The sequence below is a fragment of the Ruegeria sp. AH3 genome (assembly GCF_056536265.1).
In genome coordinates this window covers 2,247,501-2,358,073 of the sequence record NZ_JBQFJL010000001.1, presented here as the reverse complement: position 1 = coordinate 2,358,073, position 110,573 = coordinate 2,247,501, and the positions used below count along the sequence as shown (strand labels likewise).

Here is a 110,573-nt window from a genome sequence, read left to right as displayed (position 1 = left end):
ACTTCGCGGGGCAGGTTGCCGCAGACCCACGCGTCTGGCGCAACTTTTCAACCGCGATTGGCGAAGCTCTTGAGATGACAATTGCTCATTTCGACAAGGTGACCGATTGCAAGCGCCATCTTATAGACCTCTCGGGCGATGGAATTTCGAACGAGGGTATCGAGCCTGCAAAACTGCACCCCAAACTGCGCGAGCGGGGCGTTACCGTAAACGCGATTGCCATTGAAGAGAGCGAACCTGATCTGACGGCGTATTTCTTCGAAAACGTCATCGTGGGCGAGGGGGCCTTTGTCGTCTCGGCTGCGGGATTTGCCGACTACCCTGAACGCATTCGCAAAAAACTGCTGCGCGAAGTGACGCAGCAGACTGCGGGGTTGAAACAAGGCCAGGAATAGATTCGTGATCACATTGCTTTAGCGTTGAAAACGCTAACATTGGCGGCCTTGAGTTCGTTTTGTGATCACGCAAAATATGCTCGTGATCACAAAACAGTTTTATCATGCGATTTGCGGCAAATTTAACGCTTTTTGCACCTGCAGCGCGTGACAGTGTCGCAAAAAACAGTAAAACGTTCGGTAGCCAACCGAAAAGGAGCCGCCATGGCCGATGTAAATCGGGGCAACCGCCCGCTTTCGCCGCACCTGTCGATCTATCGTCCTCAGCTGACGTCGGTCACATCCATCCTGACCCGTATCACCGGAAACGCGATGATTGTTGCCGCGCTTTTGATCGTCTGGTGGTTCCTGGCCGCAGCGACGTCTCCCGAAGCGTTTGAGCGCGCCAATTGGTGGCTGACCTCGGTACTGGGTGATCTGGTCATGGCATTCTCTCTGTGGGGGTTGTGGTATCACACACTGGCGGGCGTTCGGCACCTGATCTGGGACAACGCGGTTGGTCTGGACCTGCCCACAGCAACCAAGCTGGGTTGGGCCGTTGTCATTGGCTCGGTCGTTCTGACCCTGCTCACTCTTTTGATCGTAGCGTAAAGGAGTCTCACGATGCGTTATCTGACAGACCGCAAACGCGCGATCGGTCTTGGTTCGGCCAAATCGGGCACCGCCCATTTCTGGAGCATGAAGGTCAGTTCGGTGGCTCTGCTGATCCTTGTTCCTCTGTTTATCTTCACATTCGGCCCGGTTCTGGGTCAGCCCTATGATGTGGTGCTGGACTATTACGCGCGCCCCTTCCCGGCGATTGTCGCCGCGCTGACACTGGTGGTCGGGTTCAAACACTTTGCCGAAGGCGCGCAGGTGATGCTTGAGGATTATGTTCACGGCACCCTGGAAAAGGTGCTGATCATCCTCACCACCTGTCTGTCCTATGGCGCAGCTGCGGCTGGCGTTTTCGCCATCGCGCGCATTGCCCTCTAATTCCCGGAGCTGAAAGAAATGGCTGCATACGAATACGAAACGCATGAATATGACGTGGTCGTTGTCGGCGCTGGTGGGGCCGGCCTGCGGGCAACGCTGGGCATGGCGGAACAGGGTTTGCGCACGGCCTGCGTGACCAAGGTGTTCCCGACCCGCTCGCACACCGTTGCCGCGCAAGGCGGGATCGCCGCATCGCTGTCGAATATGGGACCCGACAACTGGCAGTGGCATATGTATGACACCGTCAAGGGGTCCGACTGGCTGGGTGACACCGATGCCATGGAATACCTCGCGCGTGAGGCACCCAAGGCGGTGTATGAACTGGAACATTATGGCGTGCCGTTCAGCCGCACCGAAGAAGGCAAGATTTATCAGCGTCCCTTTGGTGGCCACACCACCGAGTTCGGCGAAGGCCCTGCCGTGCAGCGTACCTGCGCCGCCGCCGACCGGACCGGCCACGCGATCCTGCACACGCTGTATGGCCAAAGCCTCAAGAACAACGCTGAGTTCTATATCGAATATTTCGCCATCGACCTGATCATGTCGGATGATGGACAATGTCAGGGTGTCGTCTGCTGGAAGCTGGACGACGGCACCATGCATGTATTCAACGCCAAGATGGTTGTGCTGGCGACCGGCGGTTATGGCCGTGCCTATTTCAGCGCCACTTCGGCCCATACCTGCACCGGCGACGGCGGTGGCATGGTGGCCCGTGCGGGTCTGGCGCTGGAAGATATGGAATTCGTGCAGTTCCATCCCACTGGTATCTACGGCTCGGGCTGCCTGATCACTGAAGGTGCGCGCGGTGAAGGCGGATACCTGACCAACTCAGAAGGCGAACGGTTCATGGAGCGTTATGCGCCCCAGTACAAGGATCTCGCGCCGCGCGATTATGTCAGCCGTTCAATGGCGCTGGAAATCCGCGAAGGGCGCGGTGTCGGCGGTGAGGGGGATCACATCCACCTTAACCTCAGCCACCTGCCGCCCGAGGCGCTGGCAGAACGGCTGCCCGGCATCTCGGAATCGGCCAAGATCTTTGCCGGTGTCGACGTTACCAAGGAACCGATCCCGGTTCTGCCCACCGTGCATTACAACATGGGCGGTATCCCAACCAACTATTGGGGTGAGGTGATCAACCCCACCGCCGCCGATCCGAACGCAATCGTGCCCGGGCTGATGGCTGTGGGTGAGGCCGGTTGTGCCTCGGCCCATGGGGCGAACCGTCTGGGTTCGAACTCCTTGATCGACCTCGTGGTGTTTGGCCGTGCGGCGGCAATCCGCGCCGGTCAGGTGGTGGACGCAAACGCGCCGAACCCGGTGCTGAACCAAGCGTCGGTGGATCAGGCGTTCGACCGGTTCGACGGGTTGCGAAATGCCAATGGCAGCATCGCCACCGCCGATCTGCGGCTTGAGATGCAAAAGACCATGCAGGCTGATGCTGCCGTGTTCCGGACTGGCAAGACACTGGCCGAAGGGGTCGAGAAGATGACGGCCATCGCATCCAAGATGGACGATCTGAAGGTCACCGACCGCTCTTTGGTCTGGAATAGCGACCTGATGGAGACGCTGGAACTCACCAACCTGATGCCTAATGCGCTGGCCACCATCGTTGGTGCCGAGGCGCGCAAGGAATCCCGCGGCGCCCATGCGCATGAGGACTTCACCACCCGAGATGACGAGAACTGGCGGGTTCACACCATCAGCCGGGTCGAGGGCACGAATGTAGACCTCAGCTATCGCCCAGTGATCGTCGATCCGCTGACCACCGAGGACGAAGGCGGCATCAGCCTCAAGAAAATCGCGCCCAAGGCGCGGACGTTCTAAGGAGAGGAACTTATGGTACAACTGACCCTCCCCAAGAATTCCCGGATCACCACCGGCAAGACCTGGCCCAAGCCCGAAGGCGCAACCAACGTGCGCAAGTTCCAGATCTATCGCTGGAACCCGGATGATGGCCAGAACCCACGTGTGGACACTTATTTCGTCGACATGGACACCTGCGGCCCGATGGTTCTGGATGCGCTGATCAAGATCAAGAACGAGATTGATCCGACCCTGACGTTCCGCCGGTCCTGTCGTGAGGGCATCTGTGGCTCTTGCGCGATGAACATCGACGGGATCAACACGCTGGCCTGTATCTATGGCATGGATGAGATCAAAGGTGACGTGAAGATCTATCCACTGCCGCACATGCCGGTGGTCAAGGACCTGATCCCTGATCTGACGCACTTCTACGCCCAGCACGCCAGCATCATGCCGTGGCTGGAGACCAAGACCAACCGTCCTGCGAAGGAATGGAAGCAGTCGATCGAAGACCGAAAGAAATTGGATGGTCTGTACGAATGCGTGATGTGTGCCAGCTGCTCGACTTCGTGCCCCAGCTATTGGTGGAACGGTGACCGCTACCTCGGCCCCGCTGCGCTTCTGCATGCCTATCGCTGGATCATCGACAGCCGGGATGAGGCCACGGGCGAGCGTCTGGATGAGCTTGAAGATCCGTTCAAGCTGTACCGCTGCCACACGATCATGAACTGCGCGAAGACCTGCCCCAAAGGCTTGAACCCGGCCAAGGCGATTGCTGAGATCAAGAAGATGATGGTCGAACGCGCGGTGTGATGCGAAACATAGCACTTGCCGGTTTGCGGCAAGTGCAATCCCCATCTGCAAAAATGGACGATGCGCGCGCCTTTGGGCAGGCGTATGGTTTGGATGGGGAGGAGTGATAAGACGATTACGGGATCACTCCGATGAGCACAGATAAAAAGAAAACCGATGCAGCTAAGGCTCTTGAGCTTCTAGAACAAGCTTGGAGCTACTACGCACCCGAACTCAAGGTCCCAGCTTTTGAGGAAGCGCCGGAGCTGTTCGAATACGCTAATGCAGCGTAAAGCGCCTGCCTGACCTTGAAAATCTCTTAGCAATCAGCAAAGCAGAAGGATGCCTGTCCTTCTGCTTTTGCTTGCCGCTGGTGTTTTCGCTTATCTCTTTTGGCGTTCGCGAACCTCTTCGCTGACGCGCGAGTGCAGATGGCGGCAGCATCGGGACGAGGGGCAATGGCGTTGCAGTTTCTGCGGTGCGGTTTCTCAATCGGATGAAGAACCAATCCGCTGCCTGAAGGGGCAGGGGTGACGAGCTTCCGGTTTTTCGCGCTGATCGGGTTTTCGGGGAAGGGTCTGGTTTCTCAGCAATCAGGGGCCAGATTGCCTGGCGATGGTTCTTTCGCGCCCGATGATCAGAAGGCCGCCGCCAACGATTAGGAATACTCCGGGGATAAGATCATCAAAAGGAGTCTCGGCAAAAAAGACCCAACCCAGAATGAATGAGGACGGGATGCCGAAGTATTGAAAGGGTGACAGGCTGCTGGGGTCAGCCATTCGGTTTGCTGTTGTCATGCAAAGGGCGGCCAGTCCTCCGACCAGACCCATCGAGCCAAGCCATATCCAGATGACCGGTTCTTCGATCAGAGAGAATCCGGTAGTCGCCAGTACGAAGATGGTCGAGCTTATGAGCGCGGTTATGGTGTAGTAGAGGTTGATCAATGCGGTCGGTACGGAGCGATCGAAGAGCTTTGCGGTCACGCTGGAGCTTGCATAGCCAAGCGCGGCGCAGATCGGCAGCAGCGTGTGCCAACTCAAATGCGCTGTGTCCGGCTTTAGCACCATCATCACACCGACGAAGCCCAACCCAACCGCCAGCCACCGCCAGAGGCCGATTTTGTGCCGAAGGATCGGCACTGATAAGGCGGTGATGAATAAAGGGCCCGCAAAGACCAAAGTCGTTGCAGTCGCGAGATCCATATAGATGAGCGACAGGTAAAAGCTCATCTGCGCCATGACACCCAGGGCTCCGCGCGCGATGGCCAGCCGCCATTGTCTTACGGCAATTGGCCGACCCGCGTCGATCCAGTCGCGCGATGACAGCAGGATCGCCAACGCAGGGATGAGCCCGAATAGGTTGCGAAATACCGTAAGCTCTTGGGTCGAGAACTGAGCGCTGAGATGTTTCACAATCGCCCCCATGACATCGTACAGTACGATCGCGAGGATGATTACGAAGGCGGCCCTGAGGAAAGGGGCGGACGGTGTGTTGGTGTTCATGTCTGACGCTCCGATGGGATGTGTCGCCGCGCGGAGCGACTCACGATTTGCAACGGGTAACCTATTGACAAAAATAAAAAAACACGCCTTATTCGTAACGCCGAGAGTCGAAGCTGAAGCTGGGATGGCCGCTATTAGCACGCGAATCCCGAAGCTTAGGCTGAGAAGTGTTTAGCGGTATCGCTCTTCGGTCGTCTCCAAACTGAGTCACCTAAAATTCGCCCCTGTTGGCCCGTGACCGTGCAGCTTTGGGCTTTTACGTCGACGCGAACTGCGCCAATCTCGAGCCATGATAGATTCTCAGAACTTCCCCCAACCGCCGAGCGACGCCGAAGACCGCCGCGCCATCGCGCCCGTTATTTGCTATCCCACCGACGGGTTGCCGAAGCCGCACTTGGCGCTGTACCAAGCAGCCCGCGAAACCGCGCAAAAAACCGATGAAGTGTTGGTGCCCGCGCGTGACGCACGTTGTTTTGAGGTGCCCGCCGGGCATTTCTTTCGCATCACCTCGGTCGAAGGTCCGCAGGTCGGGGACCTGAATATCTGGAACCTGAACGACCTGTCTGAACGGTTTTATTCCGGCAAAACCCGCGCGCTGCACGGCACCCACCTGACGACGGGTGAGCAGATGTGGTCAAGCTTCCCGCATATGCGCCCAATGGCGACCATCATTGCCGATACGCTAGGCTGGTATGGGATCGACGCGTTTGGCGGTTCGGTTCATGATGTGATCGGCACCCGCTGTGATCCCTATACGGGCAATCTGCTGTCAGGGACTCAGTACCATCATTGTTGTCATTCGAACCTGACCCGCGCATTGGCAGATCACCTGAGTATTCCCCTGGCTGAGGCTGAGCCTGCGGTGCACGATGTTCTGAACGTGTTCATGTGCACCGGGTTCACCCGCGATACCGGTCAGTATTTCATGAAAGCCTCACCCGTGCGGCCCGGTGATTACCTGGAGTTCTTTGCCGAGATCGACCTGTTGGGCAATCTCAGCGCCTGTCCTGGTGGTGACTGCTCATCCGAACATTCCTCGGACACGGCGTCGTGCCATCCATTGCTGGTCGAAGTCTTTGCCCCTGCCGACGGCGCGTTGGAAGGGTGGAGCAGCCCTGCGCGCAATGCATATGATCGCACGCATGGGCTTTAGCGTTTAGAGGTGCGTTAGGACGTTGTGAACGCCGCCTCAAGCGCGATCTCGACCATGTCGCCAAAGCTGCGCTCGCGCTCGGATGAGGGCAGCGCTTCGCCGGTCAGCAGGTGGTCCGAGACAGTCAGGACGGCCAGGGCACGGCATTTGTGGCGCGCCGCGAGGATGTAAAGCTCGGCGGCTTCCATCTCGACCCCCAGAACGCCGTGGCGCACCATCTGTTCATTCAGATCAGGGCGTTCGTCATAGAATACATCCGATGAATAGATGCCACCCACATGGGTTGGTGTGCCTTTGGCCTTTGCCGCTTGCGCGGCGGCCTGCAGCAGGTCCCAATCGGCGCAAGGCGCAAAGTTCATCTCTTTCATGATCCCGCGCGACGGTGTGCTGAGCGTGGTGGACGTCATTGCCAGAATGACATCGCGTACATTGACGCTGTCCTGCATACCCCCGCAGGAGCCGATGCGGATCAGGGTTTTCGCCCCGTAATCACGGATCAGTTCGTTGACGTAGATCGACAGCGACGGCATCCCCATGCCGCTACCCTGAATGGTCACCGGATTTCCGTTCCACGTGCCGGTAAATCCAAGCATGCCACGAACGTCATTGACCAGTTTGACGTCTTTCAAAAATGTCTCTGCCGCCCATTTCGCGCGATAGGGGTCACCGGGCAAAAGAACGGTTTCGGCAATATCACCTGTTTCGGCTCCGATATGAATTGTCATCTCGGTAAATGCCTCCGCTCAGATTTCCAGATCAGATATGTCGGCCCCGGCTTTCAGGGCGTCATGCACCCATTGCGGCTTGCGACCCCGGCCCGTCCAGGTTTGGGCCTCATTGCTCGGATTGCGATATTTGGGTGCGGCCTTGGTGGATTTCGTGGCTTTTGCACCTTCGGGCGACAATTCGGACAAGGAGAACCCGAATTCCGCGGCCGCTTTTTCCGCCGCTTTCAAAGCTTCTTTACGTGCGCGTGCCTCGGCGCCTTTCAGCGCTTTTTCGACTTTATTGCGCAATTCAAGCAATTCTTTGTGCGACATTTTTTCAAGATCGATCGCCATTTTCTTTCTCCACACCGTTTGCTCCCAAAACACTGGAATTGGGAAATCGCAATTTCCGGTCCTGTCTATTCCTTTTTTATTGGAAATAGAAATGGAGATTTTATAGAGGTGGCGTTCTTATTCCGCCGCCATATTTTTTGGGTCCGCCAAAGTGATGATATCGCCCATGATCGTGTTCAGCTCAAAGTTCTTGGGCGTATAGATTTCAGCTACCCCCATGGCGCGCAGGCTCTCGGCATCTTCGTCGGGAATGATCCCGCCAACAACGACGGGGATATGGCTCAAACCTTCGTCTTTCAGGCGGGTCATCACATCTTGCACCAATGGCAGGTGGCTGCCGGACAAGATGGACAGACCAATGACATGAGCATTGTCCTCACGCGCGGCGGAGACAATCTCTTCGGGTGTCAGGCGAATGCCCTCATAGCTGATATCCATGCCACAATCACGGGCGCGGAAAGCGATTTGCTCGGCGCCGTTTGAATGTCCGTCCAAACCCGGTTTGCCAACAAGGAACTTCAATCGGCGACCGAGCTTGTCACTGACCGCATCAACGGCAGCCCGCAGATCATCCAGCCCTTCGGTCTTATTGGACACCGAGCCGGAAACGCCCGTCGGTCCACGATAGGTGCCGTAGGCTTTGCGCATTTCTTCGGCCCATTCGCCGGTGGTGACGCCCACTTTTGCCGCTGCAATCGAAGGTGCCATCACATTGGCCCCCGATTGCGCTGCCTCACGCAGGTCGTTCAACGCGGCTGCAACGGCCGCGTCGTTGCGATCTGCGCGCCAGTCATTCAGGCGCCCGATTTGATCCTGTTCGACCGCAGGATCGACGACCATGATGCCGCCATCCTCGGTCTGAAGGGGGGATGGTTCACCCTCGGTCCATTTGTTTACGCCGACCACGACGGTTTCATTACGCTCGATCCGGTTCAGCCGTTCAGCATTCGAATCCACCAGTCGGGATTTCATGTACTCGATTGAGGCAACCGCTCCGCCCATCGACTCGAGGTTCGCCAACTCAGCGCGCGCACCTTCTTTGAGCTCTTCGACCTTGGCATCAACCACCGGGTTGCCGTCAAACAGGTCGCCATACTCCAGCAGGTCGGTTTCATAGGCCAGGATTTGCTGCATCCGCATTGACCACTGCTGATCCCAGGGGCGCGGCAGGCCAAGTGCTTCGTTCCACGCGGGCAGCTGCACTGCGCGCGCGCGGGCATTCTTGGACAGTGTCACCGCCAGCATCTCGATCAGGATGCGATAGACGTTGTTTTCGGGTTGCTGCTCGGTCAGGCCCAGCGAATTGACCTGAACGCCATAGCGGAATCGGCGAAACTTGGGATCTTCGACGCCGTAGCGTTGTTGCAGAATTTCATCCCAAAGATCGACAAAGGCGCGCATTTTGCACATTTCGGTAACAAAGCGGATGCCGGCATTCACGAAGAATGAAATGCGACCGCAAAGTGCCGGGAAATCTTCAGCCGGAACACGGGGGCGCAACTCGTCCAACACCGCGATGGCTGTGGCCAGCGCATAGGCCAGCTCTTGCTCGGGCGTCGCGCCGGCCTCCTGCAGGTGATAGGAACACACATTCATCGGGTTCCATTTGGGCACGTTGGTGTAGCAATACTCGGCCACGTCCGCGATCATCTTCAGTGATGGTTTCGGCGGGCAGACATAGGTGCCGCGGCTCAGATATTCCTTGATCAGGTCGTTTTGAACCGTGCCCTGCAGCTTGGAGACATCCGCGCCCTGTTCCTCGGCCACCGCGATGTAAAGCGCCAGCAACCATGGTGCAGTGGCGTTGATTGTCATCGAGGTGTTCATCTGCTCCAGCGGAATCTGATCGAACAGCATGCGCATGTCGCCCAGATGGCAGATCGGCACGCCCACCTTGCCGACCTCACCGCGCGCCAGAACATGGTCGCTGTCGTACCCGGTCTGCGTCGGCAGATCGAAGGCGACGGACAAGCCGGTTTGCCCTTTTGCAAGGTTCGCACGATAGAGTGCGTTGGACGCCTTCGCCGTAGAGTGACCAGCATAGGTTCGGATCAGCCAGGGGCGGTCTTTCTGCGTCTGCGTCATGGATGGGCCTCGCGAGTCGATGAGCAATAAAATTACGTTACATGGTGATAAATCGTAATTTTCAGCATATGTCAATTCGCTGCGTCGCGGCATAACCTGCTTTCTTCAGATTGTGAGCGGTCGCGTTTGATGGCACTGTGCCCCCATGACTCAGACCGTGGAACTTCCGCTTTGGCTGTTTGTGCTGATCGTGCTGTTTGCCGCGGTCACTTTTGCATCGCATTTCCTGTTCCCGTCGGTGCGATGGTTCTTCCGCCGCAGGCTTGAACGCGCTGTTGCGCGTCTGAATGATCGCCTTCAGCGCCCGATCCAGCCGTTCAAGCTGGCGGGCCGGCACGATATGATTCAGCGTTTGATCTATGACCCTCAGGTCACCAAAGCAGTACAGCGGCATGCGAAAGAGGAAGGCGTTCCGGATGCGGTGGCGTCCGAGCAGGCCCGACGCTATGCGCGCGAGATCGCGCCTTCGTTTTCGACGGTCGCTTATTTCAGCATTGCGATCCGTCTGGCCCGCATGCTCAGCAATGCGTTCTATAACGTTCGGCTGAGCTATGAGAACAAGGCTGCCGTGGACAACATCGATCCTGATGCGACGGTCATCTATGTGATGAACCATCGCAGCAATATGGATTACGTTCTGGTCACCTATCTGGCGGCAGATCATTCCACCCTGTCATACGCAGTGGGGGAATGGGCGCGCGTCTGGCCGCTGAGCCGCCTGATCCGTGCAATGGGGGCCTACTTTATTCGCCGCAAATCGGGCAGTGATCTCTATCGCCAGGTGCTGGCCAGCTATGTGCGCCACGCGACCGAGGCGGGCGTCACTCAGGCCATGTTTCCTGAAGGAGGCTTGAGTTTGGCCGGTAAGCTGGGTCGGCCCAAGCTTGGTCTTCTTAAATACATAGTTGATGCATCAGACCCGCAGGGGCGCGATGTGGTTTTCGTACCGGTTGCGCTGAACTATGACCGGGTTCTGGAAGATACCGTTCTGACCGCCGCTGCGAAGGATACGGAACGTCGTTTCCGTGCTCGGATCGGGGTGATTACGCGATGGACCCTGAAACAGTTATGGCGGCGCGTGGTCGGGCGCTACAAGCGGTTCGGCGTAGCTTCGGTGCGCTACGCCACCCCAATCTCGCTACAGCAATTCCGCGCCACGCACGAGCGGGATCTGACCACTGATCTTGCGCGTGAACTGATGCAAAGGATTGGCGCGGCTATTCCTTTCGCCCCTCTCCCAGCGGCGTGTCGCCTGATCCAGCAAGAGGGTGAGATGAATGAGGATGACCTTAAGGCCCGTTTGCTGGGCGCTGAGGGTGGAGCACTCGAACCAGATGCGGGCGATGCCATCGACGATGCCATCAATCAGCTGACTGAACGCCGGATTCTGTCGCGCAAGAATGGCATCTTGCGCCCATCGGGTGAGCGCGCAGAGCTACTTGATTATTATGCCGCAGCATCAGAGCCTGCCCCTCGGGACGGTAATTTTGCAGTTGCAGAAACAGTTTCTGCAACTGCTGGGTCATAAAATTACAAAATTAGCACCAAAAACTATTGCAATATTTCTTTGTCGCCAATATCCCAGTTGGTGAAAGCCGCGATTCTGCGGCGCGGCAATGGATGAGTTAAAGGAGGCCAGCATGGCTTTGGACGTCGACAGTGGCATCGCGTCGTACGATGCGCCCGAAAAAGACCTCTATGAAATGGGAGAGATCCCTCCGATGGGATATGTTCCCAAGCAGATGTATGCCTGGGCAATTCGCAAGGAACGCCATGGCGAACCGGACACGGCGATGCAGCTTGAGGTGGTCGATGTTCCGAAATTGGACAGCCACGAGGTACTGGTGCTGGTGATGGCTGCGGGGGTCAACTACAACGGTGTCTGGGCTTCGCTTGGTAAGCCCATCAGCCCGTTTGACGGTCATGGTCAGCCGTTCCACATCGCGGGATCTGATGCTTCGGGTATCGTTTGGGCTGTAGGCGACAAGGTGCGCCGCTGGAAGGTCGGTGATGAGGTTGTGATCCATTGCAACCAGGACGATGGCGATGACGAGCACTGTAACGGTGGCGATCCGATGTATTCGGACAGCCAGCGGATCTGGGGATATGAAACCCCCGATGGATCTTTTGCCCAGTTCACTAATGTGCAGGCGCAGCAGTTGATGCCACGGCCCAAGCACCTGACCTGGGAAGAAAGCGCCTGCTATACGCTGACGCTGGCCACGGCCTATCGGATGCTGTTCGGGCATGAACCGCATGACCTGAAGCCGGGCCAGAACGTTCTGGTTTGGGGTGCGTCGGGCGGCCTGGGGTCTTACGCGATCCAGCTGATCAATACAGCAGGTGCAAACGCGATCGGCGTGATCTCGGACGAAAGCAAGCGCGACTTTGTTATGGGTCTTGGTGCCAAGGGCGTTCTGAACCGGAAGGACTTCAACTGTTGGGGTCAGCTGCCCACCGTGAACACGCCGGAATATGCCGAGTGGTTCAAAGAGGCTCGTAAGTTCGGCAAGGCGATCTGGGATATCACCGGCAAGGGTGTGAATGTCGACATGGTCTTCGAACACCCGGGCGAAAGCACTTTCCCCGTCTCGACCTTCGTAGTGAAGAAGGGCGGAATGGTTGTTATCTGCGCCGGTACGACCGGTTACAACCTGACCTTCGATGTTCGTTATATGTGGATGCACCAAAAGCGTCTGCAGGGGTCTCACTTCGCTCATCTGAAACAGGCCGCGGCGGCAAACCAGCTGATGGTTGAGCGCCGTCTTGATCCCTGCATGTCCGAAGTGTTCACATGGCAGGATCTGCCGGAGGCGCATATGAAAATGATGCGGAACGAACATAAGCCCGGCAACATGTCCGTTCTGGTTCAGGCGCCACATACAGGCATGCGGACTTTGGAAGAAGTTCTCGCTGCAGGCGACTAACGTCCAGACTGTAACACAAGATCGAAGGACCCGCGCGGCACGCCCTTGCTGCGCGGGTGTTTTGCGTTTGAGGCAGTGGTGATTTTTATCAAAGGCTTAGCAGGAGAGGCCCCGCTATTTTTGGGGAGTAGAAAGCAGCGAGTAGGCCGAAATAGTCTGCACATGTTATGGTTGTGTTAACCCTTCGTTAACTATTTCGGGGACACCTTGATGGCGCAAAATGAGTGGATACTGGACGTATTGTCGGACCTCAACGCCTTTGCGGTGGCAAACGGGTTAATCGCGCTTGCCGAACAGCTTGACGATACCAGGCTGATCGCTGCGGCCGAGATCGCGTCCTTGAAGGATGAGGCTTGCGCGCCGACGAATGGTAACACAATTCGATTTGAGCCAAATCCTCGAGGATTTGGAAAGCACCAGCACGCTTGAAGAGCTGACCAATGTTTCGGTCCAATTGCGAGACCGGTTGCAGATCGATCACATCACCTATCATTGGGTTGACGGCGCCGGAGACCAATATGGGTTTACCACTTACTCGGACGCTTGGGACGAACGATATCGGGACAAGAATTACCATCGGATTGATCCCGTCATATTAGGCTGTTTTCAGCGCTTTCATGCGGTGGACTGGAAGCAATTGAATTGGTCCGGCAAGGCAGTGCGCGCCTTTTTGGATGACGCACTGGCGCATGGCGTTGGCAATCAGGGCTATTCAATCCCGTTGCGCGGTCCAAGCGGGCAATTTGCGCTGTTTACGGTGAACCACAATTGTGACGATAAGACCTGGCAGAGCTTCATTGCGACTTATGGTCGTGATCTGATTCTTGTGGCGCATTTTCTGAATCGCAAAGCGCTGGAATTTGCCAAGGATCGGCAACCGGAAGCCACGCGCAGCCTCTCACCACGTGAAATAGATGCCATGACGCTGTTGGCGCTCGGCTATAGCAGGGCGCAGGTTGCGCATTCACTTTCGATCTCGGAACATACATTGCGCGCCTATATCGAAAGTGCGCGCGCCAAACTGGGCGCGCAGAACACGACTCATGCCATCGCAACGGCGCTCAGCCGAGGTTTAATAGTCGTTTAACGACCGTACGTTGCCCAAACTGCAAATTAACCACAAGTACGTACCCCTTTGTTCCAAGTGGACGACAAGGGGAATACGTCATGTTGCGTTATGTGTACGCGGACGAGCTACATAAATTTCCAGCTCTGGCCAGGGGGATGTTTCGGGACCGCGCCGATCAGTTCAAAACCCGGCTGGGATGGGATGTGAAGGTTAACGAACACGGGGAAGAGCGGGATCAATATGACGATCTGAACCCGCTCTATGTGATCTGGGAAGAGGCGGATGGCAGTCATGGCGGATCGATGCGGATCCTGCCGACGACTGGCCCGGTGATGGTAAACGAAGTATTCGGGCACCTGACCGGAGGCAGCCCGATCTGTAGCCCCTTGATCTGGGAAGTGACGCGGTTTTGCCTGTCACGCACCGCAAGCGCGCATACGGCGGGGGCCATCATGCTCAGTGGGGGCGAGGTGATGGAAGGCTTTGGCCTGACTCACATCGCGGGCGTGTTTGATGCGCGCATGATCCGGATCTACCGCATGATCGGGTCTTCACCGGTGGTGCTGGGTTCGGAAGGGGCTGGTCGGGATCAGATATCGGTCGGTCTGTGGCCTTATTCGGCAGACGATTGTAACCGGGTTGCGGCCCGTGCGGGCATCCCGCGTGAGCTGTCCCGACTGTGGTTCAAGACGGCGTTCGGCAACACCGCACAGCATCGGTTTGCTTTGTCCGCCTGACCCGGGTGGAAATCGCATTCGGTGTCTGGTGGCGGGCGGCGCGTCCCTGTAGGGTCGCGCCATGTCCTTGCCCCAAGTCACCTTTTCCGAAGATCAGGCCACCGCCTTCGACAACATTGCCGAGATGTTGCGCACCGCCGGTGTCGACCTTCACGACGATGCTCTGCTGAAACTGCCGGGAGGCGGGCAATCGGGTGTCATGGCTGTGATTGGTAAGGCGGGATCGGGTAAAACCCTGTTACTGGCCGAGCTTTATAAGGCGTTGGCCGAGTCCGGAGTCAACCTGATCTCGGGCGATTTCGAAAGCCGCAAAGCCCGAGATAAGCGCAGCCTTGCGATCCTTGCCCCGACGAACAAAGCCGCCAGCGTATTGCGTTTGCGTGGTGTGCCCGCGACGACCATTCATCGCATCCTATACACTCCGGTCTACGACCCGGAATATGAGCGGATCGCGGAATGGTTGGCCGGCAATGACGAACGGCCCGAGATTGAGGGGCTGACGGACGAGGCGCTGGATCGTGCTGCCGCGTTTTATGCCAACAACAAATCCATCCCGGGTGCTTTGGCTGCGGCCGGATTGCGTGGATCCGACTTCATCACCGGCTGGAAGCGCCGAGAAGAGCCTTTGGACATCGGCTTCGTTGATGAGGCCTCTATGCTGGACGATCGCCAGTTCGAGGATTTGAAGGAGATTTTCCCTACATTGCTGCTGTTCGGTGATCCCGCGCAGCTGGCGCCTGTGAATCAGTCGGGCTCAATGGTGTTCGACAGCTTGCCAGAGCCGCGCAAACAGATTTTGCACCGGGTGCATCGGCAGACAGCGGACAACCCGATCCTTGACCTCGCACATGCACTGTCCGACCCGGCGATGGGATTTGAGGATTTCGAACGTCTGATCGAAGAGACTGCCCGTAAGGACGACCGTGTGATCTGGGGGCAAAGGGTCGAGGTTGATCTGATGGCGCGCAGCCCGGTTCTGGTCTGGCGCAACGCCACCCGAATTCGTCTGATCCAGGCATTCCGCAATGTTCATGGTGCGCCAGAGACAGAGTTGCTGGAAGGTGAGCCACTGATTTGCGATGGCATTGAACTGCCTTTGAAGCACCGCAAGAAGCGGCTGGACCTTGAGGCGCGTGGCCTGATCAAGGGCGCGCAGGTCATCTATCTGGGTCCCGGTCGAAAGCCTGGGTTCTCGCGCCTGCACGTCATGGGGGCCGAAGACCCCCAGGTCAGCGCGGCATCGATTGTACAGATCGAAAAACCGGATGAGGAAGAGCCGTTCATTCCCTATGCTGCCCGTATGGGGGCCACATTTCTGCACGGTGCTGCCGTGACGATTCACAAGGCGCAGGGGTCCCAGTGGGATACGGTTCAGGTGTTCGCGCCCGATATCTACGCTGCTGCCCGCATGGGACGGACCGAGGCAGGGCAGCCCTTGTGGAAGCGCCTTGCTTATGTGGCCATCACCCGTGCGCAGGAGCGGCTGGTCTGGGTGGTGCGTAATCGGTTGTCCAAGCCGACCCACCCCCTGCGCGTGGACGATTTGCGGGCCGAGGCTGCGCCTGCACTGACTTTAGAGGCAGAAGAGACATGAAAACGATCATAGTCACCGGCGCTAGTTCGGGCATAGGCCGAGCGACGGCCGAGCTATTCCTCTCCGAGGGATGGGTCGTCGGATTGTTGGCGCGCAGCGCGGACAAGCTGCACGAGATGGCCGACCGGCGCGACAACGCAGTTCCTCTGGTCGCGGACGTGACCAATCCTGATGCCGTTACAACCGCCTTCTCTGAGTTCATGGCGAAGGCCGACCGACTGGATGTCCTGTTCAACAACGCTGGCATTTTCGCGCCCGGCGGCACCATCGACGAGATCGCGCTTGAGGACTGGTACAACTCGGTCAATGTAAACCTGAATGGCATGTTTCTATGCGCCCGTGCAGCGTTTGCAGCCATGCGGGGACAGCAGCCTCAGGGTGGGCGGATCATCAACAACGGTTCGATTGCGGCCCATGTGCCGCGCCCGAACTCGGTACATTACTCGGCGACAAAACACGCAATTACCGGCCTGACCCGCAGCCTGTCTTTGGATGGGCGCGCGTTTGGTATCGCCTGCGGACAGATCGACATTGGAAATGCGCGCACACCGATGATTCAGGATCTGGTCGACAAGGCCATCGCTGCAGGGAAGACGCCCGACCCAACCATGGATGTCGATGATGCAGCCCGTTCGGTTTTGCATATGGCCAGTTTGCCGCCGGAGGCGAACGTGCAGTTCATGACTGTCATGGCAACGACCATGCCTTACATCGGACGTGGATAGCGCTTAATTCTCGCGCAATAACCGGAAGGCGGTCGACGCCCCCCAACCGGCAGCGATCGCGATAGCCAGCGACATCAGGCCGTACCAGATCGGCTGCTGACGGGACATATTATATAGAAACCGTTCCAACCCCACCTTACGTACGTCGATCGAGGTCTCAAAGCTTGATACGACATTGCCGCCGCGGGTCAGGAAAATGCGGGCGGTATAGTCACCCTCGGTCAGGTCCGAGGGCATTTCGATCGATGTGCGGAACAAGGTTTGCTCATCCACAGCAACGGTGTTTTCCCGGATCGAATACAGCCCTTCGCTTTCGCGGATGCGAATAACCGCAGCCGCAAAGTCTTGCGCGCCCTGAATGTTCATATCTGCGCCAACCGACCGGATGGCGCGCTCGATCGAAACCTTGTTACGCAGATCTTCGGTGTTGGTCAGTACCTCGCCAAACGGTGCACTGGTGGCAACCGCGTAAAAGCTGGGGGCAAGATCGACGACAAGACTGTCAGTGTTCACCCAGATGCCAAACTTCTTTTCTTTACGCCGCACGGTGACGGGTTCGGATGGGCCGACGACCGACACGATCACTTCAAGCGGAGGTCCTTCAGGGATCGGAGCTTCGCGCTTGACCGCACCAAAGACAAGAATCTCCGAGCCGTCGAAATTCGCGGTGATCGAAACGCGGTCCTGAGACAGGCCAAGAACAACCTGTTCTTCGGCGGCGTAAGCTGGCAAGCAGATCAGGCAGAGGGCGGCTATCAGACGCAACATCTCAATGACCTCCCGCATCGCCCAGTGAATACAGCTCAGCCGGTTGCAGCAGCAGGTCCAGCGCGAGTTTGCCACAAACCACCAGAACAAGGGCAGCCAGCAGAACACGCAGCTGCTCGGCTGGCATCCGCGCTCCGATCACCGTACCGATCTGAGCACCAACCACGCCGCCGACCAGCAGCAGAACCGCGAGGACTACATCAACCGTATAGTTGGTGGTGGCGTGCAGCATGGTGGTGAACGCCGTCACAAAGATGATTTGGAACAGCGAAGTTCCGACCACCACCTTGGTAGGCATCCCAAGCAGGTAGATCATCGCAGGCACCATGATGAACCCGCCACCCACGCCCATGATCGCGGACAGAATGCCAACAAACAGCCCCACCATCACTGGCGGGATGACCGAGATATACAGCCCCGAGGTCCGAAACCGCATCTTGAACGGCATCGCGTGCACCCATCCGCGTTGACGGCGCTTTGGCGCTGCGCCGCCGCCCTTGCGGGACTTGCGCAGGGCATTTAGGCTCTCGATAAACATCAGGCTGCCGATTACGCCCAGGAAAACGACATAGCAAAGCTTGACCAGCAGATCGACCTGCCCAAGGCTTTTGAGATAGTTGAACAGGATCACACCTAGGGCGGCCCCAATCAAGCCACCGACCAGAAGCACCGTTCCCATTCTAAGATCAACCGTTCGGCGCCTGAAATGAGCCAGAACGCCCGAAAAGGACGATGCGACGATCTGATTGGCCTCAGTCGCGACCGCAACGGCAGGGGGTATGCCGATGAAGAACAAAAGCGGCGTCATCAGAAAGCCGCCGCCCACTCCGAACATGCCAGATAAGATCCCCACCATGCCGCCCAGTCCAAACAGCAAAAAGGCATTTACGGAGACTTCGGCAATCGGAAGATAGATTTGCATGGCTTCTTCTAAACGGGAAGGGTCACGCCGCGCGCGGCAGCGGATCCCGGGACAACGTAAAACTCAACAGACGAAGCGCACGCAACAGCTTGGCCAGTAGGTGCCTGAGCTGCAGAGTTGTTGCGGGGCAAGTCCATACCTCTTTAGAACGGTTGCGGCATACAAAATCAACTCCGTATGCCGCTTTGCAGCAAACAGGACTGCAGGGCAGTCCAGAACTGGCCTTATCAGCGCTCTTTCACATAGGGTTCGCCGCCTGCGCGTGGCGGTACAGCTTTGCCTACGAACCCGGCCAGGATTACCACGGTCAGGATGTAAGGCAGGGCGTCCATGACCTGTACTGGTATCACCACTCCGCCCAGATCGATGTTCTGGAATCGAAGTGCGATGGCCTGCAGCAGCCCGAACAACAGGCAGGCCCACATTGCATGCCATGGCCGCCATTTCGCAAAGATCAGGGCGGCCAAAGCGATGAACCCGCGCCCTGCGGTCATTTCTTTCACGAAACCTGCTTGCAGCGCTGTTGCCAGATAGGCCCCTGCGATCCCGCACAGCACACCGCAGATCGCTACAGCCGCATAGCGCAGGCCGACGACCGAGACACCGGCGGTATCCACCGCTGCCGGGTTTTCGCCAACCGCGCGCAGGCGTAGCCCGAACCGGGTGCGGAACAGAATCCACCAGGTCAGCGGCACCATCAGGAAGGCCGTATAGACCAGAACGGAATGGCCGGACAGAAGCTCGGAATAGATCATATGCGGGACGTTGGTTTCGGACATCAGTTCGGAAACCGGTTGCCCGGTCAACTCGGCGTCCGTGGGGCCGATGGCATAGGGGAACTCAGCGGATTCAAACCGCCCACCGCCGAACAGGGACGGTGTACGACCGCCCTGCTGAAACCAGCTCTGCGCCACAAGAACCGTCATGCCAGAGGCGAGGAAATTGATCGCAACGCCCGAGATCAGCTGGTTGCCCCGGAACGTGATCGATGCAAACCCATGTAACGCCGAGAGGACCAGAGAGGACGCGATCCCCGCCAGCAGACCGAGCCAGACCGATCCGGTTACCGCGGCCACGGCAGCCGAGAAGAAGGCTGACATCAGCATCTTACCTTCGAGGCCGATGTCGAAGATGCCCGCACGCTCGGAATAAAGCCCTGCCAAACAGGCAAGCAGCAGAGGTGTTGCCAGACGAATGGTCGAATCCAGAACCTGGATGAGAGTCAGGAAGATATCCATCAGGTCGATCCCTTCCGGAAGCTCAGGAACAGCTTTTCAAGCGGCATCCGTACCATGTTGTCGAGTGCGCCGGTAAACAGGATGACCAGCGCCTGAATGACCACGATCAGCTCGCGGGGGATCGATGTCCACAGCGCCAGTTCTGCGCCGCCCTGATAAAGGAAGCCAAACAGGATTGCGGCCAAAAACACGCCGAACGGGTGCGAGCGACCCATCAGCGCCACCGCAATCCCGATGAACCCGGCCCCCTCGGTCGAGTTCAAAACCAGCCGTTCGGCCTCGCCCATCACGTTGTTGATCGCCATCAGGCCTGCCAGAGCGCCCGAGATCAGCATGGCAATGATGGTGATCTTGACCGGCGAGATACCGGCGTAAACAGCCCCGGTTTCCGAATGGCCGTAGGCGCGGATTTCATACCCCAGACGCGTGCGCCAGATTAGAGCCCAGACAACGACGCAGGCGATAAGCGCCACGAAGAACGAGATATTCGCAGGTGCGCCGCGGAACATCACGTTTTCGGCTGTCGAGAACATGGACTGAAAGGTCGGCAGATGCACCGCCTCGGGGAAGCGCGCCGTCGCCGGGTCTTGCGAGCCTTGCGGGCGCATCACGTTGACCAGCATGTAGTTCAGGAAAGCGGCGGCGATAAAGTTGAACATGATCGTGGTAATCACGATATGGCTGCCGCGCTTGGCTTGCAGATAGGCCGGGATCGCGGCCCAGGCTGCACCAAAGATCATCGATGCGGCGCAGGCGGCCAGCAAAGCAATGGTCCAGTGCGGCCAGGGCACGGATAGGCAGACGATAGCAACGCCTAAGCCCCCCAGCATGGCCTGACCTTCCCCACCGATGTTGAACAGGCGCGCGTGAAAGGCCACCGCAACCGCCAAACCGGTGAAAATGAAGTTGGTCGCGTAATAGAGTGTGTATCCCCAGCCATAGGTCGACCCGAGAGCGCCGGTAACCATCAGGTTCACCGCTTCAATCGGGTCTTCTCCGATCGCGAGGATGACAAGTGCCGAAAGGATTGTGGCCAAGAGCAGGCTGATCAGCGGGATCAGTACCACATCGGCCCATTTGGGCATTTTTTCCATGATTCAGGCGGCCTCTCCTGCAACACCGGCCATCAGCAGGCCCAGTTCTTTTTCATCCGTCTCGGCGGGCAGACGCTCGCCCATGATATGTCCATCGAACATCACCGCGATCCGGTCCGAGAGCGAGAAGATTTCTTCCAACTCGACCGAGACCAGCAGGATCGCCTTACCCTGATCGCGCAGGGCGACGATCTGTTTGTGAATGAACTCGATCGCACCGATATCCACGCCGCGCGTGGGCTGACCCACCAGCAACAGGTCGGGATTGCGTTCGATTTCACGCGCGACAACGATCTTCTGCTGATTGCCGCCCGAGAAGCTCTTGGCGGTAAGCCAGCCATTGGGCGGGCGCACGTCGAATTTTTCGATCTTGGCTTCCGTGTCGGCGCGCAGGGCGGCATTATCCATGAAGATGCCGCGCTTGTAGGCAGGATCGCGGTGATAGCCGAAGGCCACATTCTCCCACGCGTGAAACTCCATGATCAGGCCTTCGCGCTGTCGGTCTTCGGGGACATGGGCGATGTGCTGCGCGCGTCGCGCCTGACCGTCCGAACCCGCACCGCTGAGAGCAAGAGGTTCTCCGTTCAGTTTGATTGATCCTTGACCGGGCCGCATTCCGCCCAAAACCTCAAGCAATTCGGATTGCCCGTTTCCAGCAACCCCGGCGATGCCCACAATCTCACCCGCGCGGACCGTCAGGTTGATGCCTTTGACACGCTCGACCCCGGTACCGTCGATGACGCTGAGGTTTTCAATCTCAAGAACCGGCTTGCCCGGTTGGGCAGGTACTTTGTCGACCTGCAGCAACACCTTGCGGCCCACCATCAGCTCGGCCAGTTCCTGCGGATTGGTATCGGCGGTTTTGACGGTCGCCGTCATCTCGCCCCGCCGCATCACCGAGACCGTATCGGTGTTTTCCATGATTTCCCGCAGCTTGTGGGTGATCACGATGATTGTCTTCCCCTCGGACCGCAGCCGGTCGAGGATACGGAACAACTGATCCGCCTCGGCAGGGGTCAGAACGCCGGTGGGTTCGTCCAGAATCAGTATCTCGGCTTTGCGGTAGAGCGCTTTCAGGATTTCGACCCGCTGCTGCATGCCCACACCGATCTCATCGATGCGTTTGTCCGGATCGACGAACAGCTCGTATTCTTCTTCGAGCGCTTTCAGTTCCTTGCGGGCTTTCGCCAGCGACGGTGCAAGCAGCCCGCCATCTTCGGCACCCAAAACGATGTTTTCCAGAACGGTGAAGTTTTCCACCAGTTTGAAATGCTGGAACACCATCCCGATGCCCGAGGCGATAGCGGCCTGACTGTCGGGAATGTCGGTCTTGGTTCCGTTGATCCAGATCTCACCTTTGTCGGCTTTGTAGAAGCCGTAGAGGATGCTCATCAGCGTGGATTTGCCCGCACCGTTTTCACCGATGATCCCGTGGATCGTGCCGGGGGCGACGCTGATGGAGATGTCTTTGTTAGCCTGAACCGGCCCAAAGGCTTTGGAAATCCCTTTGAGCTCAATGGCGGGGACGGTCATGTCTTGTCCTCAATTGCCGAAGGGGCCGCATGCGGCAGAATGGTTGCGAGGCGGAGGACATATCCACCGCCCCGCGCGATATCAGAACTGCAGTGCCGGGCAGCTGTCGTTCTCGTAATAGCTGACAACACTCACGTTGCCGTCGATGATATCCTGACGGGCCTTGTCGACCGCGGCTTTCATGTCATCGGAAACCAGCGGAGCATTGTTTTCGTCCATCGCATAGCCAACGCCATCTTCGGACAGGCCCATGACGAATACGCCGGTTTCAACGCCCTCACCCGCTTTCATCGCTTCATAAACGGCGACGTCCACACGTTTCAGCATCGAGGTCAGAACTTTGCCCGGATGCAGGTGGTTCTGGTTGCTATCCACACCGATAGACAGGATGCCCTCGTCCGCAGCGGTCTGCAGCACGCCAACACCGGTACCGCCAGCAGCGGCGTAAACCACGTCAGCACCCTGGCTGATCTGCGCTTTGGTGAGTTCTGAACCTTTAACCGGGTCGTTCCATGCCGCCGGAGTGGTTCCGGTCATGTTTGCAACCACGTTGATATCGGGGTTCACGGCTTTGGCGCCTTGCGCATAACCGCAGCCAAAGTGACGGATCAGCGGAACATCCATACCGCCGATGAAACCCACGGTGCCGGATTTGGACGCCATTGCCGCCATCATGCCGACCAGATACGAACCTTCATGTTCGGCGAAACCGACCTGACGCAGGTTAGGCGCGTCCAGCCATGTCACGTCGACCACAACAAAAGTCGTGTCCGGGTAGTCGGCCACAACAGCGCTGAGCGGGTCGGCCATGCCGAAGCCCATGGTGATGATCGGGTTCGAGCCCGCTTCGGCAAAGCGGCGCAGGGCTTGTTCGCGCTGGGCCTCGGACTGCATCTCGATCTCGCGGTAGGTGCCGCCGGTCTCTTCCGCCCAGCGTGAAGCACCGTTATGCGCCGCCTCGTTGAACGACTTGTCGAACTTGCCACCCAGATCGAAGATCAAGGCGGGTTCGGCCAGTGCCGCGCCAGCTGTCAGTGCAACCGCTGCTGCGGCGCCCATCAAGGATTTCATAAGGGTCATTTGTTACTCCCGTTGGTTATTATCGGTCTGGGGCCAATATACCCCGCCACCCACTCAGAGCGAGCATACTTGTTGTGATGGCGGGAATTAAGGCCGTTTGCAACAGCCCCGGTCAACTGAATTTTGATCGGCTGGTCAAAAAAATTGGATTATTTGCTGTCTAAGTGGCGTTCCATCATGATGGCATCTACTTTCAGGCCGTTTTTGTGCCGATAATAGGCAGTGCGCCGTCCGCAGGGCGTATATCCTGACATTTCGTACAATGCGATGGCCGTAATATTGTCCGCTGCGACCTCAAGAAACGCCCGCGATGCCCCCAGTTGCTGAGCGCGAGCCTGCCAATCTGCCATCACCTGCCGGGCAAGGCCTCGTCGTTGGTATTTTGGGTGAGTCGCGATGGTCAGCAATTCTGCCTCATCCGCGATTACCTGAAACAAGGCAAAGGATCGCTCGTCGCCAGCAAGATGGGTGAATCGTCCGTTCAGCAGATCAGCAAATTCTGATGCGCTCCAGGGGCGGGACTGCGTAAAAGCCGCCGCATGGATCTTGGCGAGCGTGTCCGGAGTCATTCGTCCAGCAGGGCCGGCGGCACATCGCGCGATGGTGCGGCATCGGCAGGCCTGACATAAAGCGGAGCTGGCGACGTTTGGATGGATTGCCAGCGGCGGGCCGCCAGTTGCGCAATCGCCTCAACCTGACGGGCAGGTTCATCGCAGAAGAACAGGGGGGCAAGCGTTTCCGCTTCGTTGCGAGCGACCAGGCGCGGTGTTGTGTCGGGCTGAATATAGACCTGTTCGCGTGGTGCTGGAATCGCGGGGATCTGACCCGGAGCGGCCAGTTCGGCCAATGCATCAAACCCGGATACTCCGACCGCTGGAACGCCGAGCCCCAGCGCGAGCCCGCGCGCGGCAGAGACAGAGATCCGAATACCGGTAAAGTTGCCTGGGCCAATGCCGACGCCGATCGCATCAAGGCTTTGCCAGCTTCGCCCATTCCGCGTCAGCAGCTCTTCGAGCAACGGCATGAGCCGTTCGGCCTGACCGCGGGTCATGGGTTCGACGACTGTTTCGATAATCTGATCGCCACACAGCAAAGCGGCCGCGCAATGCGCGGCCGATGTGTCAAATGCCAGAATCGTTGGGTCAGACCGCAACGGGACGTACCTCGGTGACCTCGGGGATGTAGTGGCGCAGCAGATTCTCAATTCCCATCTTCAGCGTCAGAGTCGAAGATGGGCAACCCGCGCAAGCCCCTTGCATGTGCAGATAGACAACGCCGCGGTCAAAGCCGTGGAAGGTGATGTCACCGCCGTCCTGTGCAACAGCGGGGCGCACACGGCTGTCCAGCAGGTCTTTGATCTGGTTGACGATTTCAGCATCTTCGCCGGTATGCTCGGCATGGCCCGAGGCGGTTTGCGCGTCTTCTCCCATTACCGGTTGGCCGGACTGATAATGCTCCATCACCGCGCCAAGGATGGCGGGTTTGATATGGTCCCACTGAACGTCATCAGATTTTGTGACAGTGACAAAATCGTTGCCAAAGAACACGCCCGTCACGCCGTTCACCCCAAAAATGCGCTGTGCCAGAGGTGATTTCTCAGCCGCTTCGGCGCTTGGAAAATCTGCGGTCCCTGCTTCCAGAACCGTCTGACCGGGCAGGAATTTCAGGGTGGCCGGGTTGGGTGTGGATTCGGTTTGGATGAACATGGCGCGGCTCCGTTTGCGGTCTCATTGATATGCGCGCCCGGGTCGGGGAAGTCAAGATTTGGAATGGTTCTAAATTGATGTGGCGTAAGAAATCGCGTCATTCAAACGGTCGTCACCCCAGAACAGCTCATCCCCGGCAATAAAGCTGGGTGCGCCGAAGATATCCAGCGCCTTGGCCCGGTCGACCTGCCCGAACAAAGCGGCCTTGATTGCAGGGTCATTGATACGGTCGATCAGGTCAGGTGATGCATCCGCAACCGTCAGACAATCTGCCAGAAACTGCAGGTCGGAAATATCCCGGCCCGCGCCAAACTGCCCCGAATAGACGGCGCGGGAAAAGGCTGCACGTTGGTCAGGATCGTCGATGGCCAGCGCAAGGCGTGCTGCTTTCAGACTGTTCTGAGGGAAGATGTCCGGGTGCTTGAGTGGTAGTTCGCGCGCTGCGCAGAGACGCTCCATATCGCGCCACATATACCGACCTTTTGCAGGATAAAGGTTAAACGGTGAGGTTTCCCATCCCTGTGCGGCAAAGATAGGACCCAATAAAAAAGGCTGCCATTCGACAGTCACGCCATGATCCGAGGCTACGGCCTCGACCCGCATTGCGCTGAGATAAGAATAGGTCGAGGCGAAATCGAACCAGAATTGGAGTTTTGCACTCACGGGTCGGCCTCAGGTAATCTCTTCAAGCTTTTCCTTGCTCAGATCGCCGGGCACGATGGTGATCGGGATCGGCAGGCTACCTGAGTTGCGGGTCAGTTGCGTTACCAATGGGCCGGGGCCTTTCTTGTCGGTGCCTGCACCCAACACCAGAACGCCGATCTCGGGGTCGGATTGAACATGTGCGATAATCTCGGGCACCGGATCGCCTTCGCGAATGGCCAGTTCAGGTTCAACTTCTTGCTTGTCGCGCATCCATTTGGCGAAAACTTCGTAATGGGCATGAATGCGTTCACGAGCCTCTTCGCGCATGACTTCTGCCACGCCGATCCAGTGGTTGAATTCGTCCGGAGGAATGACGGACAGGATCGTGACACCACCGCCTGTATGCGCCGCGCGCATGGCCGCAAAACGCATTGCATTCAGGCATTCGCGGCTGTCATCCAGAACGACCAGGAATTTACGCATATTTGTCCCCTGACTGTTTTCGCGATCATGCCCGACCGGGCATGCACTGGCAACTAGCGGCTGCTCGCGGCCCAATCCCAGTACATCTCGCGGGCGCGGCGGGCAACAGGGCCGACCTGATATTGCGTGTCATCCAACGCGGTGACCGGAGTCACCTTGCTCATGTTGCCGGACATGAACACCTCATCGGCGTTGTGGAAATCATCAAAACTCAGAACGGTTTCGTGCACGGCCACGCCATCTGCGCGCAGGTTCTTGATGTGGCGGGCGCGGGTGATCCCGGCAAGAAATGTACCGTTGGGGATGGGGGTGAAAACCTCTCCATCGCGGACCATGAAGATATTGGCCGTAGCCGTTTCGGCCACGTGACCCATCGCATCCGCCACCAGAGCATTCGAGAACCCTTTGGACCGCGCCTCGGCCAGCATTCTGGCGTTATTTGGATAGAGGCAGCCAGCCTTGGCATTTACGACGGCAGATTCCAGCACTGGGCGACGAAACCGTGTAGTTGTCAGCGTGACCGAGGTCGTTTCGGGGGCCATCGGAATGGCTTCGAGGCAGATCGCAAATCCCGTGCTGTTTTCCTGCGGCACAATCGCAGTAACATCGCCGTCGATGCCCCAATACATTGGGCGGATGTATACGGCGGTGTCGGGCGCATAGGCCTCAAGCCCTTCGTGAACCAACTCAACCATCTGTTCAGTTGTGACGGTCGGAGACAGCATCAACGCCTCGGCAGAGCGGTTCACGCGGTCGCAATGAGCGTCCAGGTCAGGCGTCAATCCGTCGAAGAACCGTGCGCCGTCAAAAACCGACGACCCCAGCCATGCGCCGTGGTCGGCTGCGCGCATGATTGGTGCGTCCCCGTCATGCCATTGACCGTCGAAATAGGTGCGGATGTTTGTGCCGACTGCCATCGTGTTCTCCCTCAGTTCGGGGAAAACCTAGGTTGGGGCTGGCGCAAGGTCCAGTGGTTTATCCATGATGCAACGGCAGTGCTTCGCGTTTGACAATGGTGCGCAGCGCGAAGTTCGATCTAAGGTTTCGAATCCCCGGTATCTGCATCAGCCGGTTTTCCAAGAACGCATCAAAGGCGTTCAGATCTTTCGCAACAACGCGCAGAAGGATGTCCCGAGATCCGGTCATCAGATAGCATTCCATCACCTCGTCGCACCGACGGATCGCTTTCTCAAAGGCATCGATCGCATTGCGGTCCTGCTTCTCCAATTCGACCGAGACAAAGATGGAGACGCCAAATCCAAGCTGTTCAGGATCGACCTGCGCGGCATAGCCGGTGATGATGCCATCGCGCTGTAAACGCTCCAGCCGCCGCGCGCAGGGGGTTGGGGACAGCCCGACATGCTCAGCCAGATCGATGACTGTCATGCGGCCATCTTTTTGCAGGGCGCGAATGATCTTTGCGTCTATAGCGTCCATAGAGGAAATGCCTATTAGTTTATATATTCCTAGAGAATAACTCCAATCAGAAGCGATATCCAGCTGTACAATGGCGAAAATCTCTCGCCTGAAAGTGGCAAACTCTTCGGGACATTCCGGAGGAGGCTTATGGAGATCACCGAAGTTGATGCACCCGGGCACGAGCGCGTTGTTGAATTCAAAGACAGCGCGCTGGGCCTGTTGGGCTATGTCGCAATCCACTCAACCCAGCGCGGACCAGCGGCTGGGGGCGTGCGGATGCGGCCCTATGGTCACGCGGCCGAGGCGCTGCAGGACGCGCTGCGCCTGTCGCGTGGCATGACGTTCAAGAATGCCGCAGCCGATCTGCCGCTGGGAGGTGGCAAGGCGGTGATCATCGGTGATCCCGGCATCGACAAATCACCTGAACTGCTCAAGGCTTTCGGGCGCGTCGTGCAGAGCTTGAACGGGCTTTACTGGACCGCCGAGGATATGGGCATGACACCCGCCGACATGGCGCATATCGGGGCGCAGGCGGATTACGTGGCCGGGCTGGCCGACGGAGCCTTCGCCAGCGGTGATCCGTCGCCCATTACTGCGCGTGGGATTTTCAACGCGGTCCGTATAACCGCATGGCACCGGTTCGGGAAGACCGATCTTGATGGCTTAAGGGTCTCGGTCCAGGGGCTGGGCCATGTGGGTGAGCATCTCTGCCACCTGTTGCACGACGCAGGCGCGCATTTGATCGTTACCGATATCGATGCACAGCAATCGGCGCGCGTTGCCGAACGGTTCAACGCGCAGGCGGTTGCCCCCGACGCGATTTACGGTGTCGAGGCCGACATCTTCGCCCCCTGCGCCATCGGTGGTATCCTGAATGAAACCAGTGTCCCGCTGCTGCGGGTCGGGGCAGTTGCGGGCGGCGCGAACAACCAGTTGGCCAATTACAGCGACGCGCAACTGTTGCACGACAGGGGCATCCTCTATGCCCCGGATTTCGTGGCAAACGGTGGTGGGATCATAAATGTCGCAACCGAGATTCTGCGCGTGGCTGATCGCGAAGATTGGGTGGCGCACAGGTTGCAGGCGCTGGAGCAGACCATGGATCGTATTCTGATGCGAGCGAAGGCTGAGGCGATCAGCCCGCACGAGATTGCCGAGGCCATCGTATACGAAACGCTGCGTGCCGAAGCCGCTTGAAGCAAGTAACGCCGCCCTTATTGGGGCGGCGTTCCATTGGTTGAGAGATCAGGCTTTGCCTGCGCCCACCATTCCGACAATCTCATAGGTCTGCTGCAGGATCGGAGCGGCGATCTCACGCGCGCGTTCGGCGCCACGTGCGAGGATCTGATCGATCTCGGCCTCTTCCCCCATCAGGCGTGCCATCTCGGACGAGATTGGCGCCAGTTTTGAGACTGCCAGTTCGGCCAGCATCGGCTTGAACTCACCGAATTGCTTGCCACCAACCTCAGCCAGAACCTGCTCGGCCGTTTGATCGCTGAGCGCGGCATAGATGTTCACCAGATTGCGCGCCTCAGGACGTTCGGACAGGCCATCGATCTCAGACGGCAGAGCATCCGGGTCGGTCTTGGCCTTGCGGATTTTCTTGGCAATTGTTTCCGCATCATCGATCATGTTGATCCGGGTCATATCCGAGGCATCGGAAGATGACATTTTGCTTGTACCGTCTCGCAGGTTCATCACGCGTGGAGCTGGTCCATCGATGACAGGCTCTGTCAGTGGAAAGAAATCGACTCCGTAGTCATGATTGAACTTTGTTGCGATATCGCGGGTCAGCTCCAGATGCTGCTTCTGGTCTTCGCCAACGGGCACATGCGTGGCATGGTAAATCAGGATGTCTGCCGCCATGAGCGAGGGATAGGCAAACAGACCCAGCGAAGCGTTCTGCGCATTTTTGCCGGCCTTGTCCTTCCACTGCGTCATCCGCTGCATCCAGCCCATGCGGGCCACGCAGTTGAAAATCCAGGCCAGTTGCGAATGCTCGGCAACCTGGCTCTGGTTGAACAGGATAGATTTTTCTGCATCCAGACCGGCGGCGATAAAACCGGCGCAGACCTCACGCGTCTTTTCGCGCAGTTTTTCTGGATCTTGCCAGACTGTGATCGCGTGCAGGTCAACCATACAATAGATGGTTTCGAACTCAGGGCCCTGCATGTCCACAAAGCGCTTGAGTGCACCCAGATAGTTGCCAAGGTGCAGGTTTCCTGAAGGCTTGATGCCGGAGAACACGCGCGGCGTGAAATTGGTCTCGGTCATCGAAGGGAACTCCCGTCTGGAAAAATCAGTCCCCGTCGCTTACCCATGAGGTCAAGGGACGTCAACAGCCGCAAAGGTAAAGCCCAATGAGCAGTGAGCATTATACCCCGCCTGTGAATCCTCTGCCGCCCGTGGTTGTGGCGCTGACGTTGTTCATCATGGGGATTGAAGTGGTCCTGCAACTGGGCGCACGTGGGATTGTCGGTGGGCCGTCGGCAGTGGGCTGGCGGCTGGATGCGTTGCAGCAGTATACGTTCTCCCCCGACATCTTCGACTGGATGATGCAGAACGGGCGCTGGCCATTCGAACATGTGATCCGCTTTGTCACTTATCCCTTTGTCTCGGCCAATTTTACGCAGGCGATCTTTGTCTGTGTCTTTGTTTTGGCGATGGGCAAGATGGTGGCAGAGGTGTTTGGCAGCGTCGCGATGCTGATCATCTTTGTGCTGTCCGGTGTCGGTGGTGCGCTCGCATATGCGGTGCTGCTCGATCCTGCGTATCCGCTGGTTGGAGGATTCCCGCCCGTCTACGGGCTGATCGGCGCGTTTACATGGCTGCTCTGGCGCAAGCTGTCTTTGGTCGGGGCGAACCAGTCCCGCGCCTTCAGCCTGATTGCGATGCTGATGGGTATCCAGTTGCTGTTCGGTCTGCTCTTTGGCGGTACGTCGGACTGGGTTGCGGATCTGGGCGGATTTGCCACCGGGTTCGGCCTGTCGTTCTTTCTGGCTCCGGGTGGATGGGCGCGTATCGTAGGCAGGATACGCCGCGATTGAGCGATTATCCGCGTCGCAGCGCGGTGCGGAACTCCGACAGTTTGAAGGCCCCGAACAGGTGGCCGAGTGCGAAATAGACGACCCCCGCCGTTGCGATCAGCAGCAGCAGCGCGAGATAACGCAGACCAGAAAGCTCGAAGGCCCAACCAAAGAGATGAATGGCTGCATAGAGCACGACCCCCATCCCGATTGAGGCCGCAACGATCCGTCCCGCCCGGCGCTTGAACCGGTCATCAAAGCGCGCTTCGTCCCCGAATTGCCGCGCACCCAGCGCCAGCAACAGGACCATCACCCATCCGGCGGTTGAGGCGGCGATGGCGGGCGCGATCCAGCCGACCACGGGATAAAGACCAAAGGCCAGAACGGCGTTCATCACCATCGCAACAACGGCATAGCGGAACGGAGATTTCGTGTCTTCCCGGGCAAAGAACAATGGCTGCAACAGCTTTTGCAGCACGAAAGCAGGCAGGCCGATTCCATAGATGGCGACGGCCAGAGCTGTGGCCGCGGTATCCTCGGCGGTGAACTGGCCGCGTTGAAACAGAACCGAGACCAGTTGCACGGGTATGATCACAAAAGCTACGGTTGATGGGATGGTCAGTAGTAGCGTGAACTCTCCGGCTCGGGAAAAGGCATTGCGTGCGCCGTCCCTGTCGTCGGCCCGCAGACGTCGGGATAGATCGGGCAGCAGGACGATGCCTACGGCGATCCCGACCACGCCCAAGGGTAGTTGGTACAGGCGATCTGCCGCGAACAACCAGCTAACAGCTTTCTCAGTTTTCGAGGCCACCAACTGCCCGACTACCAGATTGACCTGTGTCACCCCCATGGCCAGCGCGGCAGGTACCGCGATACGCACCATTCGTCGCATTTCGGGGCTGAGTTTCGGCAGGCCGGGACGGATACGGATGCCGGCGCGTTCGGTTGCGACCCAGACCAGCGCAAGCTGAGCAACGCCTGCGACAGGGATAACGGCGATCAACCAGCGGATCACTTCGCCGCCCGAGAGAGTTCCGAAGATCAGTGCGGAACAGGCGAAGATGTTCAACAGAACCGGCGCAGCGGCGGCAGCAGCGAACCGGCCAGTGGCGTTCAGCACCCCGGAAAACAGCGCGGCCAGCGACATGAACAGGATGTAAGGGAAGACGACATAGCCATAGTCCACCGCCAGATCGAAGCGTTCGTCGCCATAGAACCCCTCGGCCGTGATCCAGACCAGCGCGGGCATGAAAACCATCGCCAAACCGACCAACGCCAATACGGCTATGGCCAGAAGATTGAAGGCATCCTGTGCGAAACCTTCCGCGTTCTCGCCCCCTTCCAACCGTTTGGAGAACATCGGCACGAAGGCTGCGTTGAACGCACCCTCAGCGAAGAAACGGCGGAACATATTGGGCAACCGGAAGGCAGCGACGAAGGCGTCCATCACCGGACCCGGCCCGATATAGGCGGTCAGCAGGATTTCCCGCAGGAAGCCAAGGATACGGCTGGCGAGCGTCCAGAAGCCCACCGTAAAGAAACCCGAAAACAGGCGGATCTGCTTCATGAGGCGGCGCGCTCGGCGCCCTCGGTGATGGCCTTGCGCAGCTTTGATTCAAGTGCGCGCTGCTTGCTTTCCGAGTGGTATTTCAGCCCGAACATATCCTTCACATAGAAGGTATCGACAACTTGTTCACCATAAGTCGCGATAACGGCGTTGGCGACATAGACATTGGCCGCGGCCAGCGTGCGCGCGAGGTCATAGAGCAGACCGGGGCGATCGCGGGTGTCGACCTCGATGATCGTGTAAATCTCGGACCCGTCATTGTCGAAGGTGATATGGGTCGGCACATTAAAGGCGCGTTCGCGTTTCTTGATCTTGTCGCGCGATTTCAGGGCGTCACGCGCCACCACCTCACCCTTCAGTGTCTTGTGGATCATCTGGGTCAGGCGCGGTATGCGCGACGTCTCATAGGGATGGCCCTCGGCATCCTGAATCCAGAAGGCATCCGTCACATATCCATCCTTGGTCGTGTAGCTGCGCGCATCGACGACGTTGGCGCCGACCAATGCCAAAGCCCCGGCGATCCGCGCAAAGATCCCCGGATGGTCCCCCATGGCAAAACAGGCCCGCGTCGCGTCGCGATCTTCGTCGGGGTGCAGGCGAATTCCCATTTCTCCGGGATCACCGCTGTCCTCCAGCGCTTTCAGCATCTCGGCAAACTCGACATGGGTCGAGAGATTAAGACCTTGCCAATAGGGATCGTAGTGCCGCCCGGTCTCGGTTTTCAGATCGGCTTTGGACCAATCGGCCAACTCAGCCCGTAGCAGTTTTTTCGCCCCGGCACCGCGATTGGCGCGGTTGAGGTCTTCCATCCCCGTTTCCAACGCACGCTTGGTTTCAGCGTGCAGCGCGCGCAGCAGGGTGGCTTTCCAGTTGTTCCACGTATTCGGGCCAACGCCGCGAATATCGCAAACGGTCAGAACCGTCAGCAGGTCCAGCCGTTTGACCGTCTCGACCGCCTTGGCGAAATCGCGAATGGTGCGCGGGTCCGAGATATCGCGTTTCTGCGCCATATCCGACATCAGCAGGTGATAGCGCACCAGCCATTCCACCGTTTCGGAATCCGATTTGTTCAACCCCAGCCGCGGGGCCACCTTGCGCGCGATCTGCGCACCAAGGATCGAGTGATCCTCGGGCCGCCCCTTCGCGATGTCATGCAGCAGCAGCGCCACATACAGCACCTTGCGGTTGACCCCTTCTTTGAGGATAGACGAGGCCAGTGGCAGCGACTCGACCAATTCACCGCGTTCGATCTGGGCGAGGTTTACGATGCATTGGATCGTGTGCTCATCGACCGTATAGCTGTGATACATATTGAACTGCATCATCGCCACGATGTGCTCGAACTCGGGCAGGAAGGCCGACAGAACCCCCAACTCGTTCATCCGTCGCAAGGCGCGCTCGGGGTTGCCGTGTTTCAACATCAGATCAAGGAAGATGCGCTGCGCTTCCTTGTCGGTGCGCATATCCTCGTCGATCAGACGCAGATTTGCGGTGACCAGACGCATTGCGTCCGGGTGGATCAGCATCCCGGTGCGCAAGCCTTCTTCGAAGAGCCTTAGCATATTCAGCTTATCTGACAGGAAGGTGTCCGGGTCTGCGATATCCAACCGACCATGCACAACCCTATATCCGGCCTTCACCCGGGGCCGGCGGCGGAAGATGCGTTCCAGCAGCGGTGCGCCTTTCATATGGGCCGCTTCCAACTTGGTCAGGAAGATGCGGGTCAACTCACCTACGCGCGTTGCTTCGCGGAAATAGCGCTGCATGAATACTTCGACAGCACGCCGCCCTGCGCGGTCTTCATAACCCATCCGCGCAGCAACCTCGACCTGCAGGTCGAAAGTCAGCTGCTCAGTGGCGCGGCCGGTCACCAGATGCAGGTGAGAGCGCACGGCCCAGAGAAAGTCTTCGGCCTGAACAAACCCTTTGAATTCATCTGGTGTGAACAGACCCAGCGGGACCAGCTCGGCCACATCCTGAACGCCGTAGATATACTTGGCGATCCAGTAGAGCGACTGTAGATCGCGCAAGCCGCCCTTGCCCTCTTTGACGTTGGGCTCGACCATATAGCGTTCACCCTGTTTGAGATGTCGCTCGTCACGCTCTTTCAGTTTGGCTTCGATAAAATCACGCTCAGTGCCTTTGAAAAGATCCGCTTTCAGCCGCGCCTCAAGCTCTTCGGCCAGCTCTTTGTTCCCGGCCAGATAGCGCTGCTCCAACATGGCGGTGCGAATGGTGAAATCGTCCCCCCCCAGTCGCAGGCAATCCTTGATCGTGCGGGATGAGTGGCCGACCTTCAGCCGTAGATCCCAAAGAATGTAGAGCATGGATTCAATCACGCTCTCAGCCCAGGCTGTGATTTTGTAGGGGGTCAGAAACAGCAGATCGACATCGGACGAGGGCGCCATTTCGCCTCGGCCATAGCCGCCCACAGCCAGCACGGCGATCTTTTCGCCCTGCGTCGGTGTGGCCAGCGGGTGCAGGTACTCGCTGGCCACGCGCATCGCAGTACAGACCAGTTGATCCGTCAGATAGGTGTAAGAGCGCGTCAGCGGACGCGCATCAAACGGGGCTTTGGCGAATGCGTCGGCGATGGCCGCGCGCCCCGCCTTCTGAGCGTCGCGCAGGATGCGGACGGTTTCAGCCCGCAGACCCGCATTGTCCGCACCGCTTTCAACGGCGGCGGACAGGTTGGCTTGAATACCGACCGAGTCAAAAATCCGGTCAGCGGGGCAGATCAGTTTGTTGTCAGGCATGGTTGCCTGCGCCGGTTGCTCAGAATCCGGCGCCAGAGAAGCTTTGTGGGGCAGGGTCAATCACAACCACCTGTTTGTTCTGGATCGTGGCAACCGCCAGACCGCGTTCGTTGGTACCATTAGGACGCAGGCGGAAGATACCGCCGACACCCTGAAACCCTGCATTCTGGGTCAGGGCTGCCCCAGTCAATGCATTGGATTTGCCCTGGCTGACCAACGCGCCAATGGCCGCGATTCCGTCATAGGCCAAGCCGCTGATAGGATGCGGGGCCTCGCCATAGGTATTGTTGTAGCGTTGGCGATAGGCTTGCGCTTTGGCCGGATCCGGCAATGCGAACCATCCGCCCTGAACGCCTGGCAATTCTAGCGTCTGTGCCGGGATGTCCCAGCGCGTCAGGCCCATATATTGCACATTGGCCGGAGAGACACCCGCCTCGGGCAGCAGCTGGCTGAACAGCGGCAACGCACCTGCAGTCGTCGCGGTCAGGAAGATCGAATCCGCACCGGTCGAATCCACTGTGGCCTTGATGGTTGGGACAGAATTGATCACACCCTGCTGAGATCGATCATAAGCTACGGTGCCAGCATTATTTACCCGGCTGCTGCTAAGTGCCGTTGCGATTGCGGATTGTCCGAGTTGGCCTGCCGAGTCATTGCTGTGCACGATCACCGTGCCGGTTTTGCCCTGTCGTCCGGCGAAATTGACCAGACGATTGGCGGTGTTCTGGAAGGTCGGCCCCAGGACATAGACATTGCCACCCGCAATGCTGGTGTTGTTCGAGAAGGACAATACATTGACGTTGTTGTTGAGAACCGCAAGGCCCGCCGCATTCGCTGCTTGCGCATAAACCGGACCCAGAATGATCTTGGCCCCATCCGCAACAGCTTGCTGAGCGACCGTTGACGCCGTTCCTGCATTGCCCGCGGTATCGTAGACGCGGAGATCAATTTTCACATTTTGCAAATCTGCCATCGCCAGACGCGCCGCATTCTCGAGGCTCCGCGCCAGCGCAGCGTCCCCCGATTGTGACGAGCCGCTAGGCACCAGCAGCGCCACCGGCACGGGATCAGAGGTATCGATCGAGGGGCCTCCGCCGATGCCGCCGACTTCACAGGCGGCCAGAAAGGCGGCGGTGGCCAGAGCAATGGCGGATTTCGCCAGTTTGCGTGTGGGCTTGCAAACGGTAAACATCTAAATGAAAACTCCCTGATCCGGCGTCTGAGGGCACCTTGGTCTATTGATCCGCGATAATAAACGTCACGCTGTGAGGGTCCAGCTTTGAATTTCCAAAAGACAAGATTGGCCCCGGGCCTGTACTTTGTTGCCACTCCTATCGGAACCGCGCGCGACATTACGCTGAGGGCGCTCGATGTGTTGGCCTCGGCCGACATGATCGCCGCCGAGGACACCCGCAGCCTGCGGCGGTTGATGGAAATTCATGGTGTTCCGTTAGAGGGGCGCCGAATCCTTGCTTATCACGACCACAGTGGCGCTGGTGCGCGCGGCAAGATACTCGAAGCGCTTGGGGCTGGGCAGTCGGTCGCTTACGCCTCTGAGGCCGGAATGCCGCTGATCGCCGATCCAGGCTACGATCTGGGCCGGCAGGCGGCTGAGGCTGGTTTCGCGGTCACCTGTGCGCCCGGCCCTTCAGCGGCGCTGGCTGCGCTGACATTGGCGGGTTTGCCGACCGATGCGTTCTTTTTCGCCGGGTTTCTACCCAACGCCTCGGGTGCACGTCGGACCCGAATCGAGGCGCTGCGCGATATTCCCGGAACGCTTGTCTTTTACGAATCCCCCAAGCGTCTGGCCAACTGCCTTGTCGATATGGCGGATGTGTTGGCCGGCGATCGGCAAGCTGCTGTGTGCCGCGAGCTGACAAAGAAGTTCGAAGAGGTCCGCCGCGGAACGCTCGCCGAGTTGGCGGCAGGATATGAGGGAGCCTCGGTCAAGGGAGAGATTGTTCTGCTGGTGGATCGTGCGCATTCGCAAACCGTTAAGGATTCTGACGTAGAAGAGGCTTTGAGACAGGCTTTGGAAAGTCATTCGGTGCGCGATGCGGCGGATCTGGTGTCAGAAATGTTCAATCTGCCGCGCCGCCCGATTTATCAGAAAGCCCTGAAGCTAGGTAAGGGATGAAACATGGGGCGATCCGTTCGGGGTTCGGTTTCTTATCACGCGGGGCAGGCTGCAGAGCTTTCTGTTGCAACCGATTATGAGCGGCGCGGCTATACGATTGCGCATCGCAGATGGCGCGGTGCAGGGGGTGAGATTGATCTGATCGCCCGGAACACCGATGGCATCGTGTTCATTGAGGTCAAGAAAAGCGCGAGTTTCGCATCGGCTGCGGCCCGGATCAGCCCTCGGCAGATTAAACGCATCTGTGCCTCAGCCGCCCAATTTCTTGAGCATGAACCAGATGGGCAATTGACGAATGTGCGCTTTGACGCAGCCTTGGTTGATGGCACTGGTGCGGTTGAAATTATCGAAAACGCCTTTGGCCACGGCTGATCGCCATTGAACCCGATAGGTCTCTGCGCCATGTATCGGGCGTAGAACGTAAGGGACAAGCCATGAAAATCGCCTTTCAGATGGACCCGATCGGGGCCGTGGATATCAATGCCGACAGCTCGTTCCGTTTGGCCGAAGAAGCACAGGCCCGCGGGCATGAGCTGTTTTTCTACGGCCCGGACCAACTGGCCTATCAAGAAGGGCGCATAACCGCGCGTGGTCATGACATGTCGGTTCAGAGGATGCAGGGTGACCCGGCTGTGCTGGGTCCGGAGCGCGAGGTCGATCTGGCCGATTTCGATGTCATCTGGCTACGGCAGGACCCGCCGTTTGACATGCATTACATCACCTCGACCCATCTGCTGGATCGCCTGAGAGGGCAAACGCTGGTGGTGAATGACCCCTTCTGGGTGCGGAATTATCCCGAAAAACTCCTGGTACTGGATTTCCCCGATCTGACCCCACCAACGACGATCGCGCGGGATTTGCAGACCATCAAGGCGTTCAAAGAAAAGCATGAAGATATCATCCTCAAACCGCTCTATGGCAATGGCGGCGCCGGGGTGTTCCGGCTGGATGCGAATGACCGCAACCTGACCTCTTTGCACGAGTTGTTCACTGGCTTCTCACGTGAGCCGCTGATCGTGCAGAAGTTCTTGCCCGATGTGCGTAATGGCGACAAGCGGGTGATCCTGGTCGATGGTGAGGCTGTGGGCGCTATCAATCGCGTTCCGGCTGAGGGCGAGACACGTTCGAACATGCATGTGGGTGGGCGGCCCGAGAAGGTTGGTCTGACCGAACGGGACATGGAAATCTGCGCCGCAATCGGCCCGCTGCTGAAGGAAAAGGGTCAGATCTTCGTCGGGATCGATGTCATCGGTGATTATCTGACCGAGATCAACGTGACCTCGCCCACCGGTATTCAGGAGCTTGAGCGTTTCAACGGCGAGAATATTGCCGAGAAGATCTGGCAGGCGATTGAAGCAAAGCTTTAGGCCCCAACCTTGGCGCTGATGCGAAAGCTCAGCGCCTCGGCGATATGCGGGCGACGAATGTCCGCCTCGCCGTCCAGATCTGCGATGGTGCGGGCAACCCGCAGAATTCGATGAAAGGCGCGGGCGGATAAGCCAAACCGTTCTGCCGCGTTCAGAAGCAGCTCCTTGCCTTCTGCGTCCGGCGTTGCGCATTCTTCCAGAAACGTGCCTTCGAGGTCGGCGTTCTGACGTGCACCATGCAGGTCAGCGAACCGTTCAGCCTGTACCTCCCGTGCCGCTTCGACGCGCGCGGCAACGGTGGCTGAGCTATCGCCCGAGGGTGGCAGATCAAGATCGGTAAACCCGACTGGCGGAACCTCGATCCGCAGATCAAAGCGGTCCATCAAAGGCCCTGAGATACGGCCCAGATAATCCTCGCCGCAGACCGGGGCGCGGGAACAGGCGCGCGACGGGTCGGTCAAGTAGCCGCATTTGCAGGGGTTGGCTGCCGCCACCAGCATGAACCGGCAGGGGTATTTGACGTGCGCATTTGCACGGGCGACCATGACCTCTCCGGTCTCAATGGGTTGACGCAGGGTTTCCAGAACAGTGCGCGGGAATTCGGGGAATTCGTCCATGAACAGAACGCCGTTATGCGCAAGCGAAATCTCTCCGGGTTTGGCACCTTTGCCGCCACCGACAATGGCCGCCATCGATGCGGTGTGATGCGGTTCGCGAAATGGGCGTGCCCGGCTGATACCACCTTCGTCCAGCAAACCGCAGAGCGACTGTATCATCGAAGTCTCCAGCGCTTCAACGGGCGTTAATGGTGGCAGAATACCGGGCAGCCGCGCCGCCAGCATGGATTTGCCGGAACCGGGCGTGCCGATCATGATCAAATGATGCCGTCCTGCCGCAGCAATCTCCAGCGCGCGTTTGGCGCGTTCCTGACCTTTGACATCCCGCAAATCCCGCGCGCTGGGCGATAGGCTGACCTCGCCCGGGGTCGCGGCGGGCAGCGCGGATTGGCCGGTGAAGTGACGGACCACATCGCCCAGAGACCCCGCGCCGATGACTTGAGTGGCGTCGACCCACGCCGCCTCGGCGCTGGATGCCGCCGGGCAGAGCAACGAACGATCTTCGGCTGCGGCGGTCATGGCGGCGGGCAGAGCGCCAACGACGGGCACCAGCGACCCGTCGAGCGAAAGCTCGCCCAAGGCCACAGCCCCTTCGGCGGCATCGGTTGGTATGATCTCAAGTGCCGAGAGCAGCGCTACTGCGATGGGCAGATCGAAGTGACTGCCCTCTTTCGGCAGGTCGGCAGGGGACAGGTTGATGGTGATCCGCTTGGACGGAAGTGCGATCGCCATCGAACTGAGCGCGCTGCGCACCCGATCGCGCGCCTCGGATACGGCTTTGTCGGGAAGCCCGACGATGGAAAAGGCCGGAAGACCCGGCGAGACGGCGCATTGCACCTCGACCGGGCGGGCGTCAACGCCCTGAAAGGCAACTGTATGGGCGCGGGCGACCATGGCAATCCTGTTCTTGGTTAACAGGACGTTGCTGCCATGGTTGCGGTTTAGGAATGGTTAACGCCAGCCACCATTGCGGTGAATTTCGGCCATGCGCCCGGATCGGCAACGGTTTTGTCACGACAAGACGGATTGCAGAAGCCCCAGACTTGACCGTCGAGCTCAAGGTAGTCCGTAACAGGTTTACCGGAATACGGGCAGCCCGTGTTGACCGATGGGCCGGTTTCAACGGCTCTTGCCTTTAAGGATCCACCAATCGGCCAGTTCTGTTCAGGCAGGTTTTGCGGATAGGGAAAGGGATCATAAGAGATTGTCAGGCCCATCGCGCGCCACTGGCGGACAGGCGAATCCGACAGAAGCTCAAGGCAATAGGCACGATTTGCCTCAGACACCGGCAGGCCATAGCCAATGATCCGCGCAGCAACCGGAGCGTAAAACACATCTGCTAGGGAATAGGCCCCGAATAGCGGGCCGGTTTCTGCACCCGAGACGTTGCGGGCATGTGCCCACAGTGTCTCGATCCGGCTTAGGTCGGACAGCGTGTCCGGTGACGGCTTGAATCCCTCCCAGCAGTGCCGCAATTGCATCGGGCATTCGCCCCTTAGGGCCGAGAAGCCTGCGACCATCTCAGCGCATAGCCAGCGGGCCGTTGCGCGCGCCGCGGGACCGGCGGGCCAAAGCCCAGCCTCAGGATGTCGCTCGGCCAGTGTTTCTGCCATGGTGAGGCTTTCGCCGACCACGGTTCCGTCCGGCAATCTCAGGGCCGGGACGAGGCGGGCGGGGGCCAGAGACTCCATATCCGCAGCCATTGTTCCGGCATAAAGGCCAATCATGTGAGAGCGGTAAAGCAGGCCGAATTTCTCGAGCATAAGCCACCCGCGCAGGGACCAGCTGGAAAACAGGCGGTCGCCGATGAAAAGGTCATAGGTCATGTTTGAACGATGTCGGATCAGGTGGCGCAGGTAAATCGTTGATTTGTGCGTAAGTCCATCACGGTTGATGATTGATGCGGCCCACGGACCAGCGGTCGCCGTGATGGGTAATCTCGGTGACCGAGAGGTTGTCGATCCTATGGCCAAAGGCCTCTTGCGCGTCGACTTCCAGCGCGCGCTGGACCTGGGTCAGGATCACACCGAAATGGGCCACTACGATTAGATCACGCCCGGTATGGGCCGAAATCAGCGTATCGATGGCTGCATCAACCCGTGTGCGCACCTCGTTCCAGCTTTCACCACTCGGTGGACGCACCTCGCCCGGATTGTCCCAATAAGCAAAGCAAAGTTCGGGGTCTTCGGCTTCGATCTCCTTAAAACTGCGCAGCTCCCAACTGCCAAAGTTGATCTCGCGCAGATCGCGGTGATGCGGCAATCGTTTCCGTGCGCCCTGAATGGCACTGGCGGTGTCGGCCGCGCGCGACAGGTCGGATGAGATCACGATTGCCTCAGTCGGAAGATGGGCAGAGAGGCGATCAATCGCTGCCGTATCACTCAGGTCAGCGGGCAGATCGGACCAACCGACCATGGTTTTTGCATGAGTGGGCCCGTGCCGGACCAGATGCAGCCGGGTCACAGGGGCGCACCTTTCAGGACCAGAGGCAACCCGGCGGTTACTTGCACGACCCGATCCGCCTGGGCAGCCAGCGCGATGTTCAGCCGTCCCTGCGCTTCGCGAAAGCGGCGGGACAGGGCGTTGTCGGGGACGATCCCATGGCCGACTTCGTTCGATACGATGACGATCTGCGCTGCGCAGTCTTTCAAGGCGCCAAGCAATTTTGCCTGAACCTGATCAAGATCGGCTTCAGCCAGCAAATGATTTGTTAGCCACATGGTGGCACAATCGATCAGGCAGACCTGATCTTCCGTCAGCTTCGCCAGCTCGGGAGGCAGCTCAAAAGGTGCCTCTATTGTCACCCATTTGCTGCCTCTTTGTGCAATATGTTGCCTAACTTTCTGGCGCATCTCATCATCAAACATTTGTGATGTGGCCAGATAAACCCGGCTTTTCCCTGTGGAAACAGCAAGTTGTTCGGCAAAAAGCGACTTTCCCGAAGCCGCGCCGCCCAACACAAAGGTTAAATTGGGGTGCACTTTTATTACCTTTCTGGTGATCCACCCGGTTTTGTTCTGCGTATCGACCTCAGGTCGGCAAGACAAGCCCGGTCTATAGCCTGTGGTAAAGGGAGAGTTGCATGGCACTGGACAACGCAAACGATTTTTCGATGTCCCGACAGGCAATGAAGGCTGAGTTGCTGGATGCCGAGACCGAATTGAAGCTGGCTTATGCCTGGCGTGATGACCGGGACGAGCAGGCCCTGCATCGTCTGATCACCGCTTATATGCGCCTGGCGATTTCGATGGCGGCCAAGTTCAAACGCTATGGCGCGCCGATGAACGACCTGATCCAAGAGGCCGGGCTGGGCCTCATGAAGGCTGCAGACAAGTTCGATCCGGATCGGGGTGTGCGCTTTTCGACCTATGCGGTCTGGTGGATCAAGGCCAGCATTCAGGACTACGTCATGCGCAACTGGTCCATGGTGCGCACTGGCTCGACCTCATCTCAGAAGTCGTTGTTTTTCAACATGCGCCGGGTGCAGGCACGGTTAGAGCGCGAGGCCGCGACCGAGGGTCTGGATCTGGACCGACACCAGTTGCATCAGATGATCGCTTCTGAAATCGGCGTTCCCCTGCGCGATGTTGAAATGATGGAGGGGCGGCTTGCCGGGTCCGATTTTTCCCTGAATGCGGTTCAGTCGACGGACGAAGACGGGCGCGAGTGGATTGATGCGCTGGAAGATGATCGGGAGCAAGCGGCTGAAACCGTAGAAAACAGTCACGACAGGCAACAGCTGCGCGAATGGTTGGTCACCGCGATGCAGGCGCTGAATGATCGTGAACGTTTCATCGTGCGCGAACGCAAGCTGCGTGAACCGTCGCGGACGCTGGAGAGCCTGGGCAAGGAACTCGGACTGTCAAAGGAACGTGTACGTCAGCTTGAGGCTGCAGCTTTTGTTAAGATGCGCAAGAACCTTGAAGCGCAATCGCGCGAGGTGCAACACTTCTTCGCATGAAACTCTTTGCGATTCTTGTAGCGTTTGTGCTGTTTGCAAGTGCTGGCCAAACGGTCCGCGCTGCAGAATTGATACCTGACGATGTATTGGAAGCCATGCAATCGGCAGATGTCGTTATCTTGGGCGAAATTCACGACAATCCGCGGCATCACCTCGTCCAGACCGAGGCGATCGAAGCTATTGGGCCCTCGGGCGTGGTCTGGGAAATGGTGACGGAAGAGGGCGCTCAGCGTTTGGCGCAGAAGGCGGCGGCCAACCCCGAGGAATTGTCACGGATTCTACGCTGGGCCGAATCCGGATGGCCCCCGCTCAGCATGTATTATCCGGTATTCCAGGCGTCGAATGCTCCGGTTTACGGTGCGATGGTCCCACGAACTGCTGCGCGGGCCGCGATGGAACGGGGCGCAGCCACTGCGCTGGGTGCGGATGCGGCGCGATATGGGCTGACCATTCCGCTCTCACCCGAAGATCAGGCGGCGCGCGAGGCAGATCAGCTTGCGGCTCATTGCGACGCGTTGCCTGCCGAGGCTTTACCGCAGATGGTGGCGATCCAGCGTTTGCGCGATGCCGTTCTGACACGTGCCATCCTGCGTGCCACCGATGAAACCGGTGGCCCGGTTGCCGTGATCACCGGCAATGGCCATGCTCGCAAGGATCGCGGTATCCCCACATTCCTGTCGCGCTTGCGTCCGGGGTTGAAGGTCTTCGTTTTGGGACAGTCCGAGGACGGTCTCATCTCTGGTGAGTTTGATGCGGTGATTGACAGCCCCATTGTCGAGCGTGAAGACCCCTGCAAAGCCTTTGAGACACAGAATTAACTGCTGGAACTGCCCGGCTGCCTTGCCTAATGTCGGGGCCGACCGGGACGGAAGGGCAAGACATGTTGGCAACCAAACGCATTCTGCTGATCATCGGCGGCGGGATCGCGGCCTATAAGTCGCTGGATCTGATCCGACGGCTGCGCGAACGCGGTGCAGCGGTGACACCGGTGCTGACTCGTGCGGCAGAGGAATTCGTGACCCCCTTGTCCGTTTCGGCACTGGCCGGAGAGAAAGCCTATCGCGATCTGTTTGACCTGACCGATGAAGCCGAGATGGGGCACATCCAGCTATCACGTTCTGCTGATCTGATCGTGGTGGCGCCTGCGACTGCTGACCTGATGGGCAAGATGGCCGGGGGGCTGGCCAATGATCTGGCCTCGACGCTGCTGATGGCAACCGACACGCCGGTTCTGTGTGCGCCTGCTATGAACGTGCGGATGTGGGATCACCCAGCGACGCAACGCAATCTGGCGCAACTGCAGGCGGACGGTGTCCGTTTCGTGGGTCCGAATGAGGGCGATATGGCTTGCGGCGAGTACGGCCCGGGCCGCATGTCGGAACCGCTGGAGATCGTGGTTGCGATCGAGGCGCAGCTCGGTGATGGGCCGCTCAGGGGCAAACGCGTGCTGGTAACTTCTGGCCCGACACATGAACCGATTGACCCGGTGCGGTATATTGCGAACCGGTCCTCGGGCGCTCAGGGGACGGCAGTGGCACGGGCGCTGGCGGCGCTCGGGGCAGAGGTGGTTTTTGTCACCGGACCTGCCGAGGTTGCGCCACCCGAAGGGGTTCAGGTCGTGCCGGTCGAGACGGCGCAAGAGATGTCCGATGCGGTCGAGGCCGCTTTGCCCGTGGATGCAGGGGTCTTTGCGGCTGCGGTAGCGGATTGGCGCGTTGCGACGGCCACGGACAAGAAGCTGAAGAAAAGCCGAGACGGTTTGCCTACTTTGGAATTCGCCGAGAATCCGGACATCTTGAAACGTGTAGCGCGGATGAAGGCGGGACGCCCTGCGCTCGTTGTAGGTTTTGCCGCCGAGACGGATAACGTGATTGAGCACGCAATCGCGAAACGTGCGCGCAAAGGCTGCGATTGGATCGTTGCGAATGATGTGAGCCCGGCGACGGGTATCATGGGTGGCTCTGAGAATGCGGTGATTCTGATCTCGGACGAAGGGGCTGAGGAATGGCCGCGCATGGGCAAGGACGCGGTGGCCGAACGATTGGCGCAGAAGATTGCCGCGGTTTTGGCAGGGTAAACTCCGTAGAAAATGAGAGGTTTGGGGATGGTTGCAATTCGTGTGATCCGCGAGGACGGGGCCGATCCCTCGATCCCGTTGCCTTCGTACGAAACTACGGGGGCCGCAGGGGCGGATGTTCGGGCCAATCTACCGGGAAAGGCAACAATTACACTGGACCCCGGTCAACGCGCCTTGGTGCCTACCGGCCTGCGGATCGAGATTCCGCAAGGGTTTGAGGTGCAGGTCCGCCCGCGCTCGGGTTTGGCCCTGAAACACGGCATCACATTGCCGAACACGCCCGGAACCATCGATAGTGACTATCGTGGTCCTCTCGGTGTGATCGTGCTGAACGCAGGTCAGGACCCGTTCGAAATCACCCACGGAGAACGCATCGCCCAGCTTGTCGTCGCTCCAGTGGTGCAAGCCACATTCGAAGCCACCGACACGCTGTCTGAAACCGACCGGGGCGCGGGCGGTTTCGGTTCGACCGGGCGCGGCTGATGCTGCTGGTCCTGATCCTTGCGGCAGGCCTATGGGGGATCGGCTATATCGCAGGCGTGTCCCGTATCGCACGGATGGCATCTGTCGGCATGCTACTGATCGGTGTCATCATCGCTCAGTTGGTGTTGCCCGAGGCACATCCGTTGCGTCAGGCGACAGGTGGCTCTGCCGCGATGTGGCTGATCCTGACTGGCACTGCGCTGCTGGCTCTGCTTTATGGGCGAGGCGTGAAAGCGCTGCGAAACCGAGCGGAAGCCGCCGAGGCCAAGGAACCCAGAATGCCGTCAGATCAATTCACCGAGACCGAGCTGGAACGCTATGCCCGCCACATCGTCCTGCGAGAGCTCGGCGGCCCGGGGCAGAAAAAGATGAAACAGGCACGGGTTCTGGTGATAGGGGCTGGTGGTCTGGGTGCGCCTGCTTTGCAATATCTGGCTGCGGCGGGCGTTGGCACAATCGGTGTGATTGATGATGACGAGGTTGAAAACGCCAACCTTCAACGGCAAGTTATCCATCGCGATGCGGATATCGGGATGCCCAAGGTATTTTCGGCTCAGGCCGTGATGCAGGCGCAGAACCCGAACGTGACTGTTCTGCCCTATCATCGTCGGCTCACGGAAGAGATCTCTGCCGATCTGTTCGCAGACTTCGATCTGATACTCGACGGCACTGATAATTTCGATACACGTTATCTGGCCAACCGAACCGCAGTCGCGCTGAGCAAGCCACTGATCTCGGGCGCTCTGTCGCAATGGGAGGGTCAGCTGAGCGTCTTCGATCCCGCCAGGACCGGCCCCTGTTATCAATGTATCTTTCCCGAGGCCCCGGCCCCCGGCCTTGCCCCATCTTGCGCCGAAGCAGGAGTGATCGGCCCGCTTCCCGGCGTCGTTGGGTCAATGATGGCGGTGGAGGCGATCAAGGTCATCACCGGGGCAGGGCAGGCACTGCGCGGAGAGATGTTGATCTACGACGCCCTCTATGGCGAAAGCCGCAAGATCACACTCTCCAAAACTGCCGATTGCCCGATTTGCGCAGGTGTGGGTGCTTAAAGCAACCGCCGCGTGCCACCGGCACACGGCCTGGCGCAACCCTGCCAAGGTGCATCTTTGATGCGCGCTGCGGGGGCGGGAGCGTTCCTTAACCCAAAGCGCGATCCAGATCAGCAATCAGATCTTCGGCATCTTCCAGACCAACGGACATGCGGAAAATCCCGTCGCCCGCATATCTGCGGTAATCTTCCAGTTGAACTCCCTGCAGTTTGAAAGAAGTCTCCATCAGGCCTTCGGTTTCCATCCAGAAAATCAGACTGCGATGGTGTCCCAATGACACGGCGTAGTGGATGACCTCTAGGCGCTCGATCATCTGCTGCGCAATGCGCTCTCCGTCGGCGGTACTTCCGACCTGGAACGAAATCATGCCTGATGTGTTCGACATTTGCCGTGCAGCCAGCTCCGCCTGTGGGTGCGAAGACAGGCCCGGATAAATCACCTGTGAAACCCGTGGATTTGCTTCAAGCCACTTTGCGACCTCTATGGCACCGGACTGATGTGCCTTCATACGCAATGGCAGGGTCGACGCGCCTCGGGCAATCAGCCAGGCATTGAACGGAGACAGGATTCCGCCGTGATGGATGCTCGCTTCGGCACGCATCTTGGATATCAGCTCGGCCGATCCGGTGACGGCCCCGCCGACGGCATCGCCATGCCCGCCGATATATTTCGTGATCGAATGCATCGTCAGATCGACACCCAATGCGACAGTGTCCGTGCCTAGGGGCGAAGCAAAGGTTGCATCGCAACTATGCAACGCACCAACCTCGCGCGCCTGTTGTGAGACGGCCGCCAGATCGGTCAGGCGGTTGATCGGGTTCACCGGCGTTTCCGTATGGATCAGACGCGTGTTGGGCCGTATCGCGGCTGCGACCGCTTCCAGATCAGACATATTGATCACCGAAACCTCGATACCCATTCGCGGCAAAGTCTCGCGCGCCAGTTCAGCCACGCCGGCGTAAGAGACATCCGAGACGATCAGATGATCGCCCGCCGACAGGAAGGTAAAGAAAATGGCCGATGCCGCCGCCATGCCTGAGGCCGTCGCCAAACAGGCCTCGGTTCCCTGCAAGGCCGCAATCTTGGCCTCCAATCCCGCGACTGTCGGGTTCGCCCAGCGGGAATAGAGATAAGGGCTGTCCGGCGTCAGATCATGCGCAGAAAATCCGGCCAGATCCTCAACAAGGTAGGTCGAGCTCACATGGATCGGTGGGGCCGATGCATTGGTCGCGGTGTCGGGCGGATCGCCTGCATGGATTGCGGTTGTCATAATCCCGGCGGAACGGTTCGATCTGGTCATGTCCTGTCTCCTTTGACAGGAACACTGCGCAGGTGAGATCGCTCGCGCAAGCGGGTCTGCGACAGAATCCGATCTTTCCGATCCACTGCCTCTGGACCATTGCCCCCGGCCTACCTAGCTTGACCAGCAAAGGAGATCAGAATGACGAACCCGATCCTGTCCGACTGGACAACTCCGTTTGAACTCGCCCCCTTTGCCAAGATCTCGGATGACGATTTTGCCCCCGCTCTGGAAGAGGCACTGAAGGCGCATAACGCGCAGATCCAAGCGATTGCGGCCAACCCAGATGCACCTACGTTCGCCAATACCATCGAAGCCTTGGAGGCCGCAGGCGAGCAATTGGATAAGGTCCTGTCGGTGTTCTTCACGGTTGCGGGTGCGGACAGTAATCCCAAGCGCGAAGAGCTGCAGCGCGATTTCTCGCCGAAACTGGCGGTGCATTTTTCGAGGATTTCATCCAACAAGGCTTTGTTTCAGCGCGTGGCTGATCTGTGGGCACGCCGCGATGAGCTGCGTCTGAGTGACGAACAGGCGCGCGTTCTGATGCTGTCGCATCGTGGTTTCGTGCGCGCAGGTGCTGCGCTGGAAGGTGATGCCGATGCGCGCATGCAAGAGATAAAGGCACGGCTTGCCTCGCTGGGCACGTCCTTTACCCAGAACTTATTGGCGGACGAGCGCGATTGGTTCATGGAGCTGACCGAGGATGATCTGCAGGGCCTGCCTGAATTTGCGGTCAATGCCGCACGCGCTGCAGGGCAGGAGAAGGGCGTGGACGGCCCTGTAGTTACGCTCTCGCGGTCGATCATTGTGCCGTTCCTGCAATTCTCGCCGCGCCGGGACTTGCGCGAAAAAGCCTACCGCGCTTGGACTGCGCGCGGCGCGAATGGTGGCGACACTGACAACCGGGAAATTGCGGCGGAAATTCTGCGCTTGCGTGAAGAACGCGCCAAGCTCCTAGGCTATGACAGCTTCGCCGAGTACAAGCTGGAGACCGAGATGGCCCGCACGCCGGACCGTGTGCGTGAGCTGTTGATGGACGTATGGGAGCCCGCCAAAACCCGCGCAGACGCGGATGCTGAAGTGTTGACTGCAATGATGCAAGAGGATGGCGTCAATGGCCCGCTGGCGGCTTGGGACTGGCGCTACTACGCTGAGAAACGCCGCAAGGCCGAACATGATCTGGATGAGGCAGCGCTGAAGCCCTACCTGCAGCTGGACCGGATGATCGAGGCGTCTTTTGCCTGCGCCAATCGCCTGTTCGGACTGGAATTTACACCGCTGGATGTGCCGCTCTACCACCCTGATTGCCGTGCATGGGAGGTGACCCGCGACGGGCAGCACATCGCGGTGTTCATCGGGGATTATTTCGCGCGCGGATCAAAACGCTCGGGTGCATGGTGCAGCGCGATGCGAGGGCAGGCGAAATTCCCGAAAGTGCAGGCCCCGGTCGTGATCAATGTCTGCAACTTCGCCAAAGGTGACCCGGCGCTGTTGTCCTATGACGATGCGCGCACGCTGTTTCATGAATTCGGTCACGCGCTGCATCAGATGCTGTCCAATGTGACTTACGAAAGCATCTCGGGCACCTCCGTTGCGCGTGATTTTGTTGAACTGCCCAGCCAGCTTTATGAACATTGGCTGGAAGTGCCCGAGGTTCTGGCCGAATTCGCCACCCATGCCGAGACGGGCGCACCGATGCCGCAAGAGATGCTGGAAAAGGTGCTGAAGGCGGCCAATTTCGATCAAGGATTCCAGACGGTCGAGTATGTGGCCTCGGCTCTGGTCGATCTGGCATTCCATGACGGCGCTGCACCCGCTGATCCGATGGCGAAACAGGCCGAGGTTCTGGCCGATATTGGCATGCCATCCGCCATAGGAATGCGCCACGCCACCCCGCATTTCGCCCATGTGTTTGCAGGCGACGGATACAGCTCGGGCTACTACAGCTATATGTGGTCCGAGGTTATGGATGCCGATGCTTTTGCGGCGTTCGAAGAAGCAGGCGGCGCATTTGACCCAGAACGCGCCAAGGCGCTGGAGGACAATATCCTCTCAACCGGTGGTTCGCGTGAGGCGGAGGAGTTGTACCTGGCATTCCGCGGGCGTCTGCCGGGGGTCGAGGCCTTGCTGAAGGGTCGCGGGCTGATCGCGGCCTAATACCCCAGTTCGCGGTCAACGAGGTGGAGAAAGGGCTCGCCCGCTTCACCTCGGCGAATGTTCTCGCAGATCACCTGAGCGGCGGTCACCGGTCGGGTCTCAGATGCAATATGGGGCGTCACCGTCACATTCGGATGCGCCCAATAGGGATGCTCGGTCGGCAGCGGTTCGATGCGGAAGACGTCTAGCGTGGCATGTCCGACCTGCTCTGAATTCAGTGCGGTCAGCAGGGCGTCATCATCGATCAGAGGTCCGCGGCCCGGGTTGATGATCTTGGCCCCTTTTGGCAATAGGGCAAGCGATTCTGCGTTCAGCGTGTTTTCGGTCGCCGGCGTGTCTGGCAGTAGCAGAACCACGATCTCGGCCTGAGACAGGGCATCACGCAGGCCGTCCGCCTCGTGCAGGCAGGTCACTCCGAGAATGTCCTTTGCGGTCCGGCTCCAGCCGATGACGTGAAAGCCCAAATCCGCCAGCGCCCGCGCCGCAGCCGCGCCCAGCTCACCCAAACCCAAAACGACCACGGTGCGTTGGGATGCCAAAGGCGGCGCATCCGGTTCCCATGTTGTATCCTGTTGGGTGATATGGCGGTCCATGCCGAGGTGATAGCGCAGCACATGGCCCACCACCCATTCCGTCATGCCCTGTTTCAGCCCGCTGTCCACCATGCGCGTCAGCGGTACGGTCAGAGTCTCATTGCCCGATATGCTTTCTACCCCGGCCCAAAGACTGAACACCGCCTTGAGGCGGGTGAACGGGGTGAAATTCCGCAGCCCTCCGTTCGGGGCATAGACCACATAATCGACCTGATCCGCGGGGATGTCCGTGGCCAGATGAAAATCTGACCCGGCCTCGGTCAGACCCTTGCGCAGCAGCGGTTCATATTCCGGCCACAACCCGGGGCGGGCGGAAAACAGGACGTTAACGGGCATTGGTACCTCTTAGCGGGGACGATGGATATGGGCGCTTTGCACGATGCCGAAGGCGGCCATCAGCACTAACATGGCCGAGCCGCCATAGCTGACCATCGGCAATGGCACACCGACAACCGGGGCAAGCCCCATGACCATCGACATGTTGACGGCAAAGAACAGGAAGAAGTTCAGCGCAATGCCCAGCGTCACCAGGGACGAGAAACGATCTTTGGTTGCCAGAGCCGTGACCATGCAGAAGATCAGGATCATGGCATAGAGGATCAGCAGGGTGATACCGCCGACGAAGCCAAACTCTTCGGCCAATGTGGTGAAGATGAAATCGGTGTGTTTCTCGGGCAGGAAGTTCAGCCGTGATTGCGTGCCCTGCATGAACCCGCGCCCGTTCCAGCCGCCCGAGCCTAAAGCGATCTTGGATTGGGTGATGTGATATCCAGCCCCCAACGGATCGGTTGAAGGGTCCAGAAAGGTATCAATCCGGCGGAACTGGTAATCTTTGAGCAATTGCCATTCTGTTCCGCGACTATTGAAAACGGTGGCGATCAGGCCGACCCCTGCCGCAATTACGGCGGCGAAATAGGCCCAGTGGACACCGGCGAGGAACATCAAACCTCCGCCTGCCGCCAGCAGCAGGATCGAAGTGCCGAGGTCTGGCTGACGTAGGACCATAAAGGTCGGGATCAGGATCAGAATGACTGGGATGATCACCCAGAGTGGTCGCGATGTTTTATGGGCAGGCAACCAGTCGTAATAGGCAGCCAGCACCATCACCAGCGCCACTTTCATCACCTCAGAGGGTTGGAGTCGCATGAAGCCGAGGTCAATCCAACGCTGGGCACCCATGCCGATCGTTCCAAACAGCTCCACCACGATGAGCAAGCCGATTGAGCCCAGATAGGCCACGACCGACATATTTCGCCAAAACCAGATCGGCACAAGCGCAATGATGAACATGACCGCTAGGCCCAGACCGAACCGTTCTATCTGCGGTTCAGCCCATGGTGTCCATGACCCACCGGCTACCGAATAGAGCATCAGGAAACCTGCGCTCGCCACGCTGATCAGCAGCAGGGTCAGCGGCCAGTTCATATAGAAGAACTTGCGGAACCCGGAGGGCGTGGATTTGACGGCGTATTCGAGATAGCTCATGCGCGGTCCTTCACGTCAGGACGCGCTTTGGGGCGGCGATCCCCCTCAAGCCGTTTTTGTTGTTCCTTGATGCGCTCACGATCACCGGTCGGATACGCCTCAAGCGGGGGCGTTCCATCGTAAAGCGCTTGCAGCATGATGTCGCGCGCCACTGGGGCCGCGGCCTTTGAGCCGCCGCCGCCATGTTCAACCACAACAGCGACTGCGTATTTTGGATTGTCGTAGGGTGCGAAACTAACAAATAGTGCGTGGTCGCGGCGCTCCCATGGAAGATCCTCGTTGCGGATCACGCCTGCGGCGCGTTCGGCCTTGGTGATGTTGCGCACCTGACTGGTACCCGTCTTGCCCGCCATGCGGAAGTCATCTGCGATGATACGGCTGCGATAGGCCGTGCCGCGCCGGTCGTTCGAGACCGAGAACATGGCTTTGCGCACCTGTTCCAGATTGTTTCGGTTCACCGCCAGAGGCTCGCCCGCTCCCGAGGGCTGTTCTACCCCGTTGATCGAGCGAACAAGGCGCGGTGTCACAGCTCGCCCGGTCGCCAGCCGTGCCGTCATCACCGCCAACTGCAGCGGTGAAGCCAGCATGAAGCCCTGACCGATCGAGGCGTTCGCCGTGTCACCAATCAGCCATTCCTGCCCGTGTACCCGCTCTTTCCAATCCTGGTTGGGGGTCAGGCCAGCCGCCACGGCGGACATCGGAATATCGTGCTTGACCCCCAGTCCAAAGGTGCGCGCCATCTCGGATATCTTGTCGATGCCAACCCGCAGGGCGACATCATAGTAGTAGACATCGCAGCTGCGCTTCAGCGACAGTTCCAGATCAACAGTTCCATGCCCGCCGCGTTTCCAGCAGTGGAATCGGCGGCTGCCGACCTTCAGATGGCCGGGGCAGTATACTGTGTTCGACGGGCCGATCACTCCGGCTTCAAGCGCGGCCAGCGCGGTGATCATCTTGAAGGTCGAACCGGGCGGATAGGTGCCTTGCACCGTCTTGTTGGCCAGCGGGCGGTACTTGTCATTGGTCAGCGTGCGGTAATCAGCAACTGAAATACCGCGAACAAACAGGTTCGGATCGAAGCTTGGGGCCGAACTGATGGCGCGGATATCTCCGGTTTCGCAGTCGATCACAACAGCGGCGGCGCTTTCTCCGGCCAGGCGGGCCTGCGCGTATTGCTGAAGATCTGCGTCGACCGAGAGTTGCAGATCCGCCCCGGCAGTGCCTTCCTGCCGGTCGAGTTCACGCATCACGCGGCCCGTGGCGTTAACCTCGACCCGCTTGGCTCCGGCTTTGCCGCGCAATGGAATTTCCTGCTTGGCCTCAAGCCCGACCTTGCCGATCTGGAACCGAGGGATGCGCAGCACCGGTTCGGGGTCGTCGATCTGGCTGAGATCATAATCGCTGACCGGGCCAACATAGCCCACCACATGGGCAAAATCCTCGTACCGAGGGTATTGACGCGTCGATCCCACCTCGGGCGTGACACCGGGCAGGGCAGGGGCGTTGACGGCGACTTTCGAAATATCTTCCCATGTGACCTGATCGGCGAGCGTGACCGGCAGAAATGGGGCAGAGCGGCGCATCTCGGCTTTCGCGCGCTCAATTTCGTCTTGGGTGAGGGGGATCAGCTCGGAGAGCTTGGTAATGACCTTGTCGATATCGCCTGCATCTTCGCGCACCATCACGATGCGATAAGATGGCGAATTCTGACCGATGATCTGCCCGTTGCGATCATAGATCCGCCCGCGTGTCGGGGGGATCAGACGGATATTGATGCGGTTTTCCTCGGCCAGCAGGCGGTATTCGTCGGCCTGATCTACCTGCATGAACCGCATGCGGACCGCCAGCCCGCCAATGAACGCGGCCTGCAACCCGCCTAAAACCAGCGCCCGGCGAGGCAGCCGCTTATAGGCGAGGCCCTGTGATTTCGGTTTGCGCTGTTTCATGCCCGCGCCCCCGGGGTTGTGCTGTCCGTGACAGACTTGCGACGCACGCCAAACGCGCTCTGACTGAGCAGGGCGATCACAGGATAAGCCGCAATTGTCAGAACAACTTGTATCACCACCGGTCCCAGCGTTGCCTGTTGCACAGACAGAATAGCAAGAATGACGCGGTTGAGCACAAAAACTGCCGTGATCACCGCGCCTACGTTGGTCCATTCGCTGACGAACCCGCCATCCCGCATCCCCGGCGCAGCATTGCGCAGATAGGCTGCACCCAAAACCACCAACGCAGCCATCAGCCCCGGAGGACGTTGCAGCAATAGATCAGCCATCAGCATCACGAACGCAATCGCAAGGATCGGCACATACTCCGGGCGGCGCAGCACCCATGCAAAAGTCAGTGCAATCAGGATATCCGGAAAGGGCCATCGATCCGGCTTGCTATCGAGCGGCAGTAGGTGCAGGAACATCACCAGCACTGCAAGCGCGATATAAAGCCCGCGTTTCAGCCAGAGATGTGAGGTTGGCCTATCCATCGGTAACCTCTTGCGGAGTTAGTGCAGCCGCAGGTTGCCGGGGTCCGACGATGCCGCCGGGGTCCTGAATGGGTTGGGCGGATTGGAAGCGCAGGACGCGCAGGAACTCGAGCCGTTCAAAATCGGCTGAAAGCCGCACGCGCAACCTGCCGCCCGGATCGACGGCAATCTGACCGATCAGCAATCCACCTGGAAACACGCCGCCATCTCCGGATGTCACAACGCGATCTCCGGGGCGGACGAACTCGCGATTCTCGAGGAACTCAACCAGCGGCGATGCGCTGTTGTCACCTGCGATCAGCGCGGTTTGACCCGAGGGCTGAATGGTTGCCGGTATCGCGCTGGATGCATCCGTCAGCAGGATCACCCGCGCCGTATCCGGCCCAACCCCCGAGATACGTCCGACCACGCCGATCCCGTCCATCGTGGCCCAGCCATCGACGATCCCATCACGCTCGCCCACATTCAGCAGCACGGATTGCCGGAAAGGTGAGCCACTATCGGCCATCACCACGCCGGTCACATATGTAAGCCGGGGATCAAGCCGCACATTGTTCAGGTCCAACAGGCGCGCGTTCTCCTGCTCCAGCTGCAGCGCGGCCTCTTTCCAGGCGCGCATCAGGCGCAGCTCGCTACGCAGCTCCTGATTTTGTTCGCTCAGGCGCTGATAGCTTTGGAAGTCCCGCACAAGATTGACGGCACCAGTGACCGGCACCATCGCCCATTCCATCGAAGGGACAACCGTATCCACCACCTGCGCCCTGAACCGCTCGACACGCGGGCTATCGATGCGCCAGACCAGAAAGATCGCCAGCAAGCACAGAACCACGATCCCCAGCAGCAGGCGGCGCAAGGGGGTTGTGTATTCATCGCGCTGTGATCGGTCCTTTGCCACAGGTTACCTTCCCGTGCTGCTCGTGCCCGAGGTCTTACCCTATCAGGGTGCGCGCCTTAGCTGTCGTAGTCAATCGCGTGGCGCAGTTGTTTTTCGTATTCCAAAGCCTTGCCGGTGCCCAAAGCCACACAATTCAGGCTTTCATCGGCGATCGACACGGCCAGACCTGTCTGTTCGCGCAATGCAAGGTCCAGATCGCCCAGCAGAGCACCACCACCAGTCAGCATCACACCCCGGTCGACAATGTCGGCTGCCAGATCGGGCGGAGTGGTTTCCAGTGCGGTCATCACGGCCTCGCAGATCTGCTGGACGGGTTCCGACAGCGCCTCGGCCACCTGTGCCTGGCTGATCTCGATTTCCTTGGGTACACCGTTCAGCAGGTCGCGACCGCGGATATGCATCGACTGGCCGCGGCCGTCGTCGGGCATGCGGGCGGTGCCGATGGTGGTCTTGATGCGTTCGGCAGTGGATTCACCGACCAACAAGTTTTGCTGACGACGCAGGTACGAGATGATGGCCTCGTCCATACGGTCTCCACCGACGCGAACCGAGCGCGCGTACACGATGTCGCCCAGCGACAGAACGGCCACCTCGGTGGTGCCGCCGCCGATATCGACAACCATGTTGCCGGTTGGGTCGGTGATCGGCATCCCGGCACCAATCGCGGCCGCAATCGGCTCGGCAATCAGGCCCGCGCGCCGCGCGCCAGCAGAGAGAACCGACTGGCGGATTGCACGCTTTTCGACCGGTGTCGCGCCATGCGGGACACAGACGATGATTTTGGGCTTCGAGAATGTCGAGCGCTTGTGCACCTTGCGGATGAAATGCTTGATCATCTCCTCGGCGGTGTCGAAGTCGGCAATGACACCTTCGCGCATGGGGCGGATGGCCTCAATAGAGCCGGGGGTCCGGCCCAGCATCAGCTTGGCATCTTCACCGACGGCCAGAACCTTTTTCACTCCATCCTTGACGTGATAGGCCACGACGGATGGTTCAGACAGGATCACGCCACGCCCTTTGACATAAACCAGCGTATTCGCCGTCCCGAGGTCAATTGCCATGTCTGCTGAGAACAGGCCGCCCAGATTGCCAAAGATGCCCATATTTTCACTGATCCCATTTGTCAGAATTTCCACTGCCCGCGACTCGACGGTTCCGGGACGGATGCCTTATAGGGTGCCAACTCGCCCGGTTAAAGGGCTGATTCCGCGACAATCAGCACCTTTCCGCCTTATTGATAGGGACTTTAGAAGGCAAAATGCTCTCATATCAACACATTTACCACGCTGGAAATCTGGCTGATGTGCAAAAGCACGCATTATTGGCATGGACGCTGCGTTATCTGACGCAAAAGGACAAGCCGATCAGCTATGTCGAGACGCATTCCGGTCGCGGTCTTTATCATCTTGATGCGGCCGAAGCTGTCCGAACAGGCGAAGCTGTCGCCGGGATCGCGCGCGCGCAACAGGAGGGGTGGTTTAGTGCAGAACATCCGATGACCCGCGTGCTGAAGGCGGTGCAGTCCCGTCATGGCGCTGCGGCCTACCCGGGATCACCATTGATTGCGGCCAATCTTTTGCGGGAACAGGATAGTCTGCATTTCGCCGAGCTACATCCGGAGGAGTACGCGGCGCTGTCACTGGCGCTGTCGCCCTACGGGGCAAAGGTTTATCGGCAGGACGGTTTCGAATTGGCCCAGTCCTTGCTGCCTCCGGTGCCAAGACGTGGAATGATGCTGATCGACCCCAGCTATGAAGTGAAGGCGGATTACGAGCGGTTGCCGGGGTTGATCGCCAAGCTGCACCGCAAATGGAATGTCGGAGTGATCGCGCTTTGGTACCCGATCCTGACGGATGCACGCCACAAACCCATGGTTTCGGCATTGGGTGCCGCGGGCTATCCCAAGTCGATTTGCCACGAGGTGAATTTCCCGCCGGTGCGCGAAGGGCATCGAATGGTTGGGTCGGGTATGTTCATGCTGAATGCGCCTTTTGGCATCGAAGATGAGATCGATCGCCTCTCGGACCTGTTCGCAAAACTCTGAGAAGCTGGATGATAAGAGTACGGAATTGCTCCCGCCTCGTTTGCCAGCATCAAAGATGCCGTCAAACGAGTTGGGCCGGCAGCGCGCCGCAGGCGCGCTGCCGGGCCCAAAGCCGCAAGGGGGGTCGGCGTAGCCGGGCACCCGCGGGTGCGGGAGCCCTCCCCTTTGATCAGGTCAGGTCTTTGTAGCTGATCTCGCGCGTATCGGCACCCGGGCCAGCCTTTTCGCGACGCATGATCAGACGGTTCAGGGCATGGATATAGGCTTTGGCCGAGGCCACAACGGTATCCGTATTCGCAGATTGACCGGTGGCGATCATGCCGTCCTCTTCCAGACGCACGGACACAGTGGCCTGCGCGTCGGTGCCTTCGGTCACTGCATGAACTTGATAAAGCTGCAGATGGGCCTCGTTCGGGTAGATCGCACGGACCGCCTTGAAGGTCGCGTCCACAGGACCATCACCGTGTTCCGTCGCGATGATATCCTTGCCGTCAACCTCCAGCTCCACGGTCGATTCTGCCTGACCACCGGTGCCGCAGGTGACCTTCATCGAGACGAGTTGCAGGTGATCGTTGGCCTCATCATCGTCCAGCGTCATCAGCGCTATGAGGTCATCATCAAAGACCTCTTTCTTGCGATCGGCCAGATCCTTGAACCGCACGAAGATATCCTTCAGCTGGTTGTCCCCAACCTCATAGCCCAACGTTTCCAGCTTGTCGCGCAGCGCTGCGCGACCTGAGTGCTTACCCAAGGGCAATGAGGTGCCGGAGAGGCCGATATCCTCGGGGCGCATGATCTCGAAATTCTCGCGGTTCTTCAGCATCCCATCCTGATGGATACCGCTCTCGTGGGCAAAAGCGTTCTTACCGACGATGGCCTTGTTGAACTGTACCGGGAAACCCGCCACGGTCGCGACCCGGCGCGAGATATGCATGATCTTGGTGGTGTCGATACCGGTATGCCATGGCATGATGTCGTTGCGGGTGCGCAGCGCCATCACCACCTCTTCCAGCGCCGTGTTGCCTGCGCGCTCGCCCAATCCGTTTATGGTGCATTCGATCTGGCGCGCGCCGCCCGCGACAGCGGCCAGAGAGTTCGCGGTCGCCATGCCAAGGTCGTTGTGGCAATGGGTGGCGAACACCACTTCATCCGCACCGGGTACCGTTTCGATCAGGCGCTTGATCAGGTCCGCGCTTTCGACCGGAGCGGTGTAGCCCACGGTGTCCGGGATGTTGATGGTGGTTGCGCCTGCCTTGATCGCGATTTCGATCACGCGGCAGAGGTAGTCCCATTCGGTCCGGGTCGCGTCCATCGGCGACCACTGCACGTTCTCACACAGATTACGGGCGTGGCTGACTGTCTCATGGATTTTCTCGGCCATCTCGTCCTGAGTCAGGTTTGGAATGGCGCGGTGCAGCGGGGACGTACCGATGAAGGTGTGAATACGGTTTTTTTCAGCGTGTTTCACCGCCTCCCAGCACCGGTCGATGTCGGCGAAATTGGCGCGGGCCAGACCGCAGATGCGGCTGTTTCTCGAACGCTGCGCGATCTCGGACACGGCCTTGAAGTCACCTTCGGAGGCGATGGGGAAACCGGCCTCGATAATGTCGACACCCATCTCGTCGAGCAGTTCGGCAATCTCAAGCTTTTCGTCATGGGTCATGGTTGCGCCTGGGCTCTGCTCGCCGTCGCGCAAAGTGGTATCGAAGATCACGACGCGGTTTTGGTCGGTCACGTTAGTCATGGGAATCTCTTTCTTCTTCTGTCCTAAAGCCTATGGCGCGCGGGCGTCCTCCTCTGAGCGGGCGCGCCGGATGGCACGCTCAGAGGCGGATTAGGATCAGTAGGCCACGCAGCGACGCACCGCGAAGGGCGGTGTCGGCAACAAGGATATCTGCGCGGTTGATCATGGGGTTGAGCTTATACAGCGCGGGGCGCGATTGAAAAGAAGGAAATTCAGTTGCGGTGAAATTTGGATGCACAGTTGATGGGGCGGGCTTTCCACCTAGCTCGTGCAGCATGAAAAACGCATTGATAATCGGCGCATCCGGCGGAATTGGTCGCGCCCTGAGTACATGCCTGCAGTCGCAGGGCACGGCTGTGGTCCGTCTGTCGCGATCCGGGGATGGGTTTGATCTGACCCAACCCGAAGTGGCGGACCAGATGTTGTCCGACCTTACCGGCCCATTCGACGTGATACTGGTTGCGTCCGGCGCATTGGAGATCAATGAAACGCCGCCCGAGAAGTCTATTCGGGCAGTCACGGCACAGGCGATGATGGATCAGTTTGCCCTCAATGCGGTGGGTCCGGCGCTGGTTCTGCGCCATGCGCCTCGTCTGCTGCCGCGAGATCGCCGGGCGACAATTGCCGTACTGTCTGCGCGCGTCGGGTCCATCGGCGACAATCGGTTGGGTGGCTGGGTCAGCTATCGCGCGTCCAAGGCGGCGGTGAATCAAATCGTTCATACGGCAGCGATCGAACTCGCACGGACGCATAAGCTGGCCTTGTGCGTCGCTCTGCATCCGGGGACGGTCAAGACCGCTTTTACCGAGAAGTACCTGGGCCGCCATCCCGTCGTTGAACCCAGTGAAGCCGCAGCCAATTTGATTTCCGTTATCGACGGTCTTACACCGGCCGAAACGGGCGGGTTCTATGATTGGGCCGGGAAACCCGTGCCCTGGTAGGCGGTATCAGCCGTCATTTGCGTCCGTGTTGGTCGGATCCGATTCAGGTTCTGACGCTTCGGCGTCGGTCGCTGAGGTCGCCGGCTCAGGTGGCGTTTTAGCTTCGCTTGCCAGCGTGTCATTGTCCCAGACACCGGTTTCAACCTCACCACCGGCATAGCGCATGGTGCCGTCGCCATGGCGTTTGTTGTCGAGGAAGTTGCCCTCATAGATATCGCCGGTCTCGTAGGTGGCCGTGCCAAAGCCGCTGATTTTTCCATCGAGCCAAGCGCCGGTATAGCTGAACCCGCCGGGCCGGGTGAGCGTGCCCTGACCCTGACGTTTCCCATCCTCGAAATCGCCGTTGTAGGCGGTGCCATCCGGGAATGTAGCTTTGCCCTTGCCATGCCGAACGCCGTCAATCCATTCACCGTCGTATTGATAGCCATTGGCAAAGGTCAGCACGCCTTTGCCGTGGCTGCGGGCATTCCTGAACTGTCCCTTGTAAACGGTGCCGTTGGGGTAGCTCGCGGTTCCAGAACCTTCGAAAATACCCGCCACCCAATCGCCATCATAAACGGTGCCGTTCGGGTATGTCGTACGGCCTTTGCCGTGAGGAAGGTCATCCTGAAAATCGCCTACATAGACCGAACCATCCGCATAGGTCACTTCGCCCAGGCCCTGAATCTGACCGTTTTGCCACTCGCCGCTATATCGAAAACCGTCGGTACCGGTGAAGGTTCCCTGTCCATTGCGCATATCATCGGCGAAATTGCCCTCATAGACGGCGCCATTGGCATGGGTGACCTTGCCTTCGCCCTGCCGTCGTCCATTGGCCAGAGTGCCCTCATAAACATCACCGTTGGCATAAACCAGACGCCCGGCGCCGGTCATCGTATCCTCGACCCAGTCACCGGAATAGGTGAAGCCGTCTGCCATGTTCTGAGCACCCGTTCCGTGGCGTTGTCCGTTTTTGATACCGCCTTCATATGTGCTGCCATCGGCATAGGTGATCTTGGCCGTGCCCTCTTTCCGGCCCTCAATCCAGTCACCGTCATAAACATACCCGTCCGGGCCGGTCAGCACGCCTTTGCCGTGGCGTTTGGCATCCTCAAAGGTACCTTCATAGCGCATGCCGTTGGTGTATTCCGCGATACCCGCCCCGTTGATCGCGCCCTCGGACCAGTCGCCTTCATAGGTGCGTCCATCGGCATAGATGATCTTACCGCGTCCCTCGGGCCGACCTTTCGAAAAATTTCCTTCATAGACAGCGCCATTGACGTAGCGTGCGATTCCCTGGCCCTGAATCTCGCCTTCGACCCATTCTCCGGAATATTCGAATCCGTTGGGCAGGCGATAGGTTCCTGTCCCGTGACGCAAACCGTTTTCAAACGTACCTTCATACACGCCACCTACATCGTCATCCGCAATGACGACCTGGCCGTCTTGCTGGGCGATGGTCGCCTGCGCCAACAAGGCAAGCGTTGCTGCGGCAATTGAGATGCGGATCGCGTTCATGGTCGTACCTGCCTGCGGGGTAGATTGAATGTGGTTCTGGCGCAAAACTAGGATACCGCTAAGAGCAGAGCAACGGCTTTTGCCGCATTTGCCTTTTACTTGCGCTGTGATCTGCTAAATCCCTGAAAGACTGACGAAGGCAAGAGGGCAAGATGGCCGATCGTTTCCGTATCACTCTGGCGCAGCTGAACCCCACCGTGGGGGATATCGATGGCAATGCTGCCAAAGCCGCCGCTGCATGGGCCGAAGGGCGCGATGCGCAGGCTGATCTAGTGGCGTTGCCCGAGATGTTCATCACCGGATACAATACACAGGATCTGGTTATGAAACCGGTGTTCCATCGCGCTGCCATGGCGGCGATCGAGTCGCTGGCCGAACAATGCGCCGAAGGTCCTGCGCTGGCGATCGGCGGGCCGCGGGTCGAAGGAGGCAAGCTTTACAATGCCTACCTGATCCTCAAGGGCGGCCGGATCGTCAGCAAAGTTCTCAAGCACCATCTACCCAACGAAACTGTTTTTGATGAGGTTCGGCTGTATGATGCAGGCCCGCTGGGTGGGCCCTATGCGGTTGGTAACATCCGTATTGGCAGCCCGATCTGCGAGGACGGCTGGCATGAAGATGTGGCTGAAACGCTTGAGGAAACCGGGGCCGAGTTTCTGCTGATCCCCAACGGTTCGCCCTATTTCCGTGACAAATATGACATCCGGCTGAACCACATGGTTTCGCGCGTGGTCGAGACCGGGTTGCCTCTGATTTATCTGAACATGGTCGGCGGTCAGGATGATCAGGTGTTCGACGGCGCCACCTTCGGTTTGAACCCGGGCGGAGAGCTGGCGTTTCGTATGCCGGTCTTTGACGAGGCGGTACAACATATCGACCTGCTGCGTGGGGAGGACGGCTGGCAGATCGTGCCCGGTGATGTCGTGCCCCAACCCGACACATGGGAGCAGGACTATCGCGCGATGGTGCAGTCGCTGCGCGACTACATGGGTAAGACCGGGTTTGGGAAAGCGGTTTTGGGCTTGTCAGGCGGCGTCGACTCGGCGCTTGTGGCGGCCATCGCAGTGGACGCCATCGGGGCAGAAAATGTGCGCTGCGTGATGCTCCCTTCGGAATATACCAGCCAAAGCTCGTTGGACGATGCCGAAGCGGTCGCGCAGGCGCTGGGCGTACATTATGATTTCGTACCGATCTCACAGGGACGGGCCGCGGTGACCGAGACTCTGGCACCTCTGTTTGAAGGCCGGAACGAAGATCTGACCGAAGAGAATATCCAATCCCGGCTGCGCGGGCTGCTGCTGATGGCGATCTCGAACAAGTTTGGTGAGATGCTGCTGACCACTGGCAATAAATCCGAGGTCGCGGTGGGGTATGCCACGATTTATGGCGACATGAATGGGGGCTACAATCCGATCAAGGATCTGTACAAAACCCGCGTGTTCGAAACCTGCCGCTGGCGCAACGCCAATCACCGCGATTGGATGATGGGGCCTGACGGCGAGGTCATTCGCCCTTCGGTCATCGACAAGCCACCGAGCGCTGAGTTGCGCGAGGACCAGAAGGACAGCGACAGCTTGCCGGACTACCCCATTTTGGATGCAATACTGGACATTCTGGTGGATCAGGATGGCTCGGTCGCGGATTGCGTGGCTGCTGGGTTTGACGAGGCCGAGGCGCGGCGGGTGGAACATCTGATTTACATCAGTGAATACAAGCGCTTTCAATCTGCGCCGGGCACCCGGCTGACGCCAAGGGCCTTCTGGCTAGATCGCCGCTATCCAATCGTGAATCGTTGGCGCGACAGGAAGTAACGCTGCTCACTCTCTCATCGTTTACGATTTTTTTGCAATCGAGCTTCTGAAGTTGGATTGTTTATCTATTTCAGCCTCTTGGCCAGATTTTCCCGGTGTTTTCCTTGCCTTGTGGTCCATTTTTTGCCACATTTATGACGGGGGTTCGCCTTATGTTGGGCGAGCGTGACGCAATCCGGTGGCTAAGCCTGCCTTACAAGGCCCAACGTCGGATTTGCTGAACTGGGGTAGGGCATCCGTGTGTTGGATGTCAGTAAAAGTATTGGTGGTCAAAATGACTTATGGTTACGACAAACCGCTTCACGCGCCGACGCAACTGAAAACGATGGAGTCGCCGCCGCGTGAGCTGAATGAAGAGGCGCTGGATGCCTCAATCGCGGACATCCTGAGACAGGAAGCGCCTGCACTGACAACGGAAAAGCAACCTGCGCGTGCAGAGTTTCCAGTGTTGCGACCGCAGGAACCTTCGTTCGTGCGGCCTGAGCCGGGCTTCGCCTCTGCGCTGCGCCAGAAATGGGCGCAACTGTCCGGCGCAGCCTGAGCAAGCAAGGAATAAGTGCAGCAGTTTGAGTTGCGCTTTGGCCGAATGGCCACAGGTCAGTGGAAACCCTCGTGGTTGCGTGGGTTCCGCATTGTCAGCGCGGTGGTTATCGGGCTGGATACCGCTTCGATGACCCAATTCCGAGCGACTGATGCCTGGCCCCACTCCGACGCCTGTCGAGTCTGATCTCATCCTTCCGAAACGCGTAGATGTCGTCGTCATAGGCGGCGGAATAATCGGTGCGTCGACCGCGCTTGAACTGGCTGAACGGGGCGTGTCCGTTCTACTCTGCGAGAAAGGTCGGATCGCGGGCGAACAGAGCTCACGCAATTGGGGGTGGGTGCGGCTTGGAATGCGCGACCCGCGCGAGATTCCCTTGATGACGCAAGCCATCCACATCTGGCAGGGCTTGGATGAGCGGACCGGGCGCGAGACGGGCTATGTCCAATCCGGCATTCTGTTCGGCGCTTCGGGAGCCAGAAGTGAAGGCAACCTGATCCGTTGGTTGAAGAATGTCGAGGGGATGCAAACCGGTGGTCACATGGTATCGGGGCCTGAACTGGAGGACCTGCTGCCTGACAACACCCTGAACCTGCGTGCAGCGCTCTATATGCCACAGGATGGACGGGCCGAACCTCAATGGGCTGCTTCGGCTATCGTCGAAGCCGCGCGGGATCGAGGCGCTGCGGTCATGACGAATTGTGCGGTGCGCAGCGTCGATATGCAGGCGGGACGAATATCGGGGGTTTTTACAGAACGGGGTCGAGTGGCCTGCAGCCATGTCGTTCTGGCAGGTGGCGCGTGGTCGCGCCTGTTTGCCGGAAATGCGGGGATTGAGCTGCCGCAGTTGAAGGTGATGAACACCGTGATGCGCTCGTCTCCGACGGATGCCGGACCTGAAGCTGCGTTTTGGAGCGATGAGTTTGCAATTCGCAAGCGATCAGATGGTGGTTATTCGATTGCATCGGGCCATGAGAACACGGTCGACATCGTTCCCGACAGCTTTCGGTTGGCCCGGCAGTTTCTACCTGCCTTCCGTCAGGAATGGCGTTCACTGCGCTTTCGTCTGTCCCAGCGATGGCTGACTGAGATGCGACAGGACCGCAAATGGTTGCCGACCGATGTGACTCCGTTTGAGCATTGCCGGGTTTTGGATCCCGAGCCGTCGCAGAAGGTATTGCGGCGCGCCTGGGCGCAGGCACGCAATGCTCTGCCCGCGCTGGATGCTGTCGAGGTCGTGCAAAGCTGGGCCGGAATGATTGATGTTACACCAGATGCGGTCCCGGTTATCTCGGGCGTCGAGCGCGTGCCGGGTCTGTACATCGCAACCGGATTCTCGGGCCATGGGTTTGGCATCGGCCCCGGCGCAGGTCGCCTCGTGGCCGATCTAGTAATGCAGACCGCGCCATGTGTTGATCCGGCCGCCTTTCGCCTGTCCCGTTTCACGGACGGTTCAAAGGTGCGGCCGGACCCAGGATATTAAGGTCTTAACCCATCATCTGATAGCTGACAGGGACAAAGCGGAATCCGTCGCCGCGGGTCTCGACGAAACCGGCAGCAGGGAAGGGCATGTGATAGCCGATCATTGGTACCTTGTCCGCGGCCAGCATGCCCAGAACATTGCGCCGCGACTGCGTGGCGGCCGCTTTGTCCATATCAAAGCGCACTTCCCATTCAGGGTGTGCGAAGGACCAGACGTAGTGATTTGCAAGGTCGGCTGTCAGAACAAGACGCTGGCCGTTGCTTTCCAGATGATAGACCATGTGCCCCGGCGTATGCCCAAACGCCGCGACCCCTGTGATACCCGATGCAACCTCGCCACCGTCACCGATGAAGGTCATCTTTTCGGCCAGTGGCGTGACTTTGGCTGCAACCAGATCGCCGACCCGGTTGCCCGCGTCCTGTGCCGCCCAGAAATCATACTCGGGCGCAGCGGTCACATAGCGCGCGTTGGCGAAGGTCGCAGCGTCATTGGTGGTCATGCCGCCAATATGATCGGGATGCATGTGGGTAATGACAACCACATCAATCTGATCAGGCGTCACGCCCGCATCCGCCAACGCGGCCTGAATGCCACCTTGTCCAAGGCCGGTATCGAACAGAACCAGCTCGGACCCTGTGTTGACCAGCGTGGGCGTAAAGAAGAACTGCGCAACGTCCGGGGAAATAAAGTTCTCGGCCGAGACATTTGCAAATTCTTCATCAGACGCCCCGCCGCCGAAAATCTCTTGGGCGCCGTCGCGGGGCAGGCTGCCGTCTAGCAATGTGGTGACGGTGAAATCGCCCAGCGTAAAGGATTTGGCGATGGTTGAGTTGGCTTTGGTTTCGGTCCCGGCGGCCAAGAGCGGGGTTGCAGCTGCGGCAAACGGCAAAGCAGCTGCGGAACCCAGTGCAGCACGGCGTGTGAGTTTGATGGTCATTTTTGTTCTCCCTGTCAGAACACCAATAGATGAGTTAGGTCGGCGTGAGTCTCTTGCCAGTATATATCGAGATGACATGGGCTGCGGGGATGAACATTGCGTGTTAAATTTTGTTTATGCCGCGATCTGAGAACAAGACAGTCCCCACCCGCGAAAGCGTCCAAGCGTTTCTGTCATCCGTACAACCGGCGACGAAGGCCGAAGATGCACGAACGCTGAACAGGTTATTCCGCGAAACGACCGGGTTCGAGCCGGTGATGTGGGGGCCGTCGATTGTGGGTTATGGCCGTTATCACTATCGCTACAAATCCGGGCGCGAGGGGGAATTTCTGGCCACCGGCTTTTCCCCACGTAAGGCGGCGCTGTCGATCTATATCATGCCCGGCTATACGGATTTCAGGGATATCCTGCGCCGGTTGGGCAAGCACAAGCTGGGCAAATCGTGCCTCTATGTGAACAAGCTGGCGGATATCGATCTGGATGTTCTGGGCGAGCTGATCTGCGCCGGTCTGAAAGACCTTGAACGGCACTGGCCGGTCCAGCCGACCTGAACGCCTCTACTGGACAATTCGCCAATCCTGTGACAAGAGCCGCGCCAACAGGAGACACCCATGACCACCACCCGTTTTGCCCCGTCGCCCACAGGTTACATCCATGTGGGCAACCTGCGCACCGCGCTGATGAACTATCTGATTGCCCGCAAGGCAGGTGGTACGTTCATTCTGCGTATCGACGATACCGACCCCGAACGGTCGAAGGAAGAATACGTTGATGCGATCAAGCAGGATCTGGACTGGCTGGGCCTGCACTGGGATCGGGTGGAGCGCCAATCTGAACGACTGGATCGCTATGCTGAAGCTGCCGACAAGCTGCGTGAAATGGGACGCTTCTATGAAGCGTTCGAAACGCCGACTGAGCTTGACCTGAAGCGCAAGAAGCAGCTGAACATGGGCAAGCCACCGGTTTATGACCGCGCGGCGCTGAACCTTTCGGATGCCGAGAAAGAAACCATGCGTGCCGAGCGCGGCAATGGTGTCTGGCGCTTCAAGCTGGATCACGAGCGGATCGAGTGGAAAGACGGTATTCTGGGTGACATCTCGATCGATGCGGCCTCGGTTTCCGACCCGGTGCTGATCCGTGGCGATGGTCAGGTCCTCTATACAATTGCGTCCGTGGTCGATGACACCGAAATGGGTGTGACCGATGTTGTGCGCGGCTCGGACCATGTGACCAACACGGCGACGCAGATTCAGATCATCGAAGCGCTGGGCGGTGCTTGCCCGCGTTTCGCACACCACTCGCTGCTGACCGGTCCGCAGGGTGAGGCGCTGTCGAAACGCCTGGGTACGCTGGCCTTGCGTGACCTGCGTGAGCAGGGCGTTCAGCCGATGGCGCTGCTGAGCCTGATGGCGCGCCTGGGTTCGTCCGATCCGGTCGAGCTGCGGTCTGACATGGCCGAATTGATCGAGGGCTTCGACTTAAACCGTTTTGGCGCAGCTCCGACCAAATTCGACGTGCAGGATTTGTTTCCGCTGACAGCGAAACATCTGCAGTCGCTGCCGCTGACCGATGTGGCAGAGGCTGTTGCGGATGCGGGCGTGCCGGCAGAATTGGCCGAGCCGTTCTGGCAGATGGCGCGCGAGAACATTACCACTCTGACCGATCTGAAGGGCTGGTGGGAGCTCTGCCGTGATGGGGCCGAGCCGCTGATTGCCGATGAGGATCGCGCGTTTATCACCGAGGCTATCGCTCTGCTTCCAGAAGGCCCGTTTGACGGCGAGACTTGGGGTGTTTGGACCAAAGCTGTGAAAGAGGCCACCGGCCGCAAAGGCAAAGGTCTGTTTATGCCGCTGCGCAAGGCACTGACGGGTATGGAGCGTGGGCCGGAAATGGCGGCACTGCTGCCGTTGTTGCAAGTCATCCGGGCGCGCGGGTAACAACGCGCCTTATGGCGGGGTGTTTCGAAAAAAGTATATTTGAACTAATGGAGGGGTGGGCCGGTGCGCCTGCCCCTTTGTTATGCTGGGTCTACGATCCTGCTGCCTAAACGGGTCAGGTGTTCGTCAACGAAACCGGTCTCGTCCGAATTCAGTTGTTGATGGCGCGGGTAACGGGGCGCGGCACGGTCGTTCAGGATCGGAGCGTCCCAGCCGTCGGTTGTTTTAAAGAAGCGGTCCGCGCCTTCGGGCCCGAATGCACGCAGATAACCCTGAACGACCACGTCGATATAGCTTAACAACAAGGGGTGTTGATCTGTTGGTTCGGTGTGCTTGCCTTTCGGGACGGCATAGACCGCGATCTCGACCGCGTGTTTCAGGGGGTGTGTAACGGCGTGCGTTGCGGTGATGCGATCATAAGCCCATTCGCGCTCGTCTAACGCGACCCAGTCATTTCGGGGAACGTGGGCGATCATTCCATCGATCTCTGAGGCCGGGTCAGGGACTGCCGTTAGAAAGGCGACGGGGCGCAGATCCGTATGCCGCCACGCGCGACGCCAACCTTTCAGCTGTGCCGGTCGCGGGTTGGGAAAGTCGTGTGTCGAGAGGTTCACCAGACTGCCATAGCCAAAGAAATAGGGATCTGCCATGCGGGCCACGTCCTTCGGTGATGATTGATGTATGTCAAACAATCTTTTTACGAGACATGCAATAAGGCTGCATCTTGAAATTTGGGAGGTCATGATGCGGATCACCAAAAGGACGAACATAGCGGTGCGCCTGCTGATGTATTGCGCCGCCCATCAGGATCGGCTGGTAACGAAGGCCGAGATCGCCGAGGTGTGCAATATCTCGGAAAACCATCTGGCGCAGGTAATCAACCAGCTGAGCCAGCTGGAGTATCTGAGCACGCAGCGGGGTCGTAACGGAGGCATGTCGCTTGCGCGGCCCGCGGATCAGATCCGGATCGGATCGGTCTTTCGTCACGTCGAAGGCGGTCTTCCGATTGCCGAGTGTTTTGCGGATGCCGACAATACTTGCCCGCTGACCGATGCTTGCCGGTTGCGGCTGGCGCTGCAGGATGCGGCTGAGGTGTTTTACGCCTCGCTGGACGAAATCACTCTGGACGCTTTGGTCTGTGACAACGACCAGTTGCTGAAGATTCTGCAGCCCGTGGCCTGTGTGCGCTGAGATCAGTCGCTGGCCCGCAGGATACGAGCGGGCCGGACCGAGAGCGGGCGCAAGGCAAAAGCCACGCCAGCGCCCAGCGTCACGCCGATGCCCGCGAGGACAATGCCGAGCGCGGATGGCCAGATGATCGTGAATCCGGTGTCGAAGATATAGGTCGCAACGGCCCAACCGCCCAGGATTCCTGTCAGCAGCGCGACACAGCCCGCCGCCGCCCCTAGCAGAATCGCGCGCAGGGCGAAGCTGCGTAGGATGCGGCCCCGATTGGCACCGAGCGTTTTCAGAATTGCAGCCTCATACCGCCGCGCGGGCTCACCCGCCGCTGCTGCGCCGATCAGGACGAGAAACCCGGTCAGCAAGGATATGCCCGCACCATAGGACGTCGCCGCGGCGAGCCCCGCCAACAGACCGGATACGCGGTCGATGGCGTCGCGCACGCGAACTGCGGTGATATTGGGGTACTGCCCCGCGAGATCGCGCAGGATGGCGGCTTCGGCCTGTTCCTCGGCATAAACCGTCGCGATGAAACTGTGGGGAGCACCGGCAAGGGCCGATGGGTTTATCGACATGATGAAGCCGATGCCGGCAGTTGAGAAATCAACCTCTCGCAAAGACGTAAGTTCGGCGGTGATGTCGCGGCCGAGGATATTAACCGTCAGTTCGTCGCCCAGTTTCAGGCCCATCTCGGCGGCTTCTTCGGCGGCAAAACTGACCTGCGGTCGGCCTGTGTAGTCCTCGGGCCACCACGTGCCTTCGGTGATCCTTGCATTTTGTGGCGGCAGATTTGAATAGGTGACGCCTCGGTCGCCTTCCAGAACCCAGTGATCCCCCGCGACCTCGCGGGCGGGCCTGCCATTGATTCGGGTAATGATCCCGCGCAGCATTGGGGCGCTTTCGATACGGCTTACGGCGGGATCGGTTTCCAGCCGCTCGGTAAAGCCCGGCATCTGGTCCTTTTGAATGTCGACGAAGAAATAGGACGGAGCCACATCCGGCAGGTTACCCGAGATGGCGTTGCGCAGGGTTCCATCGATCTGACCCACCGCCGCCAAGACCGAAAGGCCGAGGCCCAGAGACAGCACCACCGAGGATGCGCCCTCACGCGGGTCGGAAATTGCCGACAGAGCCCACCGCAGGGACGGGCGACCTCGGGCCCAGGGCGTACCCATCCGCGCCAGTCTGCGGATCAGGAAGGCCGAGAGTGCCAGAAGTGCAAGTGCGCCGGCCAACCCGCCGCTAGTCCAGAGCGTCAGCCAGGTTGAGCCGCTGAGCCACGAGGCTGCACCGATCAACAGGGCCAGCCCGATTGCCGTTGCGACGACATAGACCAGACGGGGTAGGCTGCGGGTCGTTGACAACGCATCGCGGAACAGGGTCGCAGCGCGCACCTCTTCGGTTCGGGCCAGCGGCCAGAGCGTGAACAGGAAGGCTGTCAGCACCCCATAAAGCGCGGCCTCGGCCAATGGTTGGAGGTAAAGCGAGAAGACGGCAGGGACGGGCAGGCGGGCTTCGATGATGGGGGCGATCAGCAACGGGATCGCTCCACCGATAATGAGGCCCAGGAGGATGCCTATACCCGATAGGACTCCGATCTGGATCATATAGGTCTGGAAAATCGTTGCCCGATCCGCACCGAGTGTGCGCAGCGTGGCGATGGTTTCCGTTTTCTGGGCCAGATAGGCACGTACGGCCGCGGACACGCCGATCCCTCCGACGGCCAAGCCAGAGAGGCCGACGAGCACCAGAAAGGCACTCAGGCGGCCAACGAACTCGGATATACCCGGCGCGCCGTTGCGCGCATCGGTCCATCGCATACCAGTGCCGTCGAAGGTTTGTCCTGCCTCGGTTGCCAGAGCTTCCAATTCGGCGCCCCGCGGTAGATCGAGCCGATACTTGGTGGAAAACAAAGTGCCCGGCGCGAGCAGGCCCGAGGCTTGCAGATCCTGCGTGCGCACCAAGGTGCGTGGCCCCAAGGTGAACCCATCCGCAGCACCATCAGGTTCATGTTCCAGCGACGCCATCAGGACAAAAGACTGGGTTCCAAGGGCGAACTGATCGCCAATTGATAGGCCCAACCGGTCGATCAAAGATGGGTCCATCACGGCCCCTGGCAGACCATCAGCCCCTTTGAATGCGTCGGGCAGGGGCAACTCTGGCAGCAATTGAACCGTACCCACCAGCGGGTAGGCAGTATCCACCGACTTCACCTGCGTCAGGCCACGCTGTATTTCGCCCCCGTTTTCCGTGACAGCCATGGACCGGAAATCAACGACCTCCGAGACCGCCTGCGCAGTCTGTTCCATCCACGCGCGTTCCTGGTCATCAGCAAAGCGATAGGTGAATTCCAGTTGGGCATCACCACCCAGCAGCGCGGCCCCTTCCTGCGTCAGGCCGGTCTGAATCGCCTGCCGGACCGAGCCTACGGCAGCAATTGCCGCAACCCCAAGCGCGAGGCAGGCGAGAAACACCCGAAACCCGCGCAACCCACCGCGCAGCTCGCGACGTGCCAGCCGCCCGGCCATGCGCAGGCTCATTCGGCGGCCTCGCGCTGTGTGTCCTTTGCGATCCGGCCATCCCGCAAACGTATGACGCGGTCGCATTTCTGAGCCAAGCTGTGGCTGTGTGTGACCAGTATCAGGGTTGCACCGTGGCGATCGCGCAACCCGAACAACAGGTCAATGATCGCAGCCCCATTGGTTTCGTCCAGATTGCCGGTGGGCTCGTCCGCCAGCAGGATTTGCGGGCGCGGGGCCGCTGCACGGGCCAGAGCGACGCGCTGTTGCTCACCGCCGGACAATTGCGCCGGATAATGGTCCCGGCGATGTGAGAGGCCTACGGCGTCCAATTCGGCCTCCGCGCGCGAAAACGCATCTTTGTGGCCTGTCAGTTCCAATGGCGTGGCCACATTCTCCAACGCTGTCATCGTCGGGATCAGGTGGAAGTTCTGAAACACAACCCCCATCGCATCGCGCCGAAACCGGGCCAGAGCGTCTTCGTTCATCGTACTTAGATCATGACCCAGTGCGCTGACGCGGCCCGACGAGGCCTGTTCCAACCCGCCCATCAACATCAGCAGCGAGGATTTGCCCGACCCGGACGGGCCGACCAGCCCCAGCGTTTCGCCCTTGTTTACGGTCAAAGAGATGTCATGCAGGATATCCACCCGTCCGGCATTGCCATCCAGCGATAAAGCGGCATCTTGGAGGGAGAGAACAGGTGTCGTCATCAATCAGCCCAGTTAGGGGAGTACGGTTCATTGGGATATGGCGCGAAACAGAAAATGCGCAAGACTTTGATGGCCGCAGCGTTGATCTGTTGCGGTTTTGCAGCGACGGCCCAGCCGGTCGTGATAGCCGCGTTGGGGGATTCTCTGACGCAGGGCTATGGCTTGCCTGAACAGGATGGTTTTGTTCCGCAGCTGCAACGTTGGTTGGAGGATCAGGGAGCGCAGGTTCAGTTGATCAACGCAGGTGTCTCCGGTGATACCACCGCCGGGGGCGCGGCACGCGTCGACTGGACTCTGACACCAGACGTGGACGGGATGATCGTAGCGCTTGGCGGCAATGATCTGTTGCGCGGGATCGATCCGGACGTCTCGCGCGCCAATCTTCAGGCCATCTTGAGCGCAGCTGAAGCTTCAGAGGTTGAGGTATTGATGATCGGCATGCAGGCCCCGGGCAACTACGGGGCCGACTATAAACAACGTTTCGACAGCATGTATCCGGAACTGGCACAACAATTTGACGCGCTTTATGCCGAGAGCTTCTTTGAGGGTCTGACGGCCTCGGGTGATCCGGCAGCGGCGCGTCAGTATATGCAAGCCGATGGGATTCATCCCAACGCGCAGGGCGTGTCCTTGATAGTAGAAGCGCTAGGGCCCGAGGTGCTGGTGCTGGCTGAGGAGGCCGCTAAATAGGAGGTTTCCGATGCCCGGACGGTTCTTTTTGACACGACCGACGTCGCAGATCGCAGATGATCTGGGAATTCCGGGCAGCATCCCCGAACAACCAGCGCGCCAAAATATCCAGCCGGGAGAGGAGGTGGTTGTTCTGACCGGTACCGGGCTGACCCTCATGCGCTGGGGCATGATCCCGGTTGGCCGGGTGAATGCGCGAGGGCGTCCGGTGATGGAGACGATCATCAACGCGCGCTCCGAGACCGTCTTCGACAAAAGCGCTTTCGAAGGCGTCGGGCGTGCGGTTATTCCTGTTGACGGTTGGTATGAGTGGACCGGAGAGAAGCGGCGCAAAACCGCTTGGCGCATCTCGGCCAAGGATGGATCACCCTTGCTGTTTGCTGCGATCACCGACGTCTGGCAGGCACCCGGAGGGCTGTGCGTTGATCAGGTTGCTGCGGTGACGTGCGAGCCGAATGCGGACGTGAAGCCCATCCATCATCGGATGGGCGTGTTACTAGACCGCGATGGTGTTGAGCTTTGGTTGAACGGAACAGAAGAAGAGGCCCAAAACCTCGCCAGTCCGTGGCCTGACGGATGGCTGCGTATCGAGCAAGCCGACGATGTGGATTGGTCGGCCCCCTAGACCACTGTCACCACGGTTCCGATCGGCACCCGGTTATAAAGGTCGATCACATGCTCATTCAGCATTCGGATACAACCGTTTGAAACGGCATGGCCGATGGTCTGCGGCTGCGTGGTGCCGTGGATACGGAAATATGTATCGACCCCGTTCTGGAACAGATAGAGCGCTCGTGCGCCCAGAGGATTGTCTCCACCACCGGGCTGGACATAGTCGTTGTCCTTGAATTTGGCGTAAGTGACCGGGTCGCGCTCGATCATCTCGTCGGTTGGTCGCCAAGTCGGCCATTCTTTCTTGACGTCGATGGTGGCCGAACCCGTAAACTCGAGACCGGCTTTGCCAACGCCGCACCCGTAGCGGACAGCCTTGCGGGGTTCGGTCACGTAATAAAGGTAGAATGACCGCGGTGCGACCAGCAGCTGACCTGGCTGAAACTGCTTCTTAATGCGCACAAACTGCGGTGTCGGGTCGTATTCGACCGCTTTCTTGGCACTGGCTGTGCCGGGCAGCAGGCAGACAGCTGTCCCAGCCACAAAAGCGCGGCGAGTAAACATATTGCGTCCCTTCCAAAGACCAATGAACTTTTGATCCTAGTCTTGAAAGGATAGCCGATTTGGTCAATCGGCGGGGATGTATAACTGAAATGTGATGTATTCTGCGGGCCACACATTAGTCGTGACCAAGGAAGAGGGCGGAGAGAAAGCTCCGCCCTTTGAACGGCTTAGGCCAGTTCGATATTATCCGCGCTTTCGCGGCCATCACGGCCTGCGCGCAGCTCGTAAGTGACTTTCTGGTTGTCGGCCAGGCCCGTCAGGCCCGAGCGTTCGACAGCTGAGATGTGCACGAACACATCTTTGCCGCCCTCTTCGGGTGCGATGAAGCCGAAGCCTTTGGTGGTGTTGAACCATTTTACGGTACCTGTAGGCATATCCGTTGTCTCCTGTTTTGGTGCTGCCCACGGAGTTGCGGCAGCCTGGCGTCGTCGGTCTGGATCGAATGACTGAGCGCCCATGAAGGAGACAGTAGGTCGAAATAGAAAAACGTTAGCGTTGTGGATATGGCATTGAGACGAACGCGTGGCAAGAGAGGAGTGTTCTGGTCGTGACGCCGTTTGGGAGATCGTTATCCGAATTGCGCAAGAATTCTCCGAGAGTTTGGGCGTCCGCATGTGCCTACATTCATTGCGCACGGCATCGGGACGCCAGCCGCACAAACAAGCGGTTGAACCTGTTTGCACCCCCTCCTATCGTGCGCGTGTAACAAAACCAATCAGGACGATAACATGACCGAGCAAATGCCACATCCCATGTCTCCGCAGGATTGCCTTGTGGCGATCATGGTTGCGGTGTCCGCTTCGGATGAAACCATTCGCACCGCTGAACTGGTCAAGATCGAAACCGCTGTCAACATGCTGCCGGTCTTTGCCGACTACGATATCGATCGCACCCGCCGCGTATCGCAAATCGTGTTTGATCTGTTTGAGCAAGAGGATGGGTTGGACGCCCTTTTCGGTTTGGTTCGTGAAAACCTGCCTGAACGTCTGAATGAGACCGCCTATGCGCTGGCCTGCGATGTGGCTGCCGCCGATGGTTCATTGGCTGAGACCGAGCTGCGCCTTCTGGAAGAAATCCGCTATGAGCTGAGCATCGATCGCCTGCATGCCGCCGCCATCGAGCGCGGGGCGCGTGCACGGCATACCATCTAGCTGCCGTAAAGCGAGCCCCAACGCTCCAACAACGCCCGCTGCAATTTGCGTGATTTCCGGTTCCAAGGGCGCGCGCCTTCGGGTCTTTCGCGATTTGCGCGCGGGATTTTGGCGCGATGGGCGACATCTGCGGTGAAAATGGCAAAGGCGAGTTCTATGCCATCTGTTGTAGTCAGATAGCCACCAAGACCTGAGACGAAGTTCAGCGTTCCAGTCTTTGCATCCACCCGGACCGGATGGTTCTTGACCGGTCGTCCGTTCTGGTCGGTCAAGGCAAATGGTTTTAGCAACGGTCTCAGCTGATCAGAGCTGCCCGCCGTCGTCAATATCTTGGTCAATGCCACAGGCTCCATGCGCGACGCATCCCCGAGCCCCGAATGATCCACCATCGCAATTCCGTTCGCGCCAAACCGCTCGGTCGCCCAGCGGTTCATCTCTGCCGCTGACTCTGCGAGGTTCTCAGGTCTTATCCCACGCGCCTTTGTGGCCGCCATACCGACCATGTCGGCGGTGATATTGGTCGAGTATTTCAACATACCCTTTAAAATACTCTGCAGCGGGTCGCTTTGATGGATCACCAAAGGCACCCCCTGCGGGGCTTGTTGGGTTACCTGTACCCGGCCCAGAACAATCCCGTTCACGCGCGCCAGCGTTCGGAACACATCGCCGGCATAAAGCGCAGGCTTGCGCACTGGCAACCACCGCGCGCCCCCATTGCCCAACGCGCCTTTGGCCACGGTCCACCGATCCTGTCTTGCACTGGGCTGATAGGTGTAAATAGGAAGACTACGGCTTTCGATCCGCATCGTGGCCATATCGACCGAAGGCGTGTATTTTGTGCTACGGGCGTCCATGGTCACGCCATAGCCATCGCTTTCGCGCTTCCATTCGAAATGCACCCGGTTGAAATTCAAAGAAATTCCACTGATTGCCGGGCTGTAGCCCAGATGATCGGGCTGCCCCGGTTCAATGCTGAAAACATAAGGCAGCGTTCCGTCATAGACCTTGAACGCGCCGCGCACCTCGGTAATCCCGGCCTTGCGCAGATTGGCCGCCATTGTGGCCAGCGCATCTGTGTCTAGCAGCGGATCACCGCCTCCGGCGAGGATCAGATCGCCCTTCAGGATTCCGTTTTCGATCGGACCATCCGCGATCAGAGTTGTTTCGAACCGAAACTCAGGACCCAGAACATCCAAGGCATAAAGCGCGGTCAGAGCTTTGGCGACGCTGGCAGGTGGCAAGCTTGCGCCTTCGCCGAATACCTCCAATGGCGTTCCGGTTTTTACATCGGAAACGGCAAAGACAACTTCGCCCCGCAGCCCTGCGGCCTTTACAAGCCGCTCGGAGGCGCTCGCCAACGGTCCGCGCAGTTGAGGGCGCAGAGACACCAAAGGCGCCTCGGCAAGGCCCGTGCCCGGAACCAGAGACGCCCCCAATCCACTCAGAAACAAACGACGCGAAATACGATCAACCATGGGTCTATTAGAATCCCAGAGCTTAAATATAGACAATCACTTGATTAAGATTATGCGCTGACTGGAGTCATTCGGGCAACACCCCATCGCCCCAGATGCCGCGATTGCGAAGATCAGTTGAACTGACGTCAACCATCGGCACGTTCACGAAACACCAGGCCGGAGCCTCGGCCCGGCCCAGCAAATGCCGCGCCTGCCCGTCGATGCGGTATCTGGCATAGAGCCGCGCCGCCGGGGACATCCGCGCCGAAATCCGATCCCCCGGTCGCGCCACGACGCCAACGGGAATGCTATCCATGATCAGCCGCCAGTCTTTCCACTTGTGAAACTGCGCCAGATTATCCGCGCCCATCAGCCAGACAAACCGGACCTGCGGATAAAGCCGTCGCAGCGCCACTATAGTATCCGCCGTTGCCCGTGTGCCCGTGAACGTCTCGATATCCGTGATCTCGACCCTTGGGTGCTGCATCACTGCACGCGCGGCCTTCATCCGCTGTGCCAGAGGCGCCGGTCCGTGTGTTTTCAAGGGATTGCCCGGAGACACCAGCCACCACACCCGGTCCAGCCCGAACGCCTTCAAAGCCTCGCGTGTGACATGAACATGACCGCGATGGGGCGGATCAAAAGATCCGCCGAACAGCCCGATCACTTGTCCGGGCCGCGCATATGGAATGTGGTATCGCTCCATCCCTCGCTGATGTTCAGAACTGGGGGGCGTTGTCAATCAACAGGTTGCACCGCATCGCCCAGCTTTACGCGCCCGGGCCGGATAACTTCAGCGCACCAACCCCCATGCCCGCGCACGGCAGAGTAGCCACCTGCACCCAACGCCTCCTCCATCCGGCTGCAGGGCGCACAGATTACGGTAAAGCGCAGAATGGCATCACCAACCTGCACCTCACGCCCCTTGAGCGCTGCCAGATTGATCCCAGACACCACCAGATTGCGCCGCAAGATGTCAGGCGGAATCGATCCTCGCCCCAGATACAACCCAATCGCCCTCAGATGCTCTTGCTGGATCAAAGTCACCGCCCGCTTGCCCGCGCTGCTACGGTCGCCGTCGAGGCCAGAGACGGAAATGTTAGCTGTATCCTCTGCAACCATCTCCAGTCGCCGTTTGGGTCGCAAGCCAATCCATTCAATACGACCCGGCTGCGCCCAGCCCGCGATCAACTCTGCCAGTTCAGACAATCCAGTCCCTCCTATCGGTTGAAGCTCTTTAGCCCATGCAAGCACGGTGCAAAATTCACAAAACCACCAGCTTGCCCCGCTCGCCCGCCTCAGATATCCAGCGTTTCAACCCAATTTCACTGACCCAGAGGACGCGACATGGCCGCCTATCAATATGTCTATCACATGCAGGGTGTCTCCAAGACCTATCCCGGTGGCAAGAAGTGCTTTGAAAACATCCACCTGAGCTTTCTGCCCGGTGTGAAAATCGGTGTCGTCGGCGTCAACGGCGCAGGTAAATCGACTCTGATGAAGATCATGGCGGGCCTCGACACCGATTTCACGGGTGAGGCATGGGCCGCCGAAGGTGCCAAGGTCGGCTATCTGCCGCAGGAACCGCAATTGGATGAATCCCTCACCGTCCGCGAAAACGTCATGCTGGGCGTCGCCGCAAAAAAGGCCAAGGTCGACCGGTTCAACGAGATTGCCATGGAGATCGCCGAGAACTACTCGGACGATCTGATGGAGGAAATGACCACCCTGCAGGACGCGATCGACGCGGAAAACCTCTGGGACCTCGACAGCCAGATCGACGTCTCGATGGAGGCGCTGCGCTGCCCCGCCGACGACGCCAACATCGCCAACCTCTCGGGTGGTGAGAAACGCCGCGTGGCGCTCTGCAAACTGCTGCTGCAGGCGCCCGACATGCTGCTGCTCGACGAACCGACCAACCATCTGGACGCCGAGACCATCGCCTGGCTGCAACAGCACCTGATCGACTACAAGGGCACCATCCTGATCGTCACCCACGACCGTTACTTCCTGGATGACATCACCGGCTGGATTCTGGAACTCGACCGCGGCCGCGGCATTCCCTACGAGGGCAACTATTCCGCATGGCTGGAACAAAAAGCCAAACGGCTGGAGCAGGAAGCCCGCGAGGACAAGTCCAAGCAGAAAACCCTGCAGCGCGAATTGGAATGGATGCGTCAGGGTCAGAAGGCCCGTCAGGCCAAATCCAAGGCCCGGATCAACGCCTATAACGAACTGGCCGAACAGTCCGAACGCGAAAAACTGACCCGTGCCCAGATCGTCATCCCCAACGGCCAGCGCCTTGGCGGCAAGGTGATCGAGGTCGAGGGCCTGTCGAAGCATATGGGCGACAAGCAACTGATCGAAGGGCTGGATTTTGCCCTGCCCCCCGGCGGCATCGTCGGCGTCATCGGCCCCAACGGTGCGGGTAAATCGACCCTGTTCAAAATGCTCACAGGTCAGGAACAGCCCGACGCAGGCACCATCACGCTGGGCGATACCGTTGAACTGTCCTATGTCGACCAGTCCCGCGACGACCTGAAAGACAACGACACCGTGTGGGAGGCGATCACCGGCGGCGCCGAGATCATCCAGCTGGGCGACGCGCAGGTCAATTCCCGCGCCTATTGCTCGTCCTTCAACTTCAAGGGCGGCGACCAGCAGAAGAAGGTCTCGTTGCTGTCAGGTGGTGAACGCAACCGCGTCCACATGGCCCGCCTGCTGAAAGAGGGCGGCAACGTCCTGCTGCTCGACGAACCGACCAACGACCTCGACGTTGAAACACTGCGTGCGCTGGAAGACGCGCTGGTCGATTTCGCCGGCTGCGCCGTCGTCATCTCACACGACCGCTTCTTCCTAGACCGGATTTGTACGCATATTCTGGCCTTTGAGGGCGATGCCCACGTGGAGTGGTTCGAGGGCAACTTCGAGGATTACGAAGAGGACAAGAAGCGCCGTCTGGGACCGGACGCGCTGGAGCCCAAGCGGTTGAAGCATAAGAAGTTCGCGCGGTAAAGGTTCCGGTTCTTATTGAACAGCAAGAGCTCCAGATATCGAATTTAAGACGACGGTGAACTCAGCTATTTTCCAAGTTAGCTGATTTACCAATCTTCTTGATTCCTCATTTGCCGCGTCGTTCGGGCCAAATTTTTGAGCTTCGAGTTGAATCATAAGCTGAGCTATTTGATTGCAGCTTGATGCAGCGTAATCTGCCAGATCCTTCACGGTGGTAATTTCAACCCCCTGCCGCTGGATCATCCTTAATGTGTTTTGAGCTATGAGGCCTTGATCAATCAAAACGCTTTCGAGCTCTTCCTGAGGTAAACTCGTATATAGTTCACGAGCTGTTTCAAGACTGCCAACAACATCAGAAAAAGAACCAACATCGCTTATCGATATCTCACCACCTTCAGCTTGGGAGAAAGTCGAAAATACAATCGAAAAAGCAGACATAGTAATCTCAGAGGCAGAGCTGAACTGAAGCACTGTATCCTCTGAAATGTTGTCATTCGTTTGAGGTTGAAACAACCAAGCAAACGAAACATTTGGAAGCAATAATACCAGAACAATAGCGATCTTCTTTAGCATATCAGCAGTCTTTCAATATTTTGACGAAGTCTTCCGGATAGCTGCTAGCCTCTAACATGGGCATAGCCATTTCATTAAATGAAGGGATCAAGTACACAGCGCACATGTCTTCCTTGGCGCGCTTCCACACTGAACTATCGATAAGACCGTTGTCATAGAAAACGTACTGCTCTGACAAAAAGCTCAGTGTTTTGCGGACAAGGGTCCGGTATTTTATCTCAGCTTGGTCTACTCCGAAAACTCTAGCTGCGATTTCCGGATTATCAGCCAAGTCTTGAGAGAGATCTCTCCCACTATTAAGTAGATTAGATATCGCCTGCGCTTGCACGGCGTTTCTAGTCAATTTGAATTGCCAGAAACTCAGCCCTAGGGCTACAACCGCCAAAATTGCCGCCGCAGAGCTTATTTCATCTTTGTAAGTCTTCAAAAAACAAGCCATTACACTACCAATGAACCACATTCTTAAAATACAAATCAGGATAGAAATTTACGATTTTTTTGCAAGCTTTTTGACCCTGTTCCAGTTAAGCCAGACCGTTTGATAGCAAGCGGATGATGGGATTACACTCCATCACTCACTCGAAGAACATACCCGAACAGCCGCACCATCTTTTCCCGCGCACCAAACCATATCCAACTCCATCCTCTCAGATGATAGGGTGAAACCCCATCCTACGGCTCTCCGAACGTGCCATCGGTGACCACACCACGCCACGCCGGATCAACCCGGCCTGCGCGAATATCGCGATGGATTGACGAATACGCCCAATCGGTCAGAGGCTTCGCCAACCACTCAACTCCCAAAAATGCCCGTGCTTTGTTGACTCATGCTGCACCGGCACAATAGGAGGGGTCGGTCGGCTGCATAGGGCGGCGGGCTGATTTCTTCCGATGGAGCTGAACTACTATGTCTGAACTGCGTGAAACCGCGATGACGTCCAAGGCGTGGCCGTTTGAAGAGGCGCGTCGGTTGCTCAAACGCTATCAGAAAGGTGCTCCGGAGAAGGGGTTTGTGCTGTTCGAGACAGGCTATGGCCCCTCGGGCCTGCCGCATATCGGAACCTTTGGTGAGGTGGCGCGGACCACGATGGTCAAGCGCGCGTTTGATGCGCTGTCGGACATCCCGACCAAGCTGATCTGTTTCTCGGACGATCTGGACGGGATGCGCAAGGTGCCCAGCAACGTGCCGAACCCGGAGATTCTCGAGCAGCATTTGCAGCGCCCATTGACCTCGGTGCCTGATCCGTTCGGCGAATATGACAGCTTTGGCGCGTATAACAACGCGATGCTGCGGCGGTTCCTCGATACCTTTGGGTTCGAATACGAGTTCTACTCGGCCAAGGAATTCTACGAATCCGGTCAGTTTGATGAAGTGCTCAAGCTTGCGGTTGAACGCTATGACGAGATCATGGCGATCATGCTCAAAAGCCTGCGGGAAGAGCGCCAGCAAACCTATTCGATCTTCCTGCCACTGCATCCTGAAAGCGGGCGGGTGATGTATGTGCCGATGAAAAAGGTCTGTGCCGAGACATATACCGTGACCTTCGATGATGAGACGGGCAAGGAATGGACTGTTCCAGTCACCGGCGGCAATGTGAAGCTGCAGTGGAAGCCGGATTTCGGCGCGCGCTGGGCAGCTTTGGGCGTCGATTTCGAGATGTACGGCAAGGAACATGCCACCAACGAGAAAATCTATGACTCGATCTGTAGGGCACTTGGCGGTCGCGCGCCCGAGCATTTTAGCTATGAGCTGTTTCTGGACGAGAATGGGCAGAAGATTTCCAAGTCGTCGGGGAATGGTGTGTCGATTGACGAATGGCTGACCTATGCGCCGACCGAGTCGTTGGCCTATTTCATGTACCAGAAGCCCAAGACAGCAAAGCGGATGCATTTCGATGTGATCCCGAAAGCCTATGATGAGTATCATCAGCAGTTGCGGGCCTATCCGGGGCAGGACCTGAAAGCGCAGTTGAACAATCCGGTGTGGCATATCCACGGCGGAGAAGTTCCTGAATCAACGCTGATGGTGCCTTTCGCCATGTTGCTGAACCTCGCGTCCGTGTCGGGGGCTGAGGACAAAGAGGCGCTGTGGGGCTTCATCCGTCGTTATGCGCAGGAGGCTACGGCCGAAACGCATCCCGATCTGGATCAGGCGGCGGGCTTTGCGGTGCGCTACTTCAACGATTTTGTCAAACCGACGCGCCAGCATCGTGCGCCGACGGATCAGGAGCGGGATGCGCTGGAGGCGTTGAAGGCAGCCCTAGAAGCTTATGATGGACCGATGGAAGATGAGGCACTGCAATCGGTGGTCTATGCCATCGGGCGCGAGCGGTTTGATCCGATGCGCGGCTGGTTCACAGCGCTTTATGAAGTGCTGCTGGGCGCGTCGCAGGGGCCTCGGTTCGGTGGGTTCATCGCGCTTTATGGTGTGCCGGAAACCATTGCTCTGATCGACAAGGCATTGGCCGGAGAACTGGTCTGATTTGACCTGACCTCGTGTGGGGCTACCCTTGGTTCAGGAGGTGGCCCCATGCGTCGACTATTGCTTGCTGTATCTCTGAGTGCCGGGCTGGCCTCGGGCGCTTTTGCGCAAAACGCCGAGATCGAGGCAAATATCTCGGCGCAGATACAGGCCTTCAAGGCGGATGATTTCGCCACCGCTTTCACCTTTGCCAGCCCCAATATCCAACGCCTGTTCGGGTCGCCCGAGAATTTCGGTATCATGGTGCGGCGCGGCTATCCAATGGTCTGGCGCCCGACAGATGTAAGGTTTCTGGAGCTGCGCGAGATCAATGGTGCCTTATGGCAGAAGGTTATGGTGGTGGACCGAGATGGTCGTGTCCATATCCTCGATTACCAAATGATCCGGCAAGAAAACGGCTGGAAGATCAATGGTGTGCAATTGTTGGGCAACTCCGATCCGGCGGCGTGATGCAACACCACCGTCACGGTGATATGAGCTGCGATTAATTCCTTTTCGATACCAAGACCTCCGCGCTCGGGGAATGTCCTGAGCTTTGGGTTTTGGCGCGCGATGGCGCGATTGGGAAAGGGATTTTCATGAACAAGGCTATCACCGACGGTATCGTGTTTATGCCGCCAGCATTCGCGGATGGTCTGGGAGTATGGTCCAGCGGCGACGGCACGCCTGGCGCGCCGACCTATGAGGGGTCGGGTACGGGTGTGTTTGTGCCAGCGGATGCGGATTTCGCAGGCTGTCTGGAGATCTACAAAACTGAGGCCACGCAGCAACTGCGCTATATGGGTCAGACGCAGCTGTTGCCGGGCTGCTATTTGCAGATCAAGGCACGGGTGAAGGCGATCAGTGGACCTCTGCCGGAAGTGCGGATAGCGGGTTGGGCCGGGGGTGCCGGGGATACGCATGTGAGCGGTTTGGTCGAGCAGGGCCCGGCGACACAATTGACCGGCTATGGCACGGTGCATGAGATCACGGCGATCGTGGGCGTTGGTCAGCGGCCGGGTGTAGACATGCCTTGGGGTCCTGCGGCGTTTTATGGTCATTTCGGGCTGAATGTCGACGGCACCAACGGAGCCGTGGTGCGGGTTGACGATCTTGAGATTGTCGACATTACGAGCGCGTTCCTGCGTGACATGATCGGCGTTGTCGATGTACGTGACTTTGGCGCTGTAGGTGATGGTTCCACCGATGACTCGGAGGCGTTCGAGGCGGCGGATCAGGCTGCGAACGGGCGCAAGATTTATGTGCCACAGGGAACGTTCCTGCTCGACGAGAATACCTCTATCGGCTCCGAGATCGAGTTCGACGGCACGGTGACGATGCCCGATGACAAGATGCTTCTGCTGACCAAGAACTACGATCTGCCCACCTATATCTCAGCCTTTGGGGATGAGATGCTGGCCTTCAAAAAAGCGTTTCAGGCATTGCTGAATAGTTCTGACCATGAATCGCTCGACCTGGGTGGGCGCAAGATAGCGGTGACCGAGCCCATTAACATGGCTGCCGCCGTACCCAACCGAACCGGCTACGCCACCCGTCGGGTGGTGCGCAACGGTCAGTTCGACGTCAAAAGCAGTGCAGCCTGGGATACCGAGAGTTTTGAGTCGGTCGCAACCTATGATCCGAGCGATTCCCGCAAACTCACCAATGTGGCCAATATCGCAAACATCCCTGTGGGTTCATTGGTCACCGGCAGTGGGGTGGGGCGCGAGATTTATGTGCGTTCCAAAGATGACAGCGCTGGTGAAATCACGTTGAACGAACCGATCTATGATGCAGCTGGGACGCAGAACTTTACCTTTACGGCATTCAAATATCTGTTGGACTTTAGCGGTTTCAGCGCATTGCAGAAGTTCAACATGGAAGGGATCGAGTTCCAGTGCAACGGTCGTTGCAGCGCGATCCGTCTGTCGCCTGGGGGTAACACCTTTGTGCTGAAGGATTGCTTTATCAGCCGTCCCAAGGATCGCGGCATTACCTCAATCGGGCAAGGCTGTCAGGGGATGTTGATCGACGGGTGTCAGTTCCTATCGACCGAAGAGAGTTTGGACGTGGCGGATCGCAGCTCAATCGCGCTGAACACCAATGCCAATGACGTCAAGCTGCGCCATAACCGGGCAACGCGGTTCCACCACTTTGCGGTTTTGGGCGGTGACAACAATCTGGTGCTGGGTAACCACTTTTTCCAGGGTGACAGCGTGCCCAACGGTATCCGCAACGCGGGGCTTGTGCTGATAGGAGGGTACAACAGCTCTTCGGTTGCCGAGAACTATGTCGACAACTGCTTCATCGAATGGACCAATGAACGGGATCCGAACCCTGATTACAGCACTGGTTATTCCTTCAGCGCGTTGAGCGTCACAGACAATATCTTCTATGCCAGCAATGTCGCGCCTTGGTTTAGCTACTTCGTGATCCGTCCTTATGGATCGGGGCATTTTCTGAATGGTCTGACGTTGACTGGCAACAAGTTCCGGGTCGCCAATGTGGATATTGACCGGGCAGAGCGCGTGGATACCAGTTTTGCCAACCTCAACCCAGAGCGGCATACAAATGTCAGCTTTGAAAACAACACGTTCCATGGGATCAGCACGCCTTGTTCCAACCCGCTACGCGTTCGTCACTCGCAAAGTTCGACCTCATCGGCCTGGACGGTCAGCTCGCAGGGGCGGTTGCCGTTTGGTGGTCGCGCGCGCGGGTGCGACGCGGTGGTGGCCGTCAGCTCGCTGAGATCGGTCTTTAACTCAGTGCGCTACACGGCACCGTATGTCGAGCTGAAGCAGGGATCGAGCCAAAACAATATCCGCCTACGTTGGTCTGAGGCATTAAGAGGCACAGTCTCGGCCATTCTGCGGATCGATACCTGACCGGAGGTGCTTAGTAGTTGAGCCATAATGCGAGTTTGAAACCTGTGTGTTCGCGAACTGAATTCCGTTCAACTCCAATGACCCAGCTGGCTATACCGGTTTTCGGACGATAAATCAGCGAGGGCCGGGCGCTCCAATACCAAGGGCGACCCGGCTCGTATGACGTTTCGATTTGCAACAGAGGGTCGAAGCGCCGCCCCGATGACAGACCTGCAGTGAAATCCAGCTTTCGGATCAAGGCCTCATGCGTACGGTATTCCAGCGCTGTGTCGACTGCGATCCATCCCGGACCCAACCCGGTTCGGATACCTTTGCCATACGACAATGTGGTTTTATACATCGCCCAGGCGCCGTCCTGCCGGTGATGCAACCCGGCGCCGAATTCGGCGGCTATGCGCCCGGCTGAACCGAAATCAGCGACAGGGATTCGGGCAAAGACCAGGGCGTGGCCGTAAAGATCCTGATGTTCTTCAGCGTCCAGCCCGATTGTCAGATTTCGCCTGAACCCCCATTCAGCATAGAACGCCCCCTTGTACTTGTAGGCATCATCGTTTTCCCGGAATGCAGTGACCGAGGTCGCGGCAAAGAGTGAATCTTTCTCGCGCAACCATGCCCCGGCGTTACCCGGGCCGCAAAGCACGAAGGATAGCAAGAATATGAGAACCAGACGGGCCATGCGCGCAGCATCCGCGGACATGGTTAACGGATCGTTAGTTTCCTGTTCATCCTTGGGAAAGAAATTCTCCAAATCCCGGTTTTGGCTCAGGAAATAGATGGCGTTTGTGAAAGCTGTGTTAGGCTGGACCTGACAAAGTAGGAGGAGCCACATGCCGCAGATTTCCAAAAACAACAGCTATCAGACGGTCATTACTACCTTTGAGATGACCCCCGGAACCTGTCAGGATCTTCTTGAGGCGCTGACGGATGCCTATGCCCATTTCATTTCGAAACAACCCGGTTTCATCTCTGCAGGGCTGCATGTGAACGACGCGCAGACGCGCATTGCCAATTATTCACAATGGGAGCGGCGCGAGGATTTCCTGTCGATGTTGCGCACACCAGAAATGCGCGAGCGCAATCGCCGGATCAATGAGCTGTGCAAAAGCTTTGAACCCGTCATGTATGACGTGGCCGAGACATTTGGCGAGACCTGACCTGGATCAAGGCAGCGATGCAGGTTTACAGCGACGATGGCGGCGCAATGACGGAGATGTGCCATGTATCACAATATTCTAGTACCGATTTCCTTTGATGCCGAACGAGATACCTCGGCACCTTTGAAGCTGGCGCAGATGCTGGCGACGCCCGAGGCCAACGTGACATTGCTGCATGTGGTCGAGCATATCCCGGATTATGCGATTTCTTACATGCCCGCCGAGTATCTTTCCGAGGCCCGTAAAGCCATCCAGACAGAGTTGGACACGTTGGCGGCAAAGGTGCCCAACGCGCAGGGGCTGGTCGTGGAAGGCCATTCCGGGCGCACGATTCTGGATTGGGCCGAGGTGAACAAGCCCGACCTGATCATTATGGCATCGCATCGCCCCGGAATGCAGGATCTGCTGTTGGGATCAACCGCGACTCATGTCGTGCGGCACGCGAAATGCGCCGTGCATGTGGTGCGTTAAGGGATAATTTTTCGACCTCGGGCCCACGCGGCCATGGCTTTGCCACATAGGCATCGTATCACGGCCGGCATGAGCCCTAAGCGACCAAAAGAACAGACGACGCCCGGCCCGCGCCTGACCAGACGGCAGCGCAGGGCTGAGGCTGTGCGCCGCAAGGCTCTGTCTCCGATCCGGATTCTGATGATGGTGCTGGCCTTGCCCCTGACCACGGGGATGATCGCAATCGGGGTCTATATTCGGGTGAGCGACTATGACCGTCCCGAAGCCGTTGTGCATCTGGTAGCCATGGCTGGATGTGATGTCGTGCAAAAGCTCGTCCCCGGTCCGTTTTATGAGGGCGGTCCGGGATATCACAAACGCAACGATCCCGATGGCGATGGCGTGGCCTGTGGGCCATCCGCATCCCGCGCGGTTTCAAGCTTTGCGCAACAAGCTCCGACGATCACACCAGAGGTCGAGGCCCAGAAAGAGCGCACCGTCGGGACCGCCAAGTTCCTGAAACCCTGATCTGCATTTTGCGGGGATGCGCTCAGGACAGCGGAGCCTTGGCGCAGTCGCGAAAGAGGCGCACCTGGGGTGCGGCGCCATCCAGTGCGAACTCGGTCAACCTGTCTGGTGTAAAGGCATAGGCGGTCTGATTGTATTCTAGCCCATCCAAAACATTGCCGAACCCGGTGTCCGTCACGGTAAGGGATGCAGCGTTTCCCGACAACACATGACGTTCCGTAGCGATTTCGATGGGGTTCGGGCCGTCAAACCGCATGGCAAACCATGGGGTCTGGGTCCAGCCTTCGGCCTTGTGAGTGATGGTCAGGGTATAGAGCGGCTGAGCCGGGTCGTAGGTCAGGAAAATCTGTGCCGTGCTCGTGTCATGCGACAGGGTGCAAATTTGTCCGACCGTTGCCTCCCATGCGGTGGCTGGCGTGGCTAGGATGAGTGATAGCAGAATGACGCGCATGGGCGATTATTTAGCTGCTGATGGACCTCAGGCAAGAGTGGCGACCTGCCTTATCTCAACAGATTGGTGTCGCGCGAAACGGCCTGATTGTTCACTGCGTCGCGCGCCAGATCCTCGGTCTGCCCCCCGCGTATCCCCTGCACGACACGTTTCGCAATACTCGTGTTGGGCACGGTGTTCGGGTATGTCATGGCAACCATTTGGAAATACGGTTTGTGATCTCAAACGTGGCGGAGGGGACGCTGGGCTGCAACCTTGAAGTGTCAGGGCCTGCGTTTGGGTAAGGTGCTAGGTTGAAAATAGCCTGATTCCTCAAGTATCAATGCGAGATTTCAAGTCGCTATGTTACGTTGCGCGCGGCGCGGCCGTCCCGGTCACGTCTTATGGCAATTTCGCCAGGCGAGGGAGAAAAGTGATGTTTGCACGTATTACCCAATACAAAATGAGGCCCGGCACGCGCGAGGCGGCGACGGCGAAAATGAATGAATTGAAATCCGAAATCATGGGCATGCCCGGCATGCACAGCTTTACCAATGTGATGAACGAGGACGGCTCGGGCTATGTGATCTCGGTGGTCGAGAGCGAGGCGACCTCGAACGCGAACGCGCCCAAAGTGGCCGAGCTATGGGGCCATTTCGCCGAATTCATGGAAGGCCCGCCGACGCCGGTTGGGTATGATGTGATTGCCCATTGGGATAAGGGGTAAGCGATGGGGCGGGGATTTCCCCGCCCGTTATTATTTTGGCGCGGCTTGTAAGATGGGGCTTTACCCCATCATGCGCTTTGGTCGCCTCGGAGTGAAGGATTGGAAACCCATCCTACGACCATCAACTCATCATTTGATCGTGCGCATTGCAGATCAGTTCGACAAGAAATTGATCATTCAACCCCTCATCGTCAGACTTCAGGCTGAATTTGTATGTTCCATACCTTTGATTATAGCCCAGATAATCACACATAGACTCTTCGATTGATGCCAATGTTTCAGCTTCTTGAGGCAGCCTAACTTCAAGGACCATTGTAGATTTTCTGGGGTGAAAGACACAGAAGTTTCGCGAGCGACCGTCGATTTTAGGTCCAATGTAGTGTTTGGCGAAGTTGAGTTCTGAGTTTGGGATCTGGGCTTCCATCAGTTGAAAAATTCGCTCTACAACACCGATTGAAGCTGAAGACGCACGTTCAATCCAATATGAGCGATCTGTTTCAACGAACTCTTCGAGCTCTTTGTCGCTGCCATAGTATTCTTGCCGTGTATCCAAGATTTTGGAGAACATGATACTTAAACCGAGATTGCTTTTTGTAGCCGAAAGCTTCAGAGCAATTATCGGCACTGAATTTCCTAGCAACGTAATAACGTTAAAGAAGCGACCGGTGATTTCTTCTGCAATCAATACACAAACGTGATCGATTCCCTTGTAGCGCGAGCGCTGCAAGTCCCAATATTCTATTGCGCGAATAATGTGAGACGGGTCGGTTTTGCCAAGTTGAATTTCCACGCAAAAACGAGTCGGCTCACTGTCTTGAAGAAGAAGGTCTAGAAAGCCGCCACCAACCTGCGGCACTTCCGCTCCGATCAGATCCAATTCACCTAATCCGAGGCACCCGGGTGAAGATTTAATCAACTCTGCAATTTGTTTTTCGCTAACGCTTTTCTCGTTCTTGAGATTTATCTCTCTAAGTATTTCTAATTCCATACCTTTTTCCTATTTCGTGAGGATTCAATTCCTCACCGCTTCCGTCTCTTCACATTCCCACCCCGCTGCCCCGGCCTGCCAGCCGTTGACCGCCCGTGCGATTTCACTGCGTCTTCCGAGGCTTTTTCGACCGCCCATTGGCGCGCCATGGGGTCGTCGGCGACGGCGAGGTCGACCGCTTCCAGACGTTTGATCTCGTCCCGGATGTTGGCGGCCTCTTCGAATTCCAGGTTCTCGGCGGCTTTGCGCATTTGCTCGCGCAGGCCGTCCAGATGAGCCTCGAGGTTCGCGCCGTGCATCGGTTTGTCGATGGTGGCGGTGACGCGGTTCATGTCGACATCGCCTTCGTAGAGACCCGCCAGAACGTCCTCGACATTCTTCTTCACCGTCTCAGGCGTGATGCCGTGTTCTTCGTTATAGGCGAGCTGTTTGGCGCGGCGGCGGTTGGTCTCGCCCAGGGCGCGCTCCATCGAGCCGGTGATCTTGTCGGCATACATGATCACCCGGCCATCGGCATTCCGCGCGGCACGGCCGATGGTCTGGATCAGCGAGGTTTCCGAGCGCAGGAAGCCTTCCTTGTCGGCGTCCAGAATGGCGACCAGCCCGCATTCTGGGATGTCGAGCCCCTCGCGCAGCAGGTTGATCCCGACCAGCACGTCGAAGGCACCCAGCCGCAGGTCGCGCAGGATTTCGATACGTTCCAGCGTGTCGATATCCGAGTGCATGTAGCGGACTTTGATGCCCTGTTCGTGCAGGTATTCGGTCAGGTCCTCAGCCATGCGTTTGGTCAGCGTGGTGACCAGCGTGCGATAGCCATCGGCGGCGACCTTGCGCACCTCGTCCAGCAGGTCGTCCACCTGCATCGACACGGGGCGGATTTCGACCTCGGGGTCCAGAAGGCCGGTGGGGCGGATCACTTGTTCGGTGAAGACACCGCCGGTCTGTTCGATCTCCCACTTGGCCGGGGTGGCCGAGACAAAGATGGATTGCGGGCGCATGGCGTCCCATTCCTCGAACTTCAGGGGGCGGTTGTCCATGCACGACGGCAGGCGGAACCCGTGTTCGGCCAGCGTGAACTTGCGGCGATAGTCGCCCCGGTACATGCCGCCGATCTGCGGCACGCTGACGTGGGATTCGTCGGCAAAAACGATGGCGTTGTCGGGGATGAATTCGAACAGGGTCGGGGGTGGTTCGCCCGGTGCGCGACCGGTCAGATAGCGCGAGTAGTTCTCGATGCCGTTGCAGACGCCGGTGGCTTCGAGCATCTCCAGATCGAAGTTGGTGCGCTGTTCCAGACGTTGGGCTTCCAGCAGTTTGCCTTCGCCCACCAGTTGGTCCAGCCGGATGCGGAGTTCCTTTTTGATGCCGATGATGGCCTGCTGCATCGTTGGTTTCGGCGTCACGTAGTGGGAGTTCGCGTAGACACGCACATGCTCCATTGTGGCGGCGCGTTCGCCGGTCAGCGGATCGAATTCGGTGATCTGTTCCAGTTCTTCGCCGAAGAAGGAAAGCTTCCACGCGCGGTCCTCAAGGTGGGCGGGCCAGATTTCCAGACTATCCCCGCGCACCCGAAACGACCCGCGCTGAAATGCCTGATCGTTGCGGCGGTATTGCTGGGCGACCAGATCAGCCATCACCTGCCGCTGATCATATTCGTGACCCACCTTCAGGTCTTGTGTCATCGCGCCGTAGGTCTCGACCGAACCGATACCGTAGATGCACGAGACCGAAGCCACGATGATCACGTCATCACGTTCCAACAGCGCGCGGGTGGCCGAGTGGCGCATCCGGTCGATCTGTTCGTTGATCTGGGATTCTTTCTCGATATAGGTGTCCGAGCGCGGCACATAGGCCTCTGGCTGGTAATAGTCGTAGTAGGATACGAAATACTCGACCGAGTTCTCTGGGAAGAAGCCCTTGAATTCCCCGTACAGCTGCGCTGCCAGCGTCTTGTTTGGCGCCAGGATGATCGCAGGCCGCTGCGTTTCCTCGATCACCTTGGCCATGGTGAAGGTCTTGCCCGTCCCGGTCGCACCCAGCAGAACCTGATCTCGCTCACCATCATTCACTCCGCCTGCCAGCTCTTTGATCGCCGTGGGTTGGTCGCCTGCAGGATTGAACTCGGTATGCATGACGAACTGCTTGCCGCCTTCCAGCTTCAGGCGGGCGCGCACGTCCTCGGCAGTCAGTTGGGTTTTGTCGGAATGGGCGTATGGCATAGGCAAGCTCCGGGTCAGGCCCCTACATTTGTTCTTATTTTGTCCATCTGCAAGGTCAGATCTGGATTCATTTCCTGCTATGCGGTCCGGTGTTGAGCGTCAGGGTGCGTTTGAAGCTTCGCCGCCAAAGCGGACAGGTTCTCGGCCAGCACGCGGCCCATCATCATCTTCAACAGGGTTTGCCCCATCAACCAGCCGAGGGGGCCGTATTTCATGCGATAATCCATGCTCCAGATAACACGGCTGCGGGTGTCGGACAGCGGTGTGATGGCAATCGTTGCCTGCGCCTCGTGCAGAGGCATCGCCATCTGCGACAGCCGCACGGTGTAGCCTCGGTTGATCTGCCAATCCGTCACCTCTTCGACCAATGATGTGCCGTTCGCGAAGTGACACCGACGTTTCGATCCGACCCCATCCGATCCCTCGGTCAAAGCATCCACCGATGTCACCTGCGGAGCGAAGTCGTCGATATGCATGAAGCGGCTGAGGATAGCCCATATGTCCTCAGGTCGAGCGTTGATGTCGAGGTGGCGTTCGTGGTGAATCATCTAGCTGTCCTTTTCTCGGGTTCGTGCCGTAAATAGCTCCACCTGATGACAGTTCCTGACATCAATATTTCCATGACATCCGCGACAATTGTCATCTTGTCCCGGCGCGCGCTCTGACGCATAAACAGCTTCAGCCAAGTGAGTACGGAGAGGCGACATGCGCGCACGGATTTACCAGCCTTCGCGAAACGCGATGACCTCGGGGATGGCCAAGACCCGTAAGTGGGTTCTGGAGTATGCTCCTGCGTCGGCGCGTGAAGTTGATCCGCTGATGGGCTGGACCTCATCCAACGATACGCAAACTCAGGTGCGCCTTAAGTTTGATACCAGGGAAGAGGCGTTGGACTATGCCAAGGACAATGGCATCGAGGTGCAGGTCAGCGAGCCGCATAAACGCAAGCCGAACCTGCGCGCGCGTGGCTATGGGGAGAATTTCGCGACTGACCGGCGCACGCCCTGGACACACTAAGTGATCGAAATCCGCGAAGCCGACCCGACATCGGACGCCTTGCGCCCGCTGGTCGAGGCGCATTTCGCCCATAGCGAAACGGCTGGACCGGCCGAGAGCAACCATACCATGGATGCCGCGTCACTTGCTGGTCCGGGGATTCGTTTCTGGGCGCTGTATGAATCAGGCAAACCTTTGGGTTGCGGCGCGCTCAAGGCTTTGCCGGATGGCACGGCGGAGGTGAAATCGGTTCATATCCTGTCCTCCGCGCGAGGACGAGGGCTGGCACGCGTGATGATGATTCATCTGGCGGATCTGGCCCGTACCGAAGGCACTACGGCGCTGGTTCTGGAAACCGGCGCGGCCCATTTACCCGCCTATGACGCCGCGCGTCGGCTCTATGAATCATTGGGCTACGGCTATTGCGACCCGATCCATGGCTACGAGCCCGATCCGAACAGTGCTTTCATGCGCTTGGCCCTTGAACCCGGGTCGTAAAAACCGCAAGAAGGGCGCAGCGGTCCCTTAGCTCAACTGGATAGAGCAGCTGACTTCTAATCAGCAGGTTGAGGGTTCGAGTCCTTCAGGGATCGCCATCAAACTTGGATTTTGACCGTATATCTCCGTTGATGTGCATTCGGATTGGGCCGCGGAATTGCTGGCATCGACGATCAATCGGATCGACTGATGCAGGAAAGCTACAGGTCAAGCGTCGAACCAAATTCGAAACGGTCGTAAGACACGTGCCTAAGCGATTATGCGCCGTGCACGCGGCAACATTCCGCAACGTAAAGAAAGCCTCTCTTTTCGGCGCTCACGCATTGCCGTAAGCCAAGCATGCTGAATTTGGTGGGGGCCAAGATGAAACTCAGTGCGTTGGAAGTTGTCTGCATAATTCTGGCAAGCGTCGTGGCGTTTGCCGGGTTTATCGGTGCCGCAAGTGCCCTGATTTCGGCTGTCTGAAAACGGCCTGGATCGATAGCGGTAGAGCGCCGTCTACGACTGTTAAGGCCGATACTGCCGAACACCGAAGAATGATCCCCGGTGGTGCATCTCAAGCGCATTAACAAAAACTAATTTGGATTGAAGGCCGTCCGTAACCAACTCAGGAGATGAACGGACACGGAGGTTTCAGGATGTTCGACAGCAAATCTATCTTTGCTGCCGGTGGGTATGATGGCGATGACCAGATCAGCAGGATCGGCAAGCTCACCATGACATCAGCGGCCAATACTGCGGAGCTTGTTTTTGACACCCCTTGCGGGCGCGGTCAGGTGCGGATGTATATGCCAGCCGAATTAACGGCAGATGACCGTGCCGAAATGTTCGCACAGCTCGCTGAAATCGAGCGGGGTAAATCGGCCAGAAATAGCTGAAGCGTGAGCCTCTATCCGCGAACCCAGAGGCAATGCACCCAAAGTTTGATGGAATGGTGGGTGATGAGAGACTCGAACTCCCGACATCTTCGGTGTAAACGAAGCGCTCTACCAACTGAGCTAATCACCCGTGAGGGCTGATGTAGCCAAGGCTGCGCTTGGGTGCAAGAGGGTCTGGTAGAAATTCTTCACGATATCTTACGGCAGGCAGAAGATCAGGTTTTCTTACCTTCATCGTCGAGGACGCCTCAGGCAGCGGTTGGGACCATTCGGACTCTCCAAACCTTAGCGGATACATCTATGGGTTTGCTCAAAATGGGCGAAGTGTGTTGGCGCTTGGTAACGGAAATACTCATCCCTGTTCGGATGGAAATACACACCTGTTCGTGCAGCAATCTTAGGTCCATAGGCAAAGGGCCTTGCCTGCCCCATGTTGCCTCCGATATGCCCAGAGGGATTGCAACCCTCTGAACCGGAGGAACAGGATGCGCCGTCTGTTTGCGGCTTTGGCCATTTGCGCAACGCTTGCGGCCCCGGTTCGCGCCGAGGGCACGTTGGTGTTTGCTGCGGCGAGCCTCAAAACTGCGCTGGACGCCATTGCTTTGGGGTTTGAGGCTGAGACAGGGCAAGAGGTGACGATCTCTTATGCGGCCTCTTCGGTGCTGGCGCGGCAAATTCAGGCAGGGGCGCGGGCGGATATGTTCATCTCGGCCAACACGGACTGGATGGATGTGCTGCAGGAAGACGGCTTGATCGAAAACGCTTCGCGCGTGGATTTGCTGAACAACGGGTTGGTTCTGATAGGGGCCCCCGATGTTGACGCCGCCGCAATCGAGGTGGGTTTCGATTTGATCGCGCAGCTGGATGGCGGGTATTTGGCAATGGCGTTGGTTGATGCAGTGCCTGCGGGCATCTACGGCAAAGCCGCGCTTGAGCGGCTGGATTTGTGGAATGACGTTCAGCACCAGGTCGCCCAGACGGATAATGTACGCGCCGCGCTGGCGCTGGTGGCGGCAGGGGCTGCGCCGTTGGGCATAGTCTATCGTTCTGACGCAAAGGCCGAGGAACGGGTCGGCGTGGTCGGGGCTATCCCGGCAGAGTACCATCCCGCAATCGTCTATCCGGCGGCCCTGACCGTTTCGGCAATCCCTGAGGCACACGCGTTTCTGACCTATCTACAAAGTGATGCGGCGCAGGCAGAATTTCTGAGGCAGGGGTTCTCCCTGCCCGAAGGGTGACGGAATGGGCTGGCTGGGTCCGGCGGAGATGGAGGCGTTGCGCCTGTCGTTGCGTGTCTCGTTCTGGGCGACACTGATCACGCTGCCTTTTGGGATCTTCGTAGCCTATGCGCTGGCGCGCTGGCGTTTCCCGGGGCGGCAAGTGCTGAATGGTTTGGTGCATCTGCCTTTGATCCTGCCGCCGGTCGTAACCGGATATCTGTTGCTGTTGACCTTTGGTATTCAGGGGCCGTTGGGCAAACCGCTGTCCGAGATTGGCATTGTCTTTGCTTTCCGCTGGACCGGGGCAGCGCTGGCCGCCGGGATAATGGCCTTTCCACTGATGGTGCGTGCGATCCGTCTGTCGATTGAGGCGGTGGACCCCAAACTCGAACAGGCGGGCGCCACGCTCGGGGCCTCGCGACTGATGGTTTTTGGTACCGTGACGCTGCCGATGATCTTGCCCGGTGTCATTGCGGGCGCGATTCTGGCGTTTGCCAAAGCGATGGGAGAGTTCGGGGCTACGATCACCTTTGTCTCCAATATCCCCGGTCAGACGCAGACGCTGCCGTCGGCCGTCTATGCGTTCTTGCAGGTGCCGGGGGGCGAGGCGGCGGCAACGCGGTTGGTCATCATCTCAATCATCATCGCAATGGGTGCACTTCTGCTGTCGGAATATGTGGGCCGTCGTGTGGCCCAACGGGTGGCCGGAACATGAGGTTGTCCGTCCGTCTGAAACATCAACTACCGGGGATCTCACTGGACCTGGAATTCGACGCGCCTGCTGGCGTTACGGTCCTGTTTGGTCGGTCAGGTTCGGGCAAGACCACGGTCGTGAACGCGGTGGCTGGATTGCTGCGCCCCGAAGCGGGGCGTGTTGCGGTGGATGATTGGGTGTTGTTTGATACGGATCGTGACGTCTGGTTGCCGCCACATCGGCGGCGTCTGGGTTATATCTTTCAGGAAGGCCGCCTGTTTCCGCATTTGACCGTGCGCCAGAACCTGAGCTATGGCCGCTGGTTCGCCCCTCGTGGGGCACAGCGCGAAAATCCGGATCGCGTGATTGAGATGTTGGGCATTGGTCATTTGCTGAACCGCCGCCCCGCGATGCTGTCGGGGGGCGAGAAACAGCGCGTTGCCATTGGGCGGGCGCTGCTTGCCAGTCCGCGCCTGATCCTGGCCGATGAGCCGTTGGCGGCATTGGATGATGCACGCAAGGCTGAAATCCTGCCCTATTTTGAAAGGCTGAGGGACGAGGTCTCGGTCCCGATCCTTTATGTGACCCATTCAGCGGCCGAGGTTGCGCGGCTGGCGACATCTGTGGTGGCGCTACAGGATGGGCGTGCTGTGCGCCATGGTCCGGCGTCCGAGGTTTTGGCCGATCCGTCGGTTGCCCCTGCCGGGGTCCGAGCGGTGGGCGCGGTGTTACAGGTCCGCGTTGCGGCGCATCACGACGATGGCCTCTCCGAATTGGATGCGGGCGGTGCGCGCCTGTTCCTGCCCCGCATCTCTCATAAGATCGGAGAGGAATTGCGTATCCGTATTCCTGCGCAGGAAGTGATATTGTCAAACAAACCGCCCGAGGGGCTGTCGGCACTGAACATACTGTCCGGCCAGATCGAAGCGATCCGCGCGGGCGAGGGGCCGGGGGCCATCGTATCGGTGAACACTCCCGCCGGGGTGGTTCTGGCGCGGGTGACCCGACGCTCTGTCGCGGCTCTGGGCCTGCAAGTTGGTAGCGTGTGCCATGCAGTGATCAAAACTGTCGCGCTGGCACCGCAGGATGTTGGCGGTCGGGTGGAGCTGCGTTAACTCAACGCCCGAACCTCATGCTCTCGCAGTATACGTCGAGCGGCACGCCCGAACCCTTGGGCACCGGCGTCGCCCGGGAAGATCTCCGATAGCTCTTGCAGCGCCTCAGACGACAGGGTGTGAAGGCTTTCCTCACCCAGATACAGGCTTTCGGCATAAGCGCCTTCGGCGACAAGAATTTCGTGCCGGTCCAGAAGGATGTGCAGATACTCGACGGGCGTATCGCTGGTATCGATCTCGATACCGGGCCACGCACACAAGTGCTTGGCCGCGATCAAGACCTCGGGCGTCCCGAACAACAATTCAACCTTAGGTCCGCGAAGCAGAATGCGATGCTGCTGCGATACCAACAGGTCCCGCGCCGGGGTGCCGGGGCCAAGACTTTCCGCAGCCACGCGCACGGGCCGCATGGCCGGGTTAGCACGCAGCCGCTCAGGTGTCAGAGCGCTGCATTCGATCCAGCGTATCGGCTGCAATCCGTGATCAAGCGTGGTGACTTCATCATCCACGCGCAAGGTTTCGATGGCACGTGCGCCTTTTGCGGTCTCGATCAGGGTTCCGGAGGTGAAGCAGACACCCTCGATCGTGATGTCAACGATCTGGGTTTGTGTGCCGGAGAAGGTAAAGAGCCCGTTGTCGAAGGTCGCCGTCACCGTGACCTCGAATGAATCTGGCACGATGTCACCATCATCAAGACTGTCGAAGAAGGTGGGATCGACGGTGTAGGTCCACTCACCAGTGTCTGGATCGATTGAAGCGGTGCCAAAATCCGGTGGGTCAGAGATCGCCCAACTGGCCTCGGTGAAGGTGCCGAAATCCGACGTTGCTGTTACGTCGAGATCGCCAGAAGCCACGTTGGGAGGAAAGCCGGTTACGTCGCCGGTGATGGTGCCGCTGATCGTTACGTTCGATGTCATGGCCTACCCGTTCTCTTGTTCCAGCAGACTTGCAAATTCGGTTGTACGGTAGAGCCGCATATGCACCTGGTGCTGCGCGTCGCGGGTCCATTCTACGATGCGTTTGGTCGACATATCACTGCTGAGGCGGTTGGTGCGCACGCGCGGATGGGGGATTTCACGCTTCAACATGCTAACCATCTGGCGCGTTTGCCCGAATGGCGCAACCATGTCGACGATCCAGAAGGATGGTCCGCTGGTGAAATCGGCATCGGTCAGAGGTTCTTCCCGCACCGCATAGCGATATTCGGCTTCGGGGCTGAGCCCTGCAAAGGTCACGAAGCCGCGCGGGAAGCCATTTTGACGGAAGATGTGATATTGCCCCAGCCTGAGGGGTGTTTCAAAGGCGTGCAGAACCTGTGCCAAGCTACGGTTGCGGTGTGTTTTAGTCAGCGCTGCCAGATAGAACAACGCGCCGAAATCGGCATATTTTTCGGGCGAAAGATCAAACCAATCTTTTGGGAACGGTTTCTGCACTGACCATCCTGCAAATGCGTATACACCAGATCATAGCGTGCATCATATTCAATGAAAGGATTTTCATGGCGGGCGGCAGAGATGAAACCGAAATGGACGTCTTGGTCGAGTCAATTATATTGTTCTGATGTATTTCTATTTGAATTCATGCTCTGCTGCTGCGGGCCATGCTAGGGAAAAGGGTATTCACTATGCGTTTTTTGAAACTCACCTGCGTGATGGCAATTGTTCTGATGCCAGTTGTTGCGCAAGCCGTCGGCGTTGGTTTCGGCGTCCGGCCCGCGTTTCGGACAACAGTGACACCGCTGCAGGACGGCACCTTTGAGGTCGCTGCCATCGGATCTTCGGCGCCCGTCGCCTATTGGTGCGGGATCGGAGATTATGCGATCCGCACATTGCGGACGCCGTCCAACCAACGCATCTATATCTCAAAGCCTTATGAGAGGGGCGTTCGCACCGTGCAATTCTCGCTTACGCCACCTGAAGGGGCCGAGAACGTCTCAACCTATTCCGTAACCGTAAAAACTGTGGGTGCCAGCATGACGGCTGCCTCGGCGCAGGGGTATTGCTGGGACAACTTCATAGATATGGGCTTTTAGCCATCAGACCCATTTTGCCAGCGGCGGCAAGCTCATCAGGACTGCCTCCGGATCGTGCCCGGTCTCCAAGCCAAACTTGGTGCCCCGGTCATAGACCAGATTGTATTCGGCATAGAGCCCACGATGCACCAATTGTGCGTCCTTATCGGCGTCGTCAAAGCTCTGCACCCGGCGTTTTTGGACCAGTGGCAGAAAGGCGGGCAGGAAAGCCCGGCCTATATCTTGCGTCAGGGCAAAATCAGCCTGCCAGTCGCCGGTGCAGTAGTCATCCATGAAGATACCGCCGACGCCCCGCGCACGCTTGCGGTGCGGAATATAGAAATATTCGTCGGCCCAGTCCTTGAGGCGCGGGTAATGCCCTGGCCCGTGCGGGTCCAGGTGGGCCTTCTGGGTGGCGTGGAAATGGGCGGTGTCCTCATCGTATTCGATGCAGGGGTTCAGATCGGACCCGCCGCCGAACCACCAGGCGTGTGGGGTCCAGAACATCCGCGTGTTCATGTGGACGGCAGGCACATGCGGGTTCTGCATATGCGCCACCAGACTAATGCCCGAGGCCCAGAACCGCGGGTCGTCCTTCATACCCGGAATGCCTTTGCGCGCGGCCATGGCGTTCTGCGCACGTTCGCCTAGCGTGCCATAAACGGTTGATACATTGACGCCTACTTTTTCGAATACGCGGCCGCCGCGCATCACAGACATCAGACCTCCGCCTGCGTCCGAGCCATCGTCGGACTGGCGTTGCGTCTCTTTCACCTCGAACCGGCCCGGTTCGGCCTGCGAGAAAGGACCGGTGTCGTGGCTGTCTTCCAGCGCCTCAAACGCGGTGACGATCTCATCCCGCAACTGGCGGAACCAGGCAGAGGCGGTGGCTTTTTCAGTGTCAAACATCAGGATCAATGGGCCGGGGCTGCGACGGGGTCCAGCAGCGTGCGGCCTCCGTCAATGGTGAGGATTTGTCCGGTCATGAAGCCAGCAGCGTCCGAGGCCAGGAATTGCGCGGTTTCGACCAACTCGTTCGGGGCGGCGATCCGGGCGAGCGGCGTGTGTTTTTCGATATCGACACGGAAGTCGCGGTTTTCTTTCAGCGTGGACTGCAACGAGGCACTCATCACCGATCCAAGCGCGATCGAGTTCACCCGGATGCGGCTCGGCGCAAGCGCCACGGCCAGCGAACGCGTCATCTGATCCAAGGCGGCCGTCGAGACGGAATAGGCCATCAGGTCCGGGTGCGTGCGGCGTGCAGCAATCGAGGACAGATTGATGATCGATCCGGCGGGGTTCTCATCATCGCCATCGGCTTGTTTGATAAAGCGCTTGGCGACCAGTTGGCTCAGCCGCAACGCGGGCATCAGGTTCTGATTCAGCAAGATGCGCACCGAGTCGTCATCACTGTCCAGCGGGTCCGACGGGATCACCTGCCGTGCGCCGTTGATCAGGATATCGACCTGATCGAACGCATCCAGTGTGGCTGAAAGAAGATTGGCGATGGTCAGCTTCTCGCGCAGGTCTCCGGCGAAGTAACGGATGTTACTGTCATCGGCCTGTTCGCCCAGCTCTTCGGACAGGCGTTTTTCGTCCATATCTGCGAACATGACATTGGCTCCCGCATCGGCAAAGTGCCGTCCGATGGCCAGCCCGATGCCGTTTGCACCGCCTGTGACGATTGCGGTTTTGCCCGCGATGGAAAAGGACATGCGAATCCTCCTGAGTTCTGGCGCAGGTTAACGGGCCCTACCTGCGAGGGCGAGAGGCATGGAACACCTTGAACCGGTTGTCTCCTGCGATTTCTTCGACCTGCGCGAAGGCCTCGGTCAGTGTGGCTTCGTAAGGAAGGTGGCGATTGGCGACCATCCACAGGTTGCCATTTCGTGTCAGATTGCGCGCTGCACTGGCGATAAAGCCCTGACCCAGGGCCGGATCGGCACTGCGCGAGGTATGAAAGGGCGGGTTCATGACCACCATATCCAGCGGCTCGGGCGCAGTCCAAGTGGTGGCGTCGGCCCAATGAAACTGCGCGCGTGGGTCCGGCACATTGGAACGGGCGCAGGTGAGGGCGGTGTGATCGGCCTCAACCAGATGTAGGCTATGCAGCGTATCGTCGATCAGGTTGGCGGACAGAAAGCCCCAGCCCGCGCCCAGATCAGCGATGCGCGCACCGCGTTTCGCCGGTAGAGATTTCAGCAGCAGCGCAGAGGCAGGGTCGATACCGTCAGCGGAAAACACGCCGGGTGCTGTCTGGAAGCCGTCGACCATCTGGCCCTCGGGCGCGGCCCAGTCGGCAAACGCATCCGCATTGGACTGAAACCAGAAAATCTTGCCATGCGCCTTCGAGATCGGCCCTTCGACCGCAACGCGCTTGCGGATGTCTTTCAACAGGCTGTCCACGCCATTGGTTTTGGCCCCGTCTACCACCACCACGCCGCTGGCGCGGCTGCAGGCCTGATGGACCAACGCACGGGCCAGCGCTTTGGCGCGAGGCAGAAAGACGATGGCATCCTGACAGGGCGCATCGCTTTCGGGTGTGGCTGCAAAGCCTTGGGCGGCAAAGTGATCGTGAAAGGGTTTGAACGGCTGCACCACCTGCGTCTCATGCGCCAGATCCGTCAAATCTTGGTCGGTGGCCGGGGCCAGAACAGTCAGCGGCTGCGACAGGCTGAGCCCGCTGTTCAGGGCTAGATCGAGACGAGGGGACATGATGGGCAAACCCGGCTGCGGACGCGCGTTATTCTTCGCGTTCCATGGTGCATTGCAGAGGGTGCTGGTGCCGGCGGGCAAAGTCCATCACCTGACCCACTTTGGTCTCGGCGATCTCATGGCTGAACACGCCAACCACCGCAACACCTTTCTTGTGCACGGTCAACATGATCTCGAACGCCTGAGCGTGAGTCATGCCGAAGAACCGCTCCAGCACATGAACGACAAACTCCATCGGTGTGTAATCGTCATTCAGCAACAAAACCTTATACAGAGGCGGACGCTTGGTCTTGGGACGCGTCTGCACCAGGACCGACGTTTCGTCGCTCTCGTCATCCTTGTCGGACATGATCCACTGGTCTTGGCGCATTGCTGTAAGAGAATCCCGATTCACGCTTCGGTTTGTTTCAGGGCTTATATAACGTCACCATTGCCAGAGAAAAGAGCTACGAGTCGGAATCGCTATGCAGGACAAGCTGACCACAATCGGGTTCGATGCCGATGATACGCTCTGGCATAACGAACGGTTTTTTCAATTAACGCAGGCATACTTCGCCGAGCTGCTGGCAGATCATGCAGAACGCGATCATCTGATGGAGCGTCTGCTGGCCGCTGAAAAGCGTAATATCCGGCACTATGGCTATGGCATCAAGGGCTTCATCCTTTCGATGATCGAAACCGCGATTGAAGTGACCGAAGACCGGGTTCCGGCTGGGGTAATCCGCCAATTGATCGAAGCTGGCCAAGAGATGCTGGCCCATCCCATCGAATTGCTGCCCCATGCCCGCGAGGCCATCGAGGCGGTGGCTGAGACGCACAGGGTCCTGCTGATCACGAAAGGAGATTTGATCGATCAGGAGCGCAAGCTGGCGCAATCCGGTCTGGGTGAGCTGTTTGACGGAGTTGAAATTGTGTCCGAGAAATCGGCAGCGACCTATGCGTCAATCTTTACCCAGCATGGCGATGGCCCCGAGGCGGCGATGATGGTGGGCAACTCGATGCGGTCCGATGTGGTGGCTTCGATTCAGGCCGGATGTTGGGGCGTGTATGTGCCGCATGGGCTGGTCTGGGAAATCGAGCAGGCAGAGGTGCCGGCCGCCAGCCCTCGATTCTGTGAATTGCGCGATTTGGGCGATCTTGCGGCGCTGGTTGCGCGGATTTCCTGACCTGTTGCCGTTTCGCCTCAGTTGCCGGAAAATTGTATCGACGCTCTGCCCGATTTCTGGCGCAATCGCCGGTTTGGTAGATAGAGCGACGAGTTCCACAAGATATGGCGTTGCGACTTCCGGGATTGTGATCGCTGCGCCCCGAGCTTTCGGTTTCTTTAAATCAGTCTCTGTGTTAGCCTGCGAGATATAAAGAAAAGAATTGCCGACCGGGAAAACCCGGCGGTGCGAGGCAGACAGAGGCAAAGATCGTGCAGATTCGGCGGACAGTTCCGGCCCGAATGGGCTTATTCCTTATAGCATTCCTGTGGCTGCTTTCTTTTGCGCCACTCCAGGGCCTTGCGGCCCCTTACGCGGCAATGGTCATTGACGCGCGCACGGGTGAGGTGCTGCATTCGCGCAATGCCGACACGCGGCTGCATCCGGCATCGCTGACCAAGATGATGACGCTGTATATCGCGTTCGAGGCGGTCCGAAACGGTGAGATCACACTGGACACTCAGGTACGCATCACCAAGGCGGCAGCGGCAGAGCCACCTTCCAAGCTGGGGCTTCGGTCGGGGCAGAAGATTGCCTTCCGCTATCTGATCCGTGCGGCAGCGGTGAAATCGGCCAACGACGCCGCGACCGCAATCGGCATCACGCTCAGCGGGTCCGAGGCGGCCTTTGCGCGCCGCATGACCCGCACCGCCAAAGCGATGGGAATGAGCCGGACGACCTTCAAGAATGCCCATGGCCTGACCGAGTCGGGGCATTTGTCGACCGCGCGCGACATGACCACGCTGGGACGGCATCTGCTGTATGATTATCCGCAATACTACAATCTGTTCTCGCGCCAATCGACAAATGCCGGGATCAAAACCGTTCCGAATACCAACCGCCGCTTGCTGGCGGCTTACAAAGGCGCGGACGGAATCAAGACCGGCTATACCCGCGCGGCTGGTTTCAATCTGGTCGCCTCGGCCAAGCGCAAGGATGAACGTATCATCGCCACTGTCTTTGGTGGCAAATCGGGTGCATCGCGTAACGCCCGTGTGGCCGAACTGTTGGATATGGGTTTCCGCCGTGCCCCCTCGCGTGCGCCAATCCGCAAGCCTGCACGCCCGGCCTATGCTGGGAATGCAGGGGTAGGGGCGGTTCAGGTTGCTGCGGCCGGTGCACCCAAGACCAGCCTGCGCCCGGTGCTGCGTCCGGTTGCAGCCGTGCAGGTGGCAGGCTCGGTGGCCGAGACCGCCGAGAAGAACCGCACGCGGATTCAGGATGGTATTGCCGCAGCCATTGCGCAGGCAGATGTTGCACCATCTGAGGCAACAACACGCCCCGAAGCGCGTCCTGACGATGTGGTGCTTGCCTCTGCTGCGCCCGCGAAACAGCCAGAGCCCGAACAGGAGGTTGTAACGCGCCTGTCGACCTCAGGCGGGCATCTTTGGGGTGTCAACGTGGGCCGCTATACAACCCGGTATGAGGCCGAGAAGGTTCTGTTGAAAACTGCCCTGTCGGAAATGACCACCCTGGAAGGCACGCTGCGCAAGGTGAACCAGAGTTCGCGCGGTTTTGATGCTACATTTCAGGGCATGACCCGCGAACAGGCAGATTTGGCCTGCCGCCGGTTGCAAGCACGAAATGTCACTTGTTTCATGATCGGGCCGTCATAAGACCCGGCATATTCTCTCCTGGATGGGCCTGGGCTGCGATCACTTCGCAGCCCTTTTTTGTTACCCCGTCAGTCGAATACGTGGCCGTGCTGGTATTGTTCGTCCTGACCCGCAGCGGCTGTCAGCGCGGCCACATTATCTTTGGTAAAGAACCCGTCATAGTGATGGCAGCGTTCGATATATTCGGTAATCAGCAGCGTGTTCTTGGAGTGTTTCGAGAAAATCTGCTTCAGGTTCGGGTCGTCTTTGCACTCGCCCACCACATGGGCCAGAAACGGCACGCCTTTGTCTTTGAGTGTGTTGACCACGAAGTCGACATTCTTTTCGCCCGCGCCATGATCGCCGTCCTGGATTTCGACCGCCATATGGTGCAGGCGCCGTCCGAAGTTGCGCACGAAATCCTCGGTCGGCATGGGCAGCTTGGCGAAGGAATTCACGAAGGAAGGCGTGTTATTGGCCGTGAACACCTTTGCGGGGGATTTCTTGTCGTCATCCACATTGGCATTGCGGTTCACATTGGTCGACGAGTTCATGTCGAATATGTTGTACGCCCCCCAGAAGTAATAGGGGACCATGGTCAGAAATTCGAGGATCGCGTCCTCACGCTCGCCCGCCAGAACGCGGGTGGCGAGGTGGTCGATGCCCAGCATCAGCGGCGCGATCTTGCTGTCTGTGCCAAATGCTGCGGCCTGATCCAGCCGCGCCTGTTCTGCATCGCTCAGCAGCACCCGATCGCCCAATCCCAGACTGTCGGTGTCGTTGAAATCCAGCGTCGAGTATCCCACCCGATTGCAGGTGAAATCTGAAGGCGTAGTGAAACGGAAACCGTCCAGCGTGTAGAACGGGTTCTCGGTGTCGCCAGAATATTCGAACCGAATATTCTGATCCTCAAGCGTTCCGGTCAGCGCTTTCAGATCGGTGGCCCCGTAAATTTCGCCCACATAACGCGTTTGCGGAGTGCCGCGTGCCAGAGGGTACATGCGGTTGATGCGGGGAATGAAATCCTCGAACGCGGGGCTGAGTGGGGCCATCAGGATCAACGCTGGGTAATCGGAGTGCGAATGCATCACCGAGAACTTGTGTGTCTGACCCAGATAGCTGGCCGTGTGGCGATATGGGGTCATTACATAAAGCTCGATCAAAGTGTCGAACAACGCATCGGGTTCAACCTGAATGACAATCGCACGCATTGCGTCAACCTGATCTGCAATACCCGAGCTGGCGCGGCGCTCGTAAATTTTCGGCAGATATTCGGTGAAGAAGTCCGAGTTCTTCTTGTCGCCCCGGGGTTCATAAGACATCAGATCAAAAGACATTGGCGCACCTCCTTGTGCGGTCTCGTGCAGATTTGTGGCAGTCGGAACATACACTTGCAATTCATGCTAGGCGCTTAGGCCTGCACGGGCAACAGTCTGCACTTGGGGTTTGAACCTGACGCAAAGATGACTAAGGCATGAATTTCGTGACCTCGACACCGCCCTCGATCAGGTTCTCACGCACCGACCGCGCGATCTGAACCGCCGTCGGACCGTCGCCATGCAAGCAGATCGTATCGATTGAAGTCTCAAGCCGCTTACCGGATTCGGTTATGATCGCGCCCTCTTTTACCATGTCCAGAATACGCGGCCCCGCCAGTGCGGGGTCATGAATAACCGCCCCCGGCAGGGACCGATCCACCAGCGTGCCATCATCATTGTATGCACGGTCGGCAAAGATTTCGCCGACCCATTTGCAGCCTAGCTCACGTACGGCTTCTTCCTGTTTGGTGACCGCCAGCACCATGATGATGATGTCCGGGTCCACATCCAGTGCGCCCTGATAACAGGCCCGTGCCATATCGATATCGACCGAGCACATATTGGCCAGCGCCCCGTGCAATTTAAGATGCCGCACTTCGGTGCCGACCGCCTTGGCCATGCCAACGGCCGATCCCAACTGATAGCGCACCAGATTTCGCAAGCTTTCGTGGGGCACTTTCATGTTCCGCCGCCCGAACCCCTGCAAATCAGGAAAGCCGGGGTGCGCGCCGATGCCAACGCCGTTTTCGGCTGCCAGAGCCATGGTCTTGGCCATCACATCCGGATCTCCGGCGTGAAAACCACAAGCGATATTGGCCGAAGTGATGATCCTCAGAAGGCTCTCATCATCGCCCATGTTCCATGGGCCAAAACTTTCCCCCATATCGGCATTCAGATCGACGCTCGGCATCGCGATAACTCCCTAGTCAGTGGCGGAGATCATTCCGCTGATCAATTGGTAGGACAAAAGGTCCGGAATGTCGTGTGGATCGCGGACCAGAGGTTCAACACGACCCGGCAAGCGCGCAAGGTCAGCCTCGAAAGCGGCTTGCAGTGCTGAGGCCTGTTCCAGCGATACGAATTCGAACTGAATTTGACCGTGCGCCGGGGTTTGTGCCGCGCGGGGCAGATCACAGGGCAGGACGGTTGCGATGCGCGGATAACCTCCGGTGGTCTGGCATTCGGGCAGCAGGATAAAGGGCGCACCGGTGCCGGTCATCTGTATGTCGCCGGGGGTGATGACCTCGGACAGGATGTTCAGCTGACCTCTGGCTGCGAACCCGTCATCATCGCTGTCCAATTGCATGCCCATGCGGTTGGCCCGTGCGCCCCGTTGAAATGTCGTTTGCGTGAACCGCCCCAGTGTCTCGTCATCAAACAGCGCGGTTTGAAAGCTGGCGATCACCCGCAGGCCCCCACCAGAGAAACGATCATCCAAGCGCAGTTTCAGGCCTGTTTTGCCCGTTCCGGCTGCAGGCAGGTGATCTCCCACCTGAACGGCACGCCCGATTCTGGCGGTCAGATGGGCCGAACGAGATCCCAACATGACGTCGGCTTCAATTCCACCACCCAGATGCAGGTACCCATAACTACCTTGCAGCACCGACCCGATCACCAACCGCTGTCCGGCCTCCATCTGATGAGATGCATTCCACGCAACCGGGCTGCCATCGATGCTGGCTTGCATCGGCGCTCCGGTCAGGGCGATGGCGGTGGACGCAGTCGCTTCGAACTCACCGCCCATCCCCGCCATTTCCAGAGCGGCACAGGCAGGGTTCTGTCCCAACAAAGCTGCTCCTTCGTACAACGCCGATACATCCGCCGCACCCGAGCGCGACAGACCCTGATCCAGATATCCGGTACGTCCTTGATCTTGAATGGTGCAGGCGGGACCAATGTGATGAACGATCAGACTCATGCCGTGATCTCCTCGCAGGTTGCGCCGCCTGTCCCGTCGGTGCATGTCGCCCGGATATTTTCCAGATCATCGCGCGAGACCGAGACGAATTGCATCTCATCACCGGGGTTGAGCGCAAAGCTTTGCTCCATGTCAGGCCGAAAGCACCTGAATGCGGTCTGTCCGACATGGCGCCATCCGGTGGGCGTGGGCCCCGAGAACAACACAAATTGCGAAATGGCCAGAACCAGCGCTCCTTCGGGCACCATTGGCGTTAACTCCTTCATACGCGGAATGTTGAACTCCGGTCCCAACGGGCCAAGATACGGCTGCCCCGGTGCAAACCCAATTGTCAGAACCCGCACGCGCGTCTCGCTGAGTCGTTTGATCGCTTCTGCCGGATCCAATCCTGCTGCCGCCGCCGCGTCTTCCAGCTGTGGCGCAAGATCGGTGCCGTAGACCGTTGGCACTTTCCAGAACCGTCGCCCGGTTGGCAGCGGCGCGTGATACCAGTCGCGACTATCCAATAGAGAGTGCAGCTGGGCTTCGATATCTTGATGCGACACCTGTGATGGGGTGAACCGAACGTAGGCAGATGCCAGCGAGGCCGAGGTTTCAAGCACACCGTCTAGCTGTAACATCTCAACAGCCCCTCGGAATGCTAAGGCAGCGCGGTTTGATGGCTCAGACATGGTTTCAGCAAATGTCACCAGCAGCCCGTCAAATCCGACGGTTCGCATCAAGGGGAATCGAGGGTCAGGTGTCATGTCACGTTCGCGGATTTATAGTTTGTGCGTTGAGGAGACCTGAGCCTATCCGCAGAGAATGCGCAAGGCCTTGCAAGGCTGGCGGGTGTCGCGCCGAACTGAACCGATTGGGGTAGCGATTCTGAACTTGAAAATGAATCGGTTTTCGCAATCGAGTCGGATCAGTCTTGTGGCGAGTTTGGAAGTTCTCACTATATATAGGGGTCGAGCAGACAGGCTCCGAACGTCGAGCGGGACGGCCAGACGCCTGAGTGGTCGATTTCGGCAAGCTTCTTCGCAACTGCGTCTCGTCAAACATTTGATATAATTGTGTAAAACATGATTTTGCAGTTTTTTGCGAGTTTCTTGAATTTTCCACTTGCGCGTTGAATGCGTAAGGCATAGAACGCCCTTCACCGGCGCTGCTGAGGTGGTTGTTGGGACGCTGGGAACGGCGGAGACGGGCCGGAGAGACGGTTGGACGCTCGGGAGAGACTGGGGGCATCTGAGGTTTGGATTTGGGCGGTGGCGCTGAGTGATTGGCGTTATGGTCTGGTTTTTGGGTCTTGGGTGTTTGTTCTTTGACATTGATGGATAACTGAAGAGATATGTGGGCGGTTTGGTTCGTTTCGACGGATTGAATGTCTGTATATCGCGCTCTTAGGTTCGATGCCTGCGCTCAAGTAGCGTAAGCGGTAGCGCCGATTATAGAGTGTCAGCTTCACTGTTTGAGTGGTTCACCGGTTTCTTATGAAACCAGTGTACATCAAACAGAT

The 110,573-nt window shown here is 58.5% G+C and carries 114 protein-coding genes and 2 tRNA genes (1 of these 116 only partly in view); 54 read left to right on the top strand and 62 right to left on the bottom strand.

Features of this window, described 5'->3' with window-relative positions; genetic code table 11:
* From ACR3EM_RS11880 to ACR3EM_RS11855, 6 genes are all read left to right on the top strand, one after another.
* Positions 1-395 carry the 3' portion of a DUF1194 domain-containing protein gene (locus ACR3EM_RS11880; protein ID WP_480470899.1) on the top strand. The gene continues 280 nt to the left of window position 1, outside the view, so 395 of the gene's 675 nt are visible here — the last part of the coding sequence; its start codon lies beyond the left edge, outside the window; its stop codon occupies positions 393-395.
* A gap of 204 nt (positions 396-599) precedes the next feature.
* On the top strand, positions 600-986 hold the full coding sequence (gene sdhC / locus ACR3EM_RS11875) for a succinate dehydrogenase, cytochrome b556 subunit (protein ID WP_480470898.1): 387 nt from the start codon (positions 600-602) through the stop codon (positions 984-986).
* A gap of 12 nt (positions 987-998) precedes the next feature.
* Positions 999-1,370, top strand: a complete 372-nt coding sequence (gene sdhD, locus ACR3EM_RS11870; RefSeq protein ID WP_480470897.1) for a succinate dehydrogenase, hydrophobic membrane anchor protein — start codon at positions 999-1,001, stop codon at positions 1,368-1,370.
* A gap of 18 nt (positions 1,371-1,388) precedes the next feature.
* Complete coding sequence (sdhA, locus tag ACR3EM_RS11865) at positions 1,389-3,194, top strand: succinate dehydrogenase flavoprotein subunit (protein WP_480470896.1); 1,806 nt, start codon at positions 1,389-1,391, stop codon at positions 3,192-3,194.
* A 12-nt stretch (positions 3,195-3,206) separates the two neighbouring features.
* Positions 3,207-3,986, top strand: a complete 780-nt coding sequence (locus ACR3EM_RS11860) for a succinate dehydrogenase iron-sulfur subunit (RefSeq protein WP_480470895.1) — start codon at positions 3,207-3,209, stop codon at positions 3,984-3,986.
* Positions 3,987-4,117: 131 nt separating this feature from the next.
* Positions 4,118-4,258, top strand: coding sequence for a hypothetical protein (locus tag ACR3EM_RS11855; RefSeq protein WP_480470894.1), 141 nt, complete (start codon positions 4,118-4,120; stop codon positions 4,256-4,258).
* Between the two features lie 300 nt (positions 4,259-4,558).
* On the opposite strand, the gene ACR3EM_RS11850 is transcribed toward ACR3EM_RS11855, so the two are convergent.
* Entirely contained in the window at positions 4,559-5,467 is a 909-nt protein-coding gene (locus ACR3EM_RS11850) for a DMT family transporter (protein ID WP_480470893.1), read from the bottom strand.
* Positions 5,468-5,756: 289 nt separating this feature from the next.
* Here ACR3EM_RS11850 and ACR3EM_RS11845 point away from each other — a divergent pair, with 289 nt between their 5' ends.
* On the top strand, positions 5,757-6,620 hold the full coding sequence (locus ACR3EM_RS11845) for an urea carboxylase-associated family protein (RefSeq protein WP_480470892.1): 864 nt from the start codon (positions 5,757-5,759) through the stop codon (positions 6,618-6,620).
* A 14-nt stretch (positions 6,621-6,634) separates the two neighbouring features.
* Here the strand turns inward: ACR3EM_RS11845 and deoD are convergent, their stop codons facing one another.
* The 3 genes from deoD to ACR3EM_RS11830 form a co-directional block, all read right to left on the bottom strand.
* On the bottom strand, positions 6,635-7,345 hold the full coding sequence (gene deoD / locus ACR3EM_RS11840; protein ID WP_480470891.1) for a purine-nucleoside phosphorylase: 711 nt from the start codon (positions 7,343-7,345) through the stop codon (positions 6,635-6,637).
* An 18-nt stretch (positions 7,346-7,363) separates the two neighbouring features.
* Complete coding sequence (locus ACR3EM_RS11835; RefSeq protein WP_480470890.1) at positions 7,364-7,681, bottom strand: H-NS histone family protein; 318 nt, start codon at positions 7,679-7,681, stop codon at positions 7,364-7,366.
* Between the two features lie 117 nt (positions 7,682-7,798).
* Positions 7,799-9,766 (bottom strand): methylmalonyl-CoA mutase family protein, encoded by a 1,968-nt coding sequence (locus ACR3EM_RS11830; protein WP_480470889.1) that lies wholly within the window; start codon positions 9,764-9,766, stop codon positions 7,799-7,801.
* Positions 9,767-9,911: 145 nt separating this feature from the next.
* On the opposite strand from ACR3EM_RS11830, the gene ACR3EM_RS11825 reads away from it, so the two are divergent.
* The 6 genes from ACR3EM_RS11825 (at position 9,912) to ACR3EM_RS11800 (ending at position 16,818) form a co-directional block, all read left to right on the top strand.
* Positions 9,912-11,294, top strand: coding sequence for a 1-acyl-sn-glycerol-3-phosphate acyltransferase (locus ACR3EM_RS11825; RefSeq protein ID WP_480470888.1), 1,383 nt, complete (start codon positions 9,912-9,914; stop codon positions 11,292-11,294).
* Positions 11,295-11,406: 112 nt separating this feature from the next.
* Complete coding sequence (gene ccrA, locus ACR3EM_RS11820; protein ID WP_480470887.1) at positions 11,407-12,693, top strand: crotonyl-CoA carboxylase/reductase; 1,287 nt, start codon at positions 11,407-11,409, stop codon at positions 12,691-12,693.
* A 367-nt stretch (positions 12,694-13,060) separates the two neighbouring features.
* On the top strand, positions 13,061-13,780 hold the full coding sequence (locus tag ACR3EM_RS11815) for a helix-turn-helix transcriptional regulator (RefSeq protein ID WP_480470886.1): 720 nt from the start codon (positions 13,061-13,063) through the stop codon (positions 13,778-13,780).
* A gap of 80 nt (positions 13,781-13,860) precedes the next feature.
* A complete protein-coding gene (locus ACR3EM_RS11810) occupies positions 13,861-14,499 on the top strand; it encodes an acyl-homoserine-lactone synthase (protein ID WP_480470885.1) in 639 nt (212 codons plus the stop codon).
* Positions 14,500-14,560: 61 nt separating this feature from the next.
* On the top strand, positions 14,561-16,093 hold the full coding sequence (locus ACR3EM_RS11805; RefSeq protein WP_480470884.1) for an ATP-dependent DNA helicase: 1,533 nt from the start codon (positions 14,561-14,563) through the stop codon (positions 16,091-16,093).
* A complete protein-coding gene (locus ACR3EM_RS11800) occupies positions 16,090-16,818 on the top strand; it encodes an SDR family oxidoreductase (RefSeq protein WP_480470883.1) in 729 nt (242 codons plus the stop codon). The genes ACR3EM_RS11805 and ACR3EM_RS11800 overlap by 4 nt, the downstream gene beginning before the upstream one ends.
* Before the next feature lie 3 nt (positions 16,819-16,821).
* Here ACR3EM_RS11800 and ACR3EM_RS11795 read toward each other — a convergent pair whose 3' ends face one another.
* From ACR3EM_RS11795 to ACR3EM_RS11735, 13 genes are all read right to left on the bottom strand, one after another.
* Positions 16,822-17,586, bottom strand: a complete 765-nt coding sequence (locus ACR3EM_RS11795) for a TIGR02186 family protein (RefSeq protein ID WP_480470882.1) — start codon at positions 17,584-17,586, stop codon at positions 16,822-16,824.
* A 1-nt stretch (position 17,587) separates the two neighbouring features.
* The gene (locus ACR3EM_RS11790; RefSeq protein WP_480470881.1) at positions 17,588-18,508 is read right to left on the bottom strand and encodes a sulfite exporter TauE/SafE family protein; all 921 of its coding nucleotides are present in this window, start codon (positions 18,506-18,508) and stop codon (positions 17,588-17,590) included.
* Positions 18,509-18,735: 227 nt separating this feature from the next.
* Positions 18,736-19,746, bottom strand: a complete 1,011-nt coding sequence (locus ACR3EM_RS11785) for an ABC transporter permease (RefSeq protein ID WP_480470880.1) — start codon at positions 19,744-19,746, stop codon at positions 18,736-18,738.
* The gene (locus ACR3EM_RS11780) at positions 19,746-20,840 is read right to left on the bottom strand and encodes an ABC transporter permease (protein WP_480470879.1); all 1,095 of its coding nucleotides are present in this window, start codon (positions 20,838-20,840) and stop codon (positions 19,746-19,748) included. Before ACR3EM_RS11780 ends, ACR3EM_RS11785 begins: the two co-directional genes overlap by 1 nt.
* A gap of 3 nt (positions 20,841-20,843) precedes the next feature.
* Positions 20,844-22,373, bottom strand: a complete 1,530-nt coding sequence (locus ACR3EM_RS11775) for an ABC transporter ATP-binding protein (protein ID WP_480470878.1) — start codon at positions 22,371-22,373, stop codon at positions 20,844-20,846.
* An 81-nt stretch (positions 22,374-22,454) separates the two neighbouring features.
* Positions 22,455-23,453 (bottom strand): BMP family lipoprotein, encoded by a 999-nt coding sequence (locus ACR3EM_RS11770; protein WP_480470877.1) that lies wholly within the window; start codon positions 23,451-23,453, stop codon positions 22,455-22,457.
* Positions 23,454-23,602: 149 nt separating this feature from the next.
* The gene (locus ACR3EM_RS11765; protein WP_480470876.1) at positions 23,603-24,022 is read right to left on the bottom strand and encodes a GNAT family N-acetyltransferase; all 420 of its coding nucleotides are present in this window, start codon (positions 24,020-24,022) and stop codon (positions 23,603-23,605) included.
* On the bottom strand, positions 24,019-24,606 hold the full coding sequence (gene tsaB, locus ACR3EM_RS11760; protein WP_480470875.1) for a tRNA (adenosine(37)-N6)-threonylcarbamoyltransferase complex dimerization subunit type 1 TsaB: 588 nt from the start codon (positions 24,604-24,606) through the stop codon (positions 24,019-24,021). The genes ACR3EM_RS11765 and tsaB overlap by 4 nt, the downstream gene beginning before the upstream one ends.
* Positions 24,596-25,159 carry a NifU family protein gene (locus ACR3EM_RS11755; RefSeq protein WP_480470874.1) on the bottom strand — a complete coding sequence of 188 codons (564 nt, stop codon included), beginning with the start codon at positions 25,157-25,159 and terminating at the stop codon, positions 24,596-24,598. The genes tsaB and ACR3EM_RS11755 overlap by 11 nt, the downstream gene beginning before the upstream one ends.
* Before the next feature lie 69 nt (positions 25,160-25,228).
* Positions 25,229-25,822, bottom strand: coding sequence for a DsbA family protein (locus ACR3EM_RS11750; protein WP_480470873.1), 594 nt, complete (start codon positions 25,820-25,822; stop codon positions 25,229-25,231).
* A 9-nt stretch (positions 25,823-25,831) separates the two neighbouring features.
* The gene (locus ACR3EM_RS11745) at positions 25,832-26,287 is read right to left on the bottom strand and encodes a universal stress protein (protein ID WP_480470872.1); all 456 of its coding nucleotides are present in this window, start codon (positions 26,285-26,287) and stop codon (positions 25,832-25,834) included.
* 53 nt (positions 26,288-26,340) lie between these two features.
* The gene (locus ACR3EM_RS11740) at positions 26,341-27,204 is read right to left on the bottom strand and encodes a branched-chain amino acid aminotransferase (RefSeq protein ID WP_480470871.1); all 864 of its coding nucleotides are present in this window, start codon (positions 27,202-27,204) and stop codon (positions 26,341-26,343) included.
* Between the two features lie 58 nt (positions 27,205-27,262).
* Positions 27,263-27,724 (bottom strand): Lrp/AsnC family transcriptional regulator, encoded by a 462-nt coding sequence (locus tag ACR3EM_RS11735; RefSeq protein ID WP_480470870.1) that lies wholly within the window; start codon positions 27,722-27,724, stop codon positions 27,263-27,265.
* 129 nt (positions 27,725-27,853) lie between these two features.
* Here ACR3EM_RS11735 and ACR3EM_RS11730 point away from each other — a divergent pair, with 129 nt between their 5' ends.
* On the top strand, positions 27,854-28,903 hold the full coding sequence (locus ACR3EM_RS11730) for a Leu/Phe/Val dehydrogenase (protein ID WP_480470869.1): 1,050 nt from the start codon (positions 27,854-27,856) through the stop codon (positions 28,901-28,903).
* 48 nt (positions 28,904-28,951) lie between these two features.
* Here the strand turns inward: ACR3EM_RS11730 and trpS are convergent, their stop codons facing one another.
* Positions 28,952-29,980, bottom strand: coding sequence for a tryptophan--tRNA ligase (gene trpS, locus ACR3EM_RS11725; protein WP_480470868.1), 1,029 nt, complete (start codon positions 29,978-29,980; stop codon positions 28,952-28,954).
* A gap of 86 nt (positions 29,981-30,066) precedes the next feature.
* On the opposite strand from trpS, the gene ACR3EM_RS11720 reads away from it, so the two are divergent.
* Positions 30,067-30,753, top strand: a complete 687-nt coding sequence (locus ACR3EM_RS11720; RefSeq protein WP_480470867.1) for a rhomboid family intramembrane serine protease — start codon at positions 30,067-30,069, stop codon at positions 30,751-30,753.
* 4 nt (positions 30,754-30,757) lie between these two features.
* On the opposite strand, the gene murJ is transcribed toward ACR3EM_RS11720, so the two are convergent.
* The 3 genes from murJ to ACR3EM_RS11705 are packed head-to-tail and all read right to left on the bottom strand — an operon-like array spanning position 30,758 to position 36,247.
* Positions 30,758-32,299: a murein biosynthesis integral membrane protein MurJ gene (gene murJ, locus ACR3EM_RS11715; protein ID WP_480470866.1), complete on the bottom strand. Its 1,542-nt coding sequence runs from the start codon at positions 32,297-32,299 to the stop codon at positions 30,758-30,760.
* A complete protein-coding gene (locus ACR3EM_RS11710) occupies positions 32,296-35,055 on the bottom strand; it encodes a [protein-PII] uridylyltransferase (RefSeq protein WP_480470865.1) in 2,760 nt (919 codons plus the stop codon). The genes murJ and ACR3EM_RS11710 overlap by 4 nt, the downstream gene beginning before the upstream one ends.
* Positions 35,056-35,074: 19 nt before the next feature.
* The gene (locus ACR3EM_RS11705) at positions 35,075-36,247 is read right to left on the bottom strand and encodes a penicillin-binding protein activator (RefSeq protein WP_480470864.1); all 1,173 of its coding nucleotides are present in this window, start codon (positions 36,245-36,247) and stop codon (positions 35,075-35,077) included.
* A gap of 87 nt (positions 36,248-36,334) precedes the next feature.
* Here ACR3EM_RS11705 and rsmI point away from each other — a divergent pair, with 87 nt between their 5' ends.
* From rsmI to gshB, 3 genes are all read left to right on the top strand, one after another.
* Entirely contained in the window at positions 36,335-37,192 is an 858-nt protein-coding gene (gene rsmI / locus ACR3EM_RS11700; RefSeq protein ID WP_480470863.1) for a 16S rRNA (cytidine(1402)-2'-O)-methyltransferase, read from the top strand.
* 3 nt (positions 37,193-37,195) lie between these two features.
* Positions 37,196-37,564, top strand: coding sequence for a YraN family protein (locus tag ACR3EM_RS11695; RefSeq protein ID WP_480470862.1), 369 nt, complete (start codon positions 37,196-37,198; stop codon positions 37,562-37,564).
* 62 nt (positions 37,565-37,626) lie between these two features.
* Entirely contained in the window at positions 37,627-38,559 is a 933-nt protein-coding gene (gshB, locus tag ACR3EM_RS11690) for a glutathione synthase (RefSeq protein ID WP_480470861.1), read from the top strand.
* Here gshB and ACR3EM_RS11685 read toward each other — a convergent pair.
* From ACR3EM_RS11685 to cobU, 4 genes are read right to left on the bottom strand one after another with little or no spacing between them, the layout of a single operon-like run.
* Positions 38,556-40,070: a YifB family Mg chelatase-like AAA ATPase gene (locus ACR3EM_RS11685; protein ID WP_480470860.1), complete on the bottom strand. Its 1,515-nt coding sequence runs from the start codon at positions 40,068-40,070 to the stop codon at positions 38,556-38,558. The genes gshB and ACR3EM_RS11685 overlap by 4 nt on opposite strands.
* A 47-nt stretch (positions 40,071-40,117) precedes the next feature.
* On the bottom strand, positions 40,118-41,002 hold the full coding sequence (locus ACR3EM_RS11680; RefSeq protein WP_480470859.1) for a glutathione S-transferase N-terminal domain-containing protein: 885 nt from the start codon (positions 41,000-41,002) through the stop codon (positions 40,118-40,120).
* Positions 41,003-41,060: 58 nt separating this feature from the next.
* A complete protein-coding gene (locus ACR3EM_RS11675) occupies positions 41,061-41,639 on the bottom strand; it encodes a histidine phosphatase family protein (RefSeq protein WP_480470858.1) in 579 nt (192 codons plus the stop codon).
* A complete protein-coding gene (gene cobU / locus ACR3EM_RS11670; RefSeq protein ID WP_480470857.1) occupies positions 41,636-42,157 on the bottom strand; it encodes a bifunctional adenosylcobinamide kinase/adenosylcobinamide-phosphate guanylyltransferase in 522 nt (173 codons plus the stop codon). Before cobU ends, ACR3EM_RS11675 begins: the two co-directional genes overlap by 4 nt.
* 101 nt (positions 42,158-42,258) lie before the next feature.
* On the opposite strand from cobU, the gene ACR3EM_RS11665 reads away from it, so the two are divergent.
* The 5 genes from ACR3EM_RS11665 (at position 42,259) to ACR3EM_RS11645 (ending at position 46,746) form a co-directional block, all read left to right on the top strand.
* On the top strand, positions 42,259-43,137 hold the full coding sequence (locus ACR3EM_RS11665; protein ID WP_480470856.1) for an RNA polymerase factor sigma-32: 879 nt from the start codon (positions 42,259-42,261) through the stop codon (positions 43,135-43,137).
* Entirely contained in the window at positions 43,134-43,955 is an 822-nt protein-coding gene (locus ACR3EM_RS11660) for a ChaN family lipoprotein (protein ID WP_480470855.1), read from the top strand. The genes ACR3EM_RS11665 and ACR3EM_RS11660 overlap by 4 nt, the downstream gene beginning before the upstream one ends.
* Before the next feature lie 62 nt (positions 43,956-44,017).
* On the top strand, positions 44,018-45,214 hold the full coding sequence (gene coaBC / locus ACR3EM_RS11655; RefSeq protein ID WP_480470854.1) for a bifunctional phosphopantothenoylcysteine decarboxylase/phosphopantothenate--cysteine ligase CoaBC: 1,197 nt from the start codon (positions 44,018-44,020) through the stop codon (positions 45,212-45,214).
* A gap of 27 nt (positions 45,215-45,241) precedes the next feature.
* Positions 45,242-45,697, top strand: coding sequence for a dUTP diphosphatase (gene dut / locus ACR3EM_RS11650; RefSeq protein ID WP_480471920.1), 456 nt, complete (start codon positions 45,242-45,244; stop codon positions 45,695-45,697).
* Positions 45,697-46,746, top strand: a complete 1,050-nt coding sequence (locus tag ACR3EM_RS11645; protein ID WP_480470853.1) for a HesA/MoeB/ThiF family protein — start codon at positions 45,697-45,699, stop codon at positions 46,744-46,746. Before dut ends, ACR3EM_RS11645 begins: the two co-directional genes overlap by 1 nt.
* Before the next feature lie 88 nt (positions 46,747-46,834).
* On the opposite strand, the gene ACR3EM_RS11640 is transcribed toward ACR3EM_RS11645, so the two are convergent.
* The gene (locus ACR3EM_RS11640; RefSeq protein ID WP_480470852.1) at positions 46,835-48,046 is read right to left on the bottom strand and encodes a trans-sulfuration enzyme family protein; all 1,212 of its coding nucleotides are present in this window, start codon (positions 48,044-48,046) and stop codon (positions 46,835-46,837) included.
* Between the two features lie 141 nt (positions 48,047-48,187).
* On the opposite strand from ACR3EM_RS11640, the gene ACR3EM_RS11635 reads away from it, so the two are divergent.
* On the top strand, positions 48,188-50,203 hold the full coding sequence (locus ACR3EM_RS11635) for a M3 family metallopeptidase (protein WP_480470851.1): 2,016 nt from the start codon (positions 48,188-48,190) through the stop codon (positions 50,201-50,203).
* Here the strand turns inward: ACR3EM_RS11635 and ACR3EM_RS11630 are convergent.
* From ACR3EM_RS11630 to ACR3EM_RS11605, 6 genes are read right to left on the bottom strand one after another with little or no spacing between them, the layout of a single operon-like run.
* Positions 50,200-51,132, bottom strand: a complete 933-nt coding sequence (locus tag ACR3EM_RS11630) for a 2-hydroxyacid dehydrogenase (RefSeq protein WP_480470850.1) — start codon at positions 51,130-51,132, stop codon at positions 50,200-50,202. The two genes, ACR3EM_RS11635 and ACR3EM_RS11630, sit on opposite strands and share 4 nt — an antisense overlap.
* Before the next feature lie 9 nt (positions 51,133-51,141).
* Positions 51,142-52,281, bottom strand: a complete 1,140-nt coding sequence (rodA, locus tag ACR3EM_RS11625) for a rod shape-determining protein RodA (protein WP_480470849.1) — start codon at positions 52,279-52,281, stop codon at positions 51,142-51,144.
* Positions 52,278-54,227: a penicillin-binding protein 2 gene (gene mrdA / locus ACR3EM_RS11620; RefSeq protein ID WP_480470848.1), complete on the bottom strand. Its 1,950-nt coding sequence runs from the start codon at positions 54,225-54,227 to the stop codon at positions 52,278-52,280. Before mrdA ends, rodA begins: the two co-directional genes overlap by 4 nt.
* Complete coding sequence (locus tag ACR3EM_RS11615) at positions 54,224-54,760, bottom strand: rod shape-determining protein MreD (RefSeq protein WP_480470847.1); 537 nt, start codon at positions 54,758-54,760, stop codon at positions 54,224-54,226. The genes mrdA and ACR3EM_RS11615 overlap by 4 nt, the downstream gene beginning before the upstream one ends.
* Positions 54,753-55,655: a rod shape-determining protein MreC gene (gene mreC, locus ACR3EM_RS11610; RefSeq protein ID WP_480470846.1), complete on the bottom strand. Its 903-nt coding sequence runs from the start codon at positions 55,653-55,655 to the stop codon at positions 54,753-54,755. The genes ACR3EM_RS11615 and mreC overlap by 8 nt, the downstream gene beginning before the upstream one ends.
* A gap of 56 nt (positions 55,656-55,711) precedes the next feature.
* Positions 55,712-56,758 (bottom strand): rod shape-determining protein, encoded by a 1,047-nt coding sequence (locus ACR3EM_RS11605; protein WP_480471919.1) that lies wholly within the window; start codon positions 56,756-56,758, stop codon positions 55,712-55,714.
* A gap of 155 nt (positions 56,759-56,913) precedes the next feature.
* Between ACR3EM_RS11605 and ACR3EM_RS11600 the strand changes: the two genes are divergently transcribed.
* On the top strand, positions 56,914-57,699 hold the full coding sequence (locus ACR3EM_RS11600; RefSeq protein WP_480470845.1) for a 23S rRNA (adenine(2030)-N(6))-methyltransferase RlmJ: 786 nt from the start codon (positions 56,914-56,916) through the stop codon (positions 57,697-57,699).
* 169 nt (positions 57,700-57,868) lie between these two features.
* Here the strand turns inward: ACR3EM_RS11600 and ACR3EM_RS11595 are convergent, their stop codons facing one another.
* Entirely contained in the window at positions 57,869-59,443 is a 1,575-nt protein-coding gene (locus ACR3EM_RS11595; protein ID WP_480470844.1) for a 2-isopropylmalate synthase, read from the bottom strand.
* Between the two features lie 275 nt (positions 59,444-59,718).
* On the opposite strand from ACR3EM_RS11595, the gene ACR3EM_RS11590 reads away from it, so the two are divergent.
* A complete protein-coding gene (locus tag ACR3EM_RS11590; RefSeq protein ID WP_480470843.1) occupies positions 59,719-60,384 on the top strand; it encodes an SDR family NAD(P)-dependent oxidoreductase in 666 nt (221 codons plus the stop codon).
* Positions 60,385-60,390: 6 nt separating this feature from the next.
* On the opposite strand, the gene ACR3EM_RS11585 is transcribed toward ACR3EM_RS11590, so the two are convergent.
* Positions 60,391-61,881, bottom strand: coding sequence for an MORN repeat-containing protein (locus ACR3EM_RS11585; RefSeq protein WP_480470842.1), 1,491 nt, complete (start codon positions 61,879-61,881; stop codon positions 60,391-60,393).
* A gap of 152 nt (positions 61,882-62,033) precedes the next feature.
* Here ACR3EM_RS11585 and ACR3EM_RS11580 point away from each other — a divergent pair, with 152 nt between their 5' ends.
* The 3 genes from ACR3EM_RS11580 to ACR3EM_RS11570 all read left to right on the top strand — a co-directional run bounded on the left by ACR3EM_RS11580 (position 62,034) and on the right by ACR3EM_RS11570 (position 65,716).
* The gene (locus ACR3EM_RS11580; protein WP_480470841.1) at positions 62,034-63,692 is read left to right on the top strand and encodes an NAD+ synthase; all 1,659 of its coding nucleotides are present in this window, start codon (positions 62,034-62,036) and stop codon (positions 63,690-63,692) included.
* A gap of 274 nt (positions 63,693-63,966) precedes the next feature.
* On the top strand, positions 63,967-64,233 hold the full coding sequence (locus ACR3EM_RS11575) for a hypothetical protein (RefSeq protein WP_480470840.1): 267 nt from the start codon (positions 63,967-63,969) through the stop codon (positions 64,231-64,233).
* A gap of 151 nt (positions 64,234-64,384) precedes the next feature.
* Positions 64,385-65,716: an NAD(P)/FAD-dependent oxidoreductase gene (locus ACR3EM_RS11570; RefSeq protein WP_480470839.1), complete on the top strand. Its 1,332-nt coding sequence runs from the start codon at positions 64,385-64,387 to the stop codon at positions 65,714-65,716.
* A gap of 4 nt (positions 65,717-65,720) precedes the next feature.
* Here ACR3EM_RS11570 and ACR3EM_RS11565 read toward each other — a convergent pair whose 3' ends face one another.
* Positions 65,721-66,653, bottom strand: coding sequence for an MBL fold metallo-hydrolase (locus ACR3EM_RS11565; RefSeq protein WP_480470838.1), 933 nt, complete (start codon positions 66,651-66,653; stop codon positions 65,721-65,723).
* A 116-nt stretch (positions 66,654-66,769) separates the two neighbouring features.
* Here ACR3EM_RS11565 and ACR3EM_RS11560 point away from each other — a divergent pair, with 116 nt between their 5' ends.
* Together ACR3EM_RS11560 and gltX are read left to right on the top strand one after the other, a co-directional pair.
* Positions 66,770-67,204, top strand: a complete 435-nt coding sequence (locus ACR3EM_RS11560; RefSeq protein WP_480470837.1) for a DUF1801 domain-containing protein — start codon at positions 66,770-66,772, stop codon at positions 67,202-67,204.
* Between the two features lie 60 nt (positions 67,205-67,264).
* A complete protein-coding gene (gene gltX / locus ACR3EM_RS11555) occupies positions 67,265-68,590 on the top strand; it encodes a glutamate--tRNA ligase (RefSeq protein WP_480470836.1) in 1,326 nt (441 codons plus the stop codon).
* An 80-nt stretch (positions 68,591-68,670) separates the two neighbouring features.
* On the opposite strand, the gene ACR3EM_RS11550 is transcribed toward gltX, so the two are convergent.
* Positions 68,671-69,240, bottom strand: a complete 570-nt coding sequence (locus ACR3EM_RS11550; protein WP_480470835.1) for a gamma-glutamylcyclotransferase family protein — start codon at positions 69,238-69,240, stop codon at positions 68,671-68,673.
* Positions 69,241-69,334: 94 nt separating this feature from the next.
* On the opposite strand from ACR3EM_RS11550, the gene ACR3EM_RS11545 reads away from it, so the two are divergent.
* Entirely contained in the window at positions 69,335-69,781 is a 447-nt protein-coding gene (locus tag ACR3EM_RS11545) for an RrF2 family transcriptional regulator (protein WP_480470834.1), read from the top strand.
* 2 nt (positions 69,782-69,783) lie between these two features.
* Here the strand turns inward: ACR3EM_RS11545 and ACR3EM_RS11540 are convergent, their stop codons facing one another.
* Both ACR3EM_RS11540 and ACR3EM_RS11535 read right to left on the bottom strand, forming a co-directional pair.
* Positions 69,784-72,312, bottom strand: coding sequence for an ABC transporter permease (locus tag ACR3EM_RS11540; RefSeq protein ID WP_480470833.1), 2,529 nt, complete (start codon positions 72,310-72,312; stop codon positions 69,784-69,786).
* Positions 72,309-73,004 (bottom strand): ABC transporter ATP-binding protein, encoded by a 696-nt coding sequence (locus ACR3EM_RS11535; protein ID WP_480470832.1) that lies wholly within the window; start codon positions 73,002-73,004, stop codon positions 72,309-72,311. The genes ACR3EM_RS11540 and ACR3EM_RS11535 overlap by 4 nt, the downstream gene beginning before the upstream one ends.
* Positions 73,005-73,058: 54 nt before the next feature.
* Between ACR3EM_RS11535 and ACR3EM_RS11530 the strand changes: the two genes are divergently transcribed.
* Together ACR3EM_RS11530 and ACR3EM_RS11525 are read left to right on the top strand one after the other, a co-directional pair.
* Positions 73,059-73,694: an arylesterase gene (locus ACR3EM_RS11530; protein WP_480470831.1), complete on the top strand. Its 636-nt coding sequence runs from the start codon at positions 73,059-73,061 to the stop codon at positions 73,692-73,694.
* Positions 73,695-73,704: 10 nt separating this feature from the next.
* On the top strand, positions 73,705-74,319 hold the full coding sequence (locus tag ACR3EM_RS11525) for an SOS response-associated peptidase (protein ID WP_480470830.1): 615 nt from the start codon (positions 73,705-73,707) through the stop codon (positions 74,317-74,319).
* Here the strand turns inward: ACR3EM_RS11525 and ACR3EM_RS11520 are convergent.
* Complete coding sequence (locus tag ACR3EM_RS11520; RefSeq protein ID WP_480470829.1) at positions 74,316-74,870, bottom strand: L,D-transpeptidase; 555 nt, start codon at positions 74,868-74,870, stop codon at positions 74,316-74,318. The genes ACR3EM_RS11525 and ACR3EM_RS11520 overlap by 4 nt on opposite strands.
* 167 nt (positions 74,871-75,037) lie before the next feature.
* Complete coding sequence (locus tag ACR3EM_RS11515; protein WP_480470828.1) at positions 75,038-75,244, bottom strand: cold-shock protein; 207 nt, start codon at positions 75,242-75,244, stop codon at positions 75,038-75,040.
* 354 nt (positions 75,245-75,598) lie between these two features.
* Between ACR3EM_RS11515 and ACR3EM_RS11510 the strand changes: the two genes are divergently transcribed.
* Positions 75,599-76,021, top strand: coding sequence for a tellurite resistance TerB family protein (locus ACR3EM_RS11510; RefSeq protein WP_480470827.1), 423 nt, complete (start codon positions 75,599-75,601; stop codon positions 76,019-76,021).
* Here ACR3EM_RS11510 and dacB read toward each other — a convergent pair.
* The 3 genes from dacB to ACR3EM_RS11495 form a co-directional block, all read right to left on the bottom strand.
* Complete coding sequence (gene dacB, locus ACR3EM_RS11505; protein ID WP_480470826.1) at positions 76,018-77,496, bottom strand: D-alanyl-D-alanine carboxypeptidase/D-alanyl-D-alanine endopeptidase; 1,479 nt, start codon at positions 77,494-77,496, stop codon at positions 76,018-76,020. The two genes, ACR3EM_RS11510 and dacB, sit on opposite strands and share 4 nt — an antisense overlap.
* A gap of 67 nt (positions 77,497-77,563) precedes the next feature.
* Positions 77,564-78,184 carry a nicotinate-nucleotide adenylyltransferase gene (locus tag ACR3EM_RS11500; RefSeq protein WP_480470825.1) on the bottom strand — a complete coding sequence of 207 codons (621 nt, stop codon included), beginning with the start codon at positions 78,182-78,184 and terminating at the stop codon, positions 77,564-77,566.
* 32 nt (positions 78,185-78,216) lie between these two features.
* Complete coding sequence (locus tag ACR3EM_RS11495; RefSeq protein ID WP_480470824.1) at positions 78,217-78,687, bottom strand: MOSC domain-containing protein; 471 nt, start codon at positions 78,685-78,687, stop codon at positions 78,217-78,219.
* Positions 78,688-78,825: 138 nt separating this feature from the next.
* Between ACR3EM_RS11495 and ettA the strand changes: the two genes are divergently transcribed.
* Entirely contained in the window at positions 78,826-80,493 is a 1,668-nt protein-coding gene (ettA, locus tag ACR3EM_RS11490; RefSeq protein WP_480470823.1) for an energy-dependent translational throttle protein EttA, read from the top strand.
* Positions 80,494-80,505: 12 nt separating this feature from the next.
* On the opposite strand, the gene ACR3EM_RS11485 is transcribed toward ettA, so the two are convergent.
* A complete protein-coding gene (locus ACR3EM_RS11485; protein WP_480470822.1) occupies positions 80,506-81,066 on the bottom strand; it encodes a hypothetical protein in 561 nt (186 codons plus the stop codon).
* Position 81,067: 1 nt separating this feature from the next.
* Positions 81,068-81,505 (bottom strand): hypothetical protein, encoded by a 438-nt coding sequence (locus ACR3EM_RS11480; protein ID WP_480470821.1) that lies wholly within the window; start codon positions 81,503-81,505, stop codon positions 81,068-81,070.
* Between the two features lie 468 nt (positions 81,506-81,973).
* Between ACR3EM_RS11480 and ACR3EM_RS11475 the strand changes: the two genes are divergently transcribed.
* The 3 genes from ACR3EM_RS11475 to ACR3EM_RS11465 all read left to right on the top strand — a co-directional run bounded on the left by ACR3EM_RS11475 (position 81,974) and on the right by ACR3EM_RS11465 (position 86,412).
* Positions 81,974-83,548, top strand: coding sequence for a lysine--tRNA ligase (locus ACR3EM_RS11475; protein ID WP_480470820.1), 1,575 nt, complete (start codon positions 81,974-81,976; stop codon positions 83,546-83,548).
* Between the two features lie 48 nt (positions 83,549-83,596).
* On the top strand, positions 83,597-83,998 hold the full coding sequence (locus tag ACR3EM_RS11470; protein ID WP_480470819.1) for a DUF4864 domain-containing protein: 402 nt from the start codon (positions 83,597-83,599) through the stop codon (positions 83,996-83,998).
* A 128-nt stretch (positions 83,999-84,126) separates the two neighbouring features.
* Positions 84,127-86,412 (top strand): glycosyl hydrolase family 28-related protein, encoded by a 2,286-nt coding sequence (locus tag ACR3EM_RS11465; protein WP_480470818.1) that lies wholly within the window; start codon positions 84,127-84,129, stop codon positions 86,410-86,412.
* Positions 86,413-86,422: 10 nt separating this feature from the next.
* Here the strand turns inward: ACR3EM_RS11465 and ACR3EM_RS11460 are convergent, their stop codons facing one another.
* Complete coding sequence (locus ACR3EM_RS11460) at positions 86,423-87,088, bottom strand: hypothetical protein (RefSeq protein ID WP_480470817.1); 666 nt, start codon at positions 87,086-87,088, stop codon at positions 86,423-86,425.
* A gap of 151 nt (positions 87,089-87,239) precedes the next feature.
* On the opposite strand from ACR3EM_RS11460, the gene ACR3EM_RS11455 reads away from it, so the two are divergent.
* The 3 genes from ACR3EM_RS11455 (at position 87,240) to ACR3EM_RS11445 (ending at position 88,544) form a co-directional block, all read left to right on the top strand.
* Positions 87,240-87,566 carry an antibiotic biosynthesis monooxygenase family protein gene (locus ACR3EM_RS11455; RefSeq protein ID WP_480470816.1) on the top strand — a complete coding sequence of 109 codons (327 nt, stop codon included), beginning with the start codon at positions 87,240-87,242 and terminating at the stop codon, positions 87,564-87,566.
* Between the two features lie 63 nt (positions 87,567-87,629).
* On the top strand, positions 87,630-88,037 hold the full coding sequence (locus ACR3EM_RS11450) for a universal stress protein (RefSeq protein ID WP_480470815.1): 408 nt from the start codon (positions 87,630-87,632) through the stop codon (positions 88,035-88,037).
* Between the two features lie 69 nt (positions 88,038-88,106).
* Positions 88,107-88,544: an excalibur calcium-binding domain-containing protein gene (locus tag ACR3EM_RS11445; RefSeq protein WP_480470814.1), complete on the top strand. Its 438-nt coding sequence runs from the start codon at positions 88,107-88,109 to the stop codon at positions 88,542-88,544.
* A gap of 22 nt (positions 88,545-88,566) precedes the next feature.
* Here the strand turns inward: ACR3EM_RS11445 and ACR3EM_RS11440 are convergent, their stop codons facing one another.
* Complete coding sequence (locus ACR3EM_RS11440) at positions 88,567-88,995, bottom strand: hypothetical protein (RefSeq protein WP_480470813.1); 429 nt, start codon at positions 88,993-88,995, stop codon at positions 88,567-88,569.
* 50 nt (positions 88,996-89,045) lie between these two features.
* Positions 89,046-89,186 (bottom strand): hypothetical protein, encoded by a 141-nt coding sequence (locus ACR3EM_RS11435; RefSeq protein ID WP_480470812.1) that lies wholly within the window; start codon positions 89,184-89,186, stop codon positions 89,046-89,048.
* Between the two features lie 224 nt (positions 89,187-89,410).
* Here ACR3EM_RS11435 and ACR3EM_RS11430 point away from each other — a divergent pair, with 224 nt between their 5' ends.
* Complete coding sequence (locus tag ACR3EM_RS11430; protein ID WP_480470811.1) at positions 89,411-89,701, top strand: antibiotic biosynthesis monooxygenase family protein; 291 nt, start codon at positions 89,411-89,413, stop codon at positions 89,699-89,701.
* Positions 89,702-89,822: 121 nt separating this feature from the next.
* Here the strand turns inward: ACR3EM_RS11430 and ACR3EM_RS11425 are convergent, their stop codons facing one another.
* From ACR3EM_RS11425 to ACR3EM_RS11415, 3 genes are all read right to left on the bottom strand, one after another.
* Positions 89,823-90,689 carry a hypothetical protein gene (locus ACR3EM_RS11425; RefSeq protein ID WP_480470810.1) on the bottom strand — a complete coding sequence of 289 codons (867 nt, stop codon included), beginning with the start codon at positions 90,687-90,689 and terminating at the stop codon, positions 89,823-89,825.
* A 32-nt stretch (positions 90,690-90,721) separates the two neighbouring features.
* The gene (gene uvrB / locus ACR3EM_RS11420; protein WP_480470809.1) at positions 90,722-92,908 is read right to left on the bottom strand and encodes an excinuclease ABC subunit UvrB; all 2,187 of its coding nucleotides are present in this window, start codon (positions 92,906-92,908) and stop codon (positions 90,722-90,724) included.
* Positions 92,909-92,985: 77 nt separating this feature from the next.
* Positions 92,986-93,456: an SRPBCC family protein gene (locus ACR3EM_RS11415; RefSeq protein WP_480470808.1), complete on the bottom strand. Its 471-nt coding sequence runs from the start codon at positions 93,454-93,456 to the stop codon at positions 92,986-92,988.
* A gap of 157 nt (positions 93,457-93,613) precedes the next feature.
* On the opposite strand from ACR3EM_RS11415, the gene ACR3EM_RS11410 reads away from it, so the two are divergent.
* The 5 genes from ACR3EM_RS11410 to ACR3EM_RS11390 all read left to right on the top strand — a co-directional run bounded on the left by ACR3EM_RS11410 (position 93,614) and on the right by ACR3EM_RS11390 (position 95,280).
* Entirely contained in the window at positions 93,614-93,925 is a 312-nt protein-coding gene (locus tag ACR3EM_RS11410; RefSeq protein ID WP_480470807.1) for an ETC complex I subunit, read from the top strand.
* Complete coding sequence (locus ACR3EM_RS11405) at positions 93,926-94,402, top strand: GNAT family N-acetyltransferase (RefSeq protein ID WP_480470806.1); 477 nt, start codon at positions 93,926-93,928, stop codon at positions 94,400-94,402.
* 21 nt (positions 94,403-94,423) lie between these two features.
* Positions 94,424-94,500: transfer RNA gene (locus ACR3EM_RS11400), tRNA-Arg, on the top strand.
* 241 nt (positions 94,501-94,741) lie between these two features.
* Positions 94,742-94,867, top strand: a complete 126-nt coding sequence (locus ACR3EM_RS11395; RefSeq protein ID WP_480470805.1) for a hypothetical protein — start codon at positions 94,742-94,744, stop codon at positions 94,865-94,867.
* 173 nt (positions 94,868-95,040) lie between these two features.
* Positions 95,041-95,280: a hypothetical protein gene (locus ACR3EM_RS11390; protein ID WP_480470804.1), complete on the top strand. Its 240-nt coding sequence runs from the start codon at positions 95,041-95,043 to the stop codon at positions 95,278-95,280.
* Between the two features lie 54 nt (positions 95,281-95,334).
* Here ACR3EM_RS11390 and ACR3EM_RS11385 read toward each other — a convergent pair.
* Positions 95,335-95,410, bottom strand: a tRNA-Val gene (locus ACR3EM_RS11385).
* A 355-nt stretch (positions 95,411-95,765) separates the two neighbouring features.
* Between ACR3EM_RS11385 and modA the strand changes: the two genes are divergently transcribed.
* The 3 genes from modA to modC are packed head-to-tail and all read left to right on the top strand — an operon-like array spanning position 95,766 to position 98,309.
* On the top strand, positions 95,766-96,518 hold the full coding sequence (gene modA, locus ACR3EM_RS11380) for a molybdate ABC transporter substrate-binding protein (protein ID WP_480470803.1): 753 nt from the start codon (positions 95,766-95,768) through the stop codon (positions 96,516-96,518).
* 4 nt (positions 96,519-96,522) lie between these two features.
* Positions 96,523-97,215: a molybdate ABC transporter permease subunit gene (modB, locus tag ACR3EM_RS11375; protein WP_480470802.1), complete on the top strand. Its 693-nt coding sequence runs from the start codon at positions 96,523-96,525 to the stop codon at positions 97,213-97,215.
* Positions 97,212-98,309, top strand: a complete 1,098-nt coding sequence (gene modC, locus ACR3EM_RS11370) for a molybdenum ABC transporter ATP-binding protein (RefSeq protein ID WP_480470801.1) — start codon at positions 97,212-97,214, stop codon at positions 98,307-98,309. The genes modB and modC overlap by 4 nt, the downstream gene beginning before the upstream one ends.
* On the opposite strand, the gene ACR3EM_RS11365 is transcribed toward modC, so the two are convergent.
* Together ACR3EM_RS11365 and ACR3EM_RS11360 are read right to left on the bottom strand one after the other, a co-directional pair.
* Entirely contained in the window at positions 98,306-99,226 is a 921-nt protein-coding gene (locus tag ACR3EM_RS11365) for a Hint domain-containing protein (protein ID WP_480470800.1), read from the bottom strand. The genes modC and ACR3EM_RS11365 overlap by 4 nt on opposite strands.
* 3 nt (positions 99,227-99,229) lie before the next feature.
* Positions 99,230-99,742, bottom strand: a complete 513-nt coding sequence (locus tag ACR3EM_RS11360) for a toxin-activating lysine-acyltransferase (protein ID WP_480470799.1) — start codon at positions 99,740-99,742, stop codon at positions 99,230-99,232.
* Between the two features lie 191 nt (positions 99,743-99,933).
* On the opposite strand from ACR3EM_RS11360, the gene ACR3EM_RS11355 reads away from it, so the two are divergent.
* Positions 99,934-100,341 carry a hypothetical protein gene (locus ACR3EM_RS11355; RefSeq protein ID WP_480470798.1) on the top strand — a complete coding sequence of 136 codons (408 nt, stop codon included), beginning with the start codon at positions 99,934-99,936 and terminating at the stop codon, positions 100,339-100,341.
* 3 nt (positions 100,342-100,344) lie between these two features.
* Here the strand turns inward: ACR3EM_RS11355 and hemF are convergent, their stop codons facing one another.
* Genes hemF through clpS form a run of 4 tightly spaced genes read right to left on the bottom strand, consistent with a single transcriptional unit; the run spans position 100,345 to position 103,405 of the window.
* Positions 100,345-101,229: an oxygen-dependent coproporphyrinogen oxidase gene (hemF, locus tag ACR3EM_RS11350; protein WP_480470797.1), complete on the bottom strand. Its 885-nt coding sequence runs from the start codon at positions 101,227-101,229 to the stop codon at positions 100,345-100,347.
* A 5-nt stretch (positions 101,230-101,234) separates the two neighbouring features.
* Positions 101,235-102,035 carry an SDR family NAD(P)-dependent oxidoreductase gene (locus tag ACR3EM_RS11345; RefSeq protein ID WP_480470796.1) on the bottom strand — a complete coding sequence of 267 codons (801 nt, stop codon included), beginning with the start codon at positions 102,033-102,035 and terminating at the stop codon, positions 101,235-101,237.
* Positions 102,036-102,072: 37 nt separating this feature from the next.
* Positions 102,073-103,035, bottom strand: coding sequence for a class I SAM-dependent methyltransferase (locus ACR3EM_RS11340; protein WP_480470795.1), 963 nt, complete (start codon positions 103,033-103,035; stop codon positions 102,073-102,075).
* Positions 103,036-103,063: 28 nt separating this feature from the next.
* On the bottom strand, positions 103,064-103,405 hold the full coding sequence (gene clpS, locus ACR3EM_RS11335; RefSeq protein WP_480470794.1) for an ATP-dependent Clp protease adapter ClpS: 342 nt from the start codon (positions 103,403-103,405) through the stop codon (positions 103,064-103,066).
* A gap of 94 nt (positions 103,406-103,499) precedes the next feature.
* Here clpS and ACR3EM_RS11330 point away from each other — a divergent pair, with 94 nt between their 5' ends.
* Positions 103,500-104,201, top strand: coding sequence for an HAD family hydrolase (locus tag ACR3EM_RS11330; protein ID WP_480470793.1), 702 nt, complete (start codon positions 103,500-103,502; stop codon positions 104,199-104,201).
* A gap of 281 nt (positions 104,202-104,482) precedes the next feature.
* Positions 104,483-105,856: a D-alanyl-D-alanine carboxypeptidase family protein gene (locus ACR3EM_RS11325; RefSeq protein ID WP_480470792.1), complete on the top strand. Its 1,374-nt coding sequence runs from the start codon at positions 104,483-104,485 to the stop codon at positions 105,854-105,856.
* A 68-nt stretch (positions 105,857-105,924) separates the two neighbouring features.
* Here the strand turns inward: ACR3EM_RS11325 and ACR3EM_RS11320 are convergent, their stop codons facing one another.
* The 4 genes from ACR3EM_RS11320 to ACR3EM_RS11305 form a co-directional block, all read right to left on the bottom strand.
* Positions 105,925-107,172, bottom strand: a complete 1,248-nt coding sequence (locus ACR3EM_RS11320) for a hypothetical protein (protein ID WP_480470791.1) — start codon at positions 107,170-107,172, stop codon at positions 105,925-105,927.
* A 130-nt stretch (positions 107,173-107,302) separates the two neighbouring features.
* Positions 107,303-108,064: a LamB/YcsF family protein gene (locus ACR3EM_RS11315; protein WP_480470790.1), complete on the bottom strand. Its 762-nt coding sequence runs from the start codon at positions 108,062-108,064 to the stop codon at positions 107,303-107,305.
* Between the two features lie 12 nt (positions 108,065-108,076).
* Entirely contained in the window at positions 108,077-109,072 is a 996-nt protein-coding gene (locus tag ACR3EM_RS11310) for a 5-oxoprolinase subunit C family protein (RefSeq protein WP_480470789.1), read from the bottom strand.
* On the bottom strand, positions 109,069-109,818 hold the full coding sequence (locus ACR3EM_RS11305) for a 5-oxoprolinase subunit B family protein (RefSeq protein WP_480470788.1): 750 nt from the start codon (positions 109,816-109,818) through the stop codon (positions 109,069-109,071). Before ACR3EM_RS11305 ends, ACR3EM_RS11310 begins: the two co-directional genes overlap by 4 nt.
* Positions 109,819-110,573: the final 755 nt, after the last annotated feature.

What these genes read in the sequence shown, in the direction of transcription:
- ACR3EM_RS11710 (WP_480470865.1), bottom strand. Translation starts at nt 35,055, where the DNA reads ATGCCTGACAACAAACTGATCTGCCCCGCTGACCGGATTTTTGACTCG.
- ACR3EM_RS11845 (WP_480470892.1), top strand. Translation starts at nt 5,757, where the DNA reads ATGATAGATTCTCAGAACTTCCCCCAACCGCCGAGCGACGCCGAAGAC.
- ACR3EM_RS11745 (WP_480470872.1), bottom strand. Translation starts at nt 26,287, where the DNA reads ATGCGTAAATTCCTGGTCGTTCTGGATGACAGCCGCGAATGCCTGAAT.
- gltX (WP_480470836.1), top strand. Translation starts at nt 67,265, where the DNA reads ATGACCACCACCCGTTTTGCCCCGTCGCCCACAGGTTACATCCATGTG.
- ACR3EM_RS11780 (WP_480470879.1), bottom strand. Translation starts at nt 20,840, where the DNA reads ATGGAAAAAATGCCCAAATGGGCCGATGTGGTACTGATCCCGCTGATC.
- sdhA (WP_480470896.1), top strand. Translation starts at nt 1,389, where the DNA reads ATGGCTGCATACGAATACGAAACGCATGAATATGACGTGGTCGTTGTC.
- ACR3EM_RS11530 (WP_480470831.1), top strand. Translation starts at nt 73,059, where the DNA reads ATGCGCAAGACTTTGATGGCCGCAGCGTTGATCTGTTGCGGTTTTGCA.
- ACR3EM_RS11585 (WP_480470842.1), bottom strand. Translation starts at nt 61,881, where the DNA reads ATGAACGCGATCCGCATCTCAATTGCCGCAGCAACGCTTGCCTTGTTG.
- ACR3EM_RS11570 (WP_480470839.1), top strand. Translation starts at nt 64,385, where the DNA reads ATGCCTGGCCCCACTCCGACGCCTGTCGAGTCTGATCTCATCCTTCCG.
- ACR3EM_RS11685 (WP_480470860.1), bottom strand. Translation starts at nt 40,070, where the DNA reads ATGGTCGCCCGCGCCCATACAGTTGCCTTTCAGGGCGTTGACGCCCGC.
- ACR3EM_RS11465 (WP_480470818.1), top strand. Translation starts at nt 84,127, where the DNA reads ATGAACAAGGCTATCACCGACGGTATCGTGTTTATGCCGCCAGCATTC.
- ACR3EM_RS11480 (WP_480470821.1), bottom strand. Translation starts at nt 81,505, where the DNA reads ATGGCTTGTTTTTTGAAGACTTACAAAGATGAAATAAGCTCTGCGGCG.
- ACR3EM_RS11325 (WP_480470792.1), top strand. Translation starts at nt 104,483, where the DNA reads ATGGGCTTATTCCTTATAGCATTCCTGTGGCTGCTTTCTTTTGCGCCA.
- deoD (WP_480470891.1), bottom strand. Translation starts at nt 7,345, where the DNA reads ATGACAATTCATATCGGAGCCGAAACAGGTGATATTGCCGAAACCGTT.
- ACR3EM_RS11580 (WP_480470841.1), top strand. Translation starts at nt 62,034, where the DNA reads ATGGCCGATCGTTTCCGTATCACTCTGGCGCAGCTGAACCCCACCGTG.
- modA (WP_480470803.1), top strand. Translation starts at nt 95,766, where the DNA reads ATGCGCCGTCTGTTTGCGGCTTTGGCCATTTGCGCAACGCTTGCGGCC.
- ACR3EM_RS11435 (WP_480470812.1), bottom strand. Translation starts at nt 89,186, where the DNA reads ATGACATACCCGAACACCGTGCCCAACACGAGTATTGCGAAACGTGTC.
- ACR3EM_RS11615 (WP_480470847.1), bottom strand. Translation starts at nt 54,760, where the DNA reads ATGGATAGGCCAACCTCACATCTCTGGCTGAAACGCGGGCTTTATATC.
- ACR3EM_RS11355 (WP_480470798.1), top strand. Translation starts at nt 99,934, where the DNA reads ATGCGTTTTTTGAAACTCACCTGCGTGATGGCAATTGTTCTGATGCCA.
- sdhD (WP_480470897.1), top strand. Translation starts at nt 999, where the DNA reads ATGCGTTATCTGACAGACCGCAAACGCGCGATCGGTCTTGGTTCGGCC.
- ACR3EM_RS11640 (WP_480470852.1), bottom strand. Translation starts at nt 48,046, where the DNA reads ATGACCAGATCGAACCGTTCCGCCGGGATTATGACAACCGCAATCCAT.
- ACR3EM_RS11410 (WP_480470807.1), top strand. Translation starts at nt 93,614, where the DNA reads ATGCGCGCACGGATTTACCAGCCTTCGCGAAACGCGATGACCTCGGGG.
- ACR3EM_RS11805 (WP_480470884.1), top strand. Translation starts at nt 14,561, where the DNA reads ATGTCCTTGCCCCAAGTCACCTTTTCCGAAGATCAGGCCACCGCCTTC.
- ACR3EM_RS11790 (WP_480470881.1), bottom strand. Translation starts at nt 18,508, where the DNA reads ATGCAAATCTATCTTCCGATTGCCGAAGTCTCCGTAAATGCCTTTTTG.
- ACR3EM_RS11825 (WP_480470888.1), top strand. Translation starts at nt 9,912, where the DNA reads ATGACTCAGACCGTGGAACTTCCGCTTTGGCTGTTTGTGCTGATCGTG.
- ACR3EM_RS11850 (WP_480470893.1), bottom strand. Translation starts at nt 5,467, where the DNA reads ATGAACACCAACACACCGTCCGCCCCTTTCCTCAGGGCCGCCTTCGTA.
- ACR3EM_RS11590 (WP_480470843.1), top strand. Translation starts at nt 59,719, where the DNA reads ATGAAAAACGCATTGATAATCGGCGCATCCGGCGGAATTGGTCGCGCC.
- ACR3EM_RS11485 (WP_480470822.1), bottom strand. Translation starts at nt 81,066, where the DNA reads ATGCTAAAGAAGATCGCTATTGTTCTGGTATTATTGCTTCCAAATGTT.
- ACR3EM_RS11855 (WP_480470894.1), top strand. Translation starts at nt 4,118, where the DNA reads ATGAGCACAGATAAAAAGAAAACCGATGCAGCTAAGGCTCTTGAGCTT.
- ACR3EM_RS11565 (WP_480470838.1), bottom strand. Translation starts at nt 66,653, where the DNA reads ATGACCATCAAACTCACACGCCGTGCTGCACTGGGTTCCGCAGCTGCT.
- trpS (WP_480470868.1), bottom strand. Translation starts at nt 29,980, where the DNA reads ATGACCGAGACCAATTTCACGCCGCGCGTGTTCTCCGGCATCAAGCCT.
- coaBC (WP_480470854.1), top strand. Translation starts at nt 44,018, where the DNA reads ATGTTGGCAACCAAACGCATTCTGCTGATCATCGGCGGCGGGATCGCG.
- ACR3EM_RS11695 (WP_480470862.1), top strand. Translation starts at nt 37,196, where the DNA reads ATGGGGCGATCCGTTCGGGGTTCGGTTTCTTATCACGCGGGGCAGGCT.
- ACR3EM_RS11305 (WP_480470788.1), bottom strand. Translation starts at nt 109,818, where the DNA reads ATGACACCTGACCCTCGATTCCCCTTGATGCGAACCGTCGGATTTGAC.
- ACR3EM_RS11835 (WP_480470890.1), bottom strand. Translation starts at nt 7,681, where the DNA reads ATGGCGATCGATCTTGAAAAAATGTCGCACAAAGAATTGCTTGAATTG.
- ACR3EM_RS11630 (WP_480470850.1), bottom strand. Translation starts at nt 51,132, where the DNA reads ATGCCCGTTAACGTCCTGTTTTCCGCCCGCCCCGGGTTGTGGCCGGAA.
- ACR3EM_RS11740 (WP_480470871.1), bottom strand. Translation starts at nt 27,204, where the DNA reads ATGGCAGTCGGCACAAACATCCGCACCTATTTCGACGGTCAATGGCAT.
- ccrA (WP_480470887.1), top strand. Translation starts at nt 11,407, where the DNA reads ATGGCTTTGGACGTCGACAGTGGCATCGCGTCGTACGATGCGCCCGAA.
- ACR3EM_RS11800 (WP_480470883.1), top strand. Translation starts at nt 16,090, where the DNA reads ATGAAAACGATCATAGTCACCGGCGCTAGTTCGGGCATAGGCCGAGCG.
- dacB (WP_480470826.1), bottom strand. Translation starts at nt 77,496, where the DNA reads ATGGTTGATCGTATTTCGCGTCGTTTGTTTCTGAGTGGATTGGGGGCG.
- ettA (WP_480470823.1), top strand. Translation starts at nt 78,826, where the DNA reads ATGGCCGCCTATCAATATGTCTATCACATGCAGGGTGTCTCCAAGACC.
- ACR3EM_RS11450 (WP_480470815.1), top strand. Translation starts at nt 87,630, where the DNA reads ATGTATCACAATATTCTAGTACCGATTTCCTTTGATGCCGAACGAGAT.
- ACR3EM_RS11860 (WP_480470895.1), top strand. Translation starts at nt 3,207, where the DNA reads ATGGTACAACTGACCCTCCCCAAGAATTCCCGGATCACCACCGGCAAG.
- ACR3EM_RS11720 (WP_480470867.1), top strand. Translation starts at nt 30,067, where the DNA reads ATGAGCAGTGAGCATTATACCCCGCCTGTGAATCCTCTGCCGCCCGTG.
- ACR3EM_RS11680 (WP_480470859.1), bottom strand. Translation starts at nt 41,002, where the DNA reads ATGACCTATGACCTTTTCATCGGCGACCGCCTGTTTTCCAGCTGGTCC.
- ACR3EM_RS11730 (WP_480470869.1), top strand. Translation starts at nt 27,854, where the DNA reads ATGGAGATCACCGAAGTTGATGCACCCGGGCACGAGCGCGTTGTTGAA.
- modC (WP_480470801.1), top strand. Translation starts at nt 97,212, where the DNA reads ATGAGGTTGTCCGTCCGTCTGAAACATCAACTACCGGGGATCTCACTG.
- hemF (WP_480470797.1), bottom strand. Translation starts at nt 101,229, where the DNA reads ATGTTTGACACTGAAAAAGCCACCGCCTCTGCCTGGTTCCGCCAGTTG.
- ACR3EM_RS11545 (WP_480470834.1), top strand. Translation starts at nt 69,335, where the DNA reads ATGCGGATCACCAAAAGGACGAACATAGCGGTGCGCCTGCTGATGTAT.
- ACR3EM_RS11795 (WP_480470882.1), bottom strand. Translation starts at nt 17,586, where the DNA reads ATGTTGCGTCTGATAGCCGCCCTCTGCCTGATCTGCTTGCCAGCTTAC.
- ACR3EM_RS11430 (WP_480470811.1), top strand. Translation starts at nt 89,411, where the DNA reads ATGTTTGCACGTATTACCCAATACAAAATGAGGCCCGGCACGCGCGAG.
- ACR3EM_RS11395 (WP_480470805.1), top strand. Translation starts at nt 94,742, where the DNA reads ATGCTGAATTTGGTGGGGGCCAAGATGAAACTCAGTGCGTTGGAAGTT.
- ACR3EM_RS11635 (WP_480470851.1), top strand. Translation starts at nt 48,188, where the DNA reads ATGACGAACCCGATCCTGTCCGACTGGACAACTCCGTTTGAACTCGCC.
- ACR3EM_RS11425 (WP_480470810.1), bottom strand. Translation starts at nt 90,689, where the DNA reads ATGGAATTAGAAATACTTAGAGAGATAAATCTCAAGAACGAGAAAAGC.
- ACR3EM_RS11320 (WP_480470791.1), bottom strand. Translation starts at nt 107,172, where the DNA reads ATGTCTTTTGATCTGATGTCTTATGAACCCCGGGGCGACAAGAAGAAC.
- ACR3EM_RS11390 (WP_480470804.1), top strand. Translation starts at nt 95,041, where the DNA reads ATGTTCGACAGCAAATCTATCTTTGCTGCCGGTGGGTATGATGGCGAT.
- modB (WP_480470802.1), top strand. Translation starts at nt 96,523, where the DNA reads ATGGGCTGGCTGGGTCCGGCGGAGATGGAGGCGTTGCGCCTGTCGTTG.
- ACR3EM_RS11535 (WP_480470832.1), bottom strand. Translation starts at nt 73,004, where the DNA reads ATGACGACACCTGTTCTCTCCCTCCAAGATGCCGCTTTATCGCTGGAT.
- ACR3EM_RS11830 (WP_480470889.1), bottom strand. Translation starts at nt 9,766, where the DNA reads ATGACGCAGACGCAGAAAGACCGCCCCTGGCTGATCCGAACCTATGCT.
- ACR3EM_RS11705 (WP_480470864.1), bottom strand. Translation starts at nt 36,247, where the DNA reads ATGTTTACCGTTTGCAAGCCCACACGCAAACTGGCGAAATCCGCCATT.
- ACR3EM_RS11770 (WP_480470877.1), bottom strand. Translation starts at nt 23,453, where the DNA reads ATGACCCTTATGAAATCCTTGATGGGCGCCGCAGCAGCGGTTGCACTG.
- ACR3EM_RS11785 (WP_480470880.1), bottom strand. Translation starts at nt 19,746, where the DNA reads ATGGATATCTTCCTGACTCTCATCCAGGTTCTGGATTCGACCATTCGT.
- ACR3EM_RS11440 (WP_480470813.1), bottom strand. Translation starts at nt 88,995, where the DNA reads ATGCGCGTCATTCTGCTATCACTCATCCTAGCCACGCCAGCCACCGCA.
- ACR3EM_RS11345 (WP_480470796.1), bottom strand. Translation starts at nt 102,035, where the DNA reads ATGTCCTTTTCCATCGCGGGCAAAACCGCAATCGTCACAGGCGGTGCA.
- ACR3EM_RS11815 (WP_480470886.1), top strand. Translation starts at nt 13,061, where the DNA reads ATGGTAACACAATTCGATTTGAGCCAAATCCTCGAGGATTTGGAAAGC.
- ACR3EM_RS11330 (WP_480470793.1), top strand. Translation starts at nt 103,500, where the DNA reads ATGCAGGACAAGCTGACCACAATCGGGTTCGATGCCGATGATACGCTC.
- ACR3EM_RS11560 (WP_480470837.1), top strand. Translation starts at nt 66,770, where the DNA reads ATGCCGCGATCTGAGAACAAGACAGTCCCCACCCGCGAAAGCGTCCAA.
- clpS (WP_480470794.1), bottom strand. Translation starts at nt 103,405, where the DNA reads ATGCGCCAAGACCAGTGGATCATGTCCGACAAGGATGACGAGAGCGAC.
- ACR3EM_RS11500 (WP_480470825.1), bottom strand. Translation starts at nt 78,184, where the DNA reads ATGGAGCGATACCACATTCCATATGCGCGGCCCGGACAAGTGATCGGG.
- mrdA (WP_480470848.1), bottom strand. Translation starts at nt 54,227, where the DNA reads ATGAAACAGCGCAAACCGAAATCACAGGGCCTCGCCTATAAGCGGCTG.
- murJ (WP_480470866.1), bottom strand. Translation starts at nt 32,299, where the DNA reads ATGAAGCAGATCCGCCTGTTTTCGGGTTTCTTTACGGTGGGCTTCTGG.
- sdhC (WP_480470898.1), top strand. Translation starts at nt 600, where the DNA reads ATGGCCGATGTAAATCGGGGCAACCGCCCGCTTTCGCCGCACCTGTCG.
- ACR3EM_RS11810 (WP_480470885.1), top strand. Translation starts at nt 13,861, where the DNA reads ATGTTGCGTTATGTGTACGCGGACGAGCTACATAAATTTCCAGCTCTG.
- ACR3EM_RS11540 (WP_480470833.1), bottom strand. Translation starts at nt 72,312, where the DNA reads ATGAGCCTGCGCATGGCCGGGCGGCTGGCACGTCGCGAGCTGCGCGGT.
- ACR3EM_RS11665 (WP_480470856.1), top strand. Translation starts at nt 42,259, where the DNA reads ATGGCACTGGACAACGCAAACGATTTTTCGATGTCCCGACAGGCAATG.
- rodA (WP_480470849.1), bottom strand. Translation starts at nt 52,281, where the DNA reads ATGAGCTATCTCGAATACGCCGTCAAATCCACGCCCTCCGGGTTCCGC.
- ACR3EM_RS11645 (WP_480470853.1), top strand. Translation starts at nt 45,697, where the DNA reads ATGCTGCTGGTCCTGATCCTTGCGGCAGGCCTATGGGGGATCGGCTAT.
- ACR3EM_RS11515 (WP_480470828.1), bottom strand. Translation starts at nt 75,244, where the DNA reads ATGCCTACAGGTACCGTAAAATGGTTCAACACCACCAAAGGCTTCGGC.
- ACR3EM_RS11315 (WP_480470790.1), bottom strand. Translation starts at nt 108,064, where the DNA reads ATGCCGAGCGTCGATCTGAATGCCGATATGGGGGAAAGTTTTGGCCCA.
- ACR3EM_RS11520 (WP_480470829.1), bottom strand. Translation starts at nt 74,870, where the DNA reads ATGTTTACTCGCCGCGCTTTTGTGGCTGGGACAGCTGTCTGCCTGCTG.
- ACR3EM_RS11455 (WP_480470816.1), top strand. Translation starts at nt 87,240, where the DNA reads ATGCCGCAGATTTCCAAAAACAACAGCTATCAGACGGTCATTACTACC.
- ACR3EM_RS11600 (WP_480470845.1), top strand. Translation starts at nt 56,914, where the DNA reads ATGCTCTCATATCAACACATTTACCACGCTGGAAATCTGGCTGATGTG.
- ACR3EM_RS11550 (WP_480470835.1), bottom strand. Translation starts at nt 69,240, where the DNA reads ATGGCAGATCCCTATTTCTTTGGCTATGGCAGTCTGGTGAACCTCTCG.
- ACR3EM_RS11525 (WP_480470830.1), top strand. Translation starts at nt 73,705, where the DNA reads ATGCCCGGACGGTTCTTTTTGACACGACCGACGTCGCAGATCGCAGAT.
- ACR3EM_RS11470 (WP_480470819.1), top strand. Translation starts at nt 83,597, where the DNA reads ATGCGTCGACTATTGCTTGCTGTATCTCTGAGTGCCGGGCTGGCCTCG.
- ACR3EM_RS11605 (WP_480471919.1), bottom strand. Translation starts at nt 56,758, where the DNA reads ATGGGCATCTTTGGCAATCTGGGCGGCCTGTTCTCAGCAGACATGGCA.
- dut (WP_480471920.1), top strand. Translation starts at nt 45,242, where the DNA reads ATGGTTGCAATTCGTGTGATCCGCGAGGACGGGGCCGATCCCTCGATC.
- ACR3EM_RS11365 (WP_480470800.1), bottom strand. Translation starts at nt 99,226, where the DNA reads ATGACATCGAACGTAACGATCAGCGGCACCATCACCGGCGACGTAACC.
- ACR3EM_RS11595 (WP_480470844.1), bottom strand. Translation starts at nt 59,443, where the DNA reads ATGACTAACGTGACCGACCAAAACCGCGTCGTGATCTTCGATACCACT.
- ACR3EM_RS11510 (WP_480470827.1), top strand. Translation starts at nt 75,599, where the DNA reads ATGACCGAGCAAATGCCACATCCCATGTCTCCGCAGGATTGCCTTGTG.
- ACR3EM_RS11340 (WP_480470795.1), bottom strand. Translation starts at nt 103,035, where the DNA reads ATGTCCCCTCGTCTCGATCTAGCCCTGAACAGCGGGCTCAGCCTGTCG.
- ACR3EM_RS11575 (WP_480470840.1), top strand. Translation starts at nt 63,967, where the DNA reads ATGACTTATGGTTACGACAAACCGCTTCACGCGCCGACGCAACTGAAA.
- ACR3EM_RS11775 (WP_480470878.1), bottom strand. Translation starts at nt 22,373, where the DNA reads ATGACCGTCCCCGCCATTGAGCTCAAAGGGATTTCCAAAGCCTTTGGG.
- ACR3EM_RS11755 (WP_480470874.1), bottom strand. Translation starts at nt 25,159, where the DNA reads ATGTTCATCCAAACCGAATCCACACCCAACCCGGCCACCCTGAAATTC.
- uvrB (WP_480470809.1), bottom strand. Translation starts at nt 92,908, where the DNA reads ATGCCATACGCCCATTCCGACAAAACCCAACTGACTGCCGAGGACGTG.
- ACR3EM_RS11765 (WP_480470876.1), bottom strand. Translation starts at nt 24,022, where the DNA reads ATGACTCCGGACACGCTCGCCAAGATCCATGCGGCGGCTTTTACGCAG.
- ACR3EM_RS11460 (WP_480470817.1), bottom strand. Translation starts at nt 87,088, where the DNA reads ATGGCCCGTCTGGTTCTCATATTCTTGCTATCCTTCGTGCTTTGCGGC.
- ACR3EM_RS11415 (WP_480470808.1), bottom strand. Translation starts at nt 93,456, where the DNA reads ATGATTCACCACGAACGCCACCTCGACATCAACGCTCGACCTGAGGAC.
- ACR3EM_RS11660 (WP_480470855.1), top strand. Translation starts at nt 43,134, where the DNA reads ATGAAACTCTTTGCGATTCTTGTAGCGTTTGTGCTGTTTGCAAGTGCT.
- ACR3EM_RS11475 (WP_480470820.1), top strand. Translation starts at nt 81,974, where the DNA reads ATGTCTGAACTGCGTGAAACCGCGATGACGTCCAAGGCGTGGCCGTTT.
- ACR3EM_RS11310 (WP_480470789.1), bottom strand. Translation starts at nt 109,072, where the DNA reads ATGAGTCTGATCGTTCATCACATTGGTCCCGCCTGCACCATTCAAGAT.
- ACR3EM_RS11445 (WP_480470814.1), top strand. Translation starts at nt 88,107, where the DNA reads ATGAGCCCTAAGCGACCAAAAGAACAGACGACGCCCGGCCCGCGCCTG.
- gshB (WP_480470861.1), top strand. Translation starts at nt 37,627, where the DNA reads ATGAAAATCGCCTTTCAGATGGACCCGATCGGGGCCGTGGATATCAAT.
- ACR3EM_RS11735 (WP_480470870.1), bottom strand. Translation starts at nt 27,724, where the DNA reads ATGGACGCTATAGACGCAAAGATCATTCGCGCCCTGCAAAAAGATGGC.